We start from the raw sequence: 113,581 nt of genomic DNA on the forward strand, positions 1-113,581 counted from the left end.
ACGGACTCGGGGCTGCTCACAGCAAGAACTCCTGGGGTATGGCCTGCAGAAACTGACGCGGCGGACGGAATCGGGCACGTCGCGGCGCCGCTCCCGATTCTAGGGGCACCTCGGGGACCGTCCCATAGCCAGTCGCGAGGCCCTGGCCTGCCTCGCAGGCAATCGGACTCCGCCTGCCTCGCAGGCAATCCGCCTGCCTCGCAGGCAATCGGACTCCGCCTGCCTCGCAGGCAATCGACTCCGCCTGCCTCGCAGGCAATCGACTCCGCCTGCCTCGCCGGCAATCGACTCCGCCCGCCTCGAGTGCCGGCGCTCACCGGATGGCGCGGACCTCCGGCTCCACACGACGCACAGCGACGTCGCGCGCCTCCCCCAGCAGGTCTGCGAGATCCTGCGGATACACGGCCTCGCCGTGGCGCTGCAGGTCCCGGATCTCGCCCTCGGCGAACCAGCGGTGCTCGAGGCTCATGCGGCGCTCGAGGTCGGTGAATCCGCCGTCGCCCGGCTCGAAGGCGGGCGTCTGCAGCGCGAAGAACAGTTCCTCCGAGCGGATGAGCTCGCCGTTGAAGGGGAACACCGCCACCCGCCGCCACATGGGCCCGCACAGCTGCTCGGGCGCGACCGGCAACCCGGTCTCCTCCCCCACCTCGCGGACGGCGGCCGCGCGCAGCGTCTCCCCCACCTCGACCGCACCGCCGACGGTGAACCAGAAGTGCACGTCCGGCGTGGTCGGGTCGTGGCCCCGCAGCAGCAGCACCCGTCCCTCGTGGTCGAACAGCACCACCCGCGCCGAGGTGCGCGTCTCGTCGAGCGACAGGCCCGTCGCCGCAGCCGGGTTCGTGCGCTCGGCGATCTCGAAGTAGTTCGGCAACGATGCCGTGCCGCCGAGATGCAGCCAGCGCACCGGCCGGCGGCTGCGCAGCGTCAGCGTGTCGCGGACGGCGTCGTTGTGGAACCGCCGTGCGATCAGCACCCGCGCCTCGGCATCGGCGAGTTCGGCCACCAACTGCGGGCGCAGCCGCTCGGTGTCCACCGCGGCCAACGCGGCCGACAGCGCGTTCTCCGCCGATTCCCGTTCGGCACGGTCCGCCCGTTCGGCGCGGTCGGCCAGCGCGGCCAGCCGACGGCCCTCGGCGACCGGGGTGGAGGCCGCGATGCCGCGCGCCACCACGGCGCGACGGGCCAGGGCGGCGTCGAGCGCCTGCCAGGAGAGGTCCGAACGCACGTGGAGCCGGTCCAGCCGGTTGGCCGTGCCGTAGGCCCACAACCCGAGCGCGACGATGATCGCGGAGATCAGCGCCAGGACGAGAACGGTGACCGCGGACAGCGTCACGTCCCACTCCCCTCACGCGGTGCCGTCGCCGGCTCGCACCTCACGACCGGACCTCCCGAACCGGCCCGGCTCCGACGGTGACGGTTTCGTACACGCGCAGGATCTGCTCGGCCACCACCGGCCAGTCGTAGGAGCCGACGATCTCGTTCGCCGCCGCCACCAGGGCGCGACGGCGGGCACCGTCGTCGAGCAGGCCGCGGATCGCGGCGGCGAGAGCCTCCGAGTCGCCCAGCGGGACGAGCACGCCGGCGCGCCCGTCGCGCAGTACCCGGCGGAACGCGTCGAGTTCGCCGGCCACCACAGGGGTACCGGCGGCCATCGCCTCCACCAGCACGATCCCGAAACTCTCCCCACCGAGGTTGGGGGCGCAGTACACGTCGGCGCTGCGCATCGCCGAGGCCTTCTCCGCGTCGGACACCTGGCCGAGCAGCCGCAGGTGCCGGGCGTACCGGCTGGCCTCCTTGCGCAACCGGTCCTCGTCCCCGCGGCCGACCACGAGGATCTCGAGGTCCGGGTAGTGCTCGACGAGCAGCGGCAACGCGCCGAGCAGCACCGCCATGCCCTTGCGCGGCTCGTCGTACCGGCCGAGGAACAGCACGGTGCGGCCGGCGCGGGGATAGCCGGGCAGCGTCGGGGCGTGAGCGAACGAGGACACGTCGACACCGTTCGGGATCTCCACGGCGTCCGAGCCGAGCGACGTCACCTGCCAGCGCCGGGCGAGTTCGGACACGGCGATGCGGCCGCTGATCTTCTCGAGATACGGCTGCAGCACACCCTGGAAGGTGCTCAGCACCAGCGATTTGGTCGTCGACGTGTGGAACGTCGCGACGATGGGGCCCTCGGCGATCTTCAGCGCGAGCATCGACAGGCTCGGCGCGTTCGGCTCGTGGATGTGCAGGACGTCGAAGTCGTTGTCGTTGATCCACCGTCGGACCCGCGCATAGGAGACGGGGCCGAAGCTCAGGCGCGCCACGGACCCGTTGTAGGGGATGGCGACGGCGCGCCCGGCGGAGACGACGAAGTCCGGCAGCTCCGTGCTGTCGGACGCCGGGGCGAGGACGCTGACCTTGTGGCCGCGTTCGATGAGCACGTGGGCCAGGTCCACGACGTGCGCCTGCACCCCGCCCGGTACGTCGAACGAGTACGGGCACACCATCCCGATCTTCACCGCGCCTCCATCCGGGCCAGGCGGGCCTCGGAGAGGTCGTCGAACCAGAGCGGTTGCAGCATGTGCCAGTCCGCGGGGTGTTCGGCGATGTCGGCGGCGAAGCAGTCGGCGAGAGCCTGTGTCGCCGGCCCGATCCCGCCGGTGACGTCGAGTTCGGGGTGGACCCGGAAACCCCAGCCGCCGTCGGTGAACCAGCAGTGCACCGGCAGCAGCGGCGCGCCGGTCTCGGCGGCGAGCTTCGCCGGGCCGGCGGGCATGCGGGTGGGCTCCCCGAAGAACGTCACCGGCACGCCCTTGCGGGCCAGGTCGCGCTCGCCGAGCAGGCAGACGATCCGGTTCTCGCGCAGCCGCGTCGCGAGCCGGTCGAACGGCGGCGACTCACCCCCGCTGAGCGGGAAGATCTCGAAGCCGAGGCTCTCGCGGTACGCGACGAACCGCTGGTAGAGCGATTCGGGGCGCAGGCGTTCGGCCACCGTCGACAGGCCACCGTAGGTCTGCGTGCACCACACGCCGGCCATGTCCCAGTTCCCGCTGTGCGGCAGCGCGAGGATCACACCGCGCCCGGCCGCCAGTGCCTGCTCGATGTGCTCGCGGCCCTCGACGGCGTGATCGAGGGCGGCGGCCGTCACGGTCAGGTCCATCGAGGGCAGCCGGAACGCTTCCCGCCAGTAGCGGGCGTAGGACCGCACGGACTGCCGGATCAGCTCGTCCGGGACCTGCGCGGCGGGCACGCCCAGGACCCGGGCGAGGTTGCGGCGCAACTGCTGCGGGCCACCGTGGCGCCGGGCGGCGACGTCGGCGCCGAGGTCGAACAGGCGGCAGGCGGTGGACTCGGGCAGCGCCCGCACGAGCCGCCACCCGGCGGCGTAGCCGAGGTCGGAGGCACGTTCGGTCGCGCTCATCGGGCTTCTCCGTCGGCCGGGGTCGACGACGGCAGGGGCAGCAGCTCGCGGGCATCCGGGGAGCGGCGCACGGCGAGCACCCGCTGGAACACGGTGATCACCGAGCCGGCGGCGAGCAGCCACATGGCGGCGTGGATCGCCCACCACACGCCGAGTCCGGTGACGCCGGCGCCGACCAGCACGATGACGAGCCGGTCGGGCCGCTCGATCAGGCCGCCGTCGGCGGACAGGCCACTCGCTTCGGCGCGGGCCTTGGCGTACGAGATGACCTGGGAGGTGACCAGGCAGATCAGAGTTGCGATCAGCAACGGTCGGCTCTGTTCCCCGTAGACGGCCCACCAGGCCAGCCCGGCGAAGATCGCGCCGTCGGCGAGGCGGTCACAGGTGGCGTCGAGGACGGCGCCGAAGCGGGTGCCGCCGCCGCGGGCGCGGGCCATCGCCCCGTCGAGCATGTCGAACATCACGAACAGCCAGATCACGATCGCGCCCCAGAACAGCTGCCCCATCGGGAACAGCGTCACGGCGGCGGCGATCGTGGCAACGGTGCCGATGAGTGTCACCGCGTCCGGCGTGAGGCCGGTGCGGATCAAGGCCCTGCCGAGCGGGGCGGTGACCTTCGACACCGACGCACGCCCGAAAAAGCTCAGCATCCACCGACCCCCGTCTTCCGTTCACACCGTTGCGTCCGGGACACGATCCTGCCACGCCCGCGAACGGCGACAAACATACAGGCGGGGGCGGCGACGGACACCGGGGCCGGGGCCCGGTGCGGCGTCACTCGTTCCAGGCCGCCGCGAGCAACGCGCGGGTGTCCCGCAGCAGCTGCGGCATGACCTTGGCGCCGCCGAGGACGGTGATGAAGTTGGCATCGCCGCCCCACCGCGGCACCACGTGCAGGTGCAGGTGTTCGGCGAGCGAGCCGCCGGCGGCGGCCCCGAGGTTGAGGCCCACGTTGAAGCCGTGCGGCCGCGAGACGCTCTTGATGACCCGGATCGCCCGCTGCGCGAATGCCATCAACTCGGTGCTCTCCTCGGGGGTCAGGTCCTCGAGGTTGGCGACCCGGCGGTACGGCACGACCATCAGATGACCGGGGTTGTACGGGTACAGATTGAGCACCGCGTACACGTGCTCGCCGCGCGCGACGACGAGACCCTCCTCGTCCCGCATCTTCGGGATGTCCGTGAAGGGCTCGTACGGCGCCTCCTTGGATCGCGGTGCCTCCGCGATGTACGACATCCGGTGCGGGGACCACAGCCGCTGCAGGTGGTCGGGTTCTCCGGCACCGCGATCGACGAGGGCGTCGTCGGAGCAGTCGCCGCTCACGCGGCGCCGCCCCGGTCGACGGGAGCGACGAGCTCCGCGGTGGGCGAGGCGTTCTCCCGCCGTCCGATCCACTCGGTGACCAGACGGATCGCGTCGGCCACGGGCACACCGTTGACCTGGGTGCCGTCCCGGAACCGGAAGCTGACCGCCCCGGCCTCGACGTCACGCTCGCCCGCGAGCAGCATGAACGGCACCTTCTGCGTGGTGTGGTTGCGGATCTTCTTCTGCATCCGGTCGTCGCTGGTGTCGACCTCCGCACGCACCCCGGCCGCCTTCAGCTGCCGGGTGACGTCGAACAGGTGATCCTCGAAGGCCTCCGCGACGGGGATCCCGACGACCTGCACGGGGGCGAGCCACGCCGGGAAGGCGCCGGCGTAGTGCTCGGTGAGCACGCCGAAGAAGCGCTCGATCGAGCCGAACAGGGCCCGGTGGATCATCACCGGCCGATGCTTGCTGCCGTCGGGACCGGTGTATTCGAGCTCGAACCGCTCGGGCAGGTTGAAGTCGAGCTGGATCGTCGACATCTGCCAGCTGCGCCCGAGCGCGTCCTGCACCTGGACGGAGATCTTCGGCCCGTAGAAGGCGGCGCCACCCGGGTCCGGCACGAGATCGAGCCCGGAGCCCTCGGCCACCTCGCGCAGCGTGTCGGTGGCCTCCTCCCACAGGACGTCGTCGCCGACGAACTTCTTGGGGTTCTTCGTCGACAGCTCCAGGTGGTAGTCCTCGAGGCCGTAGTCCCTCAGCAGGTCGAGGACGAAGTTCAGCGTCGTGGTCAGCTCGTCGCGCATCTGCTCGCGGGTGCAGTAGATGTGCGCGTCGTCCTGCGTCATACCGCGCACCCGGGTCAGGCCGTGGACGACGCCGGACTTCTCGTACCGGTAGACCGAGCCGAACTCGAAGAGCCGCAGCGGCAGCTCCCGGTAGGAGCGGCCGCGGGAACGGAAGACGAGGTTGTGCATCGGGCAGTTCATCGGCTTGAGGTAGTAGTCCTGGCCCGGCTTGCGCACGGTGCCGTCCTCGTTGAGTTCCTCGTCGATGTGCATCGCCGGGAACATGCCGTCGCGGTACCAGTCGAGGTGACCGGACACCTCGTAGAGGTGCCCCTTGGTGATGTGCGGGGAATACACGAACTCGTAGCCGGCCTCGACGTGCCGCCGGCGCGAGTAGTTCTCCATCTCCTGGCGGATGATGCCGCCCTTGGGGTGGAACACCGGCAGACCGGAACCGAGCTCGTCGGGGAAGCTGAACAGGTCGAGCTCGTTGCCGAGCTTGCGGTGGTCGCGGCGCTCGGCCTCGGCGAGCAGCTCGAGGTAGCGCTCCTGTGCCTCCGGGGATTCCCACGCGGTGCCGTAGATGCGCTGCAGGCCGGCGTTGTCCTGGTCACCGCGCCAGTAGGCGGCGGAGCTGCGGGTGAGCTTGAACGCCGGGATGTACTTGGTGGTGGGGATGTGCGGGCCGCGGCACAGGTCGCCCCAGATCTTCTCGCCTGTCCGAGGGTTGAGGTTGTCGTAGATCGTCAGTTCCGCGCCGCCGACCTCCATGATCTCGGGGTCCTCGTCGAGGGAACTGTTGCCGGCCGACTTCTCACTGATCAGTTCGAGCTTGAACGGCTCGTTCTTCAGTTCCTCGCGTGCGTCGTCCAGGCTCTCGACGACGCGGCGGGAGAACCGCTGCGCGCCCTTGACGATCTGCTTCATGCGCTTCTCGAGCTTCGCGAGGTCCTCCGGGGTGAAGGGTCGGTCGACCTGGAAGTCGTAGTAGAAGCCGTCCTTGATCGGGGGCCCGATGCCCAGTTTGGCCTCCGGGAACTCCTGCTGCACGGCCTGGGCGAGGACGTGTGCCGCGGAGTGCCGGATGACGGAGCGGCCGTCCTCGGTACCGGCGGCGACCGGCTCGATCTCGGTGTCCTGTTCCGGCGTCCACGACAGGTCGCGCAGCCGGCCCTCGCCGTCGCGGACCACGACGATCGCGTCGGGTCCGCTGTTGGGTAGGCCGGCCTCCCGGAGGGCGGCACCGGCAGTGGTCCCCGCGGGCACCCGGACGAGCACGGCTGGGTCTACGGATGCGGGCGTCGTCACTGTGGTGGGCTCCTCGGGCTCGTGCCGGTGATGGGTGCACCGACGCCGCGGGGCATGCCACGCGTCGGCAACCAGACCATGCTATCGACACCACCCCGGTCGCCCGTTCACCCGGGCACCGCCGGGGCGGTGCGGGCCGGAGCGGTGCAGGCTGGAGCGGTGCAGGCTACAGGCGGCGCAGTCCGCCGAGAACCCGCGACAGGAGCTGGGCGTCGGGGCCGACCCCGTCGACGGTCCGGTGGACGGTGAGTTCCCCGGTGGCGGCGAGGTCGCCCACCAGGACCCGCGCGACCCCCAGGGGCAGCTTGGCCAGAGCCGCGATCTCCATGATGGAGCGGGGTTCGGCGCACAGCGCCAGAATGGTGCGGTGTTCTTCGAGGCCCGCGGCTCCCACGGCGTCGGGCACGGCCGAGACGAGGACCTCGAGCGGGAGATCCACCTCGGCGCGGGTCCGTCCCTGGCTGCGCACGAAGGGCCGCACGAACGACGGCTGCGCCCCGCTCGGCTCCTCTTCCCTCGGGACCGCGGTCACGGCGGCGGGCATCGGGGTCGACGCCGGGGCGGCGACGGTCGCGAAGGCACCCGTCGCCGGCGGGTCCACCGCGGGCGTGGCCTCGTGCCGGTCGGTCGCGCCGGGGGCCGGGGCCGGGCGGTCCTTCCGCCGTCGGCCGGCAGATCCGAATCGTGCTCCTGTGGCCCCGACCAGGGGCCAGTTGTTGTCGGCGACACTCATCAGCCGCATCCTCCTCACACCGACCGCAATCCTGCCATCTGCGCAGTGCGGTCCGATGAACGCGCAGGTCACGACCGCTCCGCCGACGGCTGTTCCGTCCGGGCGCGCATCGAGCCGCGCCCGAAACGACGAAGGGCACCCCCGTGGGGGTGCCCTTCGTCGGTGCTGTGGTCCCGGCTGGGATCGAACCAGCGACCTCCCCGGTGTGAACGGGACGCTCTTCCACTGAGCCACGGGACCGGGCCGCTTCGCAGCGGCTCGAACGAGAAGGAACATTAACACGCCCACCGGGTGAACACGAATCGCCTGGTCGACCCCCGTTTTCGGTGGCGACGGAGGCCGGGCGCACCGCCATCGGCCCCGGCGCGGGAGCCCGTGCCGCGCACGCCGGATCCGCCGGAGCCCGCACGCCGGCGCCGGTGAGGGCCCTCACGACCCACGAGGACGCCTCGTCCGCGCCCTCACCTGCAGATTTGTGTGTTCTGACGATGGTCGGCTAATGTTCTCAACCGCACCACGGAGAGCACGACGCCGGACGGTGCGATGCGGATGTAGCGCAGCTGGTAGCGCATCACCTTGCCAAGGTGAGGGTCGCGGGTTCGAATCCCGTCATCCGCTCGAGAGGTTGGACTCGACCTTTTACGGTGGAGTGGCCGAGTGGTGAGGCAACGGCCTGCAAAGCCGTGCACACGGGTTCGATTCCCGTCTCCACCTCGCGCGATTAGCTCAGCGGGAGAGCGCTTCCCTGACACGGAAGAGGTCACTGGTTCAATCCCAGTATCGCGCACCACGATCGACCAGGTTTCACCCCGCACTTCTCGACCCGGGCCACCGGGAAGAGAGGTGCACATGCGGATGTAGCGCAGCTGGTAGCGCATCACCTTGCCAAGGTGAGGGTCGCGGGTTCGAATCCCGTCATCCGCTCCACCACCCGCGCGATTAGCTCAGCGGGAGAGCGCTTCCCTGACACGGAAGAGGTCACTGGTTCAATCCCAGTATCGCGCACCACGATCGACCAGGTTTCACCCCGCACTTCTCGACCCGGGCCACCGGGAAGAGAGGTGCACATGCGGATGTAGCGCAGCTGGTAGCGCATCACCTTGCCAAGGTGAGGGTCGCGGGTTCGAATCCCGTCATCCGCTCCACCACCCGCGCGATTAGCTCAGCGGGAGAGCGCTTCCCTGACACGGAAGAGGTCACTGGTTCAATCCCAGTATCGCGCACCATCCACACGGCGAAGGCCCTCCCGACCGGGAGGGCCTTCGCCGTATCGCCACCCCGTCAGCGGGAGGCATGCAGCCGGTTGGCGCCGGCGGTCATCGCGCGCAGTGCCGATTCGGTCCCGGTCGCCGCGATTCCCATGCTCCAGAGCCGGCGGCCGTCCGCCTCGCACAGCAGGAACGTCGCGTGGGTGTCACCGAGGTCGAACTGGTGGAAGGAGAGGATCTCGAGCGGCATCCCGAGGGTGTGCATCATGGCGGTCATCGCAGACACCGGGCCGGTGGCGGTCGCCGCGGCGGTGTGGATGGTCTCCCCCACGCCGAAGGTGGCCTCGTAGTTGCAGCGGCCGGCGCGCGCAGCCTCGGCGTACCAGCCACCGAGCCGCACGGGCCCGTGCTGCGGCGCATAGGTGGCGGTGAACTCGGCCCAGCTCATGCCGGCGGACTCGGCGCGCAGCTCGCGCGGCAGGAACCGACCGTAGCGTGCGGCGAAGGGATCGATCGGCGCCGAGCGGGGAGTGTCCGTGCAGCCGGCGGCAGGAATCAGAGCGGTGGAGGTGAAGGCGTTCATCGAAGGAGGTCTTCCGCGCGAAGGGAGGACCGACAGGTAGCTCAACGACCCGCAGCGAGGGGTCGGTCCGAATCAGACCCCGCTACGGCGGTGAACTACGAGTACGCGCTTCATGAGAGCCCACAGTAGAGCGTCGGCTCGCAGAAGGCAACCACCCCGGTAACCGGCGCGTGACCGAACCGTGACCCACCCGGCTGGAACCTGAGGAATCCCTCATGTATTGTCGGAGGTGCCATCCCCCCGATGGTAATGAACCCCAGCCATGACCCCCCATCCAAGGCTGGGGTTCAGCCATTTCCGGACCTCGGGCGTGTTCCGTTCCCCGAGCGTCGCCGCGGCGGAGCGCCGAGTGATCTACTGGTTGCTATGCCAACGCCGTCACTCGAGGAATCCACCGCGAACGTCTCCGTCGAGCAGGCCGGGATCTGGGATGCCGAGACCATCGCCGACGTCGCGGCCACCACGTTCCCCCTGGCCTGCCCGTCCGATGCCTCCCAGGAGGACATCGCCGCTTTCATCGACGAGACCCTGTCCGCGGAACGGTTCAGCGAGTACCTCACCGACCCGACCCGCATCGTCCTCAAGGCGACGGTCGGTGGCGAGATCGTGGGCTACCTCATGGCAATCGATGCCGAACCCGCCGACCCGGCGGTCCGCGAAGCCGTGACGGCGCTGCCGACCACCGAGATCAGCAAGCTCTACGTGCTCCCGGGCAAGCACGGCACCGGTGTGGCGGCGGCACTGATGGCTGCCATCGTCGACCACGCCCGGGCGACCGGCTGCCGGGGGCTGTGGCTGGGGGTCAACCAACAGAACTCACGCGCCCGGCGGTTCTACGCCAAGAACGAGTTCGAGGTCGTGGGGACGCGGACGTTCCAGGTCGGCTCGCAGACCCACCACGACTACGTCATGCAACGCACCCTCTGACGCGAGGTCCTGCGCTCCCGGCGGCGTCCGCCGGGAGCGTGACTCAGCTGGCCGCGGTCTCGAACCGCGACAGTGCCAGCAGGCGCGACGTCGCGCGCAGGTACTTCTTGCGGTAGCCGCCGGCAAGCATCTCGGCGGTGAAGATCTCGTCCAGCTTCGCGCCGGCGACGGTCACCGGGATGCTCGCATCGTAGAGCCGGTCGGCGAGAACCACCAGGCGCAGCGCCACCGACTGGTCGTGGGCGGGATGGACCCCGTTGAGGAAGACCGCCGGGACGCCCTCGACGAGCTTGCCGTACCGCGACGGGTGCAGCGTGCTCAGGTGCGCGCACAATTCGTCGAAGTCGTCGAGGGTGGCGCCGGCCACCGCATCGGCTCGATCGAGCAGGTCCTCGGAGCTGATCGGGTCCGGTGCCGGCGGCAGGTCGCGGTGCCGGTAGTCGGGTCCGTCCACACGAATGGTCTCGAAGATGGCGGCGAGCTTCTTGATCTCGCGCAGAAAGTCCTGCGCCGCGAACCGGCCCTCCCCCAGCTGCCCGGGCAGGGTGTTGGACGTCGCGACGATGGACACGCCTCGCGCGGACAGCTCGGTCAGCAGCCGGGACACCAGCATCGTGTCGCCCGGGTCGTCGAGCTCGAACTCGTCGATGCACAGCACGCTGTGGTTCGACAGCTCCTCGACGGCCTTGTTGAAGCCGAGAGCGCCGACCACGTGGGTCAGCTCCACGAACGTGCCGAACGCCTTCGGCGACGGCGCCGCGTGGAAGATCGAGGCCAGCAGGTGGGTCTTGCCGACGCCGAAGCCGCCGTCGAGGTAGAGCCCGGCGCCGGTGGACGGCGCCTTGCGGCCGAACAGGCCGCGCCGGCCACCGCCCCGGATCTTGGCGATCTTGTGGGCGAACTCCTCCGCCGTCCGGACGGCGGTCGCCTGGCTCGGCTCGTTCGGATCGGGAATGTAGGACGCGAAGCTCACGTCGTCGAACATCGCGGGCGGAACCATCTGGGCCACCAGTTGGTCGGACGGCACCACGGGATTGCGATCGACGAGACGTTCGTGCATTTCTCCAGGGTAGGGCCGGAGCTCGAGGCGACCGGTACACCGAGGGCAGATTGCGACCTACTTCACATCACGTACACCTGATCGTCACGTCCGGCGGATCGGACGATCCGGTCACGTGCGCGGCCCGCCGCACCGACCTGGCAGGCTGTGCCCATGCGCAGAACCGGTGTGCTCACGATGGGCATCGTCGTGCTCGGAGCGATGACCGCCGCGTGCGGGGCGGGCCCCTCGGTGCGTCCCGACGTCGCCGTGGTGCAGGAGGCGGACGGCCGGGCCACCCCCACCGGCGAGGACCCGGCCGCCGCGCCCGAGTTGCCGGTGCCCGCCCGGGACCTGGACTGGCGCGACTGCACCGCCGACACCCTCGCCGCGCAGGCCCTGCCGCCGGGCCCGACGGGTCTCGTCCTCGAGTGCGCCCAGATTCCGGCCGCGATCGACGCCGCGGGCACCGTGCCGGGCTCGTTCCCCCTCGACGTGCTGCGTGCCCGGCTGGCGCAGACCCCCGCCGATGCGGCCCCGCTCGTCATGACGACGGGGGCGGACCTGCCCTCCACCCGGGCGCTGGCCGCGCTGTCGACCGGCTCGCTCGCCGAGCTCGTGGCCTCCCGGCCGGTCGTCGCGGTGGATCGGCGCGGCCTCGGTGCGTCCCAGCCGATCGAGTGCATCTTCGGAGCGGACCGACGCGCCCTGGCCGACCACGGACAGTTCGGTCGTACCGGCGACGGACCCGACCGGGTCGCCGAGCTCGGCCGGCAGGCCACCATCGCATGCACCGACTACCTGCAGCCGCAGGAACTGCTGTTCGGGGCGGCCCACGCCGCCGACGATCTCGAGCAGCTGCGCACCACGTGGGGGGTCGAGCGGATCGGTGTGCTCGGCATCGGCAACGGCGCCACGGTCGCCCTGGCCTACGCGTCGAAGTACCCGACGACCCTCGGCCGTCTCGTCCTCGACTCCCCCGCCGCGGCCACCGCCGACGCCGAGATGCTCGCCGAGAGCCGGGTGCGCGGCGCAGAGTCGGCGGTCGACGCATTCGCCCGCCAGTGCGTTGCGCTGGCGTGCTCGCTGGGCCCGGATCCGCGGGCCGCGCTCGAGGATCTGCACGCCCGGGCCGCGGCCGGCACGCTCGCCCCGCTGTCGTCGAACTCCCTGCTCACCGCGGTGACGTGGTTCCTGGGGACTCCCCGCAGCGACGCGCCGACCCGGGTCCGCGAGCTGTCCGACGCGCTGTCCGCGGCCGGCGCGGGCGACGTGACGCCGATGCTCGAGCTCGTCGGCGCCGCCGAGGCCGTGCTGTTGTCCGACGGGCAGTTCGTCTCCCGCTGCAGCGACGGGCAGCGGTGGCCCACGACGGCACGGGCCGCCGAACTGCAGCGGACGTGGTCGGCGAACTACCCACTGTTCGGTGGCGACGCGGCGATCGGTCTCACCGCGTGCAGCGCCTGGCCGAGCATGCCGACCCCGCCGCTGCCGGCGGAGGTCCGCGTGCCCGTGCTGGTGACGACGGGCGCCGCCGACCCGCTCGTCGGCAGCGCGGGGCTCGACTCGGTCACCGGAGCCCTCACCGCCGTCTCGGCGCGGTGGGCGGCGCTGTCGTGGCAGGGCGCCGGATACTCCGCGGCCCTGCACTCCGGCTGCATCCAGACACGGGTGGCGGAGTATCTCGACACCGGTGCGCTACCGCCGAACGGCAGCCTGTGCCCGGCGTGACCCCGCGTCCGACGTGGCCCGGGCCCGGCGCCGCGAGGAGGGGACGGTGGGTGGCCACCACCGGCTCCCGGTGTACCGTGCCGTAGTGTTCCTCAGCCGCCTCGAGCCCCGCACCGCCCGCACCACCGCGGAGGTGGTCAAGTGCGTTGTGTGGCCGTTGGCCGTGCTCACGGTGCTGCACCGTGTGGCGGTCAAGGCCGTCAACGGATTCCGCACCGACGATTTCACCCCCGTCTACAACGCGGCCCTGGCGTTTCTCAACCGCCGGCCCGTGTACACCGCGAACTTCGAGTGGGTGGACCCGCACTACCTGTACCCGCCGTCCGGGACCCTGCTGATCTCCCCGATCGCGGTGATCGACCCGGAGCGATCGCGGTGGCTGTTCATCATCGCCAACGCGATCGCGATCATCGTGGCGCTGTACCTGCTGCTGCGGATGTTCGGCTACGGCCTCGACTCGGTGCTCGCGCCGATCCTGCTGCTCGCGGCGTTCAGCTCCGAGACGGTGACGAACACCCTGGTGTTCACCAACATCAACGGCCTCGTCCTGCTCGGCGAGGTCACCTTCCTGGCGCTGCTGCTCCGGCGGCGCGACCTGTGGGCGGGCGTCGCGATCGGGCTGACGTTCGCGGTCAAACCGATCCTCGCGCCGCTGCTGCTGATTCCGTTCGTGCGGCGGCAGTGGAAGGTGTTCGCCACCGCCGCGGCGGTCCCCCTCGGACTGACGCTCGTCGCGTGGCCGCTCTCGGTGGATGCGTGGGCGTTCGTCGAGCGCACCACGCCGTACCTGTTCGAGGCGCGCGACTACTTCAACAGCGCGATCGTCGGCAACGGCATGTACTACGGCCTGCCGGCGTGGTTGATCCTCGCGCTGCGCGTCGTGCTGGGTGTCATGGTCGTCGTCTCGCTGTGGCTGCTGTACCGGTACTGCCGCCACGACGAGCTGTTCTTCGTCGGCACGAGCACCGGGGTGCTGCTCACCGCGTCGTTCCTGCTCGGTTCGCTCGGCCAGATGTACTACTCGATGATGCTGTTCCCGCTGCTGATGACGGTGGTGCTGCCCAACTCGGTGATGCGGAACTGGCCGGCGTGGCTCGCGGTCTACGGCTTCATGAGCTACGACAGCTGGCTGTCGGGGCGGTGGCCGGAGGCCGGCCGCGCCGCCGAGTACATGAAGACGACGTTCGGCTGGTCGCTGCTGCTCATCGTGATCTTCGCGGTGCTGCTCGACCGGTACCTGGCCGCCCGGCGGGAGGGCCGGCTGGCGGACGGCATCGAGCCGTCGTTCCTGTTGCCGGAACGCAAGACCGCGCCGCAGGCCGAGCTCGTGGCGACGAACCGTGGTGAGGGCTAGCGTGGAGCGCATGGCTGACCCTGTCCCGACCGAACCCGCGCCGAAGGTGTCCCTGAGCGACGACGAATGGCGCGCGCGCCTCACCCCCGAGGAGTACGCGGTGCTGCGGCAGGCCGGCACCGAGCGGCCCTTCGTCGGCGAGTACACCGACACGGAGACCGAGGGCGTGTACGAGTGCCGCGCCTGCGGGACCGAACTGTTCCGCAGCACCGAGAAGTTCCATTCGCACTGCGGGTGGCCCTCCTTCTTCGATCCGGCGACGAGCGACGCGGTGATCCTGCGGTCCGACGACTCCCTCGGCATGCGCCGGGTGGAGGTACTGTGCGCGTCCTGCCACAGCCACCTCGGGCACGTGTTCGAGGGCGAGGGGTACCCGACCCCGACCGATCAGCGGTACTGCATCAACTCGATCTCCCTGCGCCTGGTTCCGAAGGACTGAGGCCGGCCGCGAACAGGGCCCGCCACAACCCCCGGCGACGCTCGGCGGTGGGCAGCGGCTCCACGAGGGCGAACGAGCAGCCGATGCGTCGGGCCGCGCCGTCGGCCTCCTCGCTGTCGCCCACCATCAGCGTGCGCTCCGGGGACACACCGAGCGCATCGACGGCGTGGCGGAAGATCTCCGGCTCCGGCTTGACCGCGCCGACCTCGAAGGACAACACGAACTCCGACACCAGGTCGTCGATGCCGAGCGCCGCGAACGCCGGCCGGATGTCGAAGGCGATGTTGCTCAGCACCGCCACGGCGAGGCCCTCGCCGGCGAGGGCCTCGATCACCGGGACCGTGTCCGGGTACACCGTCCAGCACCGCGGATCGGTCAGCTTCGCGTACAGGCCGAGGGCCTGCTCCTCGTCGGCGACCCCGGAGCGGCGCAGCACCGTGAGGTAGGCGTCGCGGTGCCAGCGGGGATCCCGGTCGCGGTTGATCCAGGCGTGATGCTCGGCGGCATCCATCTCGACGGGCTGGCCGGTCGGGGCGGTCATCCGGCGCATCAGCTCGGCCTGCCGGTGCACGTCGAACGGTCGGCCCCGGTCGTCGGTGACGTCGGCCAGCCAGGATTCGTCCTCCTCGAGCCGGAACAACGTGCCGGAGAAGTCGAACAGCACGGCGTCGAACGGTGGAACGCTCATGGTTCGAAGGCTAGCGGCCGCGGGGTCGGGCTGCGGATCGAGCGCGGAGCGACGACGATCGAGTCCATGTCGACGACCCGTGCGTCCCGCAAGTCCAAGGTTTCGATCGTCGGTGCCGGCAGCGTCGGCACCGCCGTCGCCTACGCGTGCCTGATCCGTGGCTCCGCGGATTCGCTGGCCCTGTTCGATCCGAACACCGACAAGGTGCGGGCCGAGGTGCTCGACCTGAACCACGGCACCCAGTTCGCCCCGGCGTGCCGCATCGACGGCGCCGACGACCTCGCCGTCACCGCCGGCTCCGACCTGATCGTCGTGACGGCGGGCGCCAAGCAGAAGCCGGGCCAGTCACGGCTCGAGCTGGCGGCGGCGAACGTGCGCATCGTGCAGGAGCTCACGCCCGCCCTCCTCGCGCTCTCCCCCGACGCCGTGGTGCTGTTCGTCAGCAACCCGGTCGACGTGGTGACGTATGCGGCGATCCGCGCGACCGACGCCCCCGCCGGACAGATCCTCGGGTCCGGCACGGTTCTCGACTCCGGGCGGTTGCGCTTCCTCGTCGCGCAGCACGTCGGCATCGCGGTGGAGAACGTGCACGCCCTCATCGTCGGCGAGCACGGCGACTCCGAGATCACGCTGTGGTCGAGCGCGACGGTGGGCGGGGTGCCGGCCACGGAGTACCGGGACGAGAACGGTGCGGCGGCGTTCGACGCCGCGATCCGGGAGCAGATCTCCACGCGGGTGGTCCGCAGCGCCTACGAGATCATCCTGGGCAAGGGGGCCACCAACCTGGCCATCGGCCTGTCCACCGCCCGGATCGTGGAGGCGGTGCTGAGGGACCAGCACCGGGTGCTGCCGGTCTCGACGCTGCAGCGCGGCGTGCACGGGATCGACGGGGTGTGCCTGTCGCTGCCGACGATCGTCGACGGCCGCGGGGCCGGCCGGGTGCTCGAGATCCCGCTGTCGCCCGACGAGGCCGCCGGGCTGCGGGCGTCGGCGCAGACGCTGCGGGAGGTGCAGCGCTCGCTGGGGCTGTGACCGCCGGGCCCGGCTCCGAGCGAATGTATCGTCGATCTCCGTAGCGGTAGCGAGCGATACATTCGCTCGGCGCACGGGAAGCCGGGAGGGTCAGCGCGTGCGGATCACCGGCGGGTCGAAGGCCCGGACCGGCGGCAGTTCCCCGTCGAAGCGCTCGATCTGCACGAGCACGTGCTGGCCCGTGCAACCGCGTGCGAGACGGGACGTGCCGATGTCGGCGGTGAGCACGTTGGGGTTGCCGTGCACGCACATCGAGCCGGGGTCGGCCGGGTCGAGGGGGTCGTACCAGGCGCCGGTGCCCAGCTGCACCACGCCGGGCAGCAGGCCGTCGTCGAGGACGGCGCCGGCCAGGCAGGCGCCCCGATCGTTGAAGACCCGCACAACGTCGTCGGCCGCCACGCCGCGTGCCGCCGCGTCGTCCGGGTGCATCCGGATCGGCTCACGCCCGCGGATCTTCGAGGCCTGGCTGGTGGCGCCGTGGTCGAGCTGGCTGTGCAGGCGGGTCTTCGGCTGGTTCGCGATCAGGTGCAGCGGGTAATGCTGCGCCCGCGGGCCCCCGAGCCACTCCTCCGGCTCGAACCAGGCGGGATGCCCGGCGCAGTCGTCGTATCCGAAGCCGTCGATATCGGCGGAGAAGATCTCGATGCGCCCGCTGGGGGTGCCCAGCGGATTGCGCTGCGGGTCGGCACGGAACTCCTCGAACAGGGTGAGCCCGTCCTCGCTGCGCATCCGCACGTGGCCGCGCCGCCAGAACTCGTCGAACTCGGGCGGTGTCTCGACGCGGTTCTCGTCGGCGAGAACGAAGCCACGCCACTGCCCGTACAGGTGCTCGAGCCACTCGCGGGCGCTGCGACCCTCCGTGAACCGCTCACCGAAGCCGAGCCGGTGCGCCAGGGCGGCGAACGTGTCGTAGTCGTCGCGGGCGTCGGCGAATCGGGGGGCGGCGGCGTGCATCGCGACGAGCAGCGGGTCGTTGCGGGTGCAGCTGAGATCCTCGCGTTCGAGAGACGTGGTGGACGGCACCACGATGTCGGCGTGCTTGGCCGTCGCGGTCCAGTAGGGGTCGTGCACGACGATCGTGTCCGGCCGGGTCAGAGCGCGGCGCAGCCGGCCCAGGTCCTGGTGGTGGTGGAACGGGTTGCCGCCGGCCCAGTACACGAGCCGGATGTCGGGGTACGTCAGGCGCCGGCCGTCGAAGTCGTACTCCTGCCCCGGCCGCAGCAGCAGGTCGGAGATCGCGGCCACCGGGATCAGGTCGTCGACCGGGTTGTCGCCCTGGAACAGGGTCGGCAGCGGATACGGGACGGGCGCGATGCCGGGTTCGTTCATCGAGCCGTAGCCGTGCCCGAAGCCGCCGCCGGGCAGACCGATCTGGCCGAGCATCGCGGCGAGGGTCACCCCCGCCCACGGCGCCTGCTCGCCGTGCCGGACCCGCTGCAGCGACCAGGTGACCGTGATCAGGGTGCGGCCCGCGGCCATGCGCCGGGCCAGCGCGGCGATGGCCTCTGCGGGCAGGCCGGACAGGCCGGCTGCCCACCGCGGGGTCTTGGCGACGCCGTCGGTGCGGCCGAGGAGATAGTCCTCGAACCGGTCGTAGCCGACGCAGTAGCGGTCGAGGAAGTCGCGGTCGGCGAGGTCCTCGGTGGCGAGCACGTAGGCGAGGGCGAGCATGACCGCGACGTCCGTGCCGGGCCGGGGCGCGAGCCGCTCGGCGGCGCCGTGCAGGTCGTCGTGCAGGGGGCTGATCGACACCACGGTCCCGCCGCGGGCGCGCAGGGCGTCGAGCGCGCCGCGGGTGGGGTGGTGGCTGGTGCCGCCGTCGTTGACCGCCGTGTTCTTCAGCGGCACCCCACCGAAGCACACCATCAGGTCGGTCTCGCGGGCGATGACGTCCCAGTTCGTGGCGCGGGCGAACAGCTTCCAGTGCGTGCCGACCACGCGCGGCATGATCACGCCGGTCGCGCCGAGCGAATAGCTGTGCACCGATCGGGTGTAACCGCCGAGCATCTTCAGGAACCGGTGGACCTGGCTCTGCGCGTGGTGGAACCGGCCCGGCGACGACCAGCCGTACGAGCCGCCGAAGATCGCCCGGTTGCCGTGCGTGTCGACCACGCGCCGCAGCTCACCGGCGAGCAGCTCGGTCAGCTCGTCCCAGGACACCGCGACGAACTCGTCGACCCCACGTCGGTCGCTGGGGCCCGGTCCTGCTTCGAGCCAGCCCCGGCGCACCGCAGGTCCGGCCACGCGCGACCGGTGCCGCACCGAGCCGACGGCGTTGGCGAGAATCGGCGACGGATCGGTGTCGCCTTCGAAGGGGTGCACGGCGGTGACGTCGCCCTCGTCCGTCTCGACCTCGAACATCCCCCAGTGCGCCATGTGCTGGTGTCGCACGGCTCGAGAACTCATGGGGCACAGTCTGCCAGTGGGCGCGCAGCGTCCGATCGGCGAGCCGAGCGGCGCCCGGGGACCTAGCGTGGGCATCGACGGACGGCGGCAGCCGTACCCGACGAGAGGGAGGCGTTGATGGCGGAAGGTGTCGAATCCGGCGGGGCCCCGGCCCGCGCGGTGGTGGTCGGAGCCGGGCACGTCGGCATGATCTCGGCGATGCGCCTGGCCGACGCGGACGTGTTCGACGAGGTCGTGCTCGTCGACGTCGAACCCGGCCTGGCGGCGGGGATCGCTCTGGACCTGACCCACACCGGCGCGCTGACGGGCTCCGGGACGCGGGTACGGGGGGCGGTGTCGCTGGAGGAGGCCGGTCCCGCGGACTACGTGATCATCACCGCCGGCAAGGCCCGCCGGCCGGGGATGAGTCGCAGCGACCTCACCGCGACGAACGCCCGGATCGTCGGCGACGTGGCCGGGCGCGCGGCGGCGGTCTCCCCCGACGTGGTGCTCGTCGTGGTGACGAACCCGTTGGACGAGATGACGTACCAGGCGTGGCGCAGCTCGGGGTTGCCGGCGGAGCAGGTGCTGGGCATGGCCGGGCTGCTCGACGCGGGGCGGTTCCGGGCGCTGGCCGTCGCGGACGGGGCCGGGGCGGCGCGGGAGCTCGGCGCCGTGGCGCTCGGGAGCCACGGCGAGGAGATGGTGATCCCGCTGTCGCAGGCACCGGAGATCGCCGCGCGTCTCGACGCCGCGCGCCTCGACGAGCTGGTCGACCGCACCCGCACCTCGGGCGCGGAGGTTCTGGGGCTGCTGAAGTCCGGCAGCGCGTTCTTCGGTCCCGGCACCGCCGCCGCGCACATGGTGCTGGCGATGGTCGCCGACTCGGGAACGGTCGTGTCGGCGACGGTGCGCCCGAACGGCGAGTACGGCATCGGCGACGTGTTCGTCGGTCTCCCGGTGGTCCTGGGGCGCCGCGGCGTGCGGCGCATCGTCGAGCTGGACCTGACACCGGAGGAACTGGAACTGCTGCGCGAGGCGGCGAAACGGATCGGTGAGCGGATCGCGGGGCTGCCCGCCTGAGCACGCCCGGGCTGCGGCGCCGTCCCCGGTGGCGGCGCCGCGGCGCGGGTCAGGGCAGCGCGGTGATCAGCTTCTCGACGTCGACGCGAGGACCGGTGAAGAACGGGGTCTCCTCCCGGACGTGCATGCGGGCCTCGGTGGCGCGCAGGTCACGCATGAGATCGACGATGCGGTCCAGTTCGGGCGCCTCGAACGCCAGGATCCACTCGTAGTCGCCGAGCGCGAACGCGGGGACGGTATTGGCGCGCACGTCCGGGTAGCCACGGCCGGCCTTGCCGTGGTCGGCGAGCATCTTGCGGCGCTCGGCGTCGGGCAGCAGGTACCACTCGTACGACCGCACGAAGGGGTAGACGCAAATGTAGTTGCCGGGGTCCTCGCCGGCGATGAAGGCCGGGACGTGGCTCTTGTTGAACTCCGCCGGCCGGTGCAGCGCGACGTTCGACCAGACCGGAGCGCTGGCGCGGCCGAGGACGGTGGTGCGCCGGAAATCGGAGTAGAGCTTCTGCAGATCCTCGAGCCGCTCGGCGTGGGTCCAGATCATGAAGTCGGCGTCGGCGCGGACGCCGGCGACGTCGTAGATGCCGCGGACGATCACATCGGTGTTCTCGAAGGACGCGAAGAACTTCTGCGCGTCCTCGATCGCCGCGGTGCGGTCCTCGCCGAGGACACCGGGCCGGACCTGGAACACCGAGAACATCGCGTAGCGGAGGGTGGAGTTGAGCTTGTCGAAGTCGAGACGTGCCATGCCGCTCATCCTGCCACTCGCGTAGCGAGCCGCGTCGCGGCCGTCGTGCCTGATGCGACACAGGCGGGGACTCCGACGCCGTGAAGCATCGCGCCGGCGACCTCGAGGCCGTCGACGGTAGCGATCGCGTCCTCGAGGACGGCGACCACGTCGAGGTGCCCGGCCCGATACTGGGGCAGGCCGCCGTGCCAGCGCTGGACGAGCGTGGCCACGGGCTCGTCGGTGACCCCGGTGACGGTGGCGAGGTCGGCGCGAGCGCGGGCGATCAGCTCGTCGTCGGGGGCGTCGACGATCGCGGCTTCGCCGTAACGGCCGAACGACGCGCGGGCCAGCGCGACGTCGCGCCCGGCCAGGTGGGGCCACTTGCGGCTCGACAGGGTGAACGCCTTGGCGGACAGGTCCTCGCCGGTGGCGACGAGGATCCCGGAGTTCTGCGGCAACGCGGCACCGCTCGGCAGTGCCAGCGCCACCACCGCGGACGAGGCGAGCGGGATCCGGGACGCCTGCGCGGCCGCCGCCGGGACGGCGTCGGCGAGCAGCTCGGCGGCACGGTCGGCCGGCACCGCGAGGACGACACCGTCGACGGGTCCGATCGGGTCGAGGTTCCAGCGGCCGCCGGCGCGGCGCAGACCGCTCGCGGCGGCGTGCCGGATCTCGGCGTCGGCGGCCTTCTCCAGCGCGTCGAGCAGCGTGCCGTAGCCGTCGCGCAGGGTGCCGAACACCGGCGCGTCCGAGGGCTCCGGCAGCGCACGGGTGACCGCCTCGCTCAGGCTCGGGGCACCCGCGTCGAGGGCTGCGGCCAGGGTCGGCAGGGTGGCCCGCACGCCCGCGGTGTCGGAGAGCCCGGAGTAGACGCCGCCGAGGAGGGGGTCGACGGAGCGGCGCACCACCTGCTCGCCGAACCGGTCGGCGACCAGGTCGGCCACCGAGACGTCGCCGGCGCGGTCCCAGTACAGCGGGACGGTGGGCTCGGCCGCGATCCGCGCAAGGGTGTCGGCGTCGACGAGACCGGTCAGCGACCCGGCGTCGGCGGGGATCCCCATCAGGGTGCCGCTGGGCAGCGGATGCAGCGCGGCACCGGCGTAGATCAGCGGCCGGGCCCCGGACGGGTGCACGAGCTGGTCGCTCAGGCCCAGCTCCTCGAGCAGCGCGGGGACCTCGGGGCGGCGGCCGATGAACGCCTCCGCCCCCACATCGACCGGATCCCCGGCGAGCGGCACGGTGCGCAGCTTCCCGCCGAGCCGCTCGGAGCCCTCGAGGAGGACGATCCGGGCGTGCGCGCCGAGCAGGCGACGCAACCGGTACGCCGCGACGAGCCCGGTGATGCCGCCGCCGACGACGGCGACGCTCGGTGCTCCTGCACCGCTCACAGCGAGTGCACCAGTTCGACGACGGCGGTGAGGACGTCCGGATCGGTGTCGGGCAGGACGCCGTGCCCGAGGTTGAAGATGTGCCCGGTCGCCCCCGCGGCGCGGGCGCGGTCACCCTCGGCGACGATGCGGCGCACCTCGGCCTGGACCACCTCGGGTCCGGCGAACAGGATCGCGGGATCGAGATTGCCCTGCAACGCTTTTCCGGCCCCCACCCGGGTGACGGCGACGTCCAGCGGCACCCGCCAGTCCACGCCGACCACATCGGCGCCGGCCTCGCCCATGGCGCCGAGCAGTTCGCCGGTGCCGACACCGAAGTGGATGCGCGGCACGCCGGCGGACTCGACCTCGGCGAACACGCGTTCCGAATGGGGCAGCACGAATTCGCGGTAGTCGGCCAGCGACAGCGCGCCGGCCCACGAGTCGAACAGCTGGATCGCGTCGACGCCGGCGTGCAGCTGAGCCTGCAGGAACGCGATCGTGATGTCGGCGAGCCGCCCCAGCAGGGCGTGCCAGGTGCGCGGATCGGCGTGCATGAGGGCCTTGGTGCGCTCGTGGTTGCGGCTGGGTCCGCCCTCGACGAGGTAGGAGGCGAGGGTGAACGGCGCCCCGGCGAAGCCGATGAGCGGGACGTCGCCGAGTTCGCGAGTGAGCAGCCCCACCGCCCGTGCGACGGCACCGACCTCGTCGTGTTCGAGGGTGGGCAGCTTCGCGACGTCCGCCGCGGTGCGCACGGGGTTCGCGATCACCGGTCCGGTCCCGGCCACGATGTCGAGGTCGATCCCGGCGGCCTTGAGCGGAACGACGATGTCCGAGAACAGGATCGCGGCGTCCACCCGGTGCCGGCGCACCGGCTGCAGGGTGATCTCGCAGACCAGTTCGGGATCGAAGCAGGACTCGAGCATGCCGATGTTCGCCCGGATCTCGCGGTACTCCGGCAGCGACCGGCCGGCCTGCCGCATGAACCACACGGGCCGGTGCGCCGGCTCGAGTCCCCGCGCGGCGGCGAGCAGGGGCGCCTGCGGGAGCTGGCGCCGCGTCGGGTAATCCACACGCGGGGTGGAGCCGACGTTCGTGTTCTCCAGGCCGGTCATTGATCCTCGTTCGTCCAAGGGCACGGGTCGCTGCCCATGCTGCCACGCCCGGCCACCCCTCCGGAATCGGCGCGCCTCCCGCGTGGTCCCGGTCACCCGGTCTAACGTCCGCTGTCGTGACCACCTCGCCCGCCGAGCCGGCCCAGTTCCGCGCTGCCATCGACTCGATGAACGCGGCCACCGTGCGGCCGGAGATCGAGGTGGGTCCGATCCGGCCGCCGCAGCGGCTGGCTCCGTACAGCTATGCGCTGGGCGCGGAGGTGCTCCATCCGGACACCGACCTGGTGCCCGAGCAATCGGAGGGCGACGCGTTCGGCAGGCTGATCCTGCTGTACGACCCGGAGGGCGACGAGGCCTGGAACGGCACCATGCGGCTCGTCGCCTACATCCAGGCCGACGTGGACGCCACCCTGGCTGCCGATCCGCTGCTGCCGGAGGTGGCCTGGAGCTGGCTGGTCGATGCGCTCGACGCGCACGGCGAGCCGCTGACGGCGCTCGGCGGCACCGTGACGTCGACGAGTTCGGTGCGCTTCGGCGACATCGCCGGCCCGGCGCGGGCGCATCAGCTGGAGCTACGGGCGTCGTGGACCGCACAGTCCGGCGAGCTCGGACCGCACGTGGAGGCGTTCTGCGAGGTGCTCGCGTATGCGGCGGGCCTGCCCCCGGCGGGCGTGACGCGCCTGCAGCACTGAGCCGTCGCCGAGTCCCGAGTCGCCGACGGCACGGAGAGCGGTGCACCGGCGCACCCCGCGGTCCTATGATCGAGGCATGCGTCGGCTCAGCGGGCTCGACGCCGCGCTCCTCTACACCGACTCGCCGGGGCTGCCCGTGCAGATCGGCGGCTTGGCCCTGCTCGACGTCTCGACCGTGCCGGGCGGCTACTCCTTCGAACGGCTCGGCTCCGACCTGGAGGCGCGCGTTGCGGCGGTGCCGCTGCTGCGCCGGCGAGTGGTCGACTCCCGGCTCAATCCCGGCCATCCCGTGTGGGTGGACGACCCCGATTTCGACGTCGGCCGGCACGTGCGCCGGTTCACCGTGCCGCCCCCGGGCACCGCGGCCGAACTGGCCGTGCTTTGTGGGCAGCGTTTCGCCCAGCGGTTCGACCGGTCCGGGCCGCTGTGGGAGACCGCGGTGTTCGAGGGACTGGCCGACGGCTCGGTCGCGGTGCTGACGCGCATCCACCACGCCGTCGTGGACGGCCTCGCCGGGGCGACCCTGCTGGCGCAGCTGTGCGACCGCGAACCCGGCGCCCCGCCACCGCGGCCCGAGTCGCCCGGCGTCGGTGGGGCGAACCGCCTGACCGTCGCCGCGGGCGGCGTTGCCGATCTCGCCACCCGGCCGCTGGACCTCGCCCGCGCGGTGCGGTCCAGCGCGGCCATGGTGCCCCGGTGGGTGGGCCGGGCGCGGCGAGGGGAGGCGATGGCGGTGCCGCTCACGGCGCCGCGGACGTCGTTCAACCGCCGCGTCACCGGCCGTCGCAACGTCGCATTCGTGACGCTGGATTTCGCGGCCGTGAAGGCGGTCAAGCGCGCGTTCGGCGTCACGGTCAACGATGTCGTGCTGGCCCTGTGCGCCTCGGTTCTGCGCCGATATCTCGCCGCCCGCGGCGAACTGCCGGCCTCTCCCCTGGTGGCCGCCGTCCCGGTCTCGGTGCACGGACGCGCCCGGGGGGACGCCGGCAACCAGATTTCGGTGCTGATGGGGCGGCTGCACACCGAGATCGCCGATCCCGTCGTGCGGCTGCACGCCGTCGCGGCGGACGAGACTGCGGCCAAGGCCCACCACGCCACCTTCGACCCCGACCTGCTCGGCAGCTGGGGCCAGGTGGCTCCGGGCGCGGCGTTCGGGGCGGCCCTGCGGTTGTATTCGGCGCTGCGGCTGCCCAACGTGCTCCCGGTGCTGAACAATCTCGTGGTCTCCGACATCCCCGGGCCGACGGACACGCTGTACTACCTCGGCGCGCGGATCACCGCGCTGTACCCGTTCGGGCCGATCTACCACGGCGCGGGCCTGAACATCACCGTCCTGTCGCTCGACGGCGGCCTGCACTTCGGCCTGCAGTCGTGCCCCGACCTGCTGCCGGACCTGTGGCGGCTGGCCGACGGCTTCCCGGCTGCTCTCGCGGAGCTGGCCGACCGAGTGCCGGGCGCTCCGCCGGCCCCGCTCGCCGCGCCGAGCTGACCGGCGCCCGTCGCGGCGCCCGGGGAACGGGTTCCGGACCGCCGGGGCGACGAAGACCCGCTCGGGCAGGTGGACCAGGTTCCCCCGCCGATACTAGAACCTGTTCTAGAATGTGGCCATGCATCGACTCAGCGGCCTCGACGCCGGATTCCTGTACCTCGAGACGCCGACGCAGCTGCTGCACGTGTGCGGACTGATCGTCCTCGACACGACGACCGTTCCGGACGGGTACCGCTACGAGGCACTGCGCGCGGAACTCGCGGCCCGCCTCACGGCCGTACCGTTGTTCCGCCAGAAGATCGCCGACAGCCCGTTCAACCTCGACCATCCGGTATGGGTGGACGATCCGGACTTCGACCTCGACCGCCACCTGCACCGGGTCGCGGTCCCGGCGCCCGGGCGCCGGGAGGAGCTCGCGGACCTGTGCGGGCACATCGCCGCACAGCCGCTCGACCGCTCCCGGCCGCTGTGGGAGATGGTGGTGATCGAGGGCCTCGAGGACGGATCGGTCGCGGTGATGACGAAGATCCACCACGCCGGCGCCGACGGCGTCACCGGCGCGGACCTCGTGGCGCAGCTGTGCAGCCTCGAACCGGACGCGCCACGGCCCGAGCCTGTCACCGACGGGGCCGGCGGCGGCTCGGCGCTCGGGATCGCCCTCGGCGGCCTGTTCAACGTCGCCACCCGCCCGCTGGGGCTGGTGCGGGCGCTGCCCAAGACCGTGGAGCTGGTGCCCCGGTGGATCACCCGGGCCCGTCGCGGCGAGGCCATGCCGGCACCGTTCACCGCTCCGCGCACCTCCTTCAACGGCACGATCACCGGCCACCGCAGCGTCGGATTCGCGCAGTTCGACCTGGGCCGGGTCAAGTCCGTGAAGGACGAGCACGGGGTGAAGGTCAACGACGTGGTCATGGCCGTGTGCGCCGGTGCGCTGCGCCGTTACCTCGCCGACCGCGACGAGCTCCCCGACTCCCCGCTGATCGGCATGGTCCCGGTGTCGGTGCGCGGCAAGTCGGACCGGCCCGGACGCAACCAGGTCTCGCCGATGTTCGCGAGCCTGCACACCCACATCGCCGATCCGATCGAGCGACTGCACGCGATCGCGGATGCGAATGCCTTTGCCAAAGAACATAATTCGGCCCTGGGCGCAAGCCTGCTGCAGGACTGGACGCAGTTCATGGCGCCCGCGGTGTTCGGCGCGGCGATGCGCACGTACGCGTCGCTGCGGCTCGCGGAACGCCACCCCGTGGTCCACAACTTGGTGGTCTCGAACGTGCCCGGCCCTGCGATGCCCCTGTACTTCCTCGGGGCCCGGATCCGGGCCATGTACCCGCTGGGACCGATCTTCCACGGGGTCGGACTCAACATCACCGTGATGTCGTTGGACGGCGCGCTCGATGTCGGCGTGCTCACGTGCCCCGAACTTGTTCCCGACGTCTGGGCGCTCGTCGACGCCTTCCCTTCGGCGCTCGACGAACTCGACACCGCACCGTAGAATCCGCGCAGCAGCCCGCGCGGTCGTGTGCCACTCGTCACACCGGGAATCGGCACGTCGACCGCGCGGTTGACCGGGTCGACGCCCAGACCACCGCCACCCGGATAGAGTCACGAACCATGTCGGTAGCCAACGAACACGAGCCCGCAGGGGCGACGGTCCCGCTGCTGACCCCGCGTGACGGCGTCCCCGAGGTCGTCACCACGGCAGCCGGGGTGGCCGCGGCGGCGGAAGCGCTCGCCGCGGGCAGCGGGCCGCTCGCCGTCGACGCCGAGCGGGCTTCGGGCTTCCGGTACTCCGCGCGCGCCTATCTGGTGCAGCTGCGTCGCGCCGGCGCCGGCACGGTGCTGCTCGACCCGATCCCGACGGCCGACGCGCTCGCGCCGCTCGCGGCGGCGATCAACGATCTCGAGTGGGTGCTGCACTCCGCCGACCAGGACCTGCCCGGCCTCGACGAGCTGGGCCTGCGGCCCGCGGTGCTCTACGACACCGAACTGGCCGGGCGTCTCGCCGGCTTCGATCGGGTGGGGCTGGCCGCCATCGTCGAACGCACCCTCGGTTTCGAGCTGCGCAAGGGCCACGGGGCGGCCGACTGGTCCACCCGGCCGCTCCCCGACGCCTGGCTGAACTATGCGGCTCTCGACGTCGAGATCCTCGTCGAGCTGCGGGACGCGATGGCGGCCGAGCTCGAGCAGCAGGGCAAGTCGGAGTGGGCCGCGCAGGAGTTCGAGCACATCCGTCGCGCCGGGCCTCCGGCCCCCAAGCCCGACCGCTGGCGCCGCACCTCCCGCATCCACACCCTCAAGGATCCGCGGCGGCTCGCGATCGTGCGCGAGCTGTGGACGGCGCGAGACGAACTCGCGGCACGCCGGGACATCGCCCCGGGCCGGGTGCTGCCGGACTCCGCGATCGTCGCCGCAGCCGAGGCCGCCCCCCGTACCGTCGACGAGCTGCGCGCCCTGCCGGTCTTCGGGGGGCCGCGGCAGCGCCGGTCGTCGCGGGTGTGGCTGGGAGCGATCGAGCGGGCCCGGGCGCTGCCGAAATCGGAGCTGCCACCCGTTACACAGCCGTTCACCGGCCCGCCGCCGGCCAACCGCTGGGCCCGGCACGATCCCGACGCCGCCGCGCGGCTCACCGCGGCCCGTGCCGCGCTCGCCGAGCTCAGCGAGCAGGTCCAGGTGCCGGTGGAGAATCTCGTCGGCCCCGAACTGGTGCGCCGGTTGTGCTGGGAGTGGCGGGTGTCGGCGGATACCGACGTCGTCGCGTACATCGAGGAACGGTTCGCCACCGACGGGGCACGGCCCTGGCAGCGGGAGCTGACGGCGCCGCGCCTGGCGAAGGCGCTGACCGCGGACTGACCCGTTCCCACCGTCCCGGCCCGCGGACCCACGGTCGCGTCACGCCCGATCCCTGCATTCGCCACCGCCTCGGTGTCGAGCGCTTCCGCATACCCGCTGTTCAGAGCAACGTACTCGGGACCAGCGCGGCGAGTTCCCCTGATGGTCACGAGCGCGCCCCGCAACCCCGGCGACCACCGGCCTCGCCGCAGGACGCCCAGACCGCCGGCGAGACCGGTGGCTGCCCGGCGCGCGCACCCCTCCGGTGACGCCCGGCGCGGATGGTAAGTTACTGGTCGGTAACACGCTGGCGTCCGGGCTGCCCGGCGCCGGGATGTTCCCGGAACCCTGGCCTCGCCGGCGTCGGCGAGCATCGCTCCATCGGGAGGAATACGCGTGGCGTCAACCACCACAACTCAACGCAATGTCGTCTTCGTCGACGGCGTACGCACCCCGTTCGGGAAAGCGGGCCCGAAGGGCATCTACGCGGAGACCCGCGCCGACGACCTCGTCGTCAAGACCATCCGGGAGCTGCTGCGCCGCAACCCGCAGCTCGACCCCGCGCGCATCGACGAGGTCGCCGTCGCCGCGACCACCCAGACCGGCGACCAGGGCCTGACCATCGGCCGCACTGCCGCGATCCTCGCCGGCCTACCGGAGACCGTGCCGGGCTTCGCGATCGACCGCATGTGCGCCGGCGCGATGACCGCAGTCACCACCACCGCCTCCGGAATCGGCTTCGGTCAGTACGACGTGGTGATCGCCGGCGGCGTCGAGCACATGGGCCGCCACCCGATGGGTCAGGGCGCCGATCCGAACCCCCGGTTCCTCGCCGACAAACTCGTCGACCCCAGCGCCCTGGTGATGGGCAACACCGCCGAGAACCTGCACGACCGGTTCCCCGGTATCACCAAGGCCCGCACCGACGCCTACGCCGTCGCCAGCCAGAACAAGTTCGACGCCGCGAAGAAGGCCGGCTACATCGCCGAGACCCTCGTGCCCGTCGCCACCCGGTCGGCGACCGGCTGGGGCCTGGCCACCGAGGACGAGCCGCCGCGCCCGGGCACCACGCTCGAGGATCTCGCGAAGCTCAAGACGCCGTTCCGCCCCGCCGGCCGCATCACCGCCGGCAACGCCGCCGGCCTCAACGACGGCGCGACGGCCTGCCTCCTCGCCGGCGAGGACACCGCCCGCGAACTCGGTCTGCAGATCGGCATGCGCATGGTCGGCTTCGCCTTCCAGGGCGTCGACCCGGCCGTGATGGGCATCGGCCCGGTGCCGGCGACCGAGAAGGTTCTCGCCCGCACCGGCCTGACCATCGACGACATCGGTCTGTTCGAGATCAACGAGGCCTTCGCCGTGCAGGTGCTCGCGTTCCTCGAACACTTCGGCATCGACGACGACGACCCGCGGGTCAACCAGTGGGGCGGCGCCATCGCCTGCGGCCACCCGCTCGCGTCGTCCGGCGTGCGCCTGATGACCCAGCTCTCCCGGCAGTTCGCCCGGCACCCCGAGGTGCGCTACGGCCTGACCACGATGTGCATCGGCCTCGGCATGGGCGGCACCGTGATCTGGGAGAACCCCAACTTCGAGGGAGACAAGTAGTCATGAGCGAGCTTTCGTCCCTGTTCGCCGACGAGGTCGTCACGAACGCCTACACCAAGCTCGTCGAGGTGCCCGGCATCGACGGCCCCGTCGCGCTGATCACCCTCGACAACGGGTTCGACCACACCAAGCCGAACTCGTTCGGCCCCGCCGGCCTCGAGGCCTTCGACAAGGCCCTCGACGAGGCCTTCGCCGCGAACCCCGCTGCTGTCGCGGTCACCGGCAAGCCGTTCATCTTCGCCGCCGGCGCCGACCTGAAGGGCGTTCCCTCGATCACCAGCCGCGAGCAGGGGCTCGAGCTGGGCCGCCTCGGCCACCGCGTGTTCCGCCGCCTGCGCGACTCGCAGGTGCCGACGTTCGCCTTCGTGGGCGGCCTCGCCCTCGGCGGCGGCCTCGAGGTCGGGCTGCACTGCCACTACCGGACCTACGCCGACAACGTGCCGGCGCTCGGCCTGCCCGAGACGATGCTGGGTCTGGTCCCCGGCTGGGGTGGCACCCAGCTGCTGCCGAACCTGATCGGGCCCGACCACGCGGTGACGCTGATCCTCGAGAACCCGCTCAACAACGGCAAGGTCATCCGCGCGAAGCAGGCCGCCGAACTCGGCCTGGCCGACGCGGTGTTCGGCTCGGCCGACTTCCTCGAGCAGTCCCTCGCCTGGGCTGCGAAGGTCCTCGCCGGGGACATCACCCCGGCCCGCCCCGAGATCGACCGCGGCGCCGGCTGGGACGCGGCGCTCGGCCGCGCGAAGGCGCTCGTCGCGGCCAAGACCCGCGGCTTCGCGCCCGGAGCGGCCCGGGCGGTCGAGCTGCTCGAGCTGGCCCGTAACACCGACATCGCCGATCCCGAGTCGCTGTCGAAGGGCTTCGCCGCCGAGGACGAGGCGCTGGCCGACCTGCTGATGTCCGACGAGCTGCGGGCCGGGCTCTACGCCTTCGACCTGGTCAACAAGCGTGCCAAGCGTCCCGCCGGTGCGCCGGACAAGTCCCTGGCCCGCAAGGTCACCGGCGTCGGCATCGTCGGGGCGGGCCTGATGGCCAGCCAGCTCGCGCTGCTGTTCGTGCGCCAGCTGCAGGTGCCGGTGATCCTCACCGACGTCGACTCCGAGCGCATCGACAAGGGTGTGGGCTACGTGCACACCGAGATCGACAAGCTGCAGGGCAAGGGCCGGCTGTCGCCCGACGCCGCGAACCGCCTCAAGGCGCTCGTGTCGGGCTCCCTCGACAAGGCCGCGTTCGCGAACACCGACTTCGTCATCGAGGCTGTGTTCGAGAACATGGACGTCAAGAAGCAGGTGTTCGCCGAGATCGAGCAGTACGTCTCGCCGGAAACCGTCCTGGCGACCAACACGTCGTCGCTGTCGATCACCACGATGGCCGCGGACCTGAAGCACCCCGAGCGCGTCGTCGGCTTCCACTTCTTCAACCCCGTCGCCGTGCTCCCGTTGCTCGAGATCATCAGGGGCGCGCAGACGGACGACGCGACCCTTGCGACGGCCTTCGCCACCGCCAAGGCGCTGAAGAAGTCGGCCGTGCTGTGCGGGGACCTGCCGGGCTTCGTGTTCAACCGGCTCGTCACCCGCACCCTCGGCGAGGTGATGACCGCCGTGGACGAGGGCACCCCGTTCGAGGTCGCGGACAACGCCGTCGGCGAGCTGGGCATGCCGATGAGCCCCTTCACGCTGCTCGCACTCGTCGGCCCGGCCGTCGCGCTACACACCGGCGAGACCCTGCAGGCCGCCTACCCCGACCGCTTCGTGTCCTCCCCCGGACTCGAGGCGCTCGTCGAGGCCCGCAAGCCGGGCGTGTGGACGTACGCGGACGGCAAGCAGGTCGTCGACCCGGAGGTCGCGGCGCTGTGGCCGCAGGGCGACAAGCCCTCCACCGCCGAGGAGGTGCTCGAGCGGACCCGTCGCGCCTTCGCCGAGGAGATCCGGATCATGCTCGAGGAGGGCGTCGTCGCCGCCCCCGAGGACATCGACCTGTGCCTGATCCTCGGCGGCGGCTTCGGATTCTGGAACGGCGGCATCACGCCGTACCTCGATCGCACCGGCACCTCGGAGGCCGTCAACGGCACACGCTTCCTCGCCCCCGGCGTGGCCGGCGTCTGACGAACCGGTAGCTCCGCACGGCGCCCCGGGACCCGCGTAACCGTCGTGGGCCCTGGGGCGCGTCCGTGCGTATCACCCCGGCCACGGTGCCCACCGAAGCGGCCCCCCCGACGCGGTGTCAGGCGTACCGTCCAGCCTGTGACCGACAGTTCCCACCTCCCCCATTCGAGGATCGAGCAGCAGCACACGGTGGCCCGCGCGGTGCTGTTCGCCGCCGTGGCCGCGCTCGGCGGATTCTTGTTCGGATACGACACCGCCGTCATCAACGGCGCCGTCGGCGCCATCCGCGAGCGCTACGAGGTCGGCGCCGGGGCCATCGGCCTGTCCGTGTCGCTGACGCTGGTCGGCGCGGCGCTCGGTGCGTGGATCGCCGGCAGCATCGCCGATCGGCTGGGCCGGATCCGGGTCATGCAGATCGCCGCGGTCCTGTTCCTTGTCGGCGCACTCGGGTCGGCGTTCCCCTTCAGCATCTACGACCTGACGTTCTGGCGCTCCATAGGTGGCGTGGGCGTCGGCTTCGCCTCGGTCATCGCCCCGGCCTACATCGCCGAGATCTCGCCCGCCGCCATACGTGGCCGACTCGGCTCGATGTACCAGCTCGCGATCGTCCTCGGCATCGCAATTTCCCAGCTCGTCAACTACGCCCTCGCCGCGGCCGCCGGCGGGGCCAGCGAAGAGCTGCTCGGCATCGAGGCCTGGCAGTGGATGCTCGCACTCGGCGCGGTCCCCGCGACCCTGTACCTGATCATGACCTTCCCCATCCCCGAATCGCCGCGGTACCTGGTGCGGATCGGCCGGGAGGACGCCGCGCGCCGCATCATCGCCACGGTCGAGGGCGGCGACGAGGTCGCCGTCGCCGAGCGGATCGCCACGATCCGCGAGACCCTGCACCTCGAGTCCGCCCGGCCGGGTGTGCGGGACGTGTTCTCCCGGCGGCTGGGCGTGGCTGCGCTGATCTACGTGGGCATCGCCCTGGCCGCGCTGCAGCAGTTCGTGGGCATCAACGTGATCTTCTACTACTCGTCGACGCTGTGGCAGGCGGTCGGATTCGGCGAGGACCGGTCCCTGCTCATCAGCGTCGTCAGCGCACTGGTCAACATCGTCGGTACCTTCGTGGCCATCGCGGTGATCGACAAGATCGGCCGCAAGCCGCTCCTGCTCGTCGGATCCGTCGGGATGGCGGCGTCGCTGGGCACCGCCGCCGTGTGCTTCCACTCGGCGACCTTCGTCGTCAACGAGGACGGGGAGAAGGTCGCGACGCTGTCCGACACCTACGGCATGATCGCCCTGCTCGCGGCCAACGCCTTCGTGTTCTTCTTCGCCCTGTCGTGGGGTCCGGTGGTGTGGGTCCTCATCAGCGAGATGTTCCCGAACCGGGTGCGTGCCGTCGCCGTCGGCATCGCGACCGCCTCCAACTGGATCGCGAACTTCCTCGTGTCCGCGACGTTCCCGGCGCTGGCGGACTGGAACCTGTCGTTCACCTATGCCGGCTACGCGGTGATGGCCGCGCTGTCTCTGCTGGTGGTGATCAAGTTCGTGCCCGAGACACGCGGACGGACCCTCGAGGAAGCCGGCTGAGCGACGACGGGCCGGCCGCACGTGCGGCCGGCCCGTCGTCGCAGCGTCAGAGGCCGGGGTCCCGCCGGACGACGACGTCGCCCGCGGACTCCTCCCCGGCGGTCCCGTCCACGGCCTGCTCCGCCTTCTGCGCGGCACCGAGCCCGACGACCCAGCCGGTCACCTGACGCGCGACGTCCTGCGCGGTCAGCCCCAGCTCACGATGGATCTGTTCCCGCGACGCATGATCCAGGAACCGTTGCGGCACACCGAGTTCACGGGTGGGAACGTCGACTCCGGCCGCCCGCAGGGCCGACGAGACCGCCGAACCCACACCGCCGTGCATGCCGCCGTCCTCCACGGTGACGACGAGCCGGAAGTCCCGCGCCAGCCGGGCGAGGGCCGCCGGGACGGGCAGCACCCAGCGCGGGTCGACGACGGCGGCGGTGAGGCCGTGCTGCTCGAGCCGCTCCGCTGCGTCGAGCGCCAGGCCCGCAAACGCGCCGACCGCGACGATCAGCACGTCACCGCGACGCTCGGACGGCATCCGCAGCACGTCGACGGTGCCGTCGATGCGCTCCACCGCAGGGATGTCGGGGCCGACCGCGCCCTTCGGGAACCGCAGTACGGTCGGGCCGTCGGCGATGGCGAGCGCCTCGCCGAACTCCTCGCGCAGGGTCGCGCCGTCGCGCGGCGACGCCACCCGGATCCCCGGGATCACGCCGAGCAGGGAGAAGTCCCACATACCGTTGTGGCTGGCGCCGTCGGCACCGGTGATGCCGGCCCGGTCGAGCACCACGGTCACGGGCAGTCTCAGCAGCGCCACGTCCATCAGCAACTGGTCGAAGGCGCGGTTGAGGAACGTCGAGTACACCGCGACCACCGGGTGCATTCCGCCGAGCGCGAGGCCGGCGGCGGAGGTGACGGCGTGCTGCTCGGCGATGCCGACGTCGAACATCCGGTCGGGGTAGCGTTCGCCGAAGGCCGACAGCCCGGTCGGTCCCGGCATCGCCGCGGTGATCGCCACGACGTCCTTGCGGCGGCCGCCCTGCACGAGCAGTTCGTCGGAGAACACCGACGTCCAGTCCGGAGCCGACGCCGCCGCGGTGGCGCGGCCGGTGACCGGGTCGATGACACCGGTGGCATGCATCTGATCGGCGACATGGTTCTCGGCCGGGGCGTACCCGGCGCCCTTGCGGGTGACGGCGTGCACGATCACCGGTCCGCCGAAAGACTTGGCGCGGCGGAGGGCGGCCTCGAGAGCGGCCTCGTCGTGGCCGTCGACCGGTCCGAGGTACTTCAGGCCGAGGTCGGTGAACAACACCTGCGGGCTGACCGCGTCCTTGATGCCGACCTTCATCCCGTGCAGCACGGAGTACGCGGCCGCACCGATCCACGGCAGCCGCTTCACGAAGCGGCGGCCGTTGTCGAGGACACGCTCGTAGCCGGGCTGCAGCCGCAGCGCCGCGAGGTGCTCGGCCAGTCCGCCGATAGTGGGGGCATAGGAGCGGCCGTTGTCGTTGACGACGATCACGAGCCGCCGGTCCTTGCCGGCCGCGATGTTGTTCAGCGCCTCCCAGCACATCCCGCCGGTGAGCGCGCCGTCGCCGACCACGGCGACCACGGTCCGGTCCTGCTGGTCCGACAGCTCGTAGGCCTTGGCGAGGCCGTCGGCGTAGGACAGGGCGGCCGAGGCGTGCGAGGACTCGACCCAGTCGTGCTCGCTCTCGGCGCGGCAGGGGTAGCCCGACAGGCCGCCCTGCTTGCGCAGCGTGTCGAAGCCGTCCTTACGACCGGTCAGGATCTTGTGGACGTACGCCTGATGCCCGGTGTCGAAGATGATCGGGTCGTGGGGGGAGTCGAAGACCCGGTGCATGGCGATGGTCAGTTCGACGACGCCGAGGTTGGGGCCGAGGTGTCCCCCGGTCGCCGCCACCTTCTCGACCAGGAACTGCCGGATCTCCCCGGCGAGTTCCCTGATCTCCGGCTGGCTGAGCCGACGCAGGTCCTCGGGCGACTCGATGCGGGACAGGACACCCAACTGGAATTGCTCCCTCCGGCTCGGACCCGCGCGTCTCCGCGCGAGCGGTTCCACCCAGTCTACGGAGCGTCGGAGGTGGTCGACTCGCTTCGTCGTGCCGCCGCCCCGTCTCACACCGTGTCCCTCACCTCATTATGCCGATGATGTGACGTCGCCCACGGTGGCGCCGGTGTGGCGCGCCTGACCCCGCCGAGCGGGCGGTGGGCACTGCGCGGGGCGACCCCAGGCCGGTCGAATCCGACAAAACCGATTGCCGGGCCCGGCACCGTGGGCGAGGCTGGACCCATGCCCCCTGCACTGGCCATCGAGACCTCGGGCTTGATCAAGCGTTTCGGCGCGGAGACCGCCGTGGCCGGAATCGACCTCGCCGTCCCCGCCGGCGGCGTCTACGGCGTCCTCGGCCCGAACGGCGCCGGGAAGACGACCACGATCCGGATGCTGGCCACCCTGCTCGCACCGGACGGCGGGACCGCGACCGTACTCGGGCACGACGTGCGTCTTCAGCCCGAGCTGGTGCGGCGCCGGGTCTCGCTCACCGGCCAGTTCGCGTCGCTCGACGAGGATCTGACCGGCGCGGAAAACCTGGTACTGCTCGCCCGGCTGCTGGGCTTCTCCAGGGCGGGTGCCCGGTCCCGGGCCGGACAGCTGCTGGCGGCGTTCGATCTGGAGCCGGCCGCGGGCCGTCAGGTGAAGCTGTACTCGGGGGGCATGCGGCGGCGCCTCGACATCGCCGCGAGCATCATCGTCGCTCCCGAACTGATCTTCCTGGACGAGCCGACGACGGGGCTCGACCCGCGCAGCCGTAACCAGGTGTGGGAGATCGTGCGGGCGCTCGTGGCCGCGGGGACGACGGTGCTGCTGACGACGCAGTACCTCGACGAGGCGGACCAGCTCGCCGACCGGGTCGCGGTCATCGACCGTGGCCGGGTGATCGCCGAGGGCACCCCCGGCGAGCTCAAGGCGTCCGTCGGGTCGGGTTCGCTGCACGTGCGGGTGGTCGATCCCGCGCGCCGGGACGAGGCGGCGGCGGTGCTGGGCGCCGCGCTGGGGGTGGCGGTGACGGCCGCGTCCGATCCGGCCGCGCTGACCGCGCGGGTGGACGATCCGCGGGCCGCGGCGGGGGCGCTGACGGCCCTCGCCGCGGCGGACATCCCGGTCACGACGTTCGCCCTCGGGCAGCCGAGCCTGGACGAGGTCTTTCTCGCGCTCACCGGCCATCCCACGGAAGTTCCCGACGAAGACGAGGAGATCGCGTCGTGACCTCGACCGCCGACCGACGGGCGGGCACCCCCGCCGCCGTCGTGGACGTCCTCCACGTCCCCGGGCCGCGTCCGACGCCGGCGTCCGCGTTCGCCGCGTCGCTGTCGTTCGGGTGGCGGGCACTGCTGCGGATCAAGCACGTTCCCGAGCAGTTGTTCGACGTGACCGTCTTCCCGCTGATGTTCACGCTGTTGTTCACGTACCTGTTCGGCGGGGCGCTGGCCGGTTCGACCACCGCGTACGTGCAGTTCCTGATCCCCGGCATCCTGGTGCAGACGGTGTGCACCATCACGATGTACACGGGCATGACGCTCAACCGCGACATCGAGAAGGGCGTGTTCGACCGGTTCCGCTCGATGCCGGTGTGGCGGCCCGCTCCCCTCGTCGGCGCGTTGTTCGGTGATCTCGCCCGCTACACGCTGGCGTCGGTGATCGTGCTGGCCCTCGGGATGATGCTCGGGTTCCGGCCCACGGGCGGCCCGATCGGCACGATCGGGTCGGTGGCGCTCGTGCTGCTGTTCGCGTTCAGTCTCTCGTGGGTCTGGACGATGCTGGCGATGCTGCTGCGCACCGAGCAGGCGGTGATGGGTGTGTCCATGACCATCCTGTTCCCGCTCACCTTCGCGTCGAACGTGTTCGTCGACCCCGCGACGATGCCGAGCTGGCTGCAGGGCTTCGTGACGGTCAATCCCATCAGCCGGCTCGTCACCGCCATCCGGGATCTGACGGCGGGCACGCCGGACGCCGCGCACCTCGCGATCGTGTTCGCGTGGTGCGCGGCGCTGATCGTGCTGTTCGGGCCGGCGACGATGTGGTTGTACAACCGCCGGTCCTGATCAGTGCTCCGCCGGCGCGGGCACCTTCTCCTCGGTGACGATGTCGATGGTCTTGCGCAGCGGGCGGTTCGGGATGAACGCGACCGCCGCGACGGTGACCAGCGCGATGATCGCGGCGACGAGGAACAGCAGGCCGGTGGCGTCGCCGTAGGCGTGGCGGATGATCTCCGCGACCGGTTCGGGCAGGGCCGCGAGGTCGAGGTTGCCTCCGCCGCCGGCCGAGCCGGTGTCGATGCCGAGGGCGGCGAAGCCGTCCGCGGACAGCGTCGTCACGCGTGTGGCGAGGATCGATCCGAGCACGGACACTCCGATCGCGCCGCCGAAGGTACGGAAGAACGCGACCGAGCTGCTCGCGGCTCCGATGTTGCGGACGCTGACGGTGTTCTGCACGGCGAGCACCAGGTTCTGCATGAGCATGCCGGTGCCGAGGCCGACGATCGCGATGTAGACCCCGATCAGCCACATCGGGGTGGCGTGGTCGAGGAACCCGAGCAGCCCGAAACCGATCACCTGCAGTACGGCGCCGAGCACCAGGAACGGCTTCCACCGGCCGAAGCGGGTGATCAGCTGGCCGGAGACCACCGAGGCCACGAGCGAGCCGAGCACCATCGGGATGGTGAGCAGGCCGGCGGCCGTCGGGCTGTAGCCGCGGGCCGTCTGGAAGTACTGGCCGAGGAACGCGGTGGCACCGAACATCCCGACGCCGACGGCGACGGACGCGATGATCGCGAGCGCAGTGGTGCGTTCGGTGACGATCTTCAGCGGGATGATCGGGTCGGCGACCTTGGACTCGACCACGACGGTGGCGGCGAGCAGTCCGACGCCGGCGCCGACGTACGCGAGGGTCTCCCACGACAACCACTCGTAGTAGCCGGCCTTGCCGGCGAACGACACCCAGATCAGCAGGACGCTGACACCGGCGGTCAGCAGGGTGGCGCCCAGCCAGTCGATGCTCACGTTCTGCTTGCGTTCGGTCACGAGGTGCAGGGTGCGCTGCAGCAACAGCATGGCCGCGAGGGCGATCGGGATCGAGATGAAGAAGCACCAGCGCCAGCCGAGCGGGCTGTCGACGATGATGCCACCGAGGATCGGTCCGCCCGACATCGACACGGCCATCACCGCGCCCATGTAGCCGGAGTACCGGCCGCGTTCGCGGGGCGGGATGATGCTGCCGATGACCGCGACGACGAGCGCGGTGAGACCGCCCATGCCGATGCCCTGGATCACGCGGGCGGCGAGCAGGACGGGCACGTTGGTGGCGAAGCCGGCGAGGATCGAGCCGGCCACGAAGACGACGATCGCCGTCTGCACCAGCAGCTTCTTGTTGAACAGGTCGGCGAGCTTGCCCCAGATCGGCGTCGAGGCGGCGTTGGCGAGCAGCGCGGTGGTGATGATCCACGCGAACTGGGTCTGGGTGCCGTTCAGGTCCGCGATGATCGTGGGGAGCGCAACCGCCACGATGGTGCTGCTGAGCAGCGCCGTGAAGAGGGCGGCGAGCAGGCCGGCGAGAGCCTCGAGGATCTCGCGGTGCGTCATGGTGGTCTCGGCGGCGCCGGGTCCGCTCGCCGAGGAGGGGGGACTGACAGCTGCGGCACTCACAGGCAGTTCCTTCCGGGGGGTTCGTGTACGGAAAGGGTGTGGTTCAGGTGCGCGAGCGCGTCGAGGGCGGATTCGGCTTGCGCCTGGTCCCAGCCGCCGAGCAGCTCGTGCAATCGGGAGGCGCGCCGGTCGCGGATCTCGCGCAGGGCTTTCTGCCCGGTCTCGGACACGCTGACGCGGTGGGCACGCCTGTCGTCCGGGTCACGGTGGCGGTCCACCATCCCCCGTTCGACGAGCTCCCCCAGCTGCCGGCTCAACGCGGACTGACTCATGCACAGCTCCGCGGCGAGTTCGGTGGGCCGGCACTCCCCCATTCGCCACAGGACGAACAGGACGCCGGTCAGCGCGTTGGGCAACGGGTCACCCGTCGAGTTGGCCAGGGTCGTGCGCAGCGTGCGACCGAACAGGAAGATCGCGTCGACGAGCGCGTGCGCGGTGTCGGGCTGGACAGCCACGGAACACCTCCGAATCGAAATTATTTGCTTGCGACACGCAACTATACATTTAGTTGCATGCCGCAAGCAACCGCGGAGGACGCGCGAGACGCCCTGAATCCGTGATCGGCCCGCTCAGCGGGTGAACAACGCCAGGCACTCCACGTGATGCGTCGACGGGAACGCCGCGTAGACGCGCAGCTCGGCCAGCTCGAACCCGTGCTCCCGGTACAGGCCGACATCCCGGCCGAACGACGCCGGATCGCATCCGACGTGCACGACGCGCTCCGGCCCGGCCGCCGCGACGGCCGCCACCACCTCGCGCCCGGCGCCGGCCCGAGGCGGATCGAGCACCACGACCTGCGGGGCGGGGAGATCCGGCAGCAGCCGTTCCACCCGGCCCGCATGGAACCGCACCTGCCCGAGATCCGAGAGCGCTTCCGCGCCGTCCTGCACCGCCCGGCGCGACAGTTCCACAGACTCGACCCGGCCACCGTCGCCGACCTGATCGGCCAGGACGGCCGCGAACACCCCGACACCGCCGTAGAGGTCCCACGCCGTCGCCCCCGGCGACGCCGCGGCCCACTCCCCCACGGTGTCCGAATAGGTCTGCGCCGCGCCGCGGTGTGCCTGCCAGAAGCCGGTCGCGGCCAGGTGCCAGTCCCGGCCGCCGACCCGCTCCACCGCCCGCCCCGAGCCCTCGATCACCTTCTCGGCGCGGGGCGCACCGGCCGCCGCGCGGCGGGCGGACGCTCCCCGCCGGCCCGGACTGCGACGTCCCGTGCGGGAGACCGGCGGCGGTGCGATCTCGACCACGTGCCGCGTCCCGTCCGCATCGAGGACCACCTGGACCTCGGAACCGGGCTGCCACACCCGCTCGGCCAGCCCCTCGTAGGCGCGCGCCTCGATCTGCGGACACGCCAGTTCGGTCTCCAGTTCGTGGCTCCGGTAGCGCCGATACCCCGCTCGCCCGGCGGCGTCGACGGCCAGCCGCACCCGGGTGCGCCAGCGGGTGCCGTTCGCCGCCCCGCCCGGCACCTCCTCGACGACCACCTCGCGCTCGATGCCGCCGAGACGGCGCAACTGCTCCGCGACCACCGCAGCCCCGAATGCCCGCTGGGCCGGCACCGTCGCGTGGGACAGGTCGCAGCACCCCGATCCGCCGGGACCGGCGATGGGACACACCCGCTCCACCCGGTCCGGCGACGCTTCGAGGATGTGGACGGCGTCGGCGCGACAGAACGAGCCGCCACGGTCCTCCGTGACCAGCGCGACGACGCGCTCCCCGGGCAGACCGTGCCGGACGAACACGACCCGCCCCTCGTGCCGGGCGACGCAGAAGCCCCCGTGCGCCGGGTTGCCCAGCGTCACCTCGAGCCGACGGCCGGACCAGTCGATGCTCACCGCTCCTCCTCCTCGAATCCCCGCCGCACCGATCCCGGCGCGGAGTCCAATCGTTCGCCGCGGGCATGGGCCGACGAGCTCAGCTGCCACGGGACGCTGGTGACCATGACACCGGGCTGGAACAGCAGCCGGCTCTTCAGCCGCAGCGCGCTCTGGTTGTGCAGGATCTGCTCCCACCAGTGACCCACCACGTACTCCGGGATGAACACGGTCACCACGTCGCGCGGCGAGTCCCGTCGCACCCGCCGGACGTATTCGAGGACGGGGCGGGTGATCTCCCGGTACGGCGACTCGACGACCTTGAGAGGGACGGTGATGTCGCTGCGTTCCCATTCGCGCACCAGCATCCGCGTGTCGGCCTCGTCGACGTTGACGGTGACCGCCTCGAGCGTGTCCGGCCGGGTGGCCCGCGCGTACGCCAGCGCCCGCAGGGTCGGCATGTGCAGCTTGGACACCAGCACGATCGAATGGGTGCGGCTGGGCAGCACACCGTCCCATTCGGTGTTCTCCAGTTCCTCGGCCACGCTGTCGTAGTGACGGTGGATGGCCTTCATCACACCGAAGATCGCGACCATCGCCACGATCGCGATCCACGCACCCGCCGCGAACTTCGTCACCAGCACGATCACCAGGACGGATGCGGTCATGATCAGGCCGATCGTGTTGACGATCCGCGACCGTCGCATGCGGGCCCGCTGTTCGGGGTCGGTCTCGGACGCCAGATGCCGCGTCCAGTGCCGGATCATGCCGGTCTGACTGAGTGTGAACGAGACGAACACCCCGACGATGTAGAGCTGGATCAGCTTGGTGACCTCGGCATCGAAGGCCCACACGAAGACGATCGCCACGCCCGACAGGAACAGGATGCCGTTGCTGAACGCCAGCCGGTCGCCCCGGGTGTGCAGCTGCCGGGGCAGGTAGCGGTCCTGCGCCAGCACCGAGGCCAGCACCGGGAAGCCGTTGAACGCCGTGTTGGCGGCCAGCACCAGGATCAACGCGGTCACGATGGTGATCAGCAGGAACCCGAGCGGGAAGTCGTCGAAGACCGCGTGCGCGAGTTGCGCCACGAGCGTCTTCTGCTGGTAGCCCTCCGGGGCACCGCGCAACTGGGTCTCGGGATGTTCGGCGATGACCACCCCCAGCTTGTTCGCGAGCAGAATCATGCCGAGGAGCAGGACGATCGCGATCCCGCCGAGCATGAGCAGGGTCGTGGCGGCGTTGCGGGACTTCGGCTTGCGGAACGCGGGCACCCCGTTGCTGATCGCCTCGACGCCGGTCAGCGCGGCACACCCGGACGAGAACGCACGGGCCAGCAGGAACACGAACGCGATCCCGGCCAGATCCGACTGCTCGGCGACCAACTCGAACCCGGCCGACTCGGCCTTGACGTCGTCCCCGAACACGAAGACGCGCACCAGACCCCACCCCAGCATGACGATCATGCCGATCATGAAGGCGTAGGTCGGGACGGCGAACGCGGTGCCGGCTTCCCGCAGGCCACGCAGGTTGACCGCGGTCAGCACGACGATCGCGGAGATCGCGAACAGCACCTTGTGCTGCGCCACGAACGGCACCGCCGATCCGATGTTCGCCGCGGCCGAGGAGATCGACACCGCGACGGTGAGCACGTAGTCGACCATCAGGGCGCTGCCGACGGTCAATCCCGCGGTCGGACCGAGGTTCACGGTGGCAACCTCGTAGTCGCCGCCGCCGGAGGGGTACGCGTGCACGTTCTGCCGGTAGCTGGCGACGACGACGGCGAGGACGAGCGCCACCGCGACGCCGATCCACGGCGTGAACACGTACGCCGACAGACCCGCGACGGACAGGACGAGGAAGATCTCCTCCGGGGCGTACGCCACCGACGACAACGCGTCGGATGCGAACACCGGCAGGGCGATTCGCTTGGGTAGCAACGTGTGACCGAGCGTGTCGCTGCGGAACGGCCTACCCAACAACAACCGCTTCGTGGCGGTCGAGAGCTTGGACACTCGCAAAGCCTAAGCCGTCCCACCGGCCACCCGCCGGGCACCCGTGGCCGTGTCCGAAATGCACCTCTGCGGGGAGCCCGTTCGGCCGGCACCGCACGCCGGTCCTGCGCGGGCGGTACGGTTCGGTTCTGCGCGTCGCGATCGGGACGCGCGGCGACACGGAAAGAAGCGGAACGGAGCGAACGGTGTACGTGGTGGTCATGGGCTGTGGCCGGGTGGGTTCCTCCCTGGCCGCGGCGCTCGTCCGGCTGGGCAACGAGGTGGCCGTCATCGACCGCGACCCGAGCGCGTTCCTGCGGCTGGGTCCGGACTTTCCCGGGCACACGATCGTGGGCATGGGCTTCGACCGGGACGTGCTGGTGCGGTCCGGCATCGAGCGGGCCGACGCGTTCGCCGCCGTCTCCTCCGGGGACAACTCGAACATCATCTCCGCCCGTGTGGCCCGGGAGACCTTCGGCGTCGAGCGCGTCGTCGCCCGCATCTACGATGCCAAGCGCGCCGCGGTGTACGAGCGACTCGGGATCCCGACCGTCGCGACGGTGCCGTGGACGACCGACAGGTTCCTGCACAACCTCACCCATGAGAGCCAGACCGCCAAGTGGCGGGATCCGACCGGCACCGTCGCCGTCGCGGAGGTGTCGGTGCACGAGGACTGGATCGGCCGCAACGTCACCGAGTTCGAGGCCGCGACCCACTCGAGGGTCGCGTTCATCATCCGATTCGGCACCGGGGTCCTACCCGACCGCAAGACCGTGCTGCAGGCGGACGACCAGGTCTACATCGCGGCTGTCTCGGGCACCGTCGCCGAGGCGATCGCCCTCGCCGAACAGCCCCCCGCGGCCGACGACTGACCGTGCCGCGCCCGCAGGCGCAGCCGCAACACACGACCCGGAATCACCGAGAGGAACGCCGATGAAGGTGGCCATCGCGGGAGCGGGAGCCGTCGGGCGCTCCATCGCGCGCGAACTGATCCGCAACAACCACGAAGTGATGCTGCTCGAACGCAAGCTCGAGCACGTCGAGCCCGAATCCGTGCCCGACGCCAAGTGGGTGCACGCCGACGCGTGCGAGCTGAGCCTGCTCGAGGCCGCACAGCTCGAGCAGTACGACGTGGTGATCGCCGCCACCGGCGACGACAAGGCCAACCTGGTGCTGAGCCTGCTCGCCACCACCGAGTTCGGCGTCGCCCGCGTCGTCGCCCGCGTCAACGATCCGCGCAACGAGTGGCTGTTCGACGAGTCCTGGGGCGTCGACGTCGCCGTGTCCACGCCGCGCATGCTGGCGTCGCTGGTCGAGGAGGCCGTCTCGGTCGGCGACCTGGTGCGGCTGATGACGCTGCGCAAGGGCGCGAACCTGGTCGAGATCACGCTGCCGGACACCACCGTGCTGGCCGGCAAGCCGGTGCGCAAGCTGCAACTGCCCCGGGACGCGGCCCTGGTGACGATCCTGCGCGGCGGCCGGGTCATCGTCCCGCAGCCCGACGATCCGCTCGAAGGCGGCGACGAACTGCTGTTCGTCGCCGCGGCCGAGGTGGAGCAGGAACTGCGGGCGGCCATCGGCCTCTAGCAGGTCAGCGCGCGTCCTGGTCGGGGCCGGCTTCGGCGGCCCGGCCCGGGCCGGTCTCGACGGGCTCGTCGACAGCCTCGGGCGCCGGCTCGACCAGCCGATCGGCGCGGCGGACCGCCCACAAGGTCACGAGCAACGCCACCGCGGTCAGCGGCCATCCCATACCGATCCGGGCCACGGCGAGCCAGCCGGTCCGGTCGGCGTCGTACAGCTCGTGTTGCACGAAGTAGCGGGCCGCGAACACCAGCGCCCACGCCGCGGTCGCGATGTCGTAGGCGCGCACGGCGACGCGATGCCGCCGCCAGGACGATCCCTGCCCGTTGAGCATGCCCCAGATGACGCCGACCAGGGGCCGCCGCACCAGGATGGACAGGACGAAACCGGCGGCATAGAGCAGGCTGGTGTAGATGCCGAAGAGGAAGTAGCCCTTGGCGTCGCCGGTGCGGTAGGCGATGAACGCACACACGCCCACGCCGAGGAGCCCCGAGACCGCGGGCTGGACGGGGGTGCGCTGGACGAGCCGCCACACGAGGATGACGGTGGCCACGGCGAGGGCCGCCCAGATCGCGGCGGTCAGGCCCCAGATGCTGTTGACCGGAACGAACACCAGCACGGGCACGGTCGAGTAGACCAACCCGCTGAGTCCACCGAGTTGTTCCAGGACCGTCTGCTGCTTGTCGCTCACTCCTACGAGGGTGCCACAGCCCCACGCGGGCGCGGGGCGGCGCCGGGCGCTGGGGCACCGGCGCTCGGGTCAGGCCCGCTCGCGCAGTTCGTAATACGGGTTGTAGATGACCTTCGAGCCGTCACGCTCGCCGACGCGCCCGCGCACCAGCAGGGTCTTGCCCGGCTCGATGCCCGGAATGCGGCGACGTCCGATCCATACGAGCTTGACGGCCTCGGTGCCGTCGAACAGTTCCGCCTCGACGGCGGCGCTGGCGGCCTTCGGGCACGCCTCGACACTGCGGAGACGACCGAACATGGTCACCTCTTCGCCGCGCGCACAGTCGCAGGCGCGGCGGGCACCCGTCGCCTGGGCGGTTTCGGCGATCTCCTCGGCGTCGAGTTGCTCGAGATCTTCCGTGAGCCGACGGGTGAGTCGGCGGAAGTAACCGGCTGCGGCGGGTGCCATAGCGTGCTCCTGAGAAGGGCGCGGCACGGATCGCGGGCCGCGCATGGGGCTTTCCTGAGGGCCACTGTAGACCTATCCGCACAGGGCAACCACTCGGGTTCCCACCTGCTCGGACGGGTCCGGCAGGATCGGACCATGCGCTCCGCGAACACGTCCCCCGAACACGCCGGGGCCAGCACTTTCGTCGCCGTCGTCCTGCCCGGGACGGGCTCCGACGCCCGCTTCGTGGAGCGGGCGTTCGGCGGTCCGCTCGCCGCTGCCGGAATACGCACCGTCGCGGTCGACCCGGACCCGGCCCGCGTGGTCGGCAGCTACGTCGATGCACTCGAGCGCGCCGCCGCCGACGGTCCCGTGCTGGTGGGCGGGGTGTCGCTCGGGGCGGCCGTCGCGCTGCGGTGGGCGGCCGAGCACCCGGGGCGCACCGTCGGCGTGCTCGCAGCCCTGCCGGCGTGGACGGGCTCGCCGGAGGCCGCGCCGGCGGCGGCGAGCGCCCGTTGGACGGCCGGCGAGCTGCGCGCCCACGGGCTTGCTGCGGTCACCGCGGCGATGGTGGCGTCCAGCCCCGCCTGGCTCGGGGTCGAACTGGCCCGCTCCTGGCGGTCGCAGTGGCCGGGCCTGCCGGCGGCGCTCGACGAGGCGTCCCGCTACCGGGCGCCGGACCGGGACGAGCTGCGGACCGTCGAGGTGCCGGTCGGCATCGCCGCCGCCGTGGACGACCCGGTCCATCCCCTCGCGGTCGCGCAGGAATGGTGTGCGCACCTGAGGCGGGCCGCGCTGGGCACCGTCACCCTCGCCGGGATCGGCGCCGATCCCGCCGTGCTCGGAGCCACCTGTCTGGAGGCACTGCGCCGCGTCGGGGACTGACCCCGGGGGACCGGACCGTCAGAAGCCGAGCTGCTGCATCGCCGAACCCGACTCGCCGTGCCGCGGCCGGGGCGGCGCGGGCTGCTGGGGCGGCGCGGGCTGCTGCTGTTGCGCGGACTGCTGCGGCGGCAGGGGCTGCTGGGCCGCCGCCTGCTGGGCCGCCTGCTGGGCTGCCGCCTGCTGTTGCGCGGCGGCCAGCTGCTCCGCGAGGGCCTTCGGGAGCACCACCGGCAGCGGCGTCCGCACCGGATGCGGATCCTGGCCGCGCCGCACGACGGTCTCGGCGACGATGGCACGGGCCGTCTCCACCAGCGGCGAGTCGGCCGTCACCGAACCTGCCGGTCCGGCGACGACGCAGCGGATCATCCATCGGTAGCCGTCGACACCGAGGAAGCGCAGGTCCGCGTTCGGGGTGCTGCCCTGCAGCTCCCGACCCCACGGTCCGCTTTCGATGCTCACCGTCGCGTTGTCGCGGCGCAGCGACTCGGCCAGCTCGGCGGCCACCTCCCGCCACTGCCCCGGGGACTTCGGTGCCGCGTACGCGGAGACCGTGATCCGGCCGTGCTGGGTCACCAGATGCACGGCCTGCGGTTGGCCGTTCGGTGCCATCTCCACCTGGATCTGCCCGCCCGGTGGCAGCGGGACGAGCACCGACCCGAGGTCGAGCCGGCTACCGACCGCGTCCTCGCCGATGTCGTCGATGTCGTAGGGACCGCCCTCGGGCGCCTGCACCTCGTCGTCCACGGGCGCGGAGTCGAAGTCGCCCTCGTCCGCGAGGCCCGGAGCCTCGGCGTCCCGGTTCTTCCGGCGTCGTCCGAACATGTCAGGAACCTTCCTTCACCAGACCGGCGTGCCCACCGCTCGACCCGTATCCTCCGGCGCCGCGGCTGGTGTCGTCGAGGGAACCGACCTCGACGAAGTCGACGAGCTCGACCCTCTGCACGAGCAGTTGCGCGATGCGGTCACCACGACGCAGTTCGACCGCGCGGTCGGGGTCGTGGTTGATCAGGCACACCTTGATCTCCCCGCGGTAGCCCGCATCCACCGTCCCGGGAGTGTTGACCACGGAGAGCCCGTACTTCGCGGCCAGACCGGAGCGCGGATGGATCAGACCCACCGTGCCGACGGGCAGGGCCACCGCGATGCCGGTCCCCACCAGTGCTCGCCGCCCGGGCTCGATGGTCACGTCCACCGTGGTGCACAGGTCCACACCGGCGTCGCCGGCGTGTGCCCGCGCGGGCAAGGGAATCCCCGGGTCCAGGCGGAGCAGGGGGACGGCTGGAAGATCGGTCACGTGCACCGAGACTACTCTGATGGACGTGTCTCGAACCTCTCGACCCGATGCGGATGCGCAGCAGACGACCGGCGCACCGGTCTATTCCGAACGGATGTGGGTGCCGCTGTGGTGGTGGCCCCTAGGCCTGGGCGTCGCGGCGCTGCTGGCCGCGGAACTGCACATGGGGGCGCCCGGCCTGTACGCCTGGCTGCCGTACGTGCTGCTGTTGCCGTTCCCTGTCTGGGCGCTCGTGTGGCTGTCCCGGCTGCGGCTGGAGGTGACGGGCGGGGAGTTGATCGTCGGCCGGGCGCACCTGCCGCTCGAGGTGATCTCCCGCGGTGTCGTGGTGCCGGCGTCGGCGAAGAGCGCCGCCCTGGGGCGCCAGCTCGACCCGGCGGCGTACGTCCAGCACCGCCCGTGGATCGGGACGATGGTGCTCGTCGTGCTGGACGACCCGGACGACCCCACCCCCTACTGGCTGATCAGCACAAGGCGGCCGGCAGAGCTGCTGGCCGCCTTGGGGTGTGCCGACAAGACCGAACGCTGAACCGGGGGCGGCCGGTCAGCGCCGTCCCTACGGGACTCAGGCCGCGCCGTCCCTCCGGGACTCAGGCCGCGCCGTCCCTCCAGGACTCAGGCCGCGCAGTCCCGGCAGATCATCACTCCGTTCTCGTCGCTCGCGAGCCGGCTGCGGTGGTGCACCAGGAAGCAGCTCGAGCAGGTGAACTCGTCGGCCTGCTTCGGCACCACCCGCACCGACAGCTCCTCGCCGGACAGATCCGCCCCGGGCAGCTCGAAGGACTCCGCGGTGTCCGACTCGTCGACGTCCACGACGGCGGACTGCGCCTCGTTGCGTCGCGCCTTCAGTTCTTCGAGTGAATCCTCCGACACATCATCGGTTTCGGTTCGCCTCGGTGCGTCGTAGTCAGTCGCCATTTCCTCTACCTCTAGTCCTCGTGCAGGTGCCCTGCCGAAGGACACTGTTCATGTCCTTCGGCCCGGGCAACGCCCGACCGTCTCCGGAAGTTCCCACCGGCCGTATCCGGGTCCCGGACACGACCCGGGCCTTCCGCTGTCGAAAGCCTCGCCGTCGCCTCTTTCGACGACCTGGGCCGCCGAACAATAGCGGAAGTACCCACGGAAGCCGTAACCGATACACCCGGTCCGGGGAATTGTCGGTCAATTGTCACCAACACCACAGCAACTCGAGACATTCCACCGGTCGCCCACCTTCGCGGACCCCACCGGGAGGCCCTCTACAGTGGTCGCACACAACCCTTGGAGATGCGAGAGGCAGGGCGCCGTGGTTTCCCTGATCACCGAAGGCCGCGCGCGGGACGAACGCGGCCGGCCGTTCCCACGGCGCCGCGTCGTACCCGCCGCGGCCCTGTTCGCGGTCCTGGCGACGATCGGGATCGTGGTGTGGACATCGGTGTTCGCCGGCTCGGACCCGGTGTCCAGGACCGTGGCGTGCAACGCCCCGCCGACCGTCCCGTCGGAGCCCGGCGGACCCCAGCCGGCCCCCCTCGGCGAGGTGGTCGACCGTTCCGTCCTGCTCGACGTGGAGCCCGCTCCCCTGGCGGCGACGCGGGTGCGGGTGTTCAACGCCAACGGCGAGCGTGGCCAGGCCACCCACGTGGCAACCCAGCTGGCCGAATACGGATTCGCGAGCGCACCGGATGTGCAGGCCGGCAACGACCCGGTCTACATCGACCAGAACATGCAGTGTCACGGCCAGATCAGGTTCGGGGCGGCCGGGACCGCGGCGGCGAGCACGGTGTGGCTGGTCGCGCCGTGCGCCGAACTCGTCCGCGACGACCGCGCCGACGACACCGTCGACCTGGCCCTGGGCACCTACTCCAAGGAGATCGCGCCCAACGCCGACGCCGAGGAGGTGCTGCAGTCGCTGCGGGAGGCGCCGGTGGGCGCGGCCGCCGCGCCGCTCGACATCGACCTGCTGGCCGCGGCCCGCGACGCCCGCTGCTGAGCGCGCCGCGGACCGTCAGGCCGGGATCGGCGCGTCGGCGCCGAGCGCGGCGAGCAGGTCCGCGAGCTGTGTCGCGATGCCGGGCGCGGCGGCGACGGTGATCTCGCCGGCGTCGCCGGCTCCGGCCGGGAGTTGCACCCACGCGCCCGCCTCCGCGGCGATCAGCGCACCGGCCGCCCAGTCCCACGGTTGCAGGCCGTGTTCGTAGTGGGCGTCGACGCGCCCCGACGCCACCATGCACAGATCCAGGGCGGCCGCACCGATGCGGCGGATGTCCCGCACCCTCGGTAACAGCTCGGCCACCAGCGCGCCCTGCCGTTCGCGACGGTGCGGCGCGTAGGAGAAGCCCGTCGCGACGAGGGCGCGGGCGACGTCGTCGACCGGGTTGCAGCGCAGGCGCGTCACCGCTCCGCCGACGTCGGTGCGGGTGGCTCCGCGCCCGCGCGCGGCCGAGTACACGTCCCCGGCGGCGACGTCGACCACCGCTCCCGCCACGGACCGCCCCCCGACCTGGGCTGCCACCGACACCGCGTAGGCCGGGATGCCGTAGACGAAGTTCACCGTGCCGTCGATGGGGTCGACGACCCAGCGGACGCCGCTCGACCCGGTGTGGGCGCCGCCCTCCTCCCCGAGGATCGCGTCGCCCGGCCGCAACCGGGTCAGCAGCCGCCGGATCAGGTCCTCGGTCTCGGTGTCCGCCACCGTCACGGGGTCGGTGTCGGTGCTCTTCGTCCGCACCGCGCCGACGCGGTCGGTACCCGTGTCGGCGGGTGGGAACAGGTCGGGCCGCCGGGCGCGCACGTGACCGGCGGCCTCGGCCGCGACGGACACGGCGATCTCGCGCAGCAGGGCCGGGTCCGTGGTGACGTCGGGGGACAGCGTAGAGGGGCGGGAGTCCGGGGTGTCGGGCACCCGAGTATCCGAACACACTGTGCGGCACGGCACCACCCGCGCGGCGGCCACGTTCGGATTAGGGTGACGTCACGACAGCGGTCGCCCGCGGTGACTGTTCCGGTGACGAGAGGGAGCGCGAGATGACGCAGACGATGCACCCGGCCACGCCGGACCCGGACCTTCTCGGATTCGGTGTCGACGTCGGCGGCAGCGGCATCAAGGGCGGCGTCGTCGATCTGTCCACAGGCCGGTTGGTGGGCGAGCGCATCAAGATCCTGACCCCGCAGCCGTCCACCCCGCAGGCCGTCGCCGACACGGTCGCCCGGATCGTGGACGAGGCGCAGTGGACGGGACCGGTGGGGGTCACCCTGCCGAGCGTGGTGACGGGCGGCGTGGCGCGCACGGCCGCGAACATCGATCCGGCGTGGATCGGCACCGACGCCCGGACGTTGTTCTCGTCGGTTCTGGGCGACCGCCCGGTGAGTGTCCTGAACGACGCGGACGCCGCCGGCCTCGCCGAGGACCGCTTCGGCGCGGCCAAGGACGCGTCCGGGGTGGTCATCCTGCTCACGTTCGGGACCGGGATCGGCTCGGCGGTTTTGCACAATGGCGATCTGCTGCCGAACACCGAGTTCGGGCACATGGAGATCGACGGGATGGAGGCCGAGCACCGCGCGGCGTCGTCGGTCAAGGAGAACAACGAGTGGACGTACAAGCGGTGGGCGAAGGAGGTCTCGCTGGTGCTGTCGCGGTTCGAGGCCCTGTTGTGGCCCGACCTGTTCATCGCCGGTGGCGGGATCAGCCGCAAGCACGAGAAGTGGATCCCGTTGCTGACCAACCGCACACCCGTCGTTCCGGCCGCATTGCGCAACGCGGCCGGCATCATCGGGGCCGCCTACGCTGCGAAAACAGGTGTACTCCCCTGAGTCCTGCACATCGCGCGTGGCGGCGATCGTTACAATGGTGCACAGCCGGCTGCGAACCGGCCTGATCCCGACAGACCTCTCCGCCGGAACCACTCTGGCGCGACGCCGCACTACCTCGTCACGAAAGGGCGTACGTGGCAGCCACCGAAATCCACACGGCTGATTCCCCGAACGAATCGGCAGCCTCCGCGGACGCCGCGGATACCACGACCGGTACCGCACCCGCCACGAAGCGGCCGGCGAAGAAGGCCGCGGCCAAGAAGGCCCCGGCGAAGAAGGCGGCCGCCAAGAAGGCCCCGGCCAAGAAGGCCGCCGCCAAGAAGACCACGGCGAAGAAGGCCGCCGCCAAGAAGGCGGGCAAGCCTGCCGGCGACGAGTTCGAGGGCGAGGAAGCCGAGCTCGAGGATCTCGACGTCGCCGAGGCCGACCTCGAAGGTGCCGAGGACGTGGTCGTAGAGGTGACGGAAGCCGACGACGAGCCCAGCGACAAGGACAAGGCGTCGGGCGACTTCGTCTGGGACGAGGAGGAGTCGGAGGCGCTGCGGCAGGCCCGCAAGGACGCCGAGCTGACCGCCTCCGCCGACTCGGTGCGCGCCTACCTCAAGCAGATCGGCAAGGTCGCGCTGCTCAACGCCGAGGAGGAGGTCGAGCTCGCCAAGCGCATCGAAGCCGGCCTGTACGCCACCTACCGGCTGCAGGAGTACGCCGACAAGGGCGAGAAGCTGCCGGTCGCGCAGCGCCGCGACCTGAACTGGATCTGCCGCGACGGCAACCGCGCCAAGAACCACCTGCTCGAGGCCAACCTGCGTCTCGTCGTCTCGCTCGCCAAGCGCTACACCGGCCGTGGCATGGCATTCCTGGATCTGATCCAGGAGGGCAACCTCGGTCTGATCCGTGCGGTGGAGAAGTTCGACTACACGAAGGGTTACAAGTTCTCCACGTATGCCACGTGGTGGATCCGCCAGGCGATCACCCGCGCGATGGCCGATCAGGCCCGCACCATCCGCATCCCGGTGCACATGGTCGAGGTGATCAACAAGCTCGGCCGCATCCAGCGCGAGCTGCTCCAGGACCTCGGGCGCGAGCCCACCCCGGAGGAACTGGCCAAGGAGATGGACATCACGCCGGAGAAGGTGCTGGAGATCCAGCAGTACGCGCGTGAGCCGATCTCCCTCGACCAGACCATCGGCGACGAGGGCGACAGCCAGCTCGGCGACTTCATCGAGGACAGCGAGGCCGTGGTCGCCGTCGACGCGGTGTCGTTCACGCTGCTGCAGGACCAACTGCAGTCGGTGCTCGAGACCCTGTCCGAGCGCGAGGCCGGCGTCGTCCGGCTGCGGTTCGGCCTGACCGACGGTCAGCCCCGGACCCTCGACGAGATCGGGCAGGTCTACGGGGTCACCCGCGAACGGATCCGGCAGATCGAGTCGAAGACCATGTCGAAGCTGCGGCACCCGTCGCGGTCGCAGGTGCTGCGCGACTACCTCGACTGAGGATCGACGTCTAGAACTCTTCCGCTTCACGGCGATCGGCCGTCGGCTCCGCAGCCGACGGCCGTTCGCGTAGCCGGGGCACCACGGTGCGGGTGACGGGCTCGACGATCCGTGCCGCGACGGGTCCGAGCACCGCCGTGATCAGCACGTACGCCGAGGCGAGGGCGGCGAGCTCGGCATCCACCTGGCCGGAGGTGACGGCCAGTCCGGCGATGACGATGGAGAACTCGCCGCGGGCGATGAGTGCGGCGCCCGCGCGGGCCCGGCCCATGGTGCCGATGCCGTGCCGGTGGGCCGCCCACCAGCCGGTGGCGATCTTCGTCAGCGCGGTGACGACGGCGAGCAGCACCGCCCACCCCAGCACCGGGGGGATCGCGGTCGGATCGGTGTTGAGGCCGAAGAACACGAAGAAGATCGCCGCGAACAGGTCCCGCAGGGGCTCGAGGACGCGAGCCGCATTGTGGGCGGTCGACCCCGAGATCGCGATGCCGAGCAGGAACGCACCGACCGCCGCCGACACCTGCATCGCCGAGCTGACGCCCGCGACGAGGAGCGCGGCCCCGAGCAGCTTGAGCAGCAGCGTCTCGCTGTCCGGGCTGTCGAGCACCGCAGAGACGTAACGCCCGTACCGCAGCACCAGCACGAGCACGATCGTGACCAGGCCCAGGGCGATCGCGACGGCCTCGAGTCCACCGATCAGGCTGACCCCGGCGAGCACCGCGGTCAGGATCGGCAGGTATACCGCCATCGCGAGGTCCTCGAAGACGAGGATCGACAGCACCACGGGAGTCTCCCGGTTACCCAGACGGCCGAGGTCGGTCAGCGTCTTGGCGATGATGCCCGAGGACGAGATGTAGGTGATGCCCCCGAGGACGAACGCCCCCGTCGCACCCCAACCGAGCAGCAGCGCGATCGCCGCCCCCGGCGCGGCGTTGAGCACGAGATCGAGCAGACCCGCCGCGCGGGAACGTTTGAGCCCGGTCATGAGCTCGGAGGCCGTGTATTCCAGCCCGAGAAGCAGCAGGAGCAGGACCACGCCGATCTCACTGGCGACGTGACTGAATTCGCTGATGTCGCCGAGCTGGACGAAGCCGCCGGTGCCGAACGCCAGACCGCCGAGGAGGTAGAACGGGATCGGCGACATGGCGAATCGCGCGGCGACCCGTCCGAGCACCCCCAGGGCGAAGAACACCGCCCCCAGTTCGATCAGGGCGAGCGTGGTCGAGTTCATCCGTCAGCCGTTGCGCAGGATCCTGGCCGCGGCGTCCAGCCCGTCGGCGGTGCCGACGGCGACGAGGATGTCTCCCCCGGTGAGCACGAAGTCCGGTCCCGGTGACGGCGTCACCTGCCCCGCGCGCATCACCGCGACGACGGACACGCCCGTGCGGGTCCGCATCGCCGTGTCCCCGAGCACCGCCCCGTCGAAGCGGGAGCCGTCGTGGATGTGCAGCTGCCGGGTGATGATCCCGGGCAGCTCCCGGTGGTCCTCCTGGAGCTGGGCGACGAGCTGGGGCGCGCCGAGCAGGTTGCTCAGTGTGGCCGCCTCCTCGACGGTCAGCGGTAGCGAGGCGGCGCAGGCGTCGGGATCGTCTGCCTTCGAGATGATCAGGTCCGAATGGCCGTCCCGATGCGTGATGACCCCGATCCGACGACCCGACGCCAGCTCGAAGTCCTTGCGCACACCGATCCCGGGAAGCGGCGTCACTTCGACGTTCATGCCGCCAGAGTAGGGCTCACGGCGGACACGGGTGACGGCGCACCGTCAGAGATGTCCGAACCGTCCGTTTTCGTCGGGGAGGTAGTCGACGACTGCGGTGACCGCGGCGACAGGGAGGGGGCCGTAGAGGTGCGGGAACGCCATCCCCGCCGGATCGCCCGGCACGCCCGGCTCGAACCGCACCTCGTCCGCGAGCCGGGCCGGGTCGATGTGCAACAGCACCAGGTCCGTGCGGCCGGCGAACAACCGGTTCGCCGGCAGGTGCACCTGTTCCGGGGCCGACAGGTGCACGAACCCCTGCGCGGCGAGCGACTCGGGGGTCAACGTCCCGCTGCGCTGCGCCCGCTCCCAGTCGGCCCGCGCGCAGATGTGTACCAGCCGATCCGTCACCGCGACCCCTCTCGACGACCGTTCCGGGCCCGCGACGGCGCCGAGGGCTCTGCGCTGTGAGCGAACACCCCCAGCCGCGAAACCGCACGTCGTCGGCATTCGGCCGGTTCCGGGGTGAAACGCGACACGATTTCCGGAGGATTGGAACAACGCATGAACGGGAATCGTCTGACACAGTAGATCCACCGCGCCGGCCCGGTGCGGCGGACCAGACCCCAGGCAACCGACGACAGTGGTGGCCAGTTTGGAGGAGTCATGCCCGGAACGTTGACCAGCCCGAAGTTGACCGCCGCAGACCGCTGCGATCGGTGCAGTGCAGCCGCTCGCGTCCGTGCCGTCCTTGCCACCGGTGGCGAGCTGCTCTTCTGCGGCCACCACGCCAAGGAGCACACCGACCGGCTGCGTGAACTCGGCGCCACGATCGTGACCGAGTCCGACGCCGAAGCCGCCGTCTGATCCACCGTTCCGGAGCCGACCGACTCCGAGACCCGACCCGAAACGGGCGACCACCGCGAGTGGTCGCCCGTTTCGCCGTTCCGGGAGTGTGCCGTCGGCCGGTTCACCGTCGGCCGGCTCACCACTGACGCAGCAGGGCGATGCGGTCGCCCAGCTGCTCGGCCGTGGCGATCGCGGTCGGCGGGCCGCCGCACTGCCGCCGCAGCTCCCCGTGGATGACCCCGTGCGGCTTGCCGGTGCGGTGGTGGTGCATGGCGACGAGCGAGTTCAGTTCCTTGCGCAGCCGGGCCAGCGAGTCGGCGGTCGCCACCCGCTCGGCCACCTGCGGCGGCGGGACGGGGGTGGGCGGGGAGGCCGGCTTGTCCAGCTGCTCCTGCTGGCGGCGGCGCAGCAGCGCCCGCATCTGTTCGGCGTCGAGCAGCCCGGGAAGCCCCAGGTAGTCGGCTTCCTCCTCGCTGCCGGCGAACGTCGCCGTGCCGAACGAGGAGCCGTCGTAGATCACCTGGTCGAGCTCGGCGTCGGCGCCGAGCGCGGTGAACGCCTTCTCCTCCTCGCCGGGTTCGTCCTTGCGCCGGTTGGCGTCGGCGAGCAGGTCGTCGTCGAAGCCCTCCTTCTCGCGGTGGGGCTTGCCGAGCACGTGGTCCCGTTGGGCCTCGAGCTGGCTGGCGAGATCGAGCAGCACCGGCACGGACGGCAGGAACACGCTCGCGGTCTCGCCCTTGCGGCGCGATCGCACGAACCGGCCGATGGCCTGGGCGAAGAACAGCGGCGTCGACGCGCTGGTGGCGTACACGCCCACCGCGAGCCGCGGCACGTCGACGCCTTCGGACACCATTCGCACCGCCACCATCCAGCGCTGGGTGCTCGCATCGAACTCCGAGATGCGCCCGGAGGCCGTCGGGTCGTCGGACAGGACGAGTGCGGGCGCCTCGCCGGTGAGCTGCTCGAGGATCCTGGCATACGCGCGGGCCACCGTCTGGTCGCTGGCGATGACCAATCCGCCCGCGTCGGGCATCCCGCCCTGGCGCAGCTGCTCGAGCCGCGTGTTGGCGGCGGTGAGGACGGCCGGGATCCAGTCGCCGGCGGGATCGAGCGCGGTCCGCCACGCCCGGGCGGTCTGCTCGGCGCTGAGCGGCTCGCCGAGCCGCGCCGAGTACTCCTCCCCCGCGCTGTTGCGCCACCGGGCTTCACCGGAGTACGCGAGGAACACCACCGGGCGCACGACGCCGTCGGCGAGCGCGTCGGCGTAGCCGTACGCGTGGTCGGCCCTGGACTGCATGAGACCGTCGGCGTTCGGTTCGTACACCACGAACGGGATGGCGCTGTCGTCGCTGCGGAACGGTGTTCCGGTCAGGGCGAGGCGGCGGGTGGCGTCGCCGAACGCCTCCCGGATGCCCTCGCCCCAGCTCTTGGCGTCGCCGCCGTGGTGGATCTCGTCGAGGATCACCAGGGTGCGGCGCGCCTCGGTGCGGACCCGATGCTTGAACGGATGCGAGGCGACCTGTGCATAGGTCACCACGACGCCGTGGAAGTCGCTCGACGTCTGGCCCGTGGAGTTGGTGAAGTTCGAGTCCAGCGCGATGCCGGAGCGGGCGGCCGAGGCGGCCCACTGGTGTTTGAGGTGCTCGGTCGGGGCGACGACCGTCACCTGGTCGACGGTGCGGTCGCGCAGCAGCTCGCTCGCGACGCGCAGCGCGAACGTGGTCTTACCGGCGCCCGGGGTCGCGACGGCGAGGAAATCCCGCGGACCCGTCGCGAGGTACTTCGTGAGGGCCCGGCGCTGCCAGGCGCGCAGCTGTCCGGCGGGGGCGGAGGACGCTGTTCCGAGGGTCTCGGTGCTCACCGGCTACTCGTGCTCCTTCTCCGGTCGTGCAGGTGGTTTCGCTCTACGGCGACGTCGCCGGGCGGCGAACGGGCACCGCCGTGCGGTCGCCGGGCGGGCGACGGCCGTCGAGCAGCCTATCCCGGCCCGCGAGCCCGGCCCGCATCCGAACCGCCGTCCGTGACGCGGGCGACAGGAGACGATCATGACAGAATTCGCGGTCCCGTCGGCCCGCCGCCGCGCACCGCGGCGTGTCGTCAGGAATGCTGGAAGTACCCATGAGCGAGATATCCCCACCGGCCGGATCCACCGCCGCATCGAGCCCGCGACGGCGGCCGGTGCATCGCGGCCTACAGGTGATCGCCCGCACGGCGACCAAGGCGTGGGACGACTCCATCTTCAGCAAGGCCGCAGCCGCCGCCTTCTGGCAGACGCTGTCGCTGCCCCCGCTGCTGCTGGGCCTGCTGGGCAGTCTCGGGTACGTGGCCGGGTGGTTCGGGCCGGACACGGTGGAGATCATCCAGTCCAAGATCGTCACGTTCAGCCGCACGATGTTCAGCGAGAGCGTCGTCGACGACATCATCGGGCCCACGGTGCAGGACGTGCTGCTGCGGGGACGCGCCGACGTGATGTCCCTCGGGTTCCTGCTGTCGCTCTGGGCGGGTTCGTCGGCGATCTCGACGTTCGTGGACTCGATCGACGAGGCACACGACCAGCACGATCACCGGCATCCCGTCTGGCAGCGGTTCTTCGCGCTGCTGCTGTACGTGGTGTTCCTCGTGCTGGCGGTGTTCACGCTGCCACTCGTCGCGCTCGGGCCGACCATGATCGGACGCGCGCTGCCAGCGGCGTGGTACGACCTCGGCACCCGGCTGCTGGACACGTTCTACTACCCCGGCGTGGGACTGCTGCTGCTCGTGGGCCTGACGACGCTGTACAAGGTGGCGCTGCCGAGATCGCTGCCGTGGCATCGGCTGCTGGGCGGCGCGATCCTCGCGGGCACGTTCTTCATGGCGTCGAGCGCGGGACTGCGCTGGTATCTGCGGTGGGTCTCCGGGACCGGCTACACCTACGGCGCGCTCGCCACCCCGATTGCGTTCCTGCTGTTCACCTTCTTCCTCGGCTTCGCCGTCGTGCTGGGTGCCGAGTTCAACGCGACCGTGCAGGAGTTCTGGCCCGCCCGCGAGACCCGCATCGAGCAGATGCGCCGGTGGCTGGCCGAACGGGCCGCCGCGGCGCCCTCGCCGGCGGCGGCCGCGGTGACCGGCCTGACCCGGCGGCTCGGGACGGCGCCGATCCCGATCCGGCTACCGGACATCATGCGGCCGGACCAGCGGGAACCGGAGTCGTGCCCCGTGGACGCTCCGCACCCGCGCGCAGCGGAGAAGGCCGCCGGCGAACACGTCCCGGCGGCTCCGGACGAGACCGTCGATCAGTCGCCCCTGCGCAGGCCCTCGTAGACCTTCTTGCACTCCGGGCACACCGGTGACCCCGGTTTCGGGGAGCGCGTCACCGGGAAGACCTCGCCGCACAGCGCGACGACGTGGGTGCCCATGACCGCGCTCTCGGCGATCTTGTCCTTCTTGACGTAGTGGAAGAACTTGGGAGTGTCGTCGTCGGTGGTTTCGTCGGTGGTGGTATCCGGCCGTTCCTTGATGTCGGTGCTCACCGTTACATGATGCCGCACGCCCGGTGCAGATGCGCATGTGCATTCCGCGCGCGCGAGTGGGACAGTAGAGGGATGTCGAGAACTCCGGGTTTCAATGGGGACTACGACGACGGGTCACCCGAGAAACCGGTTCTGATCACCGAGGCGGCGTTGTCGCTGGAGGACCAGCACCGTGCGCGGGTCCGCAAGTACCTCACGCTCATGTCCTTCCGCATCCCCGCCATGATCCTCGCCGCCCTCGCGTACGCGGCGTTCGCCAATCCCTGGCTCTCGGTGGGCATCCTCGCCCTGTCCGTCCCGTTGCCGTGGGTGGCGGTGCTCATCGCCAACGATCGGCCACCGCGGTCGAAGGACGAGCCCAGCCGCTGGGACGGCCGCGGGGACGGGACCACCGCCCTGGAGGGCCCGCAGCCCCGCATCATCGAGGGCTGACCCGGCTCCCCGGTCCCCGGCGACGCGGCCTCGGGGTGCTGCCAGAATGCGGGGGTGGACCGCGACCTGCTGCTTTCGATCTGCCCCCCGTTGCGCACGGCGCTGACGCGCGCCCGGTTCGACACCGACACGCTGCTCGAGCTGCTCGGCCCCGACGCGCACGCCGCGCTCGGCCGGGGCGAGCCCGTGCCGGTGCGGCGGGCCGCGACGGGCGGTGGTGATCTCGGCACCCTCGTGCGCCTGTTCCTGGTGTGCGACACGCTGCCTGCCGCGGAGGTGGCCGCGGCGCTCGCCCCGGTCGACGTGGCGACGGCGATCGCGGCCGGGCTGCTCGAACGCGACGGCGACGGCGTGCGCGCGGCGCTGGATCTGCGACCGCTCGACGCCGGCACCGGCACCCGCTGGATGCTGTCGGACCTCGACGGGGCGATGCGCCCCCGGCCCACCCGCGAGGACCACGTGCTCGGGGTCGGGCACGCCTCGCTGTCGCTGCTGCAGGCCATGCCCACCGACCCGGTCGGCTCGGTGCTGGACCTGGGCACCGGCTGCGGCGTACAGGCCGTGCGCGCCACCGACTTCGCCGGCACCGTCACCGCCACCGACGTCAACCCGCGGGCACTGGATCTGGCCGCCGCCACGGCCGCGCTCAACGAGGTCGAGGTCGAACTGCTCGAGGGATCGTGGTTCGAGCCGGTGGCCGGCCGCCGCTTCGACCGGATCATCGCGAACCCGCCGTTCGTGGTGAGCACCGGACGGGTCGAGCACACCTACCGGGACTCGGGCCTGGACCTCGACGGCGCGAGCGAGCTGATGGTCTCCCGCGCCGCCGAGCACCTGAACCCGGGTGGGACCGCGGCGATGCTGGCCTCGTGGGTGCACGTCGAGGACGAGGACTGGCGACGCCGGATCGCCTCCTGGCTGCCCGCCCACGGGGTCGATGCGTGGATCGTGCAGCGCGACGTCGCCGACCCGGCCCTCTACGTGGGGACGTGGCTGCGTGACGGCGACGCCGACCCGCGGGATCCGGCGGTGGCGGCGCGCGCCGAGGCCTGGCTGGACCACTTCGAGCGGCACCGGGTCGAGGGCATCGGCTTCGGGTTCGTCTACCTGCGGCGCACCGACGCGCCCAGCGACGTGCTCGCCGAGGACCTGCGGCACGGCTTCACCGACCCGCTCGGGGCGGAGGCCGTCGGCTACTTCGAGCGGCTGGCGTGGTTGCGCGACCACGATGTCCTCGAGGCGCGGTTCGTCGTCCGGCCCGACACCGCCCTGGAGCGCGTGTACCTGCCGGGTGCGGACGGCTGGCGGCAGGTGGTGACGCGCGTGCACCGCGGCGGCGGCCCGAACTGGCAGCACGAGGTGGACGATCCCGCAGCGGCCCTGCTGGCGGGGATGCGGGCCGACGGCCTGCCGCTGTCGGAGCTGGTGGCGCTGCTCGCCGCCGCGCACGACGAGGACGAGCAGGCGCTGGCCGGGCAGGCGGTCCCCCTGGTGCAGGCGCTCGTCCGGCACGGACTCGTCGAACCCGTCCGGTAGGGCGGCCCGGCGGGCCGGAAAGTTACCCGCCGGTTCCCACGGAGGTGTGTTCTCAGCAACTTCTCAGGACCTGTTCGCCATATACGCAGGTCAGGGCGGTTCCCACGGAGGAACCCCGGGAACTTTCCCAGGGGTCCTGCGCGTTGAACGCATCGAGACACCACCGATGAGGAGGCACGTCATGGCACGCCCCGATACCACCGCCCGCGTCGATTCCGACCTCGACAGCCAGAGCCCGGCCGCGGACCTGGTCCGCGTCTATCTGAACGGGATCGGCCGCACGGCCCTGCTGAGCGCTGCGGACGAGGTGGAACTGGCCAAGCGGATCGAGGCCGGCCTGTACGCCCAGCATCTGCTGGAGACCAAGAAGCGGCTCACCGCCGCGAAGAAGCGCGACCTGGCGATCGTCGTGCGTGACGGTCAGGCCGCCCGCAGTCACCTGCTCGAGGCGAATCTGCGTCTGGTCGTGTCCCTGGCCAAGCGCTACACCGGCCGCGGCATGCCCCTGCTGGACCTGATCCAGGAGGGCAACCTCGGCCTGATCCGCGCCATGGAGAAGTTCGACTACGCCAAGGGCTTCAAGTTCTCGACCTACGCCACCTGGTGGATCCGGCAGGCCATCACCCGCGGCATGGCCGACCAGAGCCGCACGATCCGGCTCCCCGTCCACCTCGTCGAGCAGGTCAACAAGCTGGCCCGGATCAAGCGGGAACTGCATCAGCAGCTCGGCCGGGAGGCGACCGACGAGGAACTGTCCGCGGAGTCCGGTATCCCGGTCGAGAAGATCGGCGACCTGCTGGACCACAGCCGCGACCCGGTGAGCCTGGACATGCCGGTCGGCAACGACGAGGAGGCCCCGCTCGGCGACTTCATCGAGGATGCCGAGGCGACGTCCGCGGAGAACGCGGTGATCGCCGGGTTGCTGCACAGCGACGTGCGCAGCGTCCTGGCCACCCTGGACGAGCGCGAGCAGCAGGTGATCCGGCTGCGCTACGGCCTCGACGACGGCCAGCCCCGCACCCTCGACCAGATCGGCAAGCTGTTCGGTCTCTCCCGTGAGCGGGTCCGCCAGATCGAGCGGGAAGTGATGGGCAAGCTCCGCGAGGGCGACCGCGCCGAACGCCTCCGCGCCTACGCCAGCTGACCGGGCAGTCGGCCGGACGATCCCCGAGAACCGGGCTGGGTTCTCGGGGATCTTCGCGTCCGCGGACCGCCGCGGCCGTCAGCGCAGCCGGCGGGGGCCGAGGTCAGCGCAGCCGGCGGGGGCCGAGGTCGAGGGGGTGCGGCTCGGGGCCGATCCGCAGGTGCGCGTCGGTGATCTCCGCGCCCGTGGGAGACGCGAGGACCGGTTCGCACGCGATCTCCCGCACCTCCGGCAGATCGTCGGCGAGAGCGGAGATGCGCTGGACCAGGTCGACGAGCGCGGCCTTGCTGACCGGCTCGGTGTTGCGGTAGCCGGACAGCAGCGGCGCCGCCTTGGGTGCGTCTATCAGCTCGACCGCCTCGTCCTCGGTGACCGGCAGGACCCGGAAAGCGCGGTCGCCGAGCAGGTCGGAGATGACCCCGGCGAGACCGAACGAGATCAGCGACCCGAACGACGGGTCGTCCTGCACCTGCACGACGCAACCGATGCCCTTGGTGGCCATCTTCTGCACGTGCAGCAACGGCTCCCCGGAGACCGCGGCGAGGTCACGGTACGCGATCCGCACCGCCTCGGGCCCGAGCAGATCCAGCCGCACCCCGCTCAGGTCCGGCCGGTGCCGCCAGTGGGCGCCGGTCGCCTTCACCGCGACGGGGAACCCGATCTCCTCCGCGGCGGCGACGGCCTCGTCGGCCGTGGTCACCGCCCGGAACTCGGCGATGTGCACGCCGTAGCACGCGAGCAGCAGCGCCGCCTCGGTGTCCGAGAGCCAGCGTCCGTCCGGCGACGTCGCCAGCCACCCTTCGACCAGGGTGCGGGCCTTGTCGGCTTCGATGCCCGCCGGACGGACGACCTGGGACGCCGGACGGCTGCGCCACTTGGCGTACCGCCACGCCCGGGCCAGCGCGAGCGCCGCCCGCTCGGGCCCCGGATACGACGGCACCGAACCCCGGGTGGGGTGGCCGTCCGGTCCGCGCACGGCGAGCACGTCGGGCAGGCCCTCGGTGGCGAGGAACGTCGTCAGCACCGGCTTGTCGGTGCCGGCGACGGCGTCGCGCAGGGCCTGCGCGTACGGCTCGACCGTCACGGCGACCGGGGGCACGAACACCGCGATCACCGCGTCGACATCGGCCGCCTCGAGCGCGTGGGCGACGGCTGCCGCGAACTGTTCCGGCGAGGCCGCCGCCCCCAGATCGACGGGTTCACCGACGTGCAGGCCCTCGCTGCGGGCGGCGTCGACGGCGAGCACGCCGAGGGCCGTGGAGTTGCCCACCACCGCGACGCGGGGGCCGGCGGGCAGCGGCTGGTAGCCGAACAACAGGGCGGAGTCGAACAACTGCGCGATCGAACCCACCTGCACGACGCCGGCCTGCTCGAACAGGTCCCGCACGATGGTGTCGTCCATCTCCCCCGTGCGGGCCGCGAGGACCGGGGGCACGGCGTGGCGGCCGCTCTTGACGGCGACGATCGGCTTGCTGCGGGCCACGCGCCGCGCGATACGCGAGAACTTGCGCGGATTGCCGAAGCTCTCGAGATACAGCAGCACCACCTCGGTGGCCGGATCGGTGTCCCAGTACTGCAGCAGGTCGTTGCCCGACAGGTCGGCGCGGTTGCCGGCAGAGACGAACGAGGACAGGCCGACGCCGGTCTTGGCCGCCTCGTCGAGGATCGCGATGCCCAGCGCGCCGGACTGGCAGAAGAAGCCGACGTTGCCGGCCGCGGGCAGCACGGGCGCGAGGGTGGCGTTGAGGCGGATCTCCGGATCGTTGTTGGCGACGCCGAGCGCGTTCGGCCCGATCAGCCGCATGCCGTGCGCCCGGGCCGCGTGGGCGAGGCGGCGTTCCGCGACCCGGCCCTCCGGACCGGTCTCGCCGAAGCCGGACGACACGACGAGCAACGCCTTGACGCCCTTCGCGAGGCAGTCGTCGAGCACCGCGTCGATGGCGTCGGCCGGGACCGCCGCGATCGCGAGGTCGATGTCGTCGGGGATGTCACGGACGGTCGGATAGGCCCGCACGCCACGCACCGAGCGGTGCTCGGCGTTGACCGGATAGACCGGGCCGGTGAAGCCGCTGCGCAGCATGTTGACCAGGACCGCGTTGCCGACCTTGCGGCTGTCGGTGGACGCGCCGATGACGGCGGCACTGCCCGGGCTGAGCAGGTTGCGGACGCTGCGGGCCTCGGCGGCTCGTTCGCGGGCGTTACGCACCGACACCAGCGCCTCGGTGGGGTCGATGGCGAACTCGAGTCGCACCACGCCGCCCTCGAAACTGCGGCTGACCTGGTAGCCGGCCTCCCGGAACACGGTCACCATGTTGCGGTTCTCGGCCAGCACCTCCGCGACGAAGGTGTGGAGGCCGTTCTCGGCGGCGGCCCCGGCGAGGTGCTCGAGCAGGATCGGACCGAGGCCGCGGCCCTGGTGCGCGTCGGCGACGGTGAATGCGACCTCGGCGGACAGGCCGTCGCCCTCGGGCAGACCCTCGTAGCGGCCGACCGCGATGATCTCCCCGCCGAGCAGGGCCACGAACGCGACCCGCCGGTGGTGGTCGACGACGGTGAAGTTGAACAGGTCCCGTTTCGACATCGTCGGGTAGGGGCCGAAGTAGCGGAGATAGCGGGTGCGCTCGGAGAGTTTGCTGTGGAAGTCCACGAGCAGGTCCGCGTCCTCGGGGACGATGGGCCGCAGGTGCACGGCCTTGCCGTCGGCGGCGAGGACGTCCGCCACCCAGTGCTTGGGGTAGTTGCGGGCGACAGCGAGTGCGCGCTCGCGGGCGGCCTCCTTCTCCGCCTGTGCGCGGGCGGCGGCATCGACCGGCTCGCCGGCGGCCGCGTCGGCCGGCCCGCCGGCGGCGTCGCCGTCGGGGGTCTGCCCCGCGGTGACCGCGGGGCCGTGGGCCGTGTTCTCGGATTCAGTCACGCGGGTCCTCCGGGTCCAGGCCGAGCAGCGGGAAGCAGGCCCGGCGGGTGGCGACGATGGCCGAGTCGACGCGGCTGAGGGCACGATCGAACGATGCGACGCCGGTCTCGGGGGTACCGCCGGGGCCGTCCCACGGCAGATACGCCACGTCGCCGCCCTCCCCCATCACGGTCGGCAGATCGACCCCCGGCGCCATCGCGGCGACCCGCTCGCGCCACTCGTCGGGGATCGGGGTGGCGGGGTCGATCTCGCGGTCGAGTACGGCTGCGATCAGGTGGGTCCAGGATCTCGGCACCACCCGCACCAGCCCGTAGCCGCCTCCGCCCACCGCGAGCCACCGGCCCTCGCAGTGCCGGTCCGCGAGCTCGCGCATGGCGAGATACGCCGCGCGCTGGCCGTCGACGGTCAACGAGAGGTCGGCCAGCGGATCCTCCCGGTGGCTGTCGGCACCGCACTGGCTGATGATGATCTGCGGCCGGAACGTCGCGACCGCGGCGGGGACGACGGCGTGGAATGCGCGCAGCCACAGCGCGTCGACGGTGCCGGGCAGGACCGGCAGGTTGATCGCGGTCCCCTCGGCGGCGCCGGTGCCGACCTCGCTGGACCAGCCGGTGTTCGGCCACAGCGTCGCGGGGTGCTGGTGGATGGAGACGGTGAGCACCCGGGGATCGCTCAGGAAGGCGTGCTGCACCCCGTCGCCGTGGTGGGCGTCGACGTCGATGTAGGCGATCCGGTCGAAGCCGTTGTCCAGGAGCCACGAGATGGCGATGGCGGCGTCGTTGTACACACAGAATCCGGCGGCCCAGTCCGCCATCGCATGGTGCATCCCACCGCCGATGCTCACCGCCCGCCGGGTGCGGCCGGCGGCGATCTCCCGGGCGGCGGCGAGGGTGCCGCCTGCGAGGACGGCACTGGCCTCGTGCATGCGCGGGAAGATCGGATTGTCCTCGGTGCCGAGACCGTGCGGGGCCTCCGCCCCGGCGGTCGAACCTGGCGGCAGGCTGCCGGCGTGCTTGACGGCCTCGACGTAGGCAGGGGTGTGGATGCGCAGCAGCTCGGCGTCGGTCGCGGCCGGCGGACGCAGGGTCTCCACCCCCTCGAGCAGGCCGAGGCCGCGGGACAGTGCCATCGTGAGATCGAGCCGGGTGGGATTCATGGGATGAGTCGGGCCCCACCGGTAGTCGAGGAAGTCCGGGCTCCACACCACCACTCGGTCGCCGCTCGGATGTGTCGGATCGCCCGTCGCGGCGGAGGTCGTGGTCATGGCCACAAAGCTACTGCGCCGTCCGGGGCGATGCGAGTGCCGCAGGGCCCCGGCGCGCCTGCCGCAGGCCCCGCCGGGCGGCGCCGCGCAAGGTGCGCCCGCCGGGGGTTTCGCCCGGTTAGAATCGGCCGCAGACGAAGGGGTGTGAGAGTGAAGGACCTGGTCGATACCACGGAGATGTACCTCCGGACGATCTACGACTTGGAGGAAGAGGGCGTCGTGCCGCTGCGTGCGCGCATTGCCGAACGCCTGGAACAGAGCGGACCGACCGTGAGCCAGACCGTCGCCCGGATGGAGCGGGACGGGCTGCTGCGCGTGGCAGGCGACCGGCACCTCGAGCTGACCGAGAAGGGCCGCGACCTGGCGGTGTCGGTCATGCGCAAGCATCGGCTCGCCGAGCGGCTGCTCGTGGATGTGATCGGTCTCGACTGGGAGAACGTGCACGCCGAGGCATGCCGCTGGGAGCACGTGATGAGCGAGGAGGTCGAGCGCCGCCTCGTCGAGGTGCTGCACAACCCCACGACCTCGCCGTACGGCAATCCGATTCCGGGACTGGACCAGCTCGGCCTGGACCGCCCGGCCGCGGCGGACGAGCGGCTGGTGCGGCTCACCGAGATCCCGCCGGGCAAGCCGACCGCCGTGGTCGTGCGCCGGCTGGCGGAGTACGTGCAGTCCGATCACGAGGTGATCGGGCGGCTGCGTGAGGCGGGGATCGTCCCCGACGCACGCGTTACAGTCGAGACGAAGCCGGGGTCGGTGGTCATCAACGTGCCCGGCCACGACGGCTTCGAACTTTCCGACGAGATGGCCCACGCGGTGCAGGTGAAGCAGGTCTGAGACAGGCCCCTTCTTCGCCGGCCCCGCGCGGGCCGGCGAAGAAGGGTCCCAGCGTGAGGCTTCTGGTTACCGGCGGTGCCGGCTATGTGGGCAGCGTCTGCAGCACGGTGCTGCTCGAGCAGGGTCACGAGGTGGTGATCCTCGACGATCTGTCCACCGGCAACGCCGACGCCGTCCCGGCCGGCGCGGAGTTCGTCGAGGGCGACATCGCGACCGCGGCCGCGGAGGTGCTCGGCGGCGGTGCACAGCCCCGGTTCGACGGGGTGCTGCACTTCGCGGCCCAGTCCCTGGTCGGCGAGTCCGTCGAGCATCCGGACAAGTACTGGCACGGCAACGTCGTCGCGACCCTCGCCCTGCTGGACGCGATCCGCGCCTCGGGAACACCGCGGCTGGTGTTCTCGTCGACGGCGGCGACGTACGGCGAGCCGGACCGGGTACCGATCACCGAGGATGCACCCGCCCGGCCCACCAACCCGTACGGCGCCACGAAACTCGCCATCGACCATGCGATCTCGTCGTACACGCGGGCGTACGGTCTGGCCGCGACGAGCCTGCGCTACTTCAACGTCGCGGGCGCATACCACGGTGCCGGCGAGAACCGCGCGGTCGAGACGCACCTGATTCCGCTCGTGCTGCAGGTGGCTCTCGGCCAGCGCGAGCACATCTCGGTGTTCGGCACCGACTGGCCGACCAAGGACGGCACGGCGGTGCGGGACTACATCCATGTCAAGGACCTCGCCGACGCCCACCTGCTGGCACTGGCGGCCGCCCGGCCCGGCGAGCACGCCGTCTACAACCTCGGGAGCGGCGAGGGCTTCACCGTCCGGGAGGTCATCGAGGCGTGCCGCCGAGTGACGGGCCTGCCGATCACGGTGGTCGATGCACCCCGGCGCGCCGGGGATCCGGCCGTGCTGATCGCGTCGAGCCGCCGCGCCGTCGAGGAACTGGGCTGGAAGCCGCAGCACACGAGCCTCGACGAGATCGTCGCCGACGCGTGGGTCTACCTGCAGGAACTCGGCGACCGGTCGCACGCGGCACGGCGCTGAGCCGGCGCCGTCCCGGCGGTCACGCCGCCGGTGCGGGCGGGGGCATTCGCACCCCGAGCCGCGCGGCGATCTCGTAGCCGGTGTCGGCGAGGCCGCGCACGGTGTGCGGCCGCAGCCCGGCCTGCAGGGCCTGGTCGAGGAGGTCGGCGAGCCGGTGCCGCGGGTTGGACTCGAGTGCGACCCCCAGGGCCACCCCGGCGAGCGGTCCGTCGCCCCGAACGTACGCGCTGTAGCCGACGAGGGCGGCGGCCTCGGCTCGTTCCGGGTCCGGGAGACGCCGGGTGAGCGTGACCCACAACCGTTCGGCGGTGTCGGCCTCGGCGCCCGCCGCGAGGGCCATCACGGCGTCGCGCACGGTCGAATTGGACAGCAGGACGGCGAGTTCGGCAAGCTCGGGGGCGAGCAGCTCGGCGCCGTCGTCGTGCCGGGCGATGTGGGCCAGCACGGCCTCGAGTTCCTGACGGTCGGCGCGGTCGCGGCCGCCGGCGCGGACGGCGAGTTCGTAGGCGAGGTCACGCGCGTCGATCGCCTCGTCGATGTGGTCGGCAACCTGCATGCGCCCGGGCATCGGCAGCGGGGTGAGCAGATCGGCGAGTTCGGCGCGGGACCGCCGGATCGCCCCGCCCTCGAAGACGCGGGCGGCGGCGACGGGCGAGGCCTGCGGGTCCGGGACCGTCCCGCGCGCACCGCCGACGAGCGCAAACCATGTTCTGCCGCAAGCGACCTCGGAAACGGCGTGTGCTCCGGCGATGCGAACCCCGCGCCGGTCGAGGCGGACGGCGAAGTCGTCGAGCAGTCGGCAGGCCGCGGCGACGGCGGGGGCGTCGGGGTGGTCGAGACGGTCGTCGACGAGGACGACGAGCACGGCGTCGGCGCCCTCCCGATCGCAGAGCGCACCGAATCGGTCGAAGACGTCGCGCATCGCAGCCGGCACCGGATCGTCCTCGCCGGGCGGCAGGATCAGGTCGTGGCGCATGACGGCGCCGACGGTCGCGGACCGGGCACCGTCGCGCCCGCCGCCGGCATCGGACGCGAGGCTCAGCACGATCAGCGACCGTGCGGGCAGGAAGCCGAGCATGGCCGGCACGGCGGCGATCAGATCCCCCGGATCGGTGAGTCGCAGCGGCCGGGGCGAGGAAGTCGATGTGGTCATGCGCCGACTGTCCCCGACGACCGGTGCCCTCGGGGGCCGCGCGACCCGGATCCGCGGAATCTGGGGACGAGCGCTCCGGTTGTGGACAAGTACTGCGGCCGCAGGAGTTCCGGCCGCCCGATGTCGGTGCCGGCTGGTAGCGTGCCGCGTCAGCCGACGCGCACGCGCTCCACGCTCGCCTCGAACACCCGGCCCAGGGTGGCGGTGTCGGCGGGCCCCGCACCGAAGGACATGTACGTCACCAGCACCCGCACGTCGTCGACCTGGGCGATCCGGCTGGTCATCGACTGGGTGACCACCTCCCGGCCCTCGCCCGAGCGGACGGTGCGGGTGAACGCGAGGGTCGCCACCCCCGCGGCGGCCGGCGGCGCCGACGGGTCGACCGTGGTCGTCACCGTGGCGGTGACGCCCCGGCGGGTCGCCGCGACGACGGGACATTCGACGAGACGGTCGCGGTAGGCGGCCAGGTCGTCGGTGACAGCGACGAGTTCGACCGAGATCGTGGCCCGGCTGTCGTTGTCCGTGCCGACCACCATCGCGGTCCCGTCCGGGCCGTAGTTCTGCGGCGGCGGCAGGCATCCGGGTGGATCCACCTTGGCCCCCTCCGGGACTCCGGTGAGGTCGGGAGCGGCCTGGGCGACCGCCTGCGGCGGTAGCACCACCGCGTCGTACGGCTCGGGGAACTGCTCGGGCGGCAGCAGCAGTTCGGCGAGGGGCCGGCCCGCGGTGCCGGCCTCGTCCGTCGTGGCCAGTGCAGCCGGCTCGGGCTGTGGCGTGCCGTCGACGGTCGACGAGCACCCGGCGGCGAGCAGCAACGCGCCCCCGATCACGGTCGCGCCCAGCCGGCGGAAGGGCACCGGCGGGGTCCGGGGGCGGCGCGGCGTCCGGACGTCGTCTCCTGCGCTGTGGGTTGCCACCGGACCTCCGCTGTCGCGTCCCGCCGGGGTCGTGCCCCGGCGGAAGCTGATCACCAGTTCAACTAGACTCGAACTCCACCATGCCACGCCGGTGACCCGGCGGTATCACGGCGCCCCGGATCGAACGGAGGATGTTCGCATGGACGACCAGTCCCGCATGTACGAGCTCGAGTTCCCCGCTCCGCAGCTGACGTCTGCCGACGGCGAGGGTCCCGTGCTGGTGCACGGTCTCGAGGGGTTCGCCGACGCCGGGCATGCGGTGCGGCTCGCCACCACGCACCTGCGCGAGAGCCTCGAAAGCGAACTCGTGGCGTCGTTCGCCGTGGACGAGCTGATCGACTACCGGTCCCGGCGGCCGACCATGACGTTCAAGGCGGATCACTTCTCCGACTACGCCGCCCCCGAACTCAACCTGTACGCCCTGATCGACACGGCCGGAACCCCCTTCCTGTTACTGGCCGGCGCGGAACCGGACCTGAAATGGGAGCGGTTCATCACGGCGGTGCGCCTGCTCGCCGAGCAGTTCGGGGTCCGGCGCACGATCGGGATCAGCGCGATCCCGATGGCGATCCCCCACACCCGTCCGCTGGGCGTGACGGCGCACTCGACGAACAAGGACCTGATCGCCGACCACCACCGCTGGACGGGCGAGCTGCAGGTGCCGGCGGGGGTGTCGTCGCTGCTCGAGCTGCGGATGGCGCAGCACGGGCACGAGTCGGTGGGGTTCTCGGTCCACGTGCCCCACTACCTGGCGCAGACCGAGTACCCGGGCGCTGCCGAGACCTTGCTCGAGAACGTCGCCGAAGCCGGGGGCCTCGGGTTGCCGCTGGCCGCGCTCGGCGAGGCCGCCGCACGGGTGCGTGAGCAGATCGACGAGCACATCGCCCAGAACGAGGAGGTGCAGGCGGTGGTCCGCGGACTCGAGCGGCAGTACGACAGCTATGTGGCGGCCCAGGAGCAGCAGGCCGCCCAGCTGCCGACGGACGAGAACCTGCCGACCGGCGAGGAGATCGGTGCCGAGTTCGAGCGTTTCCTCGCCGAATACGAGGATCGCGGCGGGAACGGACAGCCCGGCGACGCGGACCCCTCCGCCTGACCGGGTTCGAATCGCCGCCTGTCCGACCCCGGATCATTACTCTCTCGTTACACTTCGCGTTGTGCAGGTCACATACAGTCAGTACGCTCAGTTCGACGAGTTGAGCTGAAGGGTCGGGCCGGAGACGGTCCGGCGCCTCGGACACCACAGGTAGACGAGGAACCGGCGGTCAGGAGACGCACATGGGTACACCGCGCACACGCACGCTCCGGCCGGTGCCGGACGCGGAGACGCGGATGGTCTTCCGCACCATCCACGGCTACCGTCGCGCCTTCCGACTCGCCGGCGAGGGCCCCGCGCTGCTGCTGATCCACGGGATCGGCGACAACTCCTCGACCTGGCAGGAGGTCATCCCGCACCTGGCCCGCAAGTACACGGTCATCGCACCGGACCTGCTCGGCCACGGCCGCTCCGACAAGCCGCGCGCCGACTACTCGGTCGCCGCGTACGCCAACGGCGTCCGCGACCTGCTCTCGGTCCTGGACATCGAGCACGTCACCGTGGTCGGGCACTCCCTCGGCGGCGGCGTCGCGATGCAGTTCGCGTACCAGTTCCCGCAGATGGTCGACCGGCTCATCCTGGTCTCGGCCGGCGGCGTCACCAAGGACGTCCACCCGGCGCTGCGCCTGCTGTCCATGCCCGGCCTGAGCGAGGTCCTCAAGCTGCTGCGGCTGCCCGGCGCCCTGCCCGCGGTACGCATCGCCGGCGGCCTGCTCGGACAGTTGCACGACACGCCGCTGCGGCCCGGCCCCTTCCTGCACGACACCTCGGATCTGATCCGGGTCCTGAGCGGATTGCCCGATCCCACCGCGTACGAGGCGTTCCTGCGCACGCTGCGGGCCGTCGTGGACTGGCGCGGCCAGGTGGTGACGATGCTCGACCGCTGTTACCTGACCGAGAACCTGCCCGTGCAGCTGATCTGGGGAGATCACGACAGCGTGATCCCGGTCAGTCACGGTTACCTGGCGCATTCGGCGATGCCCAACTCCCGGCTCGACGTCTTCCGCGGCGCCGGCCATTTCCCGTTCCGGGACGACCCCATCCGGTTCCTGCGGGTCGTCGAGGAGTTCCTCGACTCGACCGCACCCCTCGTGTTCGACGAGCAACGCTGGCGCGAGTTGCTGATCAACGGCGTCAGCGAGAACCAGATCACGGGCGGTCCGGCCACCCGCAGGGCCGTGCTCGGCGCGATGGGCGCCGACGAACGCAGCGCCACCTGAGCGACCCGCCGCCCACGACGTCCCGCGCCGAGTCCTCGAACGCCGTCACACGTCGCCGTCGGCCCGCTCCGGCAGGTGCAGCCGTCGAGACCGGCGCGGGCGGCAGGACCCGTCGGCCGCCGCGCGCCGGCCTGCCGCACACGGCGCGTCGGCGCGGTCACGGCGGCAACAACTAGCCTGGAGCGGTGCTGCTTCCGGATCTGACCCCCGACATCGTCGACGAGGACTCGCTGTTCGACGCCTTCACCACCTTCACGACCGGGCGCGGCCTCTCGCTGTATCCGGCGCAGGAGGAGGCGCTGCTGGAGCTGGTCTCCGGGTCGAACGTGATCCTCGCGACGCCCACCGGGTCGGGCAAGTCGATGGTGGCGCTCGGCGCGCACTTCTTCGCCCTGGCCACCGGTACGCGCACCTTCTACACGGCCCCGATCAAGGCGCTGGTCAGCGAGAAGTTCTTCGCGTTGTGCGAGGTGTTCGGCGCCGATCGGGTCGGGATGATGACCGGCGACGCCTCGGTGAACCCCGGTGCCCCGATCATCTGCGCCACCGCCGAGATCGTCGCCAATCTGGCGCTGCGGGAGGGCGCCGGCTCGGACATCGGCCAGGTGGTGATGGACGAGTTCCACTTCTACTCGGAGCCGGACCGCGGGTGGGCGTGGCAGGTGCCCCTCGTGGAACTGCCCCGCGCGCAGTTCCTGTTGATGTCGGCGACCCTCGGCGACGTCACCTTCCTGAAGAAGGACCTGACCCGGCGCACCGGCCGCACCACCACCGAGGTGTCCGGCTCCGAGCGGCCGGTGCCGCTGTCGTTCACCTACTCCCAGAAGCCGATCGGCGAAGAGATCGAGGAACTGGTCACCACGCACCAGGCCCCCGTCTACGTCGTCCACTTCACCCAGGCCGCCGCCCTGGAGCGGGCGCAGGCCCTGACCAGCGTGAGCATGTGCTCGCGCGGGGAGAAGGACGCGATCGCCGAGGCGATCGGCGCGTTCCGGTTCTCCACCGGCTTCGGCAAGACGCTGTCGCGGCTGGTGCGGCACGGCATCGGCGTGCACCACGCCGGGATGCTGCCGAAGTACCGGCGGCTCGTCGAGCGGCTGGCCCAGGACGGGCTGCTGAAGGTCATCTGCGGGACCGACACCCTCGGGGTGGGCATCAACGTGCCGATCCGGACGGTGCTGCTGACCGGCCTGACGAAGTTCGACGGCACCCGGACCCGGCAGCTCAAGGCCCGCGAGTTCCATCAGATCGCCGGCCGCGCCGGCCGTGCCGGATTCGACACGATGGGCACCGTCGTGGTGCAGGCGCCCGAGCACGAGATCGAGAACGTGCGGGCCCTCGCCAAGGCCGGTGACGACCCGAAGAAGCGCCGCAAGGTGCAGCGCAAGAAGCCGCCCGAGGGATTCGTCTCGTGGGGCGAGGGCACGTTCGACAAGCTCGTCGCCGCATCCCCCGAGCCGCTCACTTCGCGCTTCTCCGTGAGCAATTCGATGCTGCTGAACGTGATCGCCCGCCCCGGCAGCTGTTTCGAGGCGATGCGCCATCTGCTCGAGGACAACCACGAAGCGCGCCCCGCCCAGCGCCGGCACATCCTCAAGGCGATCTCGCTGTACCGGGGGCTGGTGCAGGCCGGGGTGGTGCAGCAGCTCGACGAGCCCGACGAGTTCGGCCGGACGGCGCGGCTGACCGTGGACCTGCAGCGCGACTTCGCGCTGAACCAGCCGCTGTCGCCGTTCGCGCTCGCCGCGATCGAGCTGCTCGACATCGACTCCCCCGCCTATGCGCTGGACGTGGTGTCGGTGATCGAGTCCACGCTCGACGATCCGCGGCAGATCCTCATGGCGCAGCAGCACGCCGCGCGCGGTGAGGCCGTGCAGCAGATGAAGGCCGACGGCATCGAGTACGAGGAGCGCATGGAGCTGCTCGAGGAGATCACCTGGCCGAAGCCGCTGGCGGAACTCCTCGAGCCGGCGTTCGAGACGTACCGCGCCGGGCATCCGTGGGTCTCGGAGTTCCCGCTGTCCCCCAAGTCGGTGGTGCGGGACATGGTCGAGAAGGCCATGACGTTCGCCGAACTGGTCGGTCACTACGGCCTGACCCGTTCGGAGGGACTGGTGCTGCGCTACCTCGCGGACGCCTACCGGGCGCTGCGCCAGACGGTTCCGGACGCGGCCCGCACCGAGGAACTCGAAGACCTCACCGAGTGGCTGGGCGAGCTGATCCGCCAGGTCGATTCGAGCCTGCTCGACGAGTGGGAGTCGCTCACCAACCCCGGCGTCGAATCCGACGATCAGCAGGTGGCATTCGGCGCGGATGTGCCCAAACCGATCTCGGCGAACACGCGGGCGTTCAAGGTGATGGTGCGCAATGCGATGTTCAAGCGGGTGGAACTGGCGTCGCGGCGACGGTGGAACGAGCTCGCCGAGCTGGGCGACGGGCTCGAGGCCCAGGACTGGGCCGACCTGCTCGAGTTGTACTTCGAGGAGTACGACGAGATCGGCACCGGCCCCGACGCGCGGGGCCCGCAGCTGTTCACCGTGGTCGAGGAGAAGGATCTGTGGCGGGTCCGGCAGACCCTGGCCGACCCCGCCGGGGACCACGGCTGGGCGCTGCTCGGCGAGGTGAACCTCGCCGAGTCCGACGCGGCCGGCGAGGTGGTGTTCGACGAGTTCGAGATCGTCGAGGGCTGAGCGGTGCCGCCGTCCCTCGTCCTGCGTGGCGCCCGCACGGCGCCCGGTGCCGGCCCGGTCGACCTGCCGATCACCGGCGACCGCATCGGCGGTGACATCGCGGGCAGCACCGAGGTCGTCGACGCCGGCGGGCGACTGGTGCTGCCGGGCCTGTGGGACGCGCACGTGCACTTCGACCAGTGGACCCTCGCGCAGGCCGCGCTCGACCTGTCGGGCGCGACGTCGGCCGCGCACGCGGTCGCGCTGGTGGCCGCCCGCCTGGCCGGTGACCCCGCCCCCGTCGTGGTCGCGCACGGTTTCCGCGACGGGCTGTGGCCGGACACGCCCACCGCTGCGGCGCTCGATGCGATCGCCCCCGCCCGGCCGGTCGTCGCGTTCAGCGCGGACCTGCACAGCGCCTGGTTCAATACTGCTGCGCTACAGCGTTTCTCGCTGCATCCACACCCCACGGGGCTGCTGCGGGAAACCGAGTTCATGCCGCTGATGAACGAGATCCAGCGCGTCGACCCCGAGGTGCGCGATCGCCTCGTGGACTCCGCGGCCCGGGCGGCCGCCGCCCGCGGCGTGGTGGGCGTCGTCGACTTCGAGATCGCGGACACTCTCGCCGCGTGGAGGCGCCGCATCGGCGCCGGGACGCGGCACCTGCGTGTGCGGTGCGGGATCTGGCCCCGGTGGCTGGACGCGGCGATCGCGGCGGGCATGCGCACCGGCGACGTGGTACCCGGCACCGCGGGGCTGGCGACGGTGGGTCCGCTGAAGGTGATCGTCGACGGATCGCTCGGCACCCGCACCGCCTACTGTCACGACCCGTATCCCGACGGCGGGCACGGGGTGTTGTCGGTGCCGCCGGAACGGCTCGAGCCGCTGATGCGCCACGCCCACGAACACGGGGTCGAGAGCGCGATCCACGCGATCGGTGACCACGCCTGCGAGCACGTGCTCGACGCGTTCGCCGCCACCGGGGCGCGCGGCAGCGTCGAGCACGCCCAGTTCGTGGCCGAGCGCGACTTCCCGCGGTTCGCCCGGTCGGGTGTCACGGCGAGCATCCAGCCGGCGCACGTGTACGACGACGTGGACCTGGCCGAACGGTACTGGCCCGGCCGCACGCACCGCGCCTTCCCGTACGGGACGCTGCACGCGGCCGGGGCGCGGCTGGTACTGGGCTCCGACGCGCCGGTCGCGCCCCTGGATCCGTGGCGGACGCTGGCCGCCGCGATCGACCGCACGCTGCCCGACGGCCGGGTCTGGCACCGCGAGCACGAACTGGACCTGCAGGTGGCGCTGGCCGCGTCCACCGGTGGTCGTGCCCGCGTCGCCGTCGGCGACGTCGCCGACCTGGTGGTGCTCGACGCGGACACGCTGCCCCGCTCCGGTGCGGAGCTGGCCGCGATGCCGGTGTGGGGCACGATGCTCGGCGGACGCTGGACGCACGGGCCGCTAGCCTGAGCGGGTGAGCGAAGAGTCCGCCCCGGTGTTCCGGCTGGCCTACGTCCCCGGGGTCACCCCCGCGAAATGGGTGCGGGTGTGGGCGGAGCGGATACCCGACGTCCCCCTCGAGCTGGTGCCCGTGGACGCCGCCGACGGCGAGGCCGCGGTGCGCGACGGCACGGTCGACGCGGCGGTGCTGCGGTTGCCGCTGCCGCGCGAGGGGCTGTCGGTGATCAATCTCTACACCGAGGTATCGGTGGTGGTGGTACCCGAGGAGCATGCCGTCGCGGCCGTCGACGAACTGAGCGTCGCCGATCTCGCGGAGGAAACGGTGCTGCATCCGCGCGACGACGTGCTGGACTGGGCGCGCCTGCCGGGAGAGGCGGCGTTCGAGCGCCCGGCCACGACGGAGACGGCCGTGTCGTACGTCGCCTCCGAGGTGGGGGTGCTGGTCGTGCCGCAGTCGCTGGCCCGGCTGTACCACCGCAAGGATCTGACGTACCGGCCGGTGACCGATGCCCCGCAGTCGCAGGTGGGCCTGGTGTGGCTTTCGGAGCGGACCACCGATCTGGTCGAGGAGTTCGTCGGGATCGTGCGCGGCCGCACCGCCAACAGCTCCCGCGGCCGGCAGGACGAGTCCCAGCCGAAGCAGAAACGGCGCGGGGAGCGGCAGGGATCGCAGCCGAAGAAGGTGGTCGGCGACAAGAAGCCGAAGACCCGCCGCGGAAACGCGGGCCGGCCGAAGAGCGCCGGACGGGCGCGCCGGCGCCGGTAGCCGCCCGGGAGGCCCCGGGCCGGAACACGGACCGCTCACGCGGACCGCACCAGGCAGAAGAGGTGGCCGCTCGGATCCCGGTAGGTGCGGAAGGTCGGGCTGGGGTTGGGCCCGACGACGCGGGTTGCGCCGTGCCGCAGCACCCACTCCTCCGCGGCGTCGAGGTCGTCGACCTCGAGGTCCAGGTGTGCCTGCAGCCCGACCCGGTCGTCCGGCCACGTCGACGGGGTGAACTCGGGGGCCAGCTGGAACGCCAGGCCCCCGCCGGCCGGGGCGCGCAACTGGACCCAGTCGTCGTCGGTGGCGGCGTCGTCGATGTCCCAGCCGAGCAGCACGGCGTAGAACGAGGCCAGCCCGGACGGGTCCGGCGTGTCGAGGACGTAGACCTGCAGTGCGATGGCGGGACGCGACATGGGCTCATGATCCCGCGAAGTCGTCGCGCGGGCCCGGCAAACGGGCCTATCCGGCGGCGTGGGCCTTCGGCGGGGCGACCGAGCGCACCAGCCCCTCACCCGTTTTCGGGAGGCACGACCTCGATCTCGCGCCCCCATGCGACCCCGGGCGCGGCCGGCAACCGGTCCCCGCTCCAGAACCGTCCGGGGTCGTACCAGTTGCTGCCGCGCCCGCGTTGCTCGAGCAGCCCCATCGCCTCCAGGGTCGCGCCCACCACCTCGGCGCAGTACGCGCGCTCGAGACCCGCATCCGACGTGCGTTTCCGCCACGGCAGCCGGCCCGCGAACCAGCGCCCCGCCAGCCGGCCCGTCGAGGGGAACGGCGTGCCGTCCAGCCGGGCGACGGTGCGCAGCAGCTGATCCTCCTGCTCCGGCGTCACCTCGACGCCGAGCTGGCGCAGCCAGCCGCGCTGCCCGTACCGGGCACTCCACACCTGCACCGCCTCGCGCAGGTCGTGCAGCTGCACACCGCGGTGGTGCCGGCCGGTCCACATGTCCGGCAGGCTCCTGCCCAGCTCGGCATGCCACATCAGCGGTGGCAGATCAGCGAGGACCACCGCCATGCCGACGTGGTTGACGGGGGCGTTGGTCAGCGTCTGGATCGCCCGGTCGGCGTGGCTGCTGCCGCGGAAGATCCAGAGGTCGCCGGTGCGGGTCAGTTCCACCGCCTCGTCGAGGGTGATCCGGGACTGCGCTGAGCTCCGCTGCTGCATGACCGACAGCCTCTCACGCGGGGAGGTAACGGGATCCGGCCGCCGAGCACGGGAGGTGGTGGCCGGCCCGCCGTCGCTGCCCCGCCTCGCTGCGCCTCACCCGAGGTTGACAGCGCGGCAGACGGCGCTACGGTGCAGGGATGGACCACGAGGTCCGGTACGCCGCCAGCGGGGATGTCAGCATCGCGTACCAGGTGCTGGGCAAGGCGGGACCCGACCTCGTCTTCGTTCCGGGATTCGTCTCGCACCTCGACCTCGCCTGGGAGGAGCGGTTCTTCGCGCGTTTCCTGCGCGGCCTGGCGTCGTTCGCCCGGTTGATCTGGTTCGACAAGCGGGGCACCGGCCTGTCGGACGTGCCGCGGGAGGAGGTGTCCATGGACGCCTGCGTCGAGGACATCCGCGCCGTGATGGACGCCGCCGGGTCCCGGCGGGCGACCCTGTTCGGGGTCGCCGTCGGCGCCGGGATCTGCACCTCGTTCGCGTTGAAGTACCCCGGCCGCACACGTTCGATGATCCTGTGGGACGCCCATGCCCGGCTCCTGGAGGACGACGGGTATGCGGCGGGGTGGAGCGAGGAGTTCTTCTCGTCGGTCCTGGCCGGCATCGACGAGGGGTGGGCGACGGGCTCCGGCATCGCGTCGATGAATCCGACCCTGGCCGGGGACGAGCGGTATCGATCCTGGTTCGCGCGTCACGCCCGGGCGGCGGCGGGCCCGGCGCAGGCACGGGACCTGTTCCGGCTCTGCGCCGCGACCGATCTTCGTCCGAGGCTGCACGAGATTCGGGTGCCGACGCTCCTGCTCCACCACGTCGACGATCCGTGGCTGTCGGTCGAGCATTCCCGCTACGTCGCGGCGCGCGTTCCGGGCGCGACACTCGTCGAACTGCCCGGGATCGATCACTGGCCCTGGATCGGCGACATGGACGCGGTGCTGATCGAGATCGAGGCCTTCCTGACGGGGGTACGGCGGGGCCGCCGGGACCGCCCGGCCTGGGGGCCGGAGGCCCTGAGCACCCGCGAACGGGAGGTGGGCGCGCTGGCGGTCGCCGGACTCAGCTCCCCCGAGATCGGCCGGCGCCTGTTCATCAGCGAGCGAACCGTGGAGACCCACCTCGCCAACATCTACGCGAAGCTCGGCATCAACTCGAGGGTGGAGTTGGTGCGGCGGGCGGTCGAATTCGGTCTGTGAGCCGGCGCCCGGCACCACCGGGACGGCGCGCGACGTCCGTACTGGTACCGATGCATTCATCACTGTTGTGCGCATACCGTTCTCTTCGAGAGCGGTTGCAGGAGGTGCATCATGAACAGGCACACCGAAGTCGGCCACCGGCAGTCGATCCACGATCTGATCCCCCGCCTCCGACAGGCGTCCGCACTGCGCGACGGACCGGAGGCGGTCCGTGCGGTTCTGGCCGCAGCAGTCGCCGACGACAGCGACTGGCTGGACCCGCAGTACCAGGAGCGTCCCGAGACGCGGGACTGGGTGCTGTACCCCCTCTACCGGGCCTCGGACGGGCACCTGTCGATCCTGGTGGCGGTGTTCAAGGCCGGAGTGAGCACTCCGGCGCACAATCACGGCGCGTGGGCCGTGGTCGGCGTGTATCGGGGCCGGGAACGGGAGACGTGGTATCGCCGGCTCGACGACGGGAGTGTGCCGGGCAGGGCCCGGCTCCAGGTTGCCGACACCTTCGTGAACCCGCGGGGCACGGTGACCGTCGTTCCCGACGGAACGATCCACTCGGTGGAGGCACTCGACGGGACCGATGCGATCTCGATCCACGTCTACGGCACGGACATTCTCACGCAGAACCGCAGCACGTTCGATCTGCGGACGGGCAGCGAGGCGCCCTTCCGTCCCGATTTCACCGACCTCGGCCCCGAGCACTGACGGCCCGGCCGGCCGAAGGCTGTTTCACCGTATCCACCGGAAGGAGGAGGGCGTGAGGACGGGAGCGGAGACCCGCGATCGACGATCCGCCGGACAGCTGCCGGAGCGGGACCCCGTACGGGTGGAGCTCCGGCCGGTCGACGCGGTCGATGTGACGACGCTGGTGGACAACTCCTCCGACGTGCTGCTGCCCGACGTGGGGCCCGTCCGCCGCTGGGGGCCGGCCGGATCGGCAGGTCCGCTCCCGATCGTCCCCAGCGATCTGGCGGTCGGATTCCGGACTGTCGACCTCCTCCGAGCGGAGCACGGGTTCTCCGTACTGATCGAGGTCCGGGTCGGCGAAACCACGCACCGCGTGCTCTACGACGCGGGGGCCACGCCGGACGGCCTGATGGCGAATCTCGATCGGCTGGCGATCTCCCCGGACGGCATCGAGGCGATCGTGTTCAGCCACGGCCACTTCGACCACGTCATGGGTCTGCAGGGCCTCGCCCGCCGGCTCGGTTCCCGGCACCTGCCGATCCTCGTGCACCCCGACTTCTGGACGAGGCGGCGCATCGTCGGTCCCGACGGCGCCTTCGAGTTACCGACGCCGAGCCGAGCGGCTCACCGGGGTCGGCCGGCTCCATGCCGTCCTCGGCGGGTTCCATCTCCGCGACGGCCCGATCGTCCCCCGGACGGTGACCGCCCTCGCCGCGGCGGATCCGGCCGTGGTCGTGCCCGCCCACTGCACGTCGTGGAAGGCGCAGCACGCGCTGTTCACCGCCCTCCCGGACGCCTTCCACCCCAATGCCGTCGGCAGCCGATTCGAATTCCGGACAAGCCCGCAGCCGGATACGGCCGCGCAGGGACGCAACGGAGTACCGGACAGGCCCTGAGGCACACTGTTCGGCCGGAGCGTCCGGGCGATCGCGCCGATCGACGGTGGCGAGCATCGGTCCCAGGTGAGCGCGGCCCCAGCCCAATCCCTACCGTCTAGGCTCGCGCCCATGGCATTGAAGGGCAGGCAGTGGTGGAAGCTCGTCGGACTCGCCGGTGTGGTCGGCGTCGCGGCGACGGGCGCAGTCGTCGCGCGCGACGAGCGCAGACGACGCGCCCACACGCCCGACGAGGTACGCACGGTGCTCCACGACCGCTACGCCCGCGTCGCCGCCGCGCACGACACGCAGGGCGCGGTACCGCTGGACGACGTGCCCACGGGACTGCGCGAGCGGATCTGCACTGTGCTGCAACGGCTCCGCCCCCGCCGCTGACGCGACCCGCGGTGCCGGTGCCGAACGGTCGGCGCCGCTCGATCGTCGATCAACCCAGGGCCGAGGAGAACCCGTCCACGAGGCCCTGCACCTGCTCGTCCGTCATCACGAACGACGGCGAGATCTGCAGCGCACCCTGTCCCGCCGCCCGGCTCGAAACCCCGTGCCGCCGAAGCGCCTTCACGAACTCCAGCGCCTCACCCGGGTCGGCGAGCTGCACTGCGGCGACGGCGCCGAGACCACTGCGGACCTCCGCGACGCGCGGGTGCTCGGCCAGCGGGGACAGCTTCTCGTGCAGGGTCCGCTCCAACCGCGCCGACTCGTCGAGCAGGTTCTCGCGCTCGATGATGTCCAGGTTCGCCAGGGCAGCCGCGGCGGCACCGGCGTGCCCGCCGTAGGTGTAGCCGTGCCGCCACCACACCCCGCCGGCAAAGAACGGCTCGGCCACCTTCGGCGCCACGAACACCGCGCCCATCGGCACGTACCCCGAGGTGAGGCCCTTCGCCGTGGTGATCAGGTCGGGTTCGAGTCCGAACCGGCCAGAGGCGAACCACGACCCGCCGATGCGGCCGAAGCCGGTGACCACCTCGTCGACCACGAAGAGCACGTCGTGCTCGCGGCAGATGTCGCGGACCTCGGCGAGATAGCCCTCCGGCGGCAGGTACACCCCACCCGCGCCGATGATCGGCTCACAGAAGAACGCCGCGATCCGGTCCGCGCCGACCCGCTCGATGAGGGCGAGCAACGACTTCGCGTCGTCCCAGGCCACCTTCGCGGCGTCGTCCCACAGGTTCCCGTACCCCTCGGCGTTGACGGGGATCCCGGCGAGCGACGTGCCTCCGACGTGCATGCCGTGGTAAGCCTTCTCGCGACTGACGACGAGGGTCTTCTCCGGCCGGCCCATCTCCTGCCAGTAGCGGCGCGTCAGCTTGGCCGCGGTGTCGATCGAATCGGAACCGCCCGAGGTGAAGAAGATCTTGCTGCCGGGAACGGGAGCGATCGTCGCGAGCCGCTCGGCCAGCTCGACGGTCGGCTCCGCGGCGAGGTCACCGAAGTTGGAGTAGTGCGCCACCTTCGCCAGCTGCGCCGCCACCGCGTCACCGATCTCGGAGCGGCCGTGGCCGACGTTCGCGAACCACAGGCCGGCGGTCGCGTCGAGATAGCGGGTGCCGGCGGAATCCCAGATGTAGGCGCCCTCTCCGCGCGCGACGACGAACGCACCGTCCCGCTCGACGACACCCATGTCTGCGAACCCGTGCCACAACGCGCCCACGATCTGCTCCTGTTCCACGAACGGCGATGAAATTGCCATCCTATGCGGCGACGGTCCGCGGGTGCCGCGCGGCGACGGTCCGCGCTTCGCTAGGCTGTTGATTCAGCATGTCCACCTCACCCGAGACCCCGCGCTCCCCCGCCCCGCCCGGGGCGACCCGTCGCGACCTGAAGGCAGGCCTCACCGAGGTATCGCTGCGCGATGAGCACCGCATCCGCCGGCGGCTCGACCGCGCCCGCGGACCCGAGGCGCTGGCGAAGATCGCCGACGAGATCGAGCAGGCGCGGTTGCGGCTCGCGGCGCGGGCGGCCGGCGTGCCGACGGTCACCTACCCCGACAACCTCCCGGTCTCGCAGCGCAGGGACGACATCGCCGCCGCGATCCGCGACCACCAGGTGGTGATCGTCGCCGGCGAGACCGGCTCCGGCAAGACCACGCAGATCCCGAAGATCTGCCTCGAACTCGGCCGCGGCGTCCGCGGCCTGATCGGGCACACGCAGCCGCGCCGCATCGCGGCCCGGGCGGTCGCCGAGCGCATCGCCGAGGAACTCGACTCCGAACTCGGCGACACCGTCGGCTACACCGTCCGGTTCACCGACCGGGTGTCGGACTCGACGCTGATCAAGCTGATGACCGACGGCATCCTCCTCGCCGAGATCCAGCGCGATCGGCTGCTGCGCCGTTACGACACCCTCGTCATCGACGAGGCCCACGAACGCAGCCTCAACATCGACTTCATCCTCGGCTACCTCAAGGAACTGCTGCCCCGGCGGCCGGACCTGAAGGTGATCATCACCTCGGCGACCATCGACCCGGAACGGTTCGCGAACCACTTCGCAGCGGCCGACGGCACGCCCGCGCCCATCGTCGAGGTCTCCGGCCGCACCTATCCGGTCGAGATCCGGTACCGTCCCCTGACGGTCGAGGTGGGCGACGCGCTCGTCGACCGCGACCCGGTGGATGCCGTCTGTGAGGCGGTCGAGGAACTCTGCGCCGAGGGAGACGGGGACATCCTCGTGTTCCTCTCCGGTGAACGCGAGATCCGCGACACCGCCGACGCGCTGCGCGACCGCAAGCTACGGGGCACCGAGATCCTGCCGCTGTACGCGCGGCTGTCCGCCGCCGAGCAGCACCGGGTGTTCACCCCACACACCGGCCGGCGAGTGGTGCTGTCCACCAACGTCGCCGAAACCTCGCTCACCGTGCCCGGTATCCGCTACGTCGTCGACCCCGGCACCGCGCGGATCTCCCGCTACTCGGTGCGCACCAAGGTCCAGCGACTGCCCATCGAGGAGATCTCGCAGGCCTCCGCCCGGCAGCGGTCCGGCCGCTGCGGCCGCGTCGCCGACGGCATCTGTATCCGGCTGTACTCCGAGGAGGACTTCGAGGCCCGCCCCGAGTTCACCGAACCGGAGATCCTGCGCACCAACCTCGCCTCGGTCGTGCTGCAGATGACGGCGCTCGGGCTCGGCGACCTCGCCTCGTTCCCATTCGTCGAGGCCCCCGACCCGCGGGCCGTCCGCGACGGTGTCGCGCTGCTCGAGGAACTCGGTGCGCTCGAACCGCCGTCGAAGGACGAACCACCGAAACTGACCGGCACCGGACGCGAACTCGCGCTGTTGCCGGTCGATCCGCGCATGGCGCGGATGATCGTGGAGGGTCACCGCAACGGGTGCCTGCGCGAGGTCCTGATCATCGTTGCGGCGCTGTCGATCCAGGACGTGCGCGAACGGCCGGCCGAGTTCCAGCAGGCGGCGGACGAGAAGCACGCCCGGTTCGCCGTCGAGGGCTCGGACTTCCTTGCGTACCTGAAGCTGTGGGACTACCTGAAGGAGCAGCGGAAGGAACTGTCGTCCAGCCGGTTCCGCAAGATGTGCCGCGACGAGTTCCTGCACTGGCTGCGGATCCGGGAATGGCAGGATCTGCAGGGCCAGCTGCGCCAGATCACCCTCAACCTCGGGTGGGAGACGCGGCATCAGGACGTCGGCCACGACGCGATCCACCAGTCGCTGCTGGCCGGGCTGCTCTCGCACGTCGGCGTGCGTGAGGGCGAGAAGCGGGACTTCCTCGGCGCGCGCGGGACCCGGTTCGCGATCTTCCCCGGCTCGTCGCTGTCCAGGAAGCCGCCGCGCTGGGTGATGGCCGCCGAGCTGGTCGAGACGTCGCGGCTGTGGGCTCGGGTCACCGCGCGGATCGAACCCGAATGGGCCGAGAAGCTCGCCCCGCACCTGGTCAAGCGCACCTACTCCGAACCGCACTGGTCCACCAGGCGCGAGGCCGCCATGGCCTACGAGCGGGTCACGCTCTACGGCATTCCCCTGGTCGCGCAACGGCCCGTGCAGTACGGCCCGATCGACCGCGAGGCCTCACGCGAGCTGTTCATCCGGCATGCCCTCGTCCAAGGCGAATGGCGGACGCGCCACAGGTTCTTCCACGCCAACCGTGAGTTGCTCGAGGACGTGGAGGCGCTCGAGCACCGGGCCCGCAGGCGCGACATCCTCGTCGACGACGAGACCCTGTTCGAGTTCTACGACCAGCGCGTCGGACCGGAGGTCGTCTCGGCGCGGCACTTCGACGCGTGGTGGAAGAAGAAGCGGCAGAAGAATCCCGACCTGTTGACCTTCACCCCGGAAACGGTGGTCAACCAGGAGGCGCCCACCGTCCTCGGCGGCGACTACCCCGACGCGTGGCGGCAGGGCGATCTGCAGTTCCCCCTCACCTACCAGTTCGAGCCCGGCACCGAGGAGGACGGCGTCACCGTCCGCATTCCCGTCGCGCTGCTGGCCGGGGTCCGGCCGGTCGGCTTCGACTGGTCGGTACCCGGTATGCGGGTCGAGCTGGTCACCGCCCTGATCAAGACGCTTCCCAAGCATCTTCGCCGCCAAGTCGTTCCGGCACCGGACTTCGCTGCGGCAGCCCTCGCGTCCGTGCAGCCGCGCTCCGAGCCGCTCGTCAACGCGATGGCGCGGGAGCTGTCGCGGCTCGGCGCGGCGCGGATCGAGCCGAGCGACTTCGACCCGACCGCCCTGCCGGACCACCTGCGGATGACGTTCGCGGCCGTCGACGAACGCGGCGCCGTACTCGCGCGCAGCAAGAGCCTGACCGCGCTGCGCAGGCAGCTGGCGAACCGTGTCGAGGCCGAGGTCTCCCGGGCGGCGTCGAGCACCGAGCGCGCGCCGGCACTGGTATGGACAGCCGAGACGCTCGGCACCCTCGAGCCCACGGTCACACGCACCGTCGCCGGCCAGCAGGTGACCGGATATCCGACGCTGGTCGCCGAGGATGGTGGCGTGGCCGTGCGGGTGCTCAGCACCCCGCACGCGCAGCAGGCCGCGATGCGCACCGGGCTGCGGGCTCTGCTGCTCGAGGCGGTCCCGATGCAGGCGCGCGCCGCGACGTCGGGCCTGAGCAACGGCGAACGGCTGGCGCTCGGCCGCAATCCGGACGGCTCGTTCGAGGATCTGCTCGAGGACTGCCGGGCGTGCGCCGTGGACGAGCTGATCGCCCGGCACGGCAAGCCGGTGCGCACACCGGACGAGTTCACCGCGCTGGCGAAGGTGGTGCGGGCCCAGTTGCCGGGCCGGGTGGCGGCGCTGCTGAAGCTCGTCGTCCCCGCCCTGGCCAGGGCACACGAGGTGGAGGTGCTGCTCGAACGGGTGCGCGGCGAGGCCGCCGAGGACGTGCGTGAACAGCTGACCTCGCTGCTGTTCCGGGGTTTCGTCGCCGAACTCGGCAGTGCCCGGCTGGCCGACCTGCCCCGCTACCTGGCGGCGGCGGCACACCGGCTCGAATCGCTGCCGGCGAGCGCGCTTCGCGACCGGCAGGGCATGGACGTGCTGGACCGGGTCTACGCCGAGTACGACCGACTGCTCGCCCGGCTGCCGGAGGAGCGGGCCACGGCTGCCGACGTGGTGGAGGTCTCGTGGATGATCGAGGAGTTGCGGGTCAGCCTGTTCGCGCAGCACCTCGGCACCCGCGGGCCGATCTCGGAGACGCGAATCCTCAAGGCCGTCGCGGCGATTCGCTGATCCGGCGACGAGGATCCCGGCGCGCGCCGAACGGCGCGGCGCTCAGTCCGGGGACTCGGTCTCGCGTCGGTGCTGGTGCTCGCGCAGTTCCTTGATCTCGCGCTCGAAATCCTCTGCGGAGCTGAAGGACCGGTAGACGGAGGCGAATCGCAGATACGCCACCTCGTCCAGGTCCCGCAGCGGGCCGAGGATGGCCAGACCGACCTCGTTGCTCGGAATCTCCGGGGAACCCTTGGCCCGCACCGCGTCCTCGACCTGCTGGGCGAGGAGGTTGAGGGCGTCGTTGTCGACGTCGCGGCCCTGACAGGCACGGGCCACCCCGCGCACCACCTTCTCCCGGCTGAACGGTTCGGTGACGCCGCTGCGCTTGACGACCGACAGCACCGCCGTCTCGACGGTGGTGAAACGCCTGCCGCACTGGGGGCATGCCCTTCGGCGACGGATCGCGGCCCCCTCGTCGGCTTCGCGGGAATCGACGACGCGGGAATCGGGGTGCCGGCAATACGGGCAGTACATGTCGATTCCTTCGTCGTAGCCGTGCTGGCCGCGACGTCGGCGTCGAACCGATGCCGTCCTCCCGAGACCGGACTCACCGGCAGGCGAATCGCTCTCGGCGCGACCACACGAGGTGGTGTGACTGACAAGAGTCGACAATACCTGCATACCCGGATCGTCGGCCGGATCCGGTACCCGCCCGTCCATGCCGGTTCACCGCGGCGCGGAGGCCGGAACGAGCAGGGTCTGGCCGTCCCGCAGACGGCCGTCCGACATGGCATTGAGTTCGAGGATCCGCTCGATCGCCTCGGGGCGGGGCAAACCCGGAGTCACCCGCGCCGCGACGTCGCCGAGCGACTCCCCCGCCTGCACGACGGTGACGTCGGTACGTGCGGCCCCGGCCGCAACCTGGCTGGTGCGCAGGTGGGCAATCCCGAGCAGTCCCGCGGTCGCGACCGCGGTCAGCAGGGCCGTCGCCAGTACGGTGCGCAGGCCGGGCTGCGCGGTCCCGGCGGGCCGGTGCGGGACGCGCGAGACCCGGACCGGAGCGCGCCGGTAGTCCACCACCCCCGGATCCGGGCGGACCGGCAGCCGCCGGTCCGGCGCCTCGTGCGGCCGCCGGGCGAGGTGCGTCGCCGCGGAGCGTCGTGCCCGGCCCTCGCCGTCCCGTCCGGTGTCGTACTGCCCTGGGTCCTCGAACTGCCCTGTGTCCTCGAACTGCCCGGTGTCGTTGCACGGCCCTGTGTCGCACTGCCCGGTGTCGTCGTAGTGTCCCGTGTCGTACTGCCCGGTGTCGTCGCACTGGCCTGGGTGGTGCCGGGTGTCGTTCCATTCGGTGCGGCGAACTGCTGATGTCCTCATCGAGGCCTCCGTGTCGCTCGTCCGCGGGACGGGGCCCGCGGCGGAACTTCGGTCACCGCTCGATCGACGGCGAGAGTAATTCGATCACCTGTTCGAAAGAACGTGTGTTCGATGTGTACCACGCCGCTCCGACAAAGTCAGCACTACCGGCCGAAAATCTCGAACAGATGTTTGATAACCGGCCATCGGAGAGCTAGATTCGATCCATCACATCCAGCACATCCGACACACGACGCACGGAGGTCACGATCATGACGGACGGCCATCCCCGGGCCGGGCGGAGCCGGACGACCACCGCCGATCCGGCCGCCGGCCTGACCGAACGCCAGCGCCGCGTCCTCGAGGTGATCCGCGAATCGGTCACCGAACGGGGCTACCCTCCGAGCATCCGCGAGATCGGCGACGCGGTGGGCCTCAACTCCACCTCGTCGGTGGCGCACCAGTTGCGCACCCTCGAACGCAAGGGCTTCCTCCGGCGCGATCCGAACCGCCCCCGGGCAGTGGACGTGCGCGGCCTCGACGATCCGCAGCCTGCGGCCCCGCAGGCGCAGCCGGCGGAGGGGGTCGACACCGCCGCCGAGTCCGCCACGCCGGCCGCCATGGTTCCCGTGCTGGGCAGGATCGCGGCGGGCGGTCCGATCCTGGCGGAGGAGTCCGTCGAGGACGTGTTCCCGCTCCCGAGAGAACTGGTGGGGCAGGGTTCGCTGTTCCTGCTCAAGGTGGTCGGCGAATCGATGGTCGATGCGGCCATCTGCGACGGTGACTGGGTGGTGGTGCGCCAGCAGAACGTCGCGGACAACGGCGATATCGTCGCCGCGATGCTCGACGGCGAAGCGACCGTGAAGACGTTCAAGCGCGTGAAGAAGGACGTGTGGCTGATGCCGCACAACCCGATGTTCGAACCGATTCCGGGCAACGACGCCGTCATCCTGGGCAAGGTCGTCACCGTGATCCGCAAGCTCTGACCTCGCTCCTCCCCGCGAACGCGCGCGGGCGGCGCCGCGGATCGCGGCGCCGCCCGTGCTCGTTCCGGGCCGGGACCGGTGCCCCGGGGCCGGTCAGAGATTCAGGCCGCGGCCGATGATGTCCTTCATGATCTCGTTGGTGCCGCCGTAGATCTTCTGCACGCGGGCGTCGAGATACGCCTTCGCGACCGGGTATTCGCGCATGTAGCCGTAACCGCCGTGCAACTGCAGGCACCGGTCGATCAGCTCGACCTGCTTGTCGGTGGTCCAGTACTTGGCCATCGCCGCCTCCTGCACGCTCAGGGTTCCGGCGTTGAGCTGCTCGATGCACCTGTCGACGAACACGCGCGCGAGGGTGGTCTCGGTGGCCAGCTCCGCCAGCTCGAACCGGGTGTTCTGGAAGCTGCCGATCGACTTGCCGAACGCCTTGCGGTCGCGGCAGTACTGCATCGTGTCCTCGAGCACGGCCTCCATCGCCGCCGCCGCCACCACGGCGATCGACAGGCGCTCCTGCGGCAGGTTCTGCATCAGGTAGATGAAGCCCAGGCCCTCCTCACCGAGGAGGTTGGCGGCGGGCACCCGCACGTCGGTGAAGTGCAGCTCGGCGGTGTCCTGCGCCGCGAGGCCGATCTTGTCGAGATTGCGGCCGCGCTCGAAGCCGGCCATCCCGCGCTCGACGACGAGGAGCGAGAAGCCCTGCGCCCCCTTGTCCGGGTCGGTGCAGGCGACGACGATCACCAGGTCCGCGTTGATGCCGTTGGTGATGAAGGTCTTGGAACCGTTGAGGATCCACTCGTCGCCGTCCCGCACCGCGCGGGTCTTGATGCCCTGCAGGTCGCTGCCCGTGCCGGGCTCGGTCATCGCGATCGCGGTGATGATCTCGCCGGAACAGAATCCCGGCAGCCAGCGCCGCTTCTGCTCCTCGTTCGCCAGCTTCAGCAGGTACGGCGCCACGACGTCGTTGTGCAGCATGAAACCGATGCCGCTGAAACCTCCGCGCGTGGTCTCCTCGGTGACGATCGTGTTGTAGCGGAAGTCCTCGACACCGCCGCCGCCGTACTCCTCGGGCACGGCCATGCCCAGGAAGCCCTGCGCGCCTGCCTTCTTCCAGACCTCACGGTCGACGATCTTGTCCTGCTCCCACTGCTCGTGGAAGGGAGCCACCTCCTGCTCGAGGAACTTCCGGTACGACTCGCGGAAAAGTTCGTGCTCGGGCTCGAAGAGGGTGCGTTCCATGTGCGCTCCTGTATCCGATGACGTACGTCACGCTCACGGTAGACATCGGAGGACGGGTCTGACGCTGACAGGAACGAGCGTTATTTGTGACCGGACACGCCGGGCGGCCGGCGGCGCAGGTCCGCCGATCGCCGCAGGAGCGGGTAGGCGATCAGGATGCCGATCGAGCCCCACGCGATGCCACCGAGTTCGACGGAACCCACAGTGAGGGTGAGGTCGCCGATCCCGGCCACGAGCGCGGCGGCGGCCACCGTGAGGTTGACCGGATCGGTGAAGTCGACCTTCGCCTCCATCCAGATCCGCACGCCGAGGATGCCGATCAAGCCGTACAGGACCAGGGTGGCGCCGCCGAGCACGCCGTCCGGGACGGTGAAGACGAGGGCACCGAACTTCGGGGAGAAGGCGAGGACCACGGCCGTCGCGGCGGCCACCCAGTACGCCGCGGTCGAGTACACCCGCGTCGCGGCCATCACGCCGATGTTCTCGGCGTAGGTGGTGGTGCCCGAGCCGCCACCGATCCCGGCGAGCGTCGTGGCCAGGCCGTCGGCGAGCAGCGCGTCGCCGGCGACGTCGTCGAGATTGCGGCCGGTCATGGCCGCCACGGCCTTGACGTGGCCGACGTTCTCGGCGACGAGAACCACCACGACGGGCAGGGCGATCAGCACCACGGACAGCTCGAACGCGGGGGCGCGCAGTTCGGGCAGGCCGAACCACGCGGCGTCGCGCAGGGCCGCGACGCGTTCCTCGGCGAGGCCGCCGGAGACGGCGGCGAAGAGCCAGCCGACGATCACGCCGACGAGAATGCCGAGGCGGCCGACGAGGCCGGGGCCGAGCACCGTGACGAGCAGGATCGCGGCCAGCGTGATCGCCGCGACGAGCGGCTGGGCCTCGAAGGATCCGACCGCGACCGGCGCGAGGTTCAGGCCGATGAGGGCGACGATCGCGCCGGTCACGACGGGCGGCATCAGCGCGTCGACGACGCGGGACCCCAGCGCCTTGACGACGAGACCGACGAGCGCGAGGGCGACTCCTACGGCGACGATGCCGCCGAGCTGGGCGGCGGGGCCCTCGCCGGCCGAGGCCGCCAGCGGCGCGATGAACGCGAACGACGAGCCGAGATAGCTGGGCACCCGGCCGCGGGTGATCAGCAGGAACAGGGCGGTGCCGACACCGGAGAAGAGCAGCGTCGTGGTGACCGGGAAGCCTGTGATCGTCGGCACGAGCAGCGTGGCGCCGAACATCGCGATCACGTGCTGCATGCCGATGCCCACGGTGCGGGGCCAGGACAGTCGTTCGTCCGGGGCGACGACCTCGCCGTCGGCAACGCGACGTCCGTCGCCGTGCAGGGTCCAGCCGAACCCGGCCGTCCGCGTCCTCAGTTGTTCGTTCACAACGGGGAATGGTAGGCGCCGGCCGGCTCCAGGAGCAGGTCGCGGGGGTCGCTCCCGACGCGGATCACCTCGGTCAGGCGAGCACGCGGGCCGCCGCCTCGCGCGCCTCGCCGGGGTCGACGGTGCGGAGCACTTCGTCCGCGGCCTCGCGGCACCGGTCGAGGGTGACCGTGGCCAGGCGGGAGCCGACGCCGGCGACGGCTGCTGCCGCACAGGACAACGAGGTGACCCCCATGCCGGTCAGGACACAGCCGAGCAACGGGTCGGCTGCCGCCTCCCCGCACACCCCGACCCGCTTGCCGGCCGCGCGCCCGGCGGCGGCGGTGCGGGCGACCAGGGCCAGCACGGCCGGCTGCCACGGGTCGGTGAGGGCCGCGAGGTGCGGCGACATGCGGTCCGCGGCCATCGTGTACTGCGCGAGGTCGTTGGTGCCGATCGACAGGAAGTCGACGTGTTCGAGGAGGCGTTCGGCGAGCAGCGCGGCAGCCGGCACCTCCACCATCACCCCCGGCACGAGGTCGCGGGCGCGGACGGCGGCGGCGAAGTGCGCGGCCTCCGCGACGGTCGCGATCATCGGCGCCATCACCCACGGCGCGGCGCCTGTGCGGGCGGCCGCGGCGGCGACGGCGTCGAGCTGCCGGTCGAGCAGTCCTTCGGTGGCGGTCGCGATCCGGATGCCGCGCAACCCGAGTGCGGGGTTGTGCTCGTCGGGGTGGTTGACGAAGCGCAGCGGCTTGTCGGAGCCCGCGTCGAGGGTCCGCAGGACGACCTTCCGGCCGGCGAAGGCGGTGAAGACCTCCGCGTAGATCACGGCCTGTTCCTCGACGGTCGGCTCGGTTTCCCGGTCCAGGAAGCACAGCTCGGTCCGGAACAGGCCGACCCCCTCGGCCGGGGTCTCGCGGGCGGCACGGGCACCGGCGCCGTCCTGCACGTTCGCGAGGATCTCGACACGATGACCGTCCGCGGTGGTGCCGGGGCCGGCCCAGGACGCGATGCGCGCACGCTCGCTGCGGTCGGTTGCGACCGCAGCGGCCGCGCCTTCGGGGTCGGGGTCGAGACGGATCTCACCGGCGGCCCCGTCGAGGAGGACGCGGGTGCCGGCGGGAACGGTGTCCAGGTCGGCCGCCGCGACCACGCAGGGGATGCCGAGCTGCCGGGCGATGATCGCGGTGTGGCTGGTGGGCCCGCCGAGGGTGGTGGCGAGCCCGATCACGCGGGTCGGATCGAGGCCGGCGGTGTCGGCGGGGGCGAGGTCCTCCGCGAAGAGAATCGACGGTTCCTCGGGCAGGTCGAGACCGGGTTCGGGGTGGCCGCTGAGCTCGGCGAGCACGCGGTCGCGGATGTCGAGGAGGTCGGTGACGCGCTCGGCCATCAGCCCGCCGAGCTTGGTGAACATGTCGGCGAACTGGTCGGTGGCGCCGACGGCGGCCTCGACCGCGCCGGCTCCGCTGCGGATCTTCGCGGCGACGGCGCCGAGCCAGCCGCGGTCCTCGGCGAGCTGGGCGTTGGCGAGCAGGACCTCGGCGGCGGCGCCTGAGGCCTGGCCGGCGCGGCTGCGCAGCCGGTCCGCGACGGTGGTGGCGGCCGCCCGGAAACGCTCCGCCTCGGCGTCGCGCGCGGTGTCCGGGATGCTCTCGAACGTGGCGGGTATCTGCGGCCGCGGCGCGGGGCGCACGACTGGGCCGTAGGCAACCCCGGGCACGACGGGCGTGCCCCGAACGATCGACATCTCCGCCGCTGCGGGAATCACCTTCTCCATGTCTCCTCCTCGCCGCCCGGTGTGTCGGGATGGGCCTCCGGGGTAATTCTGTGATCGAGATTACTCCGAACCATTGACATGTCAACACATACGGGCGTAAAACAACATAAATCAACATTTCGGCGGTGAGGAGCCCGGCGTGTACGCAGAGGAACGGCAGCAGGCGATCGCCGAGCTGATCGGCCGACGGGGACGGATGTCCGTCGCCGATCTGGCCACCCGTTTCCGCGTCACCACCGAGACCGTCCGCCGGGACCTCGCCCTGCTCGAGCGGCTCGGCCATGTGCGCCGGGTGCACGGCGGCGCGATCCCCACCGCAGCGCTCACGGTGACCGAACCCGCGCTGAGCGAGCGCGAGCACACCCATGCCGCACAGAAAGACCGGATCGCCGCCGCGGCGGCCCGGTACCTTCCCCCCGCCGGCGGCAGTGTGGTGTTCGACGCCGGCACCACCACCGGCCGGCTGGTGGCGGCGCTGCCCGCCGACGTGGACCTCGAGGTGGTCACCAACTCGGTTCCGATCGCCGCGCGGCTCGCCGGCCTCGGATCGGTGCGCCTGCACATGCTCGGCGGCCGGGTCCGCGGGATCACGCAGGCCAGCGTGGGCGAGGACGCGCTGCGATTCCTCCGGGCTCTGCACGTCGACGTCGCCTTCATCGGCACCAACGCGCTCAGCGTCGGCCACGGCCTGTCCACTCCCGACCCGGACGAGGCCGCCGTCAAGCGCGCGATGGTCCGATGCGCCGACCGGGTGGTCGTCCTCGCCGACTCCTCCAAGATCGGCCGACAGCACCTGATCAGCTTCGCCCCCGTCGACGCCGTGGACGTGCTCGTCACGGACACCGAGATCGACGACACCGACTGCAAAGAGCTCACCGACAACGGAATCGAGGTGGTGACGGCATGATCGTCACGCTGACCGCCAACCCCAGCCTGGACCGGACGGTCGCACTGACGGGCCCGCTCGTCCGCGGCGCGGTGCACCGCGCCGCCGCCACCCGCGTGGACCCGGGCGGCAAGGGCGTCAACGTCGCCCGCGTGCTCCGCGCGGCCGGCCGGCCGGTCCTGGCCGTCCTGCCGGGAAACACCGGCGACCCGTTGCTCGCCGCGCTCGACGACCACGGCATCGGCTACCGCGCCGTTCCGACCGGGGGCTTCGCGCGCAGCAACATCACCGTCGCCGAGCCCGACGGCACCACCACCAAGCTCAACGAGCCCGGCCCGGCGTATACCGAAGGGACACTCGATGCGCTGCGCCGGACCGTCGTCGATGCCGCCGCCGACGCCCGCTGGGTGGTGATGTCCGGATCGCTGCCGCCCGGCGTGCCCGCCGACTGGTACGCCGATCTCGTCCGCTCCGTCCGCGCGGCCGCCGTCGACGGGTCCGTCGCGTGCCGCATCGCGGTGGACACCTCCGAGTCTCCCCTGCTGTCGCTCGCGGCCCGGTTCCCCGACGCCGCCCCCGACCTGCTCAAACCGAACTCGGACGAGCTCGCCCAGCTCACCGGCGCGGACGCCGCCGCCCTGGAATCCGCGGCGGCGGCCGGCGACACCGGACCCGTCGTCGCCGCCGGACGCCGGCTCGTCGAGCGCGGCGTCGGGGCGGTGCTGGCCACGCTCGGCGCGGCCGGCGCGGTGCTGATCACCGCCGAGGGTGCCTGGCACGCGGTGCCCGGACCCGTGACCGCGCGCAGCACCGTCGGCGCCGGCGACTCCTCCCTCGCCGGCTATCTCGTCGCGGAGCTGGCCGGGCTCGGCCCCGCCGAGCGCCTCCGCCACGCCGTCGCGTACGGCTCGGCGGCCGTGGCACTTCCCGGCACCACGCTTCCCGGACCCGACGACGTCGACACCGGCGCCGTCGAGGTCGCTCCGCTCCGCCCCGTTCCCCTGGACACCCCGTCCCCGGCCCTCCCTCACCACCAGTAAGGACACGCCATGCCAGACATCGCTTCCGGCGCCACCTCCGGGCCCGCGATCATCGACGACGGCCTGATCGCGCTCGACGCAGACCTCGGCGCCGACAAGGAGTCGGTCATCGCCGCGCTGGCCTCGCGGCTGGCCGCCGCCGGCCGCGCCACCGACGCGGCGGCACTGACCGCCGCCGCCCTGGACCGGGAGGCCAAGTCGGCCACCGGCCTGCCCGGTGGGATCGCCATCCCGCACTGCCGCGCCGACGCCGTCGCCACCGCGTCGCTCGGCTTCGCGCGACTGTCCCCCAAGGTGGACTTCGGGGCCCCCGACGGACCCGCCGACCTCGTGTTCCTCATCGCCGCCCCGGAGGGGGCCGGAGCCGAGCACATGAAGCTGCTCTCGTCGCTCGCCCGGGCACTCGTGCGGCCGGACTTCGTCGGGTCACTGCGCGACGCGGCCACACCCGCGGACGTGATCGCGCTGGTCGAGGGGGTTCTGCCGAAACCGGCCCCGGCCACCACCGCGGCCCCGGCCGCCGAGTCCGCGCCGGCCACCCCGGCGCCCGAACCCACCCCGGCCGCCGAGCGCACCATCGTCGCTGTCACCGCCTGCCCGACGGGAATCGCCCACACCTACATGGCCGCCGATGCCCTCAAGGCCGCGGGCGAACGCGCCGGAGTCACGGTGCGGGTCGAGACCCAGGGTTCGAGCGGAAGCACCCCCCTGCCGGCGTCCGTGATCGCCGGCGCCGACGCCGTCATCTTCGCCACCGACGTCGGCGTGAAGAACCGCGAACGGTTCGCCGGCAAACCGGTGGTCGCCTCGGGCGTCAAGCGGGCGATCAACGAGCCCGACGTGATGGTCGCCGAGGCGATGCGCGCGGCGAAGGACCCGTCCGCGGGCACCGTCGACGCGGCCGCCGTGGCTGCGGCCGCCGACGAACCCTCGGCGGGCGAGGTCGGCTGGGGCACCCGGCTGCGTCAGATCCTGCTGACCGGCGTGAGCTACATGATCCCGTTCGTCGCCGCGGGCGGCCTGCTCATCGCCCTCGGATTCCTGCTCGGCGGGTACGAGATCACCGAGCCCGCCGCCGACATCGTGGTCGGCAACTCGCTGACCGACCTCCCGGACGGCGGCCTGACCACCTATCTCGGCGCGGTTCTGTTCCAGCTCGGCTCGCTGGCGTTCTCCTTCCTGGTGCCCGCCCTGGCGGGCTTCATCGCCTTCGCGATCGCGGACCGGCCCGGCCTGGCGCCCGGCTTCACCGCCGGCGCGGTGGCCGTGTTCGTCGGGGCCGGCTTCATCGGTGGCCTCGTCGGCGGCCTCATCGCAGGCTTCGCAGCGCTGTGGGTGGGTCGCATCCCGGTCCCGGTGTGGGCCCGCGGGCTGATGCCGGTGGTGATCATCCCGCTGTTCGCCACCCTCATCGTCGGCGCCCTCATGTTCCTCGTCCTCGGTAAGCCCCTCGCCGCGATCACCACGGGCCTGACGAACTGGCTCAACGGCCTGTCCGGGAGTTCGGTCGTCATCCTCGGCGTGATCCTCGGCCTGATGATGTGCTTCGACCTCGGCGGCCCGGTCAACAAGGCCGCCTACGCCTTCGCCGTCGCCGGGCTCGACGTCTCGAACAACGCCTCGCTGCAGATCATGGCGGCCGTGATGGCCGCCGGCATGGTGCCGCCGCTGGCGATGGCACTGTCGTCGACGCTGCGGCCGGGCATCTACAGCACCGCCGAACGCGAGAACGGCAAGGCCGCATGGCTGCTCGGTGCCTCGTTCATCTCCGAGGGAGCGATCCCGTTCGCGGCGGCGGACCCGCTGCGGGTGATCCCGTCGATGATGGCCGGCGGCGCCGTCACCGGCGCGATCGTGATGGCCACCGGGACGACCCTCAGCGCCCCGCACGGCGGCATCTTCGTGTTCTTCGCCATCGGCAACCTGCTGTGGTTCCTGGTCGCCCTCGCCGCCGGCACCGTCGTGGGTGCGCTGTGCGTGACCCTCGCCAAGGAGGTGCACCGGCCCGCCCACCTGCGCAGCAGCGACACCGCGGCCCAGCCCGCCGTCGCCTGATCGGATCCGACGACCGTCCCTACCCCGAAGGAGTTCCCATGCCCAGCACCACCGTCACCGTCGGCTCGTCCATCGGCCTGCATGCCCGGCCGGCCGGCATCATCGCCGAAGCCGTGGTCGCCTCCGGAGTCCCGGTGACCCTGGCCGTGGACGGCGGCGAACCCGTCGACGCGGGCTCGGCGCTGCTCATCATGACGCTCGGCGCCACCCAGGGCACCGAGGTCACCGTGACCAGCGACGACACCGACGTGCTCGCCCGGGTCGCCGAGCTGGTGGCCGCCGACCTCGACGCCTGACGTCAGCCCCGGCGGCGGCGCGCGGCCCGTCGCCACAGCCCGCCTGCGGCGGCTGCGATCACCACGATGCCCGCGGCGATCGCCGCGGGCATCGCCCCGTCCGGGGTCTGCGCCGGCTCCTCCGCAGGCGTGGGCCGGAACAGGCCCACCACGTCGCGCCACACCCGCACTCCCGGCAGGGCGCCGTCGGCGGATTCGGAAGCGGTCAGCAGGTCCCCGCTCGCGGTGAAGGCCACCGCCTCGCCCTGGGGTTCGTGGGGCACCGGCACCCGCAGGGCCGGGCCCGCCGCGAGCGCCGCCGCGACGTCGCCGTCGGGGGCGTGGAAGAGGTAGACATCGGTGTACGTGCGCACTGCGGCGACGGTGCCGTTGGCGCTGACCGCGCCACCGGTGACCAGCGCGGAGGAGGCCCCGCCGACGGGTCCGCCGGGGGTGTCCGTGGGGCCGAGGGTCAGGGATCCGACGCGTTCGAGCGGGACCGGCCCCGGGTCGGGCAGGTCGTCCACGCTCCGCCCGCCCGCCGGCCGGTAGATCCCGGCACTGCCGAACAGCGGCTTGGAGACGATCAGCGGCACCCCGTCGCGCGGGACGAGCAGCGTCTCCGCGTCGCGTGGGCCGTCGGGATAGGTGAGCCGGTGCAGGCTGCCCGCGCCGGTCTGCGGGTCGACCGAGATCAGCGCGACGGTGTCGCGCGCGGCGCGATTGTCGCCGACGTCGCCGAGCCACAGCCGGCCGTCCGGACCGGCGGCGAGGTCCTCCACGTCGTACGGGTCGACGGGCGGCGGGATGCGGCGCACCACCGCGCAGTCGGCCCCGAGCTCGAACACCGCCTCGTCGGCCCCGGCGTCCGGCACCGCGAACACGCGATCACCGGAGGCGACGAGGCCCGACAGCTCCGCGAGGGCGGGATCGGTGGGGGTGCACAGCACGCCACCGTCGACCTCGGCGATCGGGACCGTGGAGGTCTGCGCCGCGGCGGCCGGCGCCGACACGACGGCCGCCGAGGCCACCAGGCCGACGAGGGCCCCGCGCACTAGGCGGCGTACTCGACCAGGGCCGACGCGAGCGCCTGCGGCACGCGGGCATGCACGCGCGTACCGTCCACCTCGTGCGCGGAGTTCAGGACCTGCCCGTCCGAGTGGATCCGCGCGAGCAGGTCGCCCCGCGTGTACGGCAGCAGCACCTTCACCTCGACGTCCGGGTGCTCGAGCAGCGCGGCGAGGTGCTCGCGCAGTTCGTCGAGTCCCTCGCCGCTGCGCGCCGAGACGAACACCGCGTCGGGCAGCAGGGCGCGCAGCTCGGTGAGGGTCAGCGGGTCGGCGGCGTCGACCTTGTTCACCACGATCAGCTCGGGCGGCGGCGGAGCGTCGGACTCGCGCAGCACGTCGGTGATCACCTCGCGCACGGCCTTGATCTGGTCCGTCGGCAACGGATCGGACCCGTCCACCACGTGCAGCAGCAGGTCCGCGTCCGTGACCTCCTCGAGGGTGGAGCGGAACGCCTCGACGAGCTGGGTCGGCAGGTGCCGCACGAAGCCGACGGTGTCGGTGAGCACGTACTCCCGTCCGTCCGGCAGTTCGGCCCGGCGGGTGGTCGGGTCGAGCGTCGCGAACAACGCGTTCTGCACCAGCACACCGGAACCGGTGAGCTTGTTGAGCAGGCTGGACTTGCCGGCGTTGGTGTAGCCGACGATTGCGACCGACGGGATGCGGTTGCGCATGCGCCGGGTGCGCTTGGTGTCGCGAACGGACTTCATCGCCTTGATCTCGCGGCGCAGCTTGGCCATCCGTTCGCGGATGCGGCGACGGTCCGTCTCGATCTTCGTCTCGCCGGGACCACGCAGGCCCACGCCGCCGTTGCTGCCGGCACGGCCGCCGGCCTGCCGCGACATCGACTCGCCCCAGCCGCGCAGTCGCGGCAGCATGTACTCCATCTGCGCGAGCGATACCTGCGCCTTGCCTTCACGGGAGGTGGCGTGCTGGGCGAAGATGTCGAGGATCAGTGCGGTGCGGTCGATGACCTTGACCTTGACGATCTTCTCCAGGGCGGTCAGCTGCGCGGGGGTCAGCTCGCCGTCGCAGATGACGGTGTCGGCACCGGTGGCCAGCACCACCTGGCGCAGTTCCTCGGCCTTGCCGGAGCCGATGTAGGTCGCGGCGTCGGGACGGTCCCGGCGCTGGATCAGGCCCTCGAGTACCTCGGAGCCCGCGGTCTCGGCCAGTGCGGCGAGCTCGGCGAGGCTGGCCTCGGCCTGGGCCGCGGTGCCGCCGGTCCACACCCCGACCAGCACGACCCGCTCGAGGCGGAGCTGCCGGTATTCGACCTCGGTGATGTCCTCGAGTTCGGTGGACAACCCGGCGACGCGGCGCAGGGCGCTGCGGTCCTCGAGCTGCATCTCGCCGACCGACGGGTCGGCGGGGGCCCAGCCCGCGACGCGGTCCGCGTCGTCGGTGGCCGATTCGTTTCGTCGTGTGTTCGTCATACACGACCATCGTCCCACGTCGGACGCGCCGACGCATGCGACTTTCCGGGTGTCCGCGCAGGGCGAAACCCGCGCGGCGCACCGGCGCCGCCGGGCCGGGAGTCAGTCCAGGCCGCCCCACCAGTCGTCGCCGATCGTGCCCGACGCCACCAGCACCGACGGGCCGCGCAACGCGGCCCGTCCGTCCTCGAGGCGCACCTGCACGGTCCCGCCGGGGACGTGCACCTGGACCGTACCGGAGCCGGACCCGTCGAAACGCAACGCCGCGGCGGCGGCCGCGACCGTGCCGGTGCCGCAGGACCGGGTCTCCCCCACGCCCCGCTCGTACACCCGCATGTCCACCGCGCCCGCGGAGATGGGCGTGAGGAACTCGATGTTGACCCCCTGCGGGAAGAAGCCGGGGTCGAAACCCGGACCGGAAAGGTCGAGGGCGGCCAGGGTCGCCGCGGTCAGGTGCGGATCGACACAGGCCAGGTGCGGGTTGCCGACGTCGATGCCCAGCCCGCGGTACACCCGGCCCTCGATGGTGGCCGTCGACTCCCCCAGCTCCCGCACCACACCCATGTCGACGGTGACCTCGCCGTGGGTGGCGTCGGCGCTGTGCACCTGCACCGGCTTGCCGCCGGCGCGGCTGCCGACGACGAACTCGCCGCGCGACTCGAGCCCGCTGGCGGTGACGAAGTGCGCGAACACCCGCACCCCGTTGCCGCACATCTCCGCGATCGAGCCGTCGGCGTTGCGGTAGTCCATGAACCAGTCGTCGGCGTCCGTCCCCTCGGGCAGTGCCGGCAGAACCCCGGCGTCGACCAGCGCCCCGGCGCGCGCGACGCGCAGGACCCCGTCCGCCCCGAGGCCGCGACGGCGATCGCACAGCGCCGCCACCCGCTTCGGCTCGAGGGAGATCCGCACGTCGGGATCCGGGAGGATCACGAAGTCGTTCTCGGTGCCGTGGCCCTTGCTGAAGTCCATGCCCGTCACCTTAACGACGGTTCGCATCGGCGAGAACCCGCAGCGCCGTGTCCCGCAACGCCGGATCGGCACCGTCGAGCCAGTGCACCCGCGGATCCCGGCGGAACCACGAGCGTTGCCGGCGCACGTAGCGCCGCGTCCCGATGAAGGTGCGCTCGCGGGCGTGGGCGAGGTCGCACTCACCGGCCAGGTACTCGAGCACCTGCGCGTACCCGATCGCCCGACGGGCGGTTACCCCCTCGTGCAGCCCCTGTTCGCACAGCGCCGCCACCTCGTCGACCAGTCCGCGCTCGAACATCAGGTCCGTGCGCCGAGCGATCCGGTCGTCGAGGGCCACGGTGTCCCGGTCCACCCCCAGCACGACGGTCCCCCATCTGGGATCGCCGATCTGCGGCTGCGACGCCGCGAACGGCGCCCCGGTGAGCTCGACCACTTCGAGGGCGCGGACCATGCGGCGGCCGTCGGTGGGGAGGATCGTCGCCGCGGCGACCGGGTCGGCCCGCTGCAGCGCCGCGTGCACCGCGGCCACCCCCTCGTCGGCGAGCAGCGCCTCCCACTTGGCCCGTACCTGCGGATCCGTCGCGGGGAACTGCCACTCGTCGAGGAGGGCCTGCACGTACATCATCGAGCCGCCGACGATGATCGGCACGGCGCCGCGGTCCCGGATCGCCTCGACGTCGGCGGTCGCGGCCTGCTGGTAGCGGGCGACCGTGGCGGTCTCGGTGACATCGAGGACGTCGAGCTGATGGTGGGTGATGCCGCGCCGCTCGTCGACGGGCAGCTTGGCGGTGCCGATGTCCATGCCGCGGTACTGCTGCATCGCATCGATGTTGACGATCTCCCCGCCGAGCTCCTCGGCGAGATCGAGACCCAGATCGGACTTGCCGGTGGCCGTCGGGCCGACGACGGCCACCGGAGGGAGGGGCTCACGGGTCACGGTCGCCACATCCCGACGTGGTATCCCACGCCGTACGGCGCGCTGCTGTGGGTCGTGGCGGCCGCCGCCGGTCCGTCGGAGCCGAACACCGCGGCCAGCACCTGCCATGCGGCGCGGCCGTCGAGGACCAGTTCGGTGCAGAGCGCCGGGTCGAGCGCGGCGAGCGCGGCGGCGTCGCCGACCGCGAGGGCGGCGCCGAGCGCCTCGTCCACCTCCTGCGCCCCGGGGTGGTAGGCCCCGGGTGCCTTCGCGGTGAGCGTGGCCGGGCCGTCCGCGACCACGAGCAGGGCCGTCGGGGTGCGGTCCGCGTCCAGGGCGCCGCGCAGCCGCCGCCCGAAGCGGGCGCAGTTCTGCGGGGTCGTGTCGGCCGGCACGACGTGCGTGGTGGCGCGCACGACCGGCGCCGTCCGGTCGCGCAACCAGCCCGCGATCAGGGCCGGCAGCGGCAGCTGCGGATCGGGCGTCCCCGCGGTCGCCGGCCCGAGCGATACGGCCAGGTCGACACCGAAGCCGCGGAACGTTCCGACGGCCGTGTCCGGGAGGTGCGCGGCCTCCGTGCCCGTACCGACGACGACCCACTGCGCCGCGGCGCGCAGTTCCGCCCCGACGTCGAGCACGGCGGCGCGCAGGTCGGCGGTCTCGGCGGCCGCGGAGCCGGTCAACTCGGGAACGAGCAGGGGTGGGGACGGCACGAACGCCGCGGCGATCAACACACGGGCCACCGTAGTCGACCCGACCCGCCGCCTCCCGGCCGTGCGACCTGTTTCAATAGTGGGCGGGCGTGGTCTCGGAGCGACCTCCGCGGCCCGACCACGCGAACCAGTGCGACCAGGCAGCCGTGCCGCGCGGCAGAGATGAGGACCGATGACCGACCCGAACGCAACGCAGGAATCCCGCGCTCCGAAGCCGGGCGCTCCCAAACCGGGTCGGCAGCGGCCGGCCCCCGAGTCGTCGGCACCCAAGCCGCACCCGGCCGCCCATCCCCATCCGCAGCCCACGGTCCCGGCCAGCGATCCGAGCCGGTGGGGCCGCGTCGACGAGGACGGCACGGCGTGGGTGAAGACCGCCGAGGGCGAGCGGTGCATCGGGTCCTGGCAGGCGGGCGACGCCGCCGAGGGGCTTGCCCACTTCGGCCGCCGGTACGACGACCTCGCGACCGAGGTGGCGATCCTCGAGTCGCGGCTGAGCTCGGGCACCGGGGACGCGAAGAAGACCCGGGCGGCGGCCCAGGCGCTCGCGGAGTCCTTGCCCACCGCCGCCGTGATCGGTGACCTCGACACCCTCGCCGAGCGGCTCGCGGCGATCGTCGCGGACTCGGAGAAGGCGGCGGTCGCCGCAAAACAGGAGAAGGAGCACCAGCGGGCGGCGGCCACCGCCCGCAAGGAGGCCCTCGCGGCCGAGGCCGAGCAGATCGGCGCCGAGTCGACCCAGTGGAAGGCTGCCGGCGACCGGTTGCGGGAGATCCTCGAGGAGTGGAAGACGATCCGCGGCGTGGACCGTAAGGTCGACGACGCCCTGTGGCGGCGCTATTCGAAGGCCCGCGAGGCGTTCAACCGCCGGCGCGGCGCGCACTTCGCCGAACTGGACCGCGAGCGCGCCGCCGCCCGGACCCGCAAGGAGGATCTCGTGGCGCAGGCCGAGGAACTGCAGGACTCGACCGACTGGGGTGCGACGGCGGCCGCGTTCCGGGAACTTCTCGCCGAGTGGAAGGCGGCCGGCCGGGCGCCGCGCGAGGCCGACGATCAGCTGTGGAAGCGGTTCAAGGGCGCCCAGGACGTGTTCTTCGCCGCCCGCAACGCGGCCGCCTCGGAGCGGGACGCGGAGTTCGAGGAGAACGCGCAGGCGAAGGAGGCGCTGCTGCAGTCGGCGGCGTCGATCGATCCGGCGGCGGACATCGACGCCGCCCGGGCCCGGCTGCGCGAGCTGCAGGACAGGTGGGAGGAGATCGGCAAGGTCCCGCGGGAGCGGATGCACGACCTCGAGAGCCGTCTGCGGGCGATCGAGAAGCGGGTCCGCGAGGCCGCCGAGTCCGAATGGCGGCGCACCGACCCGGAGGCGCTCGCCCGTGCCGCCCAGTTCCGGGAGCGCGTGCGCCAGTTCGAGGAGCAGGCCGCCAAGGCCACCGCCGCGGGCCGCCCGAAGGACGCCGAGAGTGCGCTCGCGCAGGCGCAGCAGTGGCGGGAATGGGCCGACGCCGCGGAAGGAGCCGTCGGGGAGCGCTGAGCGCCCCTCCGGACACGACGGTGCCCCCGGCTCGTTCGAGCCGGGGGCACCGTCGTTCGTCCGGTCCCGGGCGGTCAGTCGTCGAGCAGGCCCTTGTTCTCCTGCTGGGCGGCCGCGTTGCGGAGTTCCTCCTCGGCGGCGAGCTGAAGCGCGGTGCGCGTCCACACCACCTTCGCCCAGTGGAAGGTGAGCACCATGACGGTGATCCAGCCCAGGATCAGGCCGATGCCCGGTCCCGCGCCCGGGTCGCCGACCGGCAGGGTCTGCCTCGACCAGATCGAGAGCATGCCGAACACGATCGACACCGCGGAGCCGGCCAGCGCCAGCCACGCCAGCACCCACCGGCGGGTGACGAGCGCCAGGATGGAGAAGATCGCGCCGAACACCAGAGCGAGCCACACGAAGATGCGGGAGGGCAGCGCGATGGACTCGGCGGTCGCGTCGGGGGCGAAGGACAGCACCTCCCACCCGTTGGCCGCCCCGGCGTGGGGCAGGCTGAACGAGCCGAGCAGCACGAGCACCGCGACCGCGACGACGAGCGCGCGGGCTCCGGGGTCGATCTCGCCGGCGATCTTGCGTTCGGCTGCCTCGAGGTCGGCGCGGACTTCGTCCATCGGATCCCTTCCGTCGTCCCCGGCGTCGTCGCCGGGCGTCCTGCCCTCGTCGGGGCCGCTCGCGGTCATGCGTCACATCCCGTCTGTGCCGGAAGTGGCTCGGGCACACCGATCTGCGGGAGACCGAGCCCCACCCCGATGGGGGGCGTCTTGGGGGTGCGGCCCTGCTCGAACCGGTCGCCGGCGCGGGTGCGCCGATGAGTCAGGATCGGGGTGTCCGCGACCAGATGGTGCGGGGCGGCCTCGCTGATCACGATCGTGACGACGTCGCCCGGGCGAACCGCACGGTCGATGTTGCCCTCGGGCCGGAAGTGCACGAGCCGGCCGTCACGGGCGCGGCCGCTCATCCGGGCGGTCTCGGAGTCCTTGCGGCCCTCCCCCGCGGCGACGAGCAGCTCGACCTCCCTGCCGACGAGCGCGAGGTTCTCCTCGAGGGTGATCCGCTCCTGCAGCGCGATGAGCCGTTCGTACCGTTCCTGCACCACCGCCTTGGGCAGCTGGCCGTCCATCTCCGCGGCCGGCGTGCCGGGTCGCCTGGAGTACTGGAAGGTGAAGGCGCTGGTGAACCGGGCCTTCTCGACGACGTCGAGGGTCTCCTGGAAGTCCTCCTCGGTCTCGCCGGGGAACCCGACGATGATATCGGTGGTGATCGCCGCGTGCGGCATGGCCGCGCGCACCTTCTCGATGATCCCGAGGAACCGCTCCTTGCGGTACGAGCGGCGCATCGCGCGCAGGACGCGGTCCGAGCCGGACTGCAGCGGCATATGCAGCTGCGGGCACACGTTCGGGGTCTGCGCCATCGCCTCGATGACGTCGTCGGTGAACTCCGCGGGGTGCGGGGAGGTGAAGCGGACCCGTTCGAGACCCTCGATACCGCCGCAGGCGCGCAGCAGCGCGGCGAACGCGCCGCGGTCGCGGGGCTGCTCCGGATCGGCGAAGGAGCGGCCGTAGGAGTTGACGTTCTGCCCGAGCAGGGTCACCTCGAGGACGCCCTCGTCGACGAGCGCGCGGACCTCGGCGAGGATGTCACCGGGCCGGCGGTCCACCTCCTTGCCACGCAGCGACGGCACGATGCAGAAGGTGCAGGTGTTGTTGCAGCCCACGGAGATCGACACCCAGCCGGCGTAGCTGGACTCGCGCCGGGCGGGCAGGGTCGAGGGGAACGCCTCGAGCGATTCGAGGATCTCGACCTCGGCGCGGCGGTTGTGCCGGGCACGATCGAGCAGCGCCGGCAGGTTGCCGATGTTGTGCGTCCCGAACACGACGTCGACCCACGGCGCCTTCTTCACGACGACCTCGCGGTCCTTCTGGGCAAGGCACCCACCGACGGCGATCTGCATGTTCGGGTTGGCGTCCTTGACGGGCCGCAGATGGCTCAGGTTGCCGTAGAGCTTGTTGTCGGCATTCTCCCGCACCGCGCAGGTGTTGAAGACCACGAGATCGGCGGGCGCACCCGGCCCTGCCTTGGTGAACCCGGAGTCCTCGAGCAGCCCGGACAGGCGCTCCGAGTCGTGCACGTTCATCTGGCAGCCATAGGTGCGCACCTCGTAGGTGCGGGCGCCGACCTCGGCGGTCGCGTCGAGGGCGGCCGGGGCGCTGGGGGGTTCATGGTCCATCGATGACACGTCCCAGCCTAGCTCACGGGGCCGGACCGCTCCTGAAGTGGGCCGAGAGAGACAAACTAGTCCATCGCGCGACCCGGCGGGGCGAACCGGAACCGGCCTTTCGGGGCCGACCGTAAATTTTCCATTACGCAGTCCGAACTCGGCTTGCGAAAATTGCGGCACGGCGGCGCGGGCAGCATAGGGTTCTGTCCATGACACCAGCGGCGGTCGAATTCGAGAAGCCCTCCGGCTCGGCAGGCGGCGCACCCCCGATGATCTCGATGTCGGCGGTGGAGAAGCACTTCGGAGCCCTGCACGTGCTGCAGGACATCAACCTCGAAGTATCGGCGGGTCAGGTCGTGATCGTGGTGGGGCCGTCCGGGTCCGGCAAGTCCACCCTGTGCCGGACCATCAACCGGCTCGAGCCGATCGACTCGGGCGAGATCCGGGTGGACGGCAAGCTGCTTCCCGCAGAAGGTAAGGCGCTCGCGGCGCTGCGAGCCGACGTGGGAATGGTGTTCCAGTCGTTCAACCTGTTCGCGCACAAGACCATCCTCGAGAACGTCATGCTCGCCCCGGTAAAGGTCCGTCGCAAGGGCAGGACCGAGGCCAAGGAGCAGGCGCTGCAACTTCTCGACCGCGTCGGCATCGCCAATCAGGCGGAAAAGTATCCCGCGCAGCTCTCGGGCGGCCAGCAGCAGCGCGTCGCGATCGCGCGGGCACTGGCGATGAACCCGAAGGTCATGCTGTTCGACGAGCCGACCTCGGCGCTGGACCCCGAGATGGTCCAGGAGGTGCTCGACGTCATGACGTCGCTGGCCCGGGAGGGCATGACGATGCTCGTCGTCACCCACGAGATGGGCTTCGCCCGCAAGGCCGGCAACCGCGTGCTGTTCATGGCGGACGGGCAGATCATCGAGGACACCGACCCCGACACGTTCTTCACCGCACCCAAGTCCGCCCGCGCCCAGGACTTCCTCGGCAAGATCCTCAGTCACTGATCCGGCGTCGCTGCCGCACCGGAACCGGGGCGGCATCACCCACAACACGGAGGTACTCGATGAGAATCACCCGCTCGGTTCGCCTGGGCATCGGCGCGATCGCCGTCGCCGTGCTCGCCACCGCGTGTGGCGGAGACGAGCAGCGCAGCGTGTCGCAGTCCGCCGAGAGCGGCTCCCTCGTCGTCGGCATCAAGTTCGACCAGCCCGGGCTCGGGTTGCGCAACCCCGACGGTACCTTCAGCGGGTTCGACGTCGAGGTCGCGAAGTACGTCGGGCAGCAGCTGGGAGTGGCGCCGGAGAACATCGAGTTCAAGGAAGCCCCGTCCCCGCAGCGCGAGACCCTCATCGAGAACGGTGAGGTGGACTACATCGTCGCCACCTACTCGATCACCGACACGCGCAAGGAGAAGGTCGACTTCGCCGGGCCGTACTTCGTCGCCGGCCAGTCGTTGCTCGTGCGTGCCGACAACACCGACATCACCGGACCGGAGTCGCTCAACGGCGGCAAGCGGCTGTGCTCGGTGGCCGGCTCCACCCCCGCACAGAAGGTCAAGGACACCTACGCGCAGGACGTGCAGCTGCAGGAGTTCGACACCTACTCCGCCTGCGTCGAGGCGCTGCGCAACGGTGCGGTCGACGCCGTGACCACCGACGACATCATTCTCGCCGGTTACGCGGCCCAGTACCCGGGCCAGTTGAAGGTCGTGGGCGAGCCGTTCACGGAAGAGCGCTACGGTATCGGTCTGGCCAAGGGCGACACCGAGTCCCGCAACCAGATCAACGACGCGATCGAAGAGATGATCTCGAGCGGGGCCTGGCAGGCCGCCCTCGAATCCACTGTCGGCCCGTCCGGATACCCCCTGCCGGAACCGCCGCAGGTCGACCGCTACTGACCGTCCCCGCCGTCCGGCCGGCCCGTTCGACGACTCGTCACGGGCCGGCCGGATCCCAGTCCCCGATCGGTGGAGTTGACCTGTGGATCTGTTGAGCAAGTACGGCGATCAGTTGATCGACGCCTTCTGGACCACCGTGCAGTTGACGGTGTTCTCGGCGATCGGCGCGCTGATCCTCGGAACGATCCTCGCCGGCATGCGCGTGTCCCCGGTGCCGGTGGCACGGGCGGTCGGCACCGTGTACGTGGGGATCTTCCGCAACACCCCCCTGACGCTGATCATCATCTTCTGCCTGTTCGGCCTGTCACAGACGCTGGGCATCAGCCTTGCCCCCCAGTCGTCGCCGACGTTCCTGGTGGACAACAACTTCCGGCTCGCGGTGCTGGGCCTGAGCGTCTATACCGCGGCGTTCGTCTGCGAGTCGCTGCGCTCGGGCATCAACACCGTCAACGTCGGGCAGGCCGAGGCGGGCCGCTCCCTCGGGCTGACCTTCGGCCAGAATCTGCGCCTGATCGTGCTGCCGCAGGCGTTCCGCGCGGTGATCGCACCCCTCGGCAGCGTGCTGATCGCCCTGACCAAGAATTCGACGATCGCGTCCGTCATCGGCGTCTCGGAGGCCTCCCTGCTGATGAAGACCATGATCGAGAACGAGGCGCAGATCTTCGTCATCGGCGGCATCTTCGCCCTCGGCTTCGTGATCCTGACCCTGCCCACGGGCCTGCTGTTCGGCTGGCTGAGCACGCGATTCGAGGTGTCCCGGTGAGCACCGGCCGCGCAACCGTCCTCTACGACGCCCCCGGCCCCCGGGCGCGAACGATCTACCACGTCGCCTCGGCGGCGGTGGCCGTGCTGCTCGTCGCCGTCGGCTATTTCGTCTACCGGGCTCTCGACGACAAGGGGCAGCTCACCACCGCGAAGTGGGAGCCGTTCCTGGAATCGAGCTCGTGGACCACGTATCTGATCCCCGGCATCCGGGGCACCCTCATCGCGGCCGCGGTATCCATCGTGCTCGCCCTGATCCTCGGGGCCGCGCTGGGCATCGGCCGGCTCTCCGATCACCGGCCCGTGCGCGCGGTGTGCGGCTTCATCGTCGAACTGTTCCGGGCCATCCCGGTACTGATCCTGATGATCTTCGCCTACCAGCTGTTCGCCGAATACCAGGTCTTCCGGTCGAAGTACCTGGCGCTGGCGGCGGTGGTCACCGGCCTGACCCTCTACAACGGCTCGGTGATCGCCGAGATCGTCCGCGCCGGCATCCGGTCGCTGCCCCGCGGGCAGACCGAGGCCGCCGCGGCGCTGGGCATGCGCAAGGGCCAGATCATGCGTCTGATCCTGTTGCCACAGGCCGTCACGGCGATGTTGCCGGCGATCGTCTCGCAGATGGTGGTGGCCCTGAAGGACTCCGCGCTCGGCTATCTCATCGGGTACGTCGAAGTCGTGCGCGCCGGTCAGCAGCTCGGCGCGTTCTTCGGCAACTACCTGCCGTCGCTGCTCGTGGTGGCCGCGATCATGATCGTGCTCAACGGCGCGTTGACGGTCGTCGCGACGCGGCTCGAGCGGCGTCTGCGGACCGGACGCAAGAACCGTGCCGCGATGCCGGAGGCCGACGAGAACGCCCCCGACAACGTGCTTTCCGGCATGACCGTCCCGGGGGTGGACATCACCAGCGATCACGACAAGCGCCGGTAACCCGTCAGTCGGTGGCGACGTCGCCGGGCTCGGGATCGAGCCCGGCGAGTTCGCCGCGGACCACGTCGAAGGCCACGCCCTGCGGGTAACCACGGCGGGCGAGCATGCCGACCAGCCGTCGCACCACCTTGTCCCGTTCCGCGGCGATCTCGCGCCGATCCCCCTCCGTGGGCAGCGGGGGCTGGGTGCGCAGCTTCTTGCGCACCAGTTCGGCGGCGCGGGCGCGTTCGTCGTCGCCGTCGATCTGCTCCAGCGCCTCAGCCGCCTCGTGCTGCCCGATCCCCTTGCGGCGCAGTTCCATTGCCAGAGCACGTTTGCCCCGGCCGGCATGCCGATGACGGGAGCGCACCCACTGCTGGGCGAACTCGGCGTCGTCGACGAGGCCCACCTCGGTGAGCCGGTCGAGGGTCCGCTCGGCGACGTCCGCGGCGAAGCCCTTCTGTTCGAGTTTCGCGGCGAGTTCGGCGCGGCTGCGAGCCCGGTCGGTCAGCAGACGGAGGCACAGGTCCTTGGCCTGTGCCTCCGTTCCGCCGCCGGGCAGGTCGCCGCCGCGCCGGTCACCGCGACGGGAGTCGCTGCCCAACGCTCGACTCAGAAGTCGGCGGGCTCGTCGGCGGGCTCGGCGGTGACGTCCGCCCCGATGCCGAGCTTCTCCTTGATCTTCTTCTCGATCTCGTCCCGGACGTCGGTGTTCTCCAGCAGGAACTTGCGGGCGTTCTCCTTGCCCTGACCGAGCTGGTCGCCCTCGTAGGTGTACCAGGAGCCGGACTTGCGGATGAAGCCCTGCTCGACCCCCATGTCGATGAGCGAGCCCTCCTTGCTGATGCCGTGGCCGTAGAGGATGTCGAACTCGGCCTGCTTGAAGGGCGGCGACACCTTGTTCTTGACGACCTTGACGCGGGTGCGGTTGCCCACCGCGTCGGAGCCGTCCTTGAGGGTCTCGATACGGCGCACGTCCAGGCGCACCGAGGCGTAGAACTTCAAAGCCTTGCCGCCGGTGGTCGTTTCGGGCGAGCCGAACATCACACCGATCTTCTCGCGCAGCTGGTTGATGAAGATCGCGGTGGTGCCCGAGTTGTTGAGCGCACCGGTCATCTTGCGCAGCGCCTGGCTCATCAGGCGGGCCTGCAGGCCGACGTGGCTGTCACCCATCTCGCCCTCGATCTCGGCGCGCGGCACCAGGGCCGCCACCGAGTCGACCACGATGATGTCGAGCGCGCCGGAACGGATCAGCATGTCCGCGATCTCGAGCGCCTGCTCACCGGTATCCGGCTGCGACACGAGCAGGGCGTCGGTGTCGACACCGAGCTTGCGCGCGTACTCGGGATCGAGCGCGTGCTCGGCGTCGATGAAGGCGGCGATGCCGCCGGCGGCCTGGGCGTTGGCCACGGCGTGCAGCGCGACCGTCGTCTTACCGGAGGATTCCGGGCCGTAGATCTCGACGACCCGGCCGCGCGGGAGGCCGCCGATGCCGAGCGCGACGTCGAGCGCGATCGAGCCCGTCGGGATCACGGCGATGGGCTGGCGGGACTCCTCCCCCAGGCGCATCACCGAGCCCTTGCCGAAGCTCTTGTCGATCTGCGCGAGCGCCAGCTCGAGCGCCTTGTCGCGATCGTGTGCCTGTGGTGCCATCGTGGTCCCCTTTTCGAGTCTCGTCTTGCTTGCCGATGACGTTAGAGTCCGGCACCGACAAGTTCGCCGTCCCGACCGGCGAGCGGCCGGATCTGTGGATGAATCGGACGCCTGTGGACTACTTCTTCACCACCCGCGGACCAGCATAGGCGAACAACTGTTCGAACGGAACGGGCGCGGCGGTTTCACCGGCGCGCGGGCGGGACGTCGAACTCCTCGCACAGGGCCCGCCACACCTCACGGGGTTCCCGGCCGGCCTCGATGGCCGCGGCGGCGGTCCGCCCGCCGAGCGAGAGCAGCACGTGGTCACGTAGCAGGGCGTCGCCGCGCAGCTGCCCGAACTCGTTGCGGACACACTCGTGAAATTCCGTCAGTCGCACCTGCGCCACGGTAGTCGCTTCCCGGACCCCCGACAGCGGCCGGTGGCGCGGACGCGGGGCACGTCACCGCATCGGCGCCACGACGCTGCGGCAGACGGTCACCGGGTCCTCGACCTGCGTTGCCGTCGCGGCGGCCAGGCGGGCCGCGCGCGTGAAGCGTGGCTCGGTCAGCACGGTGTCCACGGCCGCCCGCAGCGCGTCGGAGTCGAGTGGCCGCACGACCACCGCGCTGCCCTGCCGGGCGGCCCGATTGGCCAGCTCCCACTGGTCGCCGCCGCCGGGCACCACGACCGCGGGCACCCCGGCGCGCAGGGCCTTGGCGAGCATCCCGTGGCCGCCGCCGCACACCACCACGTCGGCCTGCTCGAGCAGCAGGTCCTGCCGGCCGTGCCCGGCCACGACGCCGTCCGGCCAGTCCCGCTCGGGCGGCTCGAGCATCGCGACGACGATCCGCATCCCGGATCCGCCGAGGCCCGTGCACACGGCGTCGAGCAGGCCGGGCACGCCGGTAGCCGCGGTGGACGGGGCCACCATCACCAGCGGTCCGTCGCCGGAGGGCGGCGCCAGGACGTCGCCGGTGGGCTCCCACAGCAGCGGCCCGACGACGTGCGCCCCGGCGGGCCAGTCCGGTCGCGGCACCTCGAGGGCGGGCAGGGTGGCGACGAGCCGGGCCGCCGGCCCCGGATCCCGGGCGGCCAGGCCGATCCCGACGCGCGCCGCGGACCGTTCGCGTTCCCCCTGCCGGATCGACCGGGCGGTCGCCGCGCGCAGCACCGTGTCCCGCGCGCGCCCGCGCAGCCCGGTGCCTGCGGCGAGACCGCTGCCGATGGGGGGCAGCCCCCGCGAGGGCAGATACAG

The 113,581-nt window shown here is 71.6% G+C and carries 103 protein-coding genes, 8 tRNA genes and 1 pseudogene (2 of these 112 only partly in view); 57 read left to right on the top strand and 55 right to left on the bottom strand.

What is annotated here, in order from left to right; genetic code table 11:
• From pdxS to OCS65_RS16515, 9 genes are all read right to left on the bottom strand, one after another.
• Nucleotides 1-20, bottom strand: the 5' end (the start) of a protein-coding gene (pdxS, locus tag OCS65_RS16475; protein ID WP_006943825.1) for a pyridoxal 5'-phosphate synthase lyase subunit PdxS. It extends 883 nt beyond the left edge of the window; the window shows 20 of its 903 coding nt (coding positions 1-20); the start codon lies at nt 18-20; the stop codon falls past the left edge of the window.
• Between the two features lie 293 nt (nt 21-313).
• Nucleotides 314-1,333, bottom strand: coding sequence for an NUDIX hydrolase (locus OCS65_RS16480; RefSeq protein WP_050035144.1), 1,020 nt, complete (start codon nt 1,331-1,333; stop codon nt 314-316).
• Between the two features lie 40 nt (nt 1,334-1,373).
• Nucleotides 1,374-2,501, bottom strand: a complete 1,128-nt coding sequence (locus OCS65_RS16485) for a glycosyltransferase family 4 protein (RefSeq protein ID WP_043798152.1) — start codon at nt 2,499-2,501, stop codon at nt 1,374-1,376.
• Nucleotides 2,498-3,403, bottom strand: coding sequence for a phosphatidylinositol mannoside acyltransferase (locus OCS65_RS16490; RefSeq protein ID WP_006943828.1), 906 nt, complete (start codon nt 3,401-3,403; stop codon nt 2,498-2,500). The genes OCS65_RS16485 and OCS65_RS16490 overlap by 4 nt, the downstream gene beginning before the upstream one ends.
• Complete coding sequence (gene pgsA, locus OCS65_RS16495) at nt 3,400-4,053, bottom strand: phosphatidylinositol phosphate synthase (protein WP_006943830.1); 654 nt, start codon at nt 4,051-4,053, stop codon at nt 3,400-3,402. Before pgsA ends, OCS65_RS16490 begins: the two co-directional genes overlap by 4 nt.
• A 124-nt stretch (nt 4,054-4,177) precedes the next feature.
• Complete coding sequence (locus OCS65_RS16500) at nt 4,178-4,726, bottom strand: ATP adenylyltransferase (protein WP_006943832.1); 549 nt, start codon at nt 4,724-4,726, stop codon at nt 4,178-4,180.
• On the bottom strand, nt 4,723-6,804 hold the full coding sequence (thrS, locus tag OCS65_RS16505) for a threonine--tRNA ligase (protein WP_006943834.1): 2,082 nt from the start codon (nt 6,802-6,804) through the stop codon (nt 4,723-4,725). Before thrS ends, OCS65_RS16500 begins: the two co-directional genes overlap by 4 nt.
• A 166-nt stretch (nt 6,805-6,970) precedes the next feature.
• Nucleotides 6,971-7,537 (bottom strand): DUF742 domain-containing protein, encoded by a 567-nt coding sequence (locus tag OCS65_RS16510; protein ID WP_050035141.1) that lies wholly within the window; start codon nt 7,535-7,537, stop codon nt 6,971-6,973.
• Between the two features lie 168 nt (nt 7,538-7,705).
• A tRNA-Val gene (locus OCS65_RS16515) sits at nt 7,706-7,777 on the bottom strand.
• A 305-nt stretch (nt 7,778-8,082) separates the two neighbouring features.
• On the opposite strand from OCS65_RS16515, the gene OCS65_RS16520 reads away from it, so the two are divergent.
• From OCS65_RS16520 to OCS65_RS16550, 7 genes are all read left to right on the top strand, one after another.
• A tRNA-Gly gene (locus OCS65_RS16520) sits at nt 8,083-8,155 on the top strand.
• Nucleotides 8,156-8,180: 25 nt separating this feature from the next.
• Nucleotides 8,181-8,251 (top strand) — tRNA-Cys (locus OCS65_RS16525).
• Between the two features lies 1 nt (nt 8,252).
• Nucleotides 8,253-8,327 (top strand) — tRNA-Val (locus OCS65_RS16530).
• A 61-nt stretch (nt 8,328-8,388) separates the two neighbouring features.
• A tRNA-Gly gene (locus OCS65_RS16535) sits at nt 8,389-8,464 on the top strand.
• Between the two features lie 6 nt (nt 8,465-8,470).
• A tRNA-Val gene (locus OCS65_RS16540) sits at nt 8,471-8,545 on the top strand.
• Nucleotides 8,546-8,606: 61 nt separating this feature from the next.
• A tRNA-Gly gene (locus OCS65_RS16545) sits at nt 8,607-8,682 on the top strand.
• 6 nt (nt 8,683-8,688) lie between these two features.
• Nucleotides 8,689-8,763: transfer RNA gene (locus OCS65_RS16550), tRNA-Val, on the top strand.
• Between the two features lie 55 nt (nt 8,764-8,818).
• On the opposite strand, the gene OCS65_RS16555 is transcribed toward OCS65_RS16550, so the two are convergent.
• Nucleotides 8,819-9,328: a 2-isopropylmalate synthase gene (locus OCS65_RS16555; RefSeq protein WP_006938061.1), complete on the bottom strand. Its 510-nt coding sequence runs from the start codon at nt 9,326-9,328 to the stop codon at nt 8,819-8,821.
• A 366-nt stretch (nt 9,329-9,694) separates the two neighbouring features.
• Here OCS65_RS16555 and OCS65_RS16560 point away from each other — a divergent pair, with 366 nt between their 5' ends.
• A complete protein-coding gene (locus tag OCS65_RS16560; protein ID WP_006938062.1) occupies nt 9,695-10,255 on the top strand; it encodes a GNAT family N-acetyltransferase in 561 nt (186 codons plus the stop codon).
• A gap of 43 nt (nt 10,256-10,298) precedes the next feature.
• On the opposite strand, the gene zapE is transcribed toward OCS65_RS16560, so the two are convergent.
• A complete protein-coding gene (gene zapE, locus OCS65_RS16565) occupies nt 10,299-11,315 on the bottom strand; it encodes a cell division protein ZapE (RefSeq protein WP_043798161.1) in 1,017 nt (338 codons plus the stop codon).
• Nucleotides 11,316-11,468: 153 nt separating this feature from the next.
• Between zapE and OCS65_RS16570 the strand changes: the two genes are divergently transcribed.
• From OCS65_RS16570 to msrB, 3 genes are read left to right on the top strand one after another with little or no spacing between them, the layout of a single operon-like run.
• A complete protein-coding gene (locus OCS65_RS16570) occupies nt 11,469-13,025 on the top strand; it encodes an alpha/beta hydrolase (RefSeq protein WP_180987016.1) in 1,557 nt (518 codons plus the stop codon).
• 46 nt (nt 13,026-13,071) lie between these two features.
• On the top strand, nt 13,072-14,379 hold the full coding sequence (locus tag OCS65_RS16575; protein ID WP_006938070.1) for a glycosyltransferase family 87 protein: 1,308 nt from the start codon (nt 13,072-13,074) through the stop codon (nt 14,377-14,379).
• A 10-nt stretch (nt 14,380-14,389) separates the two neighbouring features.
• Nucleotides 14,390-14,818: a peptide-methionine (R)-S-oxide reductase MsrB gene (gene msrB / locus OCS65_RS16580; RefSeq protein WP_037201669.1), complete on the top strand. Its 429-nt coding sequence runs from the start codon at nt 14,390-14,392 to the stop codon at nt 14,816-14,818.
• Here msrB and OCS65_RS16585 read toward each other — a convergent pair.
• Complete coding sequence (locus tag OCS65_RS16585) at nt 14,781-15,506, bottom strand: HAD family hydrolase (protein ID WP_006938076.1); 726 nt, start codon at nt 15,504-15,506, stop codon at nt 14,781-14,783. The genes msrB and OCS65_RS16585 overlap by 38 nt on opposite strands.
• A 66-nt stretch (nt 15,507-15,572) precedes the next feature.
• On the opposite strand from OCS65_RS16585, the gene OCS65_RS16590 reads away from it, so the two are divergent.
• A complete protein-coding gene (locus OCS65_RS16590; protein WP_029543449.1) occupies nt 15,573-16,538 on the top strand; it encodes an L-lactate dehydrogenase in 966 nt (321 codons plus the stop codon).
• A gap of 90 nt (nt 16,539-16,628) precedes the next feature.
• Here OCS65_RS16590 and OCS65_RS16595 read toward each other — a convergent pair whose 3' ends face one another.
• Nucleotides 16,629-18,914 (bottom strand): molybdopterin-dependent oxidoreductase, encoded by a 2,286-nt coding sequence (locus OCS65_RS16595; protein WP_080688482.1) that lies wholly within the window; start codon nt 18,912-18,914, stop codon nt 16,629-16,631.
• A gap of 147 nt (nt 18,915-19,061) precedes the next feature.
• On the opposite strand from OCS65_RS16595, the gene OCS65_RS16600 reads away from it, so the two are divergent.
• Entirely contained in the window at nt 19,062-20,006 is a 945-nt protein-coding gene (locus tag OCS65_RS16600; RefSeq protein WP_231772871.1) for a lactate/malate family dehydrogenase, read from the top strand.
• 49 nt (nt 20,007-20,055) lie between these two features.
• Here OCS65_RS16600 and hemQ read toward each other — a convergent pair whose 3' ends face one another.
• Genes hemQ through hemE form a run of 3 tightly spaced genes read right to left on the bottom strand, consistent with a single transcriptional unit; the run spans nt 20,056 to nt 23,215 of the window.
• Complete coding sequence (hemQ, locus tag OCS65_RS16605) at nt 20,056-20,751, bottom strand: hydrogen peroxide-dependent heme synthase (protein ID WP_006938082.1); 696 nt, start codon at nt 20,749-20,751, stop codon at nt 20,056-20,058.
• 5 nt (nt 20,752-20,756) lie between these two features.
• Complete coding sequence (locus OCS65_RS16610) at nt 20,757-22,121, bottom strand: protoporphyrinogen oxidase (protein ID WP_231772872.1); 1,365 nt, start codon at nt 22,119-22,121, stop codon at nt 20,757-20,759.
• Entirely contained in the window at nt 22,118-23,215 is a 1,098-nt protein-coding gene (gene hemE / locus OCS65_RS16615) for a uroporphyrinogen decarboxylase (protein WP_006938085.1), read from the bottom strand. The genes OCS65_RS16610 and hemE overlap by 4 nt, the downstream gene beginning before the upstream one ends.
• A 116-nt stretch (nt 23,216-23,331) precedes the next feature.
• On the opposite strand from hemE, the gene OCS65_RS16620 reads away from it, so the two are divergent.
• The 7 genes from OCS65_RS16620 (at nt 23,332) to OCS65_RS16650 (ending at nt 33,519) form a co-directional block, all read left to right on the top strand.
• On the top strand, nt 23,332-23,907 hold the full coding sequence (locus OCS65_RS16620) for a DUF3000 domain-containing protein (RefSeq protein ID WP_006938090.1): 576 nt from the start codon (nt 23,332-23,334) through the stop codon (nt 23,905-23,907).
• Nucleotides 23,908-23,983: 76 nt separating this feature from the next.
• Nucleotides 23,984-25,396: a WS/DGAT/MGAT family O-acyltransferase gene (locus OCS65_RS16625; protein ID WP_029543440.1), complete on the top strand. Its 1,413-nt coding sequence runs from the start codon at nt 23,984-23,986 to the stop codon at nt 25,394-25,396.
• 118 nt (nt 25,397-25,514) lie between these two features.
• On the top strand, nt 25,515-26,891 hold the full coding sequence (locus OCS65_RS16630; protein ID WP_231772873.1) for a WS/DGAT/MGAT family O-acyltransferase: 1,377 nt from the start codon (nt 25,515-25,517) through the stop codon (nt 26,889-26,891).
• Nucleotides 26,892-27,010: 119 nt separating this feature from the next.
• Nucleotides 27,011-28,249: an HRDC domain-containing protein gene (locus tag OCS65_RS16635; protein WP_006938094.1), complete on the top strand. Its 1,239-nt coding sequence runs from the start codon at nt 27,011-27,013 to the stop codon at nt 28,247-28,249.
• 375 nt (nt 28,250-28,624) lie between these two features.
• The gene (locus OCS65_RS16640; protein ID WP_006938095.1) at nt 28,625-29,833 is read left to right on the top strand and encodes a thiolase family protein; all 1,209 of its coding nucleotides are present in this window, start codon (nt 28,625-28,627) and stop codon (nt 29,831-29,833) included.
• A gap of 2 nt (nt 29,834-29,835) precedes the next feature.
• Nucleotides 29,836-31,941, top strand: coding sequence for a 3-hydroxyacyl-CoA dehydrogenase NAD-binding domain-containing protein (locus OCS65_RS16645; protein ID WP_006938096.1), 2,106 nt, complete (start codon nt 29,836-29,838; stop codon nt 31,939-31,941).
• 138 nt (nt 31,942-32,079) lie between these two features.
• Nucleotides 32,080-33,519 carry a sugar porter family MFS transporter gene (locus OCS65_RS16650; RefSeq protein ID WP_006938099.1) on the top strand — a complete coding sequence of 480 codons (1,440 nt, stop codon included), beginning with the start codon at nt 32,080-32,082 and terminating at the stop codon, nt 33,517-33,519.
• 46 nt (nt 33,520-33,565) lie between these two features.
• Here the strand turns inward: OCS65_RS16650 and dxs are convergent, their stop codons facing one another.
• The gene (dxs, locus tag OCS65_RS16655) at nt 33,566-35,539 is read right to left on the bottom strand and encodes a 1-deoxy-D-xylulose-5-phosphate synthase (RefSeq protein WP_084648637.1); all 1,974 of its coding nucleotides are present in this window, start codon (nt 35,537-35,539) and stop codon (nt 33,566-33,568) included.
• Nucleotides 35,540-35,824: 285 nt separating this feature from the next.
• Here dxs and OCS65_RS16660 point away from each other — a divergent pair, with 285 nt between their 5' ends.
• Together OCS65_RS16660 and OCS65_RS16665 are read left to right on the top strand one after the other, a co-directional pair.
• Nucleotides 35,825-36,799, top strand: a complete 975-nt coding sequence (locus tag OCS65_RS16660) for a daunorubicin resistance protein DrrA family ABC transporter ATP-binding protein (RefSeq protein ID WP_006938116.1) — start codon at nt 35,825-35,827, stop codon at nt 36,797-36,799.
• A complete protein-coding gene (locus OCS65_RS16665) occupies nt 36,796-37,635 on the top strand; it encodes an ABC transporter permease (RefSeq protein ID WP_006938118.1) in 840 nt (279 codons plus the stop codon). The genes OCS65_RS16660 and OCS65_RS16665 overlap by 4 nt, the downstream gene beginning before the upstream one ends.
• On the opposite strand, the gene OCS65_RS16670 is transcribed toward OCS65_RS16665, so the two are convergent.
• The 4 genes from OCS65_RS16670 to OCS65_RS16685 all read right to left on the bottom strand — a co-directional run bounded on the left by OCS65_RS16670 (nt 37,636) and on the right by OCS65_RS16685 (nt 43,063).
• Entirely contained in the window at nt 37,636-39,171 is a 1,536-nt protein-coding gene (locus OCS65_RS16670; protein ID WP_263510374.1) for an MDR family MFS transporter, read from the bottom strand.
• A gap of 59 nt (nt 39,172-39,230) precedes the next feature.
• A complete protein-coding gene (locus OCS65_RS16675) occupies nt 39,231-39,689 on the bottom strand; it encodes a MarR family winged helix-turn-helix transcriptional regulator (RefSeq protein WP_006938121.1) in 459 nt (152 codons plus the stop codon).
• A 114-nt stretch (nt 39,690-39,803) separates the two neighbouring features.
• Nucleotides 39,804-41,072: a class I SAM-dependent RNA methyltransferase gene (locus OCS65_RS16680; protein WP_072635150.1), complete on the bottom strand. Its 1,269-nt coding sequence runs from the start codon at nt 41,070-41,072 to the stop codon at nt 39,804-39,806.
• A complete protein-coding gene (locus tag OCS65_RS16685) occupies nt 41,069-43,063 on the bottom strand; it encodes an APC family permease (protein WP_006938123.1) in 1,995 nt (664 codons plus the stop codon). Before OCS65_RS16685 ends, OCS65_RS16680 begins: the two co-directional genes overlap by 4 nt.
• A 185-nt stretch (nt 43,064-43,248) precedes the next feature.
• Here OCS65_RS16685 and OCS65_RS16690 point away from each other — a divergent pair, with 185 nt between their 5' ends.
• Together OCS65_RS16690 and OCS65_RS16695 are read left to right on the top strand one after the other, a co-directional pair.
• Nucleotides 43,249-43,914, top strand: a complete 666-nt coding sequence (locus OCS65_RS16690; protein ID WP_006938124.1) for a potassium channel family protein — start codon at nt 43,249-43,251, stop codon at nt 43,912-43,914.
• A 61-nt stretch (nt 43,915-43,975) separates the two neighbouring features.
• Nucleotides 43,976-44,629, top strand: coding sequence for a potassium channel family protein (locus OCS65_RS16695; protein ID WP_006938125.1), 654 nt, complete (start codon nt 43,976-43,978; stop codon nt 44,627-44,629).
• 4 nt (nt 44,630-44,633) lie between these two features.
• Here the strand turns inward: OCS65_RS16695 and OCS65_RS16700 are convergent, their stop codons facing one another.
• Nucleotides 44,634-45,314: a DUF3159 domain-containing protein gene (locus OCS65_RS16700; protein WP_006938132.1), complete on the bottom strand. Its 681-nt coding sequence runs from the start codon at nt 45,312-45,314 to the stop codon at nt 44,634-44,636.
• A gap of 69 nt (nt 45,315-45,383) precedes the next feature.
• Nucleotides 45,384-45,761 (bottom strand): OB-fold nucleic acid binding domain-containing protein, encoded by a 378-nt coding sequence (locus OCS65_RS16705; protein ID WP_006938133.1) that lies wholly within the window; start codon nt 45,759-45,761, stop codon nt 45,384-45,386.
• 135 nt (nt 45,762-45,896) lie between these two features.
• Here OCS65_RS16705 and OCS65_RS16710 point away from each other — a divergent pair, with 135 nt between their 5' ends.
• Nucleotides 45,897-46,625, top strand: a complete 729-nt coding sequence (locus OCS65_RS16710; protein WP_006938136.1) for an alpha/beta fold hydrolase — start codon at nt 45,897-45,899, stop codon at nt 46,623-46,625.
• A gap of 18 nt (nt 46,626-46,643) precedes the next feature.
• Here OCS65_RS16710 and OCS65_RS16715 read toward each other — a convergent pair whose 3' ends face one another.
• Together OCS65_RS16715 and dut are read right to left on the bottom strand one after the other, a co-directional pair.
• Nucleotides 46,644-47,447, bottom strand: coding sequence for a DUF3710 domain-containing protein (locus OCS65_RS16715; protein ID WP_231772875.1), 804 nt, complete (start codon nt 47,445-47,447; stop codon nt 46,644-46,646).
• A 1-nt stretch (nt 47,448) separates the two neighbouring features.
• On the bottom strand, nt 47,449-47,919 hold the full coding sequence (gene dut, locus OCS65_RS16720; protein WP_029543411.1) for a dUTP diphosphatase: 471 nt from the start codon (nt 47,917-47,919) through the stop codon (nt 47,449-47,451).
• 19 nt (nt 47,920-47,938) lie between these two features.
• On the opposite strand from dut, the gene OCS65_RS16725 reads away from it, so the two are divergent.
• Nucleotides 47,939-48,448, top strand: coding sequence for a DUF3093 domain-containing protein (locus tag OCS65_RS16725; protein WP_006938139.1), 510 nt, complete (start codon nt 47,939-47,941; stop codon nt 48,446-48,448).
• 86 nt (nt 48,449-48,534) lie between these two features.
• Here the strand turns inward: OCS65_RS16725 and OCS65_RS16730 are convergent, their stop codons facing one another.
• Nucleotides 48,535-48,837 carry a DUF4193 domain-containing protein gene (locus tag OCS65_RS16730; protein WP_029543409.1) on the bottom strand — a complete coding sequence of 101 codons (303 nt, stop codon included), beginning with the start codon at nt 48,835-48,837 and terminating at the stop codon, nt 48,535-48,537.
• 367 nt (nt 48,838-49,204) lie between these two features.
• On the opposite strand from OCS65_RS16730, the gene cei reads away from it, so the two are divergent.
• A complete protein-coding gene (cei, locus tag OCS65_RS16735; RefSeq protein WP_006938142.1) occupies nt 49,205-49,888 on the top strand; it encodes an envelope integrity protein Cei in 684 nt (227 codons plus the stop codon).
• Nucleotides 49,889-49,903: 15 nt separating this feature from the next.
• Here the strand turns inward: cei and OCS65_RS16740 are convergent, their stop codons facing one another.
• A complete protein-coding gene (locus OCS65_RS16740; RefSeq protein WP_006938143.1) occupies nt 49,904-50,800 on the bottom strand; it encodes an inositol monophosphatase family protein in 897 nt (298 codons plus the stop codon).
• A 122-nt stretch (nt 50,801-50,922) separates the two neighbouring features.
• Between OCS65_RS16740 and ppgK the strand changes: the two genes are divergently transcribed.
• The gene (gene ppgK, locus OCS65_RS16745; RefSeq protein ID WP_006938148.1) at nt 50,923-51,708 is read left to right on the top strand and encodes a polyphosphate--glucose phosphotransferase; all 786 of its coding nucleotides are present in this window, start codon (nt 50,923-50,925) and stop codon (nt 51,706-51,708) included.
• A gap of 134 nt (nt 51,709-51,842) precedes the next feature.
• Nucleotides 51,843-53,201 (top strand): RNA polymerase sigma factor, encoded by a 1,359-nt coding sequence (locus OCS65_RS16750; protein WP_006938149.1) that lies wholly within the window; start codon nt 51,843-51,845, stop codon nt 53,199-53,201.
• Between the two features lie 10 nt (nt 53,202-53,211).
• Here the strand turns inward: OCS65_RS16750 and OCS65_RS16755 are convergent, their stop codons facing one another.
• The 3 genes from OCS65_RS16755 to OCS65_RS16765 are packed head-to-tail and all read right to left on the bottom strand — an operon-like array spanning nt 53,212 to nt 55,308.
• The gene (locus OCS65_RS16755) at nt 53,212-54,432 is read right to left on the bottom strand and encodes a cation:proton antiporter (protein WP_006938150.1); all 1,221 of its coding nucleotides are present in this window, start codon (nt 54,430-54,432) and stop codon (nt 53,212-53,214) included.
• Nucleotides 54,433-54,435: 3 nt separating this feature from the next.
• Nucleotides 54,436-54,918, bottom strand: coding sequence for a cation:proton antiporter regulatory subunit (locus OCS65_RS16760; RefSeq protein WP_029543402.1), 483 nt, complete (start codon nt 54,916-54,918; stop codon nt 54,436-54,438).
• A 45-nt stretch (nt 54,919-54,963) separates the two neighbouring features.
• Complete coding sequence (locus OCS65_RS16765; RefSeq protein WP_185712721.1) at nt 54,964-55,308, bottom strand: DUF952 domain-containing protein; 345 nt, start codon at nt 55,306-55,308, stop codon at nt 54,964-54,966.
• 255 nt (nt 55,309-55,563) lie between these two features.
• Here OCS65_RS16765 and OCS65_RS16770 point away from each other — a divergent pair, with 255 nt between their 5' ends.
• Nucleotides 55,564-55,764 (top strand): DUF7455 domain-containing protein, encoded by a 201-nt coding sequence (locus OCS65_RS16770; RefSeq protein WP_003935586.1) that lies wholly within the window; start codon nt 55,564-55,566, stop codon nt 55,762-55,764.
• A gap of 118 nt (nt 55,765-55,882) precedes the next feature.
• On the opposite strand, the gene OCS65_RS16775 is transcribed toward OCS65_RS16770, so the two are convergent.
• Nucleotides 55,883-57,607 (bottom strand): DEAD/DEAH box helicase, encoded by a 1,725-nt coding sequence (locus tag OCS65_RS16775; RefSeq protein WP_029543398.1) that lies wholly within the window; start codon nt 57,605-57,607, stop codon nt 55,883-55,885.
• Between the two features lie 257 nt (nt 57,608-57,864).
• Here OCS65_RS16775 and OCS65_RS16780 point away from each other — a divergent pair, with 257 nt between their 5' ends.
• Nucleotides 57,865-59,046, top strand: a complete 1,182-nt coding sequence (locus OCS65_RS16780; RefSeq protein ID WP_029543396.1) for a YihY/virulence factor BrkB family protein — start codon at nt 57,865-57,867, stop codon at nt 59,044-59,046.
• Here the strand turns inward: OCS65_RS16780 and OCS65_RS16785 are convergent.
• On the bottom strand, nt 59,019-59,255 hold the full coding sequence (locus OCS65_RS16785) for a DUF3039 domain-containing protein (protein WP_029543394.1): 237 nt from the start codon (nt 59,253-59,255) through the stop codon (nt 59,019-59,021). The genes OCS65_RS16780 and OCS65_RS16785 overlap by 28 nt on opposite strands.
• A gap of 72 nt (nt 59,256-59,327) precedes the next feature.
• Between OCS65_RS16785 and OCS65_RS16790 the strand changes: the two genes are divergently transcribed.
• From OCS65_RS16790 to OCS65_RS16800, 3 genes are all read left to right on the top strand, one after another.
• Nucleotides 59,328-59,687, top strand: coding sequence for a DUF3099 domain-containing protein (locus tag OCS65_RS16790; protein WP_006935000.1), 360 nt, complete (start codon nt 59,328-59,330; stop codon nt 59,685-59,687).
• 54 nt (nt 59,688-59,741) lie between these two features.
• Nucleotides 59,742-61,223 (top strand): DUF7782 domain-containing protein, encoded by a 1,482-nt coding sequence (locus OCS65_RS16795; protein ID WP_050035133.1) that lies wholly within the window; start codon nt 59,742-59,744, stop codon nt 61,221-61,223.
• A gap of 181 nt (nt 61,224-61,404) precedes the next feature.
• Nucleotides 61,405-62,367: a sigma-70 family RNA polymerase sigma factor gene (locus OCS65_RS16800; protein WP_006935004.1), complete on the top strand. Its 963-nt coding sequence runs from the start codon at nt 61,405-61,407 to the stop codon at nt 62,365-62,367.
• A 103-nt stretch (nt 62,368-62,470) separates the two neighbouring features.
• On the opposite strand, the gene OCS65_RS16805 is transcribed toward OCS65_RS16800, so the two are convergent.
• Nucleotides 62,471-65,089: a bifunctional acetate--CoA ligase family protein/GNAT family N-acetyltransferase gene (locus tag OCS65_RS16805; RefSeq protein ID WP_231772918.1), complete on the bottom strand. Its 2,619-nt coding sequence runs from the start codon at nt 65,087-65,089 to the stop codon at nt 62,471-62,473.
• A 184-nt stretch (nt 65,090-65,273) separates the two neighbouring features.
• Nucleotides 65,274-66,545 carry an acetoin utilization protein AcuC gene (locus OCS65_RS16810; RefSeq protein ID WP_029543391.1) on the bottom strand — a complete coding sequence of 424 codons (1,272 nt, stop codon included), beginning with the start codon at nt 66,543-66,545 and terminating at the stop codon, nt 65,274-65,276.
• A 150-nt stretch (nt 66,546-66,695) separates the two neighbouring features.
• Here OCS65_RS16810 and OCS65_RS16815 point away from each other — a divergent pair, with 150 nt between their 5' ends.
• Together OCS65_RS16815 and galE are read left to right on the top strand one after the other, a co-directional pair.
• Complete coding sequence (locus OCS65_RS16815; protein ID WP_006935008.1) at nt 66,696-67,382, top strand: iron-dependent transcriptional repressor DtxR; 687 nt, start codon at nt 66,696-66,698, stop codon at nt 67,380-67,382.
• A gap of 53 nt (nt 67,383-67,435) precedes the next feature.
• On the top strand, nt 67,436-68,428 hold the full coding sequence (gene galE / locus OCS65_RS16820) for a UDP-glucose 4-epimerase GalE (RefSeq protein WP_044475851.1): 993 nt from the start codon (nt 67,436-67,438) through the stop codon (nt 68,426-68,428).
• Between the two features lie 19 nt (nt 68,429-68,447).
• Here the strand turns inward: galE and OCS65_RS16825 are convergent, their stop codons facing one another.
• Complete coding sequence (locus tag OCS65_RS16825; protein ID WP_006935014.1) at nt 68,448-69,581, bottom strand: DUF4192 domain-containing protein; 1,134 nt, start codon at nt 69,579-69,581, stop codon at nt 68,448-68,450.
• 149 nt (nt 69,582-69,730) lie between these two features.
• Nucleotides 69,731-70,498: a hypothetical protein gene (locus OCS65_RS16830; protein ID WP_065923484.1), complete on the bottom strand. Its 768-nt coding sequence runs from the start codon at nt 70,496-70,498 to the stop codon at nt 69,731-69,733.
• 139 nt (nt 70,499-70,637) lie between these two features.
• Here OCS65_RS16830 and OCS65_RS16835 point away from each other — a divergent pair, with 139 nt between their 5' ends.
• The 5 genes from OCS65_RS16835 to OCS65_RS16855 all read left to right on the top strand — a co-directional run bounded on the left by OCS65_RS16835 (nt 70,638) and on the right by OCS65_RS16855 (nt 77,707).
• On the top strand, nt 70,638-71,594 hold the full coding sequence (locus OCS65_RS16835; RefSeq protein ID WP_006935021.1) for a proteasome assembly chaperone family protein: 957 nt from the start codon (nt 70,638-70,640) through the stop codon (nt 71,592-71,594).
• 182 nt (nt 71,595-71,776) lie between these two features.
• The gene (locus OCS65_RS16840) at nt 71,777-72,814 is read left to right on the top strand and encodes an alpha/beta fold hydrolase (RefSeq protein ID WP_006935025.1); all 1,038 of its coding nucleotides are present in this window, start codon (nt 71,777-71,779) and stop codon (nt 72,812-72,814) included.
• A gap of 185 nt (nt 72,815-72,999) precedes the next feature.
• Nucleotides 73,000-75,504 (top strand): DEAD/DEAH box helicase, encoded by a 2,505-nt coding sequence (locus OCS65_RS16845; RefSeq protein WP_168579575.1) that lies wholly within the window; start codon nt 73,000-73,002, stop codon nt 75,502-75,504.
• A gap of 3 nt (nt 75,505-75,507) precedes the next feature.
• Nucleotides 75,508-76,950 carry an amidohydrolase gene (locus tag OCS65_RS16850; RefSeq protein WP_168579574.1) on the top strand — a complete coding sequence of 481 codons (1,443 nt, stop codon included), beginning with the start codon at nt 75,508-75,510 and terminating at the stop codon, nt 76,948-76,950.
• Between the two features lie 4 nt (nt 76,951-76,954).
• The gene (locus tag OCS65_RS16855; RefSeq protein WP_050035129.1) at nt 76,955-77,707 is read left to right on the top strand and encodes a LysR substrate-binding domain-containing protein; all 753 of its coding nucleotides are present in this window, start codon (nt 76,955-76,957) and stop codon (nt 77,705-77,707) included.
• A 35-nt stretch (nt 77,708-77,742) separates the two neighbouring features.
• Here the strand turns inward: OCS65_RS16855 and OCS65_RS16860 are convergent, their stop codons facing one another.
• Nucleotides 77,743-78,120 (bottom strand): VOC family protein, encoded by a 378-nt coding sequence (locus OCS65_RS16860; RefSeq protein WP_006935029.1) that lies wholly within the window; start codon nt 78,118-78,120, stop codon nt 77,743-77,745.
• A gap of 95 nt (nt 78,121-78,215) precedes the next feature.
• A complete protein-coding gene (locus OCS65_RS16865) occupies nt 78,216-78,872 on the bottom strand; it encodes a hypothetical protein (protein ID WP_029543381.1) in 657 nt (218 codons plus the stop codon).
• A gap of 140 nt (nt 78,873-79,012) precedes the next feature.
• On the opposite strand from OCS65_RS16865, the gene OCS65_RS16870 reads away from it, so the two are divergent.
• The 5 genes and pseudogenes from OCS65_RS16870 to OCS65_RS16890 all read left to right on the top strand — a co-directional run bounded on the left by OCS65_RS16870 (nt 79,013) and on the right by OCS65_RS16890 (nt 82,014).
• Nucleotides 79,013-80,062, top strand: coding sequence for an alpha/beta fold hydrolase (locus tag OCS65_RS16870; protein ID WP_006935033.1), 1,050 nt, complete (start codon nt 79,013-79,015; stop codon nt 80,060-80,062).
• Between the two features lie 111 nt (nt 80,063-80,173).
• A complete protein-coding gene (locus OCS65_RS16875; protein WP_006935034.1) occupies nt 80,174-80,761 on the top strand; it encodes a cysteine dioxygenase family protein in 588 nt (195 codons plus the stop codon).
• A 355-nt stretch (nt 80,762-81,116) separates the two neighbouring features.
• Nucleotides 81,117-81,416: pseudogene (locus tag OCS65_RS29955) on the top strand (MBL fold metallo-hydrolase); the annotation flags it as partial.
• Nucleotides 81,417-81,441: 25 nt separating this feature from the next.
• On the top strand, nt 81,442-81,639 hold the full coding sequence (locus OCS65_RS16885; protein ID WP_231772983.1) for a hypothetical protein: 198 nt from the start codon (nt 81,442-81,444) through the stop codon (nt 81,637-81,639).
• A 111-nt stretch (nt 81,640-81,750) separates the two neighbouring features.
• On the top strand, nt 81,751-82,014 hold the full coding sequence (locus OCS65_RS16890; protein WP_006935037.1) for a hypothetical protein: 264 nt from the start codon (nt 81,751-81,753) through the stop codon (nt 82,012-82,014).
• Between the two features lie 49 nt (nt 82,015-82,063).
• Here the strand turns inward: OCS65_RS16890 and OCS65_RS16895 are convergent, their stop codons facing one another.
• The gene (locus OCS65_RS16895; RefSeq protein WP_006935041.1) at nt 82,064-83,326 is read right to left on the bottom strand and encodes an aminotransferase family protein; all 1,263 of its coding nucleotides are present in this window, start codon (nt 83,324-83,326) and stop codon (nt 82,064-82,066) included.
• A gap of 68 nt (nt 83,327-83,394) precedes the next feature.
• Here OCS65_RS16895 and hrpA point away from each other — a divergent pair, with 68 nt between their 5' ends.
• Nucleotides 83,395-87,315, top strand: coding sequence for an ATP-dependent RNA helicase HrpA (gene hrpA / locus OCS65_RS16900; protein WP_231772877.1), 3,921 nt, complete (start codon nt 83,395-83,397; stop codon nt 87,313-87,315).
• A gap of 42 nt (nt 87,316-87,357) precedes the next feature.
• On the opposite strand, the gene nrdR is transcribed toward hrpA, so the two are convergent.
• Together nrdR and OCS65_RS16910 are read right to left on the bottom strand one after the other, a co-directional pair.
• Entirely contained in the window at nt 87,358-87,831 is a 474-nt protein-coding gene (gene nrdR / locus OCS65_RS16905) for a transcriptional regulator NrdR (RefSeq protein ID WP_029543374.1), read from the bottom strand.
• A gap of 192 nt (nt 87,832-88,023) precedes the next feature.
• Nucleotides 88,024-88,671, bottom strand: coding sequence for a LysM peptidoglycan-binding domain-containing protein (locus tag OCS65_RS16910; protein WP_231772878.1), 648 nt, complete (start codon nt 88,669-88,671; stop codon nt 88,024-88,026).
• A gap of 251 nt (nt 88,672-88,922) precedes the next feature.
• On the opposite strand from OCS65_RS16910, the gene lexA reads away from it, so the two are divergent.
• Nucleotides 88,923-89,636 (top strand): transcriptional repressor LexA, encoded by a 714-nt coding sequence (gene lexA, locus OCS65_RS16915; RefSeq protein ID WP_006935055.1) that lies wholly within the window; start codon nt 88,923-88,925, stop codon nt 89,634-89,636.
• A 93-nt stretch (nt 89,637-89,729) separates the two neighbouring features.
• Here lexA and OCS65_RS16920 read toward each other — a convergent pair whose 3' ends face one another.
• The 3 genes from OCS65_RS16920 to ptsP form a co-directional block, all read right to left on the bottom strand.
• Nucleotides 89,730-90,872: an acyl-CoA dehydrogenase family protein gene (locus OCS65_RS16920; RefSeq protein WP_029543369.1), complete on the bottom strand. Its 1,143-nt coding sequence runs from the start codon at nt 90,870-90,872 to the stop codon at nt 89,730-89,732.
• Between the two features lie 80 nt (nt 90,873-90,952).
• The gene (locus OCS65_RS16925; protein ID WP_231772879.1) at nt 90,953-92,263 is read right to left on the bottom strand and encodes a uracil-xanthine permease family protein; all 1,311 of its coding nucleotides are present in this window, start codon (nt 92,261-92,263) and stop codon (nt 90,953-90,955) included.
• 73 nt (nt 92,264-92,336) lie between these two features.
• The gene (gene ptsP / locus OCS65_RS16930) at nt 92,337-94,022 is read right to left on the bottom strand and encodes a phosphoenolpyruvate--protein phosphotransferase (RefSeq protein WP_006935064.1); all 1,686 of its coding nucleotides are present in this window, start codon (nt 94,020-94,022) and stop codon (nt 92,337-92,339) included.
• Nucleotides 94,023-94,161: 139 nt separating this feature from the next.
• Between ptsP and OCS65_RS16935 the strand changes: the two genes are divergently transcribed.
• From OCS65_RS16935 to OCS65_RS16950, 4 genes are read left to right on the top strand one after another with little or no spacing between them, the layout of a single operon-like run.
• Nucleotides 94,162-94,929, top strand: coding sequence for a DeoR/GlpR family DNA-binding transcription regulator (locus OCS65_RS16935; protein ID WP_006935066.1), 768 nt, complete (start codon nt 94,162-94,164; stop codon nt 94,927-94,929).
• Complete coding sequence (locus OCS65_RS16940; RefSeq protein ID WP_065922626.1) at nt 94,926-95,948, top strand: 1-phosphofructokinase family hexose kinase; 1,023 nt, start codon at nt 94,926-94,928, stop codon at nt 95,946-95,948. Before OCS65_RS16935 ends, OCS65_RS16940 begins: the two co-directional genes overlap by 4 nt.
• Nucleotides 95,949-95,957: 9 nt before the next feature.
• A complete protein-coding gene (locus tag OCS65_RS16945) occupies nt 95,958-98,003 on the top strand; it encodes a PTS fructose transporter subunit IIABC (protein ID WP_029543363.1) in 2,046 nt (681 codons plus the stop codon).
• A gap of 38 nt (nt 98,004-98,041) precedes the next feature.
• Nucleotides 98,042-98,299 (top strand): HPr family phosphocarrier protein, encoded by a 258-nt coding sequence (locus tag OCS65_RS16950; RefSeq protein ID WP_006935073.1) that lies wholly within the window; start codon nt 98,042-98,044, stop codon nt 98,297-98,299.
• Between the two features lie 2 nt (nt 98,300-98,301).
• Here the strand turns inward: OCS65_RS16950 and OCS65_RS16955 are convergent, their stop codons facing one another.
• The 5 genes from OCS65_RS16955 to OCS65_RS16975 all read right to left on the bottom strand — a co-directional run bounded on the left by OCS65_RS16955 (nt 98,302) and on the right by OCS65_RS16975 (nt 103,400).
• Complete coding sequence (locus OCS65_RS16955; RefSeq protein ID WP_263507309.1) at nt 98,302-99,333, bottom strand: hypothetical protein; 1,032 nt, start codon at nt 99,331-99,333, stop codon at nt 98,302-98,304.
• The gene (gene hflX / locus OCS65_RS16960) at nt 99,333-100,781 is read right to left on the bottom strand and encodes a GTPase HflX (RefSeq protein ID WP_006935077.1); all 1,449 of its coding nucleotides are present in this window, start codon (nt 100,779-100,781) and stop codon (nt 99,333-99,335) included. The genes OCS65_RS16955 and hflX overlap by 1 nt, the downstream gene beginning before the upstream one ends.
• A gap of 102 nt (nt 100,782-100,883) precedes the next feature.
• Nucleotides 100,884-101,750, bottom strand: a complete 867-nt coding sequence (dapF, locus tag OCS65_RS16965; RefSeq protein ID WP_029543356.1) for a diaminopimelate epimerase — start codon at nt 101,748-101,750, stop codon at nt 100,884-100,886.
• A gap of 10 nt (nt 101,751-101,760) precedes the next feature.
• A complete protein-coding gene (miaA, locus tag OCS65_RS16970) occupies nt 101,761-102,696 on the bottom strand; it encodes a tRNA (adenosine(37)-N6)-dimethylallyltransferase MiaA (protein WP_029543354.1) in 936 nt (311 codons plus the stop codon).
• Nucleotides 102,684-103,400 (bottom strand): class III extradiol ring-cleavage dioxygenase family protein, encoded by a 717-nt coding sequence (locus tag OCS65_RS16975; RefSeq protein WP_263507312.1) that lies wholly within the window; start codon nt 103,398-103,400, stop codon nt 102,684-102,686. Before OCS65_RS16975 ends, miaA begins: the two co-directional genes overlap by 13 nt.
• Nucleotides 103,401-103,551: 151 nt before the next feature.
• On the opposite strand from OCS65_RS16975, the gene OCS65_RS16980 reads away from it, so the two are divergent.
• Complete coding sequence (locus OCS65_RS16980; protein ID WP_029543352.1) at nt 103,552-104,910, top strand: DUF349 domain-containing protein; 1,359 nt, start codon at nt 103,552-103,554, stop codon at nt 104,908-104,910.
• A gap of 74 nt (nt 104,911-104,984) precedes the next feature.
• Here OCS65_RS16980 and OCS65_RS16985 read toward each other — a convergent pair whose 3' ends face one another.
• Together OCS65_RS16985 and miaB are read right to left on the bottom strand one after the other, a co-directional pair.
• A complete protein-coding gene (locus tag OCS65_RS16985; protein WP_006948249.1) occupies nt 104,985-105,593 on the bottom strand; it encodes an Rv2732c family membrane protein in 609 nt (202 codons plus the stop codon).
• Nucleotides 105,590-107,140 (bottom strand): tRNA (N6-isopentenyl adenosine(37)-C2)-methylthiotransferase MiaB, encoded by a 1,551-nt coding sequence (gene miaB, locus OCS65_RS16990; protein ID WP_006948250.1) that lies wholly within the window; start codon nt 107,138-107,140, stop codon nt 105,590-105,592. Before miaB ends, OCS65_RS16985 begins: the two co-directional genes overlap by 4 nt.
• Before the next feature lie 260 nt (nt 107,141-107,400).
• On the opposite strand from miaB, the gene OCS65_RS16995 reads away from it, so the two are divergent.
• The 4 genes from OCS65_RS16995 (at nt 107,401) to OCS65_RS17010 (ending at nt 110,711) form a co-directional block, all read left to right on the top strand.
• Nucleotides 107,401-108,129, top strand: a complete 729-nt coding sequence (locus OCS65_RS16995) for an amino acid ABC transporter ATP-binding protein (RefSeq protein WP_029543348.1) — start codon at nt 107,401-107,403, stop codon at nt 108,127-108,129.
• A gap of 59 nt (nt 108,130-108,188) precedes the next feature.
• Complete coding sequence (locus OCS65_RS17000; protein WP_006948252.1) at nt 108,189-109,022, top strand: glutamate ABC transporter substrate-binding protein; 834 nt, start codon at nt 108,189-108,191, stop codon at nt 109,020-109,022.
• 82 nt (nt 109,023-109,104) lie between these two features.
• The gene (locus OCS65_RS17005) at nt 109,105-109,785 is read left to right on the top strand and encodes an amino acid ABC transporter permease (RefSeq protein ID WP_006948253.1); all 681 of its coding nucleotides are present in this window, start codon (nt 109,105-109,107) and stop codon (nt 109,783-109,785) included.
• On the top strand, nt 109,782-110,711 hold the full coding sequence (locus OCS65_RS17010; RefSeq protein ID WP_006948256.1) for an amino acid ABC transporter permease: 930 nt from the start codon (nt 109,782-109,784) through the stop codon (nt 110,709-110,711). The genes OCS65_RS17005 and OCS65_RS17010 overlap by 4 nt, the downstream gene beginning before the upstream one ends.
• A 4-nt stretch (nt 110,712-110,715) precedes the next feature.
• Here OCS65_RS17010 and recX read toward each other — a convergent pair whose 3' ends face one another.
• The 4 genes from recX to OCS65_RS17030 form a co-directional block, all read right to left on the bottom strand.
• A complete protein-coding gene (gene recX / locus OCS65_RS17015; RefSeq protein WP_006948258.1) occupies nt 110,716-111,294 on the bottom strand; it encodes a recombination regulator RecX in 579 nt (192 codons plus the stop codon).
• Between the two features lie 8 nt (nt 111,295-111,302).
• Nucleotides 111,303-112,343: a recombinase RecA gene (recA, locus tag OCS65_RS17020; RefSeq protein WP_006948259.1), complete on the bottom strand. Its 1,041-nt coding sequence runs from the start codon at nt 112,341-112,343 to the stop codon at nt 111,303-111,305.
• 185 nt (nt 112,344-112,528) lie between these two features.
• On the bottom strand, nt 112,529-112,723 hold the full coding sequence (locus OCS65_RS17025; protein WP_029543347.1) for a DUF3046 domain-containing protein: 195 nt from the start codon (nt 112,721-112,723) through the stop codon (nt 112,529-112,531).
• A gap of 63 nt (nt 112,724-112,786) precedes the next feature.
• Nucleotides 112,787-113,581, bottom strand: partial view of a glycosyltransferase gene (locus tag OCS65_RS17030; RefSeq protein ID WP_044476646.1) — the 3' portion only. 360 nt of this gene lie beyond the right edge of the window; the window shows 795 of its 1,155 coding nt (coding positions 361-1,155); its start codon lies off the right edge, out of view; the stop codon is at nt 112,787-112,789.

Source organism: Rhodococcus aetherivorans, from assembly GCF_025722975.1.
Classification (GTDB): Bacteria; Actinomycetota; Actinomycetes; order Mycobacteriales; family Mycobacteriaceae; genus Rhodococcus; species Rhodococcus aetherivorans.

What these genes read in the sequence shown, in the direction of transcription:
- OCS65_RS16995 (WP_029543348.1), top strand. Translation starts at nt 107,401, where the DNA reads ATGATCTCGATGTCGGCGGTGGAGAAGCACTTCGGAGCCCTGCACGTG.
- OCS65_RS16770 (WP_003935586.1), top strand. Translation starts at nt 55,564, where the DNA reads ATGCCCGGAACGTTGACCAGCCCGAAGTTGACCGCCGCAGACCGCTGC.
- OCS65_RS16865 (WP_029543381.1), bottom strand. Translation starts at nt 78,872, where the DNA reads ATGCAGCAGCGGAGCTCAGCGCAGTCCCGGATCACCCTCGACGAGGCG.
- OCS65_RS16825 (WP_006935014.1), bottom strand. Translation starts at nt 69,581, where the DNA reads ATGACCACATCGACTTCCTCGCCCCGGCCGCTGCGACTCACCGATCCG.
- OCS65_RS16670 (WP_263510374.1), bottom strand. Translation starts at nt 39,171, where the DNA reads ATGACGCACCGCGAGATCCTCGAGGCTCTCGCCGGCCTGCTCGCCGCC.
- ptsP (WP_006935064.1), bottom strand. Translation starts at nt 94,022, where the DNA reads ATGGAGAAGGTGATTCCCGCAGCGGCGGAGATGTCGATCGTTCGGGGC.
- lexA (WP_006935055.1), top strand. Translation starts at nt 88,923, where the DNA reads ATGACGGACGGCCATCCCCGGGCCGGGCGGAGCCGGACGACCACCGCC.
- OCS65_RS16560 (WP_006938062.1), top strand. Translation starts at nt 9,695, where the DNA reads ATGCCAACGCCGTCACTCGAGGAATCCACCGCGAACGTCTCCGTCGAG.
- OCS65_RS16910 (WP_231772878.1), bottom strand. Translation starts at nt 88,671, where the DNA reads ATGAGGACATCAGCAGTTCGCCGCACCGAATGGAACGACACCCGGCAC.
- OCS65_RS16875 (WP_006935034.1), top strand. Translation starts at nt 80,174, where the DNA reads ATGAACAGGCACACCGAAGTCGGCCACCGGCAGTCGATCCACGATCTG.
- OCS65_RS16790 (WP_006935000.1), top strand. Translation starts at nt 59,328, where the DNA reads ATGTCGAGAACTCCGGGTTTCAATGGGGACTACGACGACGGGTCACCC.
- OCS65_RS16590 (WP_029543449.1), top strand. Translation starts at nt 15,573, where the DNA reads ATGTCGACGACCCGTGCGTCCCGCAAGTCCAAGGTTTCGATCGTCGGT.
- OCS65_RS16635 (WP_006938094.1), top strand. Translation starts at nt 27,011, where the DNA reads ATGTCGGTAGCCAACGAACACGAGCCCGCAGGGGCGACGGTCCCGCTG.
- miaB (WP_006948250.1), bottom strand. Translation starts at nt 107,140, where the DNA reads ATGGACCATGAACCCCCCAGCGCCCCGGCCGCCCTCGACGCGACCGCC.
- OCS65_RS16800 (WP_006935004.1), top strand. Translation starts at nt 61,405, where the DNA reads ATGGCACGCCCCGATACCACCGCCCGCGTCGATTCCGACCTCGACAGC.
- recA (WP_006948259.1), bottom strand. Translation starts at nt 112,343, where the DNA reads ATGGCACCACAGGCACACGATCGCGACAAGGCGCTCGAGCTGGCGCTC.
- OCS65_RS16660 (WP_006938116.1), top strand. Translation starts at nt 35,825, where the DNA reads ATGCCCCCTGCACTGGCCATCGAGACCTCGGGCTTGATCAAGCGTTTC.
- OCS65_RS16645 (WP_006938096.1), top strand. Translation starts at nt 29,836, where the DNA reads ATGAGCGAGCTTTCGTCCCTGTTCGCCGACGAGGTCGTCACGAACGCC.
- zapE (WP_043798161.1), bottom strand. Translation starts at nt 11,315, where the DNA reads ATGCACGAACGTCTCGTCGATCGCAATCCCGTGGTGCCGTCCGACCAA.
- OCS65_RS16570 (WP_180987016.1), top strand. Translation starts at nt 11,469, where the DNA reads ATGCGCAGAACCGGTGTGCTCACGATGGGCATCGTCGTGCTCGGAGCG.
- OCS65_RS16940 (WP_065922626.1), top strand. Translation starts at nt 94,926, where the DNA reads ATGATCGTCACGCTGACCGCCAACCCCAGCCTGGACCGGACGGTCGCA.
- OCS65_RS16895 (WP_006935041.1), bottom strand. Translation starts at nt 83,326, where the DNA reads ATGGCAATTTCATCGCCGTTCGTGGAACAGGAGCAGATCGTGGGCGCG.
- OCS65_RS16985 (WP_006948249.1), bottom strand. Translation starts at nt 105,593, where the DNA reads ATGACCGCGAGCGGCCCCGACGAGGGCAGGACGCCCGGCGACGACGCC.
- OCS65_RS16625 (WP_029543440.1), top strand. Translation starts at nt 23,984, where the DNA reads ATGCGTCGGCTCAGCGGGCTCGACGCCGCGCTCCTCTACACCGACTCG.
- OCS65_RS16840 (WP_006935025.1), top strand. Translation starts at nt 71,777, where the DNA reads ATGGGTACACCGCGCACACGCACGCTCCGGCCGGTGCCGGACGCGGAG.
- OCS65_RS16715 (WP_231772875.1), bottom strand. Translation starts at nt 47,447, where the DNA reads ATGTTCGGACGACGCCGGAAGAACCGGGACGCCGAGGCTCCGGGCCTC.
- OCS65_RS16760 (WP_029543402.1), bottom strand. Translation starts at nt 54,918, where the DNA reads ATGAACGTCGAAGTGACGCCGCTTCCCGGGATCGGTGTGCGCAAGGAC.
- OCS65_RS16870 (WP_006935033.1), top strand. Translation starts at nt 79,013, where the DNA reads ATGGACCACGAGGTCCGGTACGCCGCCAGCGGGGATGTCAGCATCGCG.
- msrB (WP_037201669.1), top strand. Translation starts at nt 14,390, where the DNA reads ATGGCTGACCCTGTCCCGACCGAACCCGCGCCGAAGGTGTCCCTGAGC.
- dapF (WP_029543356.1), bottom strand. Translation starts at nt 101,750, where the DNA reads ATGGACTTCAGCAAGGGCCACGGCACCGAGAACGACTTCGTGATCCTC.
- OCS65_RS16980 (WP_029543352.1), top strand. Translation starts at nt 103,552, where the DNA reads ATGACCGACCCGAACGCAACGCAGGAATCCCGCGCTCCGAAGCCGGGC.
- OCS65_RS16600 (WP_231772871.1), top strand. Translation starts at nt 19,062, where the DNA reads ATGGCGGAAGGTGTCGAATCCGGCGGGGCCCCGGCCCGCGCGGTGGTG.
- OCS65_RS16950 (WP_006935073.1), top strand. Translation starts at nt 98,042, where the DNA reads ATGCCCAGCACCACCGTCACCGTCGGCTCGTCCATCGGCCTGCATGCC.
- hflX (WP_006935077.1), bottom strand. Translation starts at nt 100,781, where the DNA reads ATGACGAACACACGACGAAACGAATCGGCCACCGACGACGCGGACCGC.
- OCS65_RS16630 (WP_231772873.1), top strand. Translation starts at nt 25,515, where the DNA reads ATGCATCGACTCAGCGGCCTCGACGCCGGATTCCTGTACCTCGAGACG.
- OCS65_RS16490 (WP_006943828.1), bottom strand. Translation starts at nt 3,403, where the DNA reads ATGAGCGCGACCGAACGTGCCTCCGACCTCGGCTACGCCGCCGGGTGG.
- OCS65_RS16585 (WP_006938076.1), bottom strand. Translation starts at nt 15,506, where the DNA reads ATGAGCGTTCCACCGTTCGACGCCGTGCTGTTCGACTTCTCCGGCACG.
- OCS65_RS16860 (WP_006935029.1), bottom strand. Translation starts at nt 78,120, where the DNA reads ATGTCGCGTCCCGCCATCGCACTGCAGGTCTACGTCCTCGACACGCCG.
- OCS65_RS16835 (WP_006935021.1), top strand. Translation starts at nt 70,638, where the DNA reads ATGGACGACCAGTCCCGCATGTACGAGCTCGAGTTCCCCGCTCCGCAG.
- ppgK (WP_006938148.1), top strand. Translation starts at nt 50,923, where the DNA reads ATGACGCAGACGATGCACCCGGCCACGCCGGACCCGGACCTTCTCGGA.
- OCS65_RS16695 (WP_006938125.1), top strand. Translation starts at nt 43,976, where the DNA reads ATGAAGGTGGCCATCGCGGGAGCGGGAGCCGTCGGGCGCTCCATCGCG.
- OCS65_RS16595 (WP_080688482.1), bottom strand. Translation starts at nt 18,914, where the DNA reads ATGGCGCACTGGGGGATGTTCGAGGTCGAGACGGACGAGGGCGACGTC.
- OCS65_RS16705 (WP_006938133.1), bottom strand. Translation starts at nt 45,761, where the DNA reads ATGGCACCCGCCGCAGCCGGTTACTTCCGCCGACTCACCCGTCGGCTC.
- OCS65_RS17000 (WP_006948252.1), top strand. Translation starts at nt 108,189, where the DNA reads ATGAGAATCACCCGCTCGGTTCGCCTGGGCATCGGCGCGATCGCCGTC.
- OCS65_RS16780 (WP_029543396.1), top strand. Translation starts at nt 57,865, where the DNA reads ATGAGCGAGATATCCCCACCGGCCGGATCCACCGCCGCATCGAGCCCG.
- OCS65_RS16755 (WP_006938150.1), bottom strand. Translation starts at nt 54,432, where the DNA reads ATGAACTCGACCACGCTCGCCCTGATCGAACTGGGGGCGGTGTTCTTC.
- hemQ (WP_006938082.1), bottom strand. Translation starts at nt 20,751, where the DNA reads ATGGCACGTCTCGACTTCGACAAGCTCAACTCCACCCTCCGCTACGCG.
- OCS65_RS16730 (WP_029543409.1), bottom strand. Translation starts at nt 48,837, where the DNA reads ATGGCGACTGACTACGACGCACCGAGGCGAACCGAAACCGATGATGTG.
- OCS65_RS16945 (WP_029543363.1), top strand. Translation starts at nt 95,958, where the DNA reads ATGCCAGACATCGCTTCCGGCGCCACCTCCGGGCCCGCGATCATCGAC.
- OCS65_RS16555 (WP_006938061.1), bottom strand. Translation starts at nt 9,328, where the DNA reads ATGAACGCCTTCACCTCCACCGCTCTGATTCCTGCCGCCGGCTGCACG.
- OCS65_RS16890 (WP_006935037.1), top strand. Translation starts at nt 81,751, where the DNA reads ATGGCATTGAAGGGCAGGCAGTGGTGGAAGCTCGTCGGACTCGCCGGT.
- pgsA (WP_006943830.1), bottom strand. Translation starts at nt 4,053, where the DNA reads ATGCTGAGCTTTTTCGGGCGTGCGTCGGTGTCGAAGGTCACCGCCCCG.
- OCS65_RS16920 (WP_029543369.1), bottom strand. Translation starts at nt 90,872, where the DNA reads ATGGAACGCACCCTCTTCGAGCCCGAGCACGAACTTTTCCGCGAGTCG.
- OCS65_RS16810 (WP_029543391.1), bottom strand. Translation starts at nt 66,545, where the DNA reads ATGACCACGACCTCCGCCGCGACGGGCGATCCGACACATCCGAGCGGC.
- hemE (WP_006938085.1), bottom strand. Translation starts at nt 23,215, where the DNA reads ATGACCGGCCTGGAGAACACGAACGTCGGCTCCACCCCGCGTGTGGAT.
- OCS65_RS16725 (WP_006938139.1), top strand. Translation starts at nt 47,939, where the DNA reads ATGGACGTGTCTCGAACCTCTCGACCCGATGCGGATGCGCAGCAGACG.
- nrdR (WP_029543374.1), bottom strand. Translation starts at nt 87,831, where the DNA reads ATGTACTGCCCGTATTGCCGGCACCCCGATTCCCGCGTCGTCGATTCC.
- OCS65_RS16710 (WP_006938136.1), top strand. Translation starts at nt 45,897, where the DNA reads ATGCGCTCCGCGAACACGTCCCCCGAACACGCCGGGGCCAGCACTTTC.
- hrpA (WP_231772877.1), top strand. Translation starts at nt 83,395, where the DNA reads ATGTCCACCTCACCCGAGACCCCGCGCTCCCCCGCCCCGCCCGGGGCG.
- OCS65_RS16510 (WP_050035141.1), bottom strand. Translation starts at nt 7,537, where the DNA reads ATGAGTGTCGCCGACAACAACTGGCCCCTGGTCGGGGCCACAGGAGCA.